The 110523-nt window shown below is 62.2% G+C and carries 106 protein-coding genes, 14 tRNA genes and 2 pseudogenes (2 of these 122 running past the window's edge); 67 read left to right on the top strand and 55 right to left on the bottom strand.

Annotated elements, in window-relative coordinates:
- From tolB to E5E96_RS03585, 17 genes are all read left to right on the top strand, one after another.
- On the top strand, positions 1 to 356 hold the final stretch of the coding sequence (gene tolB / locus E5E96_RS03665; protein WP_171281583.1) for a Tol-Pal system beta propeller repeat protein TolB. It extends 970 nt beyond the left edge of the window; 356 of the gene's 1326 nt are visible here — the last part of the coding sequence; its start codon lies off the left edge, out of view; its stop codon occupies positions 354 to 356.
- A gap of 49 nt (positions 357 to 405) precedes the next feature.
- Positions 406 to 930: a peptidoglycan-associated lipoprotein Pal gene (pal, locus tag E5E96_RS03660; RefSeq protein WP_005304908.1), complete on the top strand. Its 525-nt coding sequence runs from the start codon at positions 406 to 408 to the stop codon at positions 928 to 930.
- Between the two features lie 158 nt (positions 931 to 1088).
- A complete protein-coding gene (gene ybgF / locus E5E96_RS03655) occupies positions 1089 to 1898 on the top strand; it encodes a tol-pal system protein YbgF (protein ID WP_171281582.1) in 810 nt (269 codons plus the stop codon).
- Positions 1899 to 2072: 174 nt separating this feature from the next.
- Positions 2073 to 2148 (top strand) — tRNA-Lys (locus E5E96_RS03650).
- Positions 2149 to 2179: 31 nt separating this feature from the next.
- Positions 2180 to 2255: transfer RNA gene (locus E5E96_RS03645), tRNA-Val, on the top strand.
- 48 nt (positions 2256 to 2303) lie between these two features.
- Positions 2304 to 2379 (top strand) — tRNA-Lys (locus E5E96_RS03640).
- Positions 2380 to 2400: 21 nt separating this feature from the next.
- A tRNA-Val gene (locus E5E96_RS03635) sits at positions 2401 to 2476 on the top strand.
- Between the two features lie 22 nt (positions 2477 to 2498).
- Positions 2499 to 2574 (top strand) — tRNA-Lys (locus E5E96_RS03630).
- Positions 2575 to 2590: 16 nt separating this feature from the next.
- Positions 2591 to 2666: transfer RNA gene (locus E5E96_RS03625), tRNA-Val, on the top strand.
- A gap of 23 nt (positions 2667 to 2689) precedes the next feature.
- Positions 2690 to 2765, top strand: a tRNA-Lys gene (locus E5E96_RS03620).
- Positions 2766 to 2782: 17 nt separating this feature from the next.
- A tRNA-Val gene (locus E5E96_RS03615) sits at positions 2783 to 2858 on the top strand.
- 22 nt (positions 2859 to 2880) lie between these two features.
- Positions 2881 to 2956 (top strand) — tRNA-Lys (locus E5E96_RS03610).
- Between the two features lie 16 nt (positions 2957 to 2972).
- A tRNA-Val gene (locus tag E5E96_RS03605) sits at positions 2973 to 3048 on the top strand.
- A gap of 22 nt (positions 3049 to 3070) precedes the next feature.
- A tRNA-Lys gene (locus tag E5E96_RS03600) sits at positions 3071 to 3146 on the top strand.
- 16 nt (positions 3147 to 3162) lie between these two features.
- Positions 3163 to 3238: transfer RNA gene (locus E5E96_RS03595), tRNA-Val, on the top strand.
- A 22-nt stretch (positions 3239 to 3260) separates the two neighbouring features.
- Positions 3261 to 3336: transfer RNA gene (locus E5E96_RS03590), tRNA-Lys, on the top strand.
- Positions 3337 to 3353: 17 nt separating this feature from the next.
- Positions 3354 to 3429 (top strand) — tRNA-Val (locus E5E96_RS03585).
- 49 nt (positions 3430 to 3478) lie between these two features.
- Here E5E96_RS03585 and E5E96_RS03580 read toward each other — a convergent pair.
- Complete coding sequence (locus tag E5E96_RS03580; protein ID WP_171281581.1) at positions 3479 to 5584, bottom strand: methyl-accepting chemotaxis protein; 2106 nt, start codon at positions 5582 to 5584, stop codon at positions 3479 to 3481.
- A 140-nt stretch (positions 5585 to 5724) separates the two neighbouring features.
- Between E5E96_RS03580 and nadA the strand changes: the two genes are divergently transcribed.
- Positions 5725 to 6798: a quinolinate synthase NadA gene (gene nadA / locus E5E96_RS03575; RefSeq protein WP_171281580.1), complete on the top strand. Its 1074-nt coding sequence runs from the start codon at positions 5725 to 5727 to the stop codon at positions 6796 to 6798.
- Between the two features lie 70 nt (positions 6799 to 6868).
- Here nadA and E5E96_RS03570 read toward each other — a convergent pair whose 3' ends face one another.
- Positions 6869 to 7735, bottom strand: a complete 867-nt coding sequence (locus tag E5E96_RS03570) for a D-hexose-6-phosphate mutarotase (RefSeq protein WP_171281579.1) — start codon at positions 7733 to 7735, stop codon at positions 6869 to 6871.
- A gap of 115 nt (positions 7736 to 7850) precedes the next feature.
- Positions 7851 to 8846 carry a type I glyceraldehyde-3-phosphate dehydrogenase gene (gene gap, locus E5E96_RS03565; protein WP_011707358.1) on the bottom strand — a complete coding sequence of 332 codons (996 nt, stop codon included), beginning with the start codon at positions 8844 to 8846 and terminating at the stop codon, positions 7851 to 7853.
- Positions 8847 to 9192: 346 nt separating this feature from the next.
- Between gap and malQ the strand changes: the two genes are divergently transcribed.
- The 4 genes from malQ (at position 9193) to msrB (ending at position 16232) form a co-directional block, all read left to right on the top strand.
- Positions 9193 to 11382: a 4-alpha-glucanotransferase gene (malQ, locus tag E5E96_RS03560; protein ID WP_171281578.1), complete on the top strand. Its 2190-nt coding sequence runs from the start codon at positions 9193 to 9195 to the stop codon at positions 11380 to 11382.
- A gap of 82 nt (positions 11383 to 11464) precedes the next feature.
- Positions 11465 to 13642 (top strand): 1,4-alpha-glucan branching protein GlgB, encoded by a 2178-nt coding sequence (glgB, locus tag E5E96_RS03555; RefSeq protein WP_171281577.1) that lies wholly within the window; start codon positions 11465 to 11467, stop codon positions 13640 to 13642.
- The gene (gene glgX, locus E5E96_RS03550; RefSeq protein ID WP_171281576.1) at positions 13642 to 15783 is read left to right on the top strand and encodes a glycogen debranching protein GlgX; all 2142 of its coding nucleotides are present in this window, start codon (positions 13642 to 13644) and stop codon (positions 15781 to 15783) included. Before glgB ends, glgX begins: the two co-directional genes overlap by 1 nt.
- A 56-nt stretch (positions 15784 to 15839) precedes the next feature.
- Positions 15840 to 16232 (top strand): peptide-methionine (R)-S-oxide reductase MsrB, encoded by a 393-nt coding sequence (msrB, locus tag E5E96_RS03545; RefSeq protein ID WP_102987970.1) that lies wholly within the window; start codon positions 15840 to 15842, stop codon positions 16230 to 16232.
- Positions 16233 to 16312: 80 nt separating this feature from the next.
- On the opposite strand, the gene chrA is transcribed toward msrB, so the two are convergent.
- From chrA to E5E96_RS03525, 4 genes are all read right to left on the bottom strand, one after another.
- The gene (chrA, locus tag E5E96_RS03540; protein WP_171281575.1) at positions 16313 to 17464 is read right to left on the bottom strand and encodes a chromate efflux transporter; all 1152 of its coding nucleotides are present in this window, start codon (positions 17462 to 17464) and stop codon (positions 16313 to 16315) included.
- A gap of 237 nt (positions 17465 to 17701) precedes the next feature.
- Complete coding sequence (locus E5E96_RS03535) at positions 17702 to 18145, bottom strand: NUDIX hydrolase (RefSeq protein WP_171281574.1); 444 nt, start codon at positions 18143 to 18145, stop codon at positions 17702 to 17704.
- A gap of 157 nt (positions 18146 to 18302) precedes the next feature.
- Positions 18303 to 19307 (bottom strand): NADP-dependent oxidoreductase, encoded by a 1005-nt coding sequence (locus E5E96_RS03530; protein ID WP_171281573.1) that lies wholly within the window; start codon positions 19305 to 19307, stop codon positions 18303 to 18305.
- A gap of 82 nt (positions 19308 to 19389) precedes the next feature.
- Entirely contained in the window at positions 19390 to 19836 is a 447-nt protein-coding gene (locus E5E96_RS03525; RefSeq protein WP_171281572.1) for an organic hydroperoxide resistance protein, read from the bottom strand.
- 142 nt (positions 19837 to 19978) lie between these two features.
- On the opposite strand from E5E96_RS03525, the gene E5E96_RS03520 reads away from it, so the two are divergent.
- The 3 genes from E5E96_RS03520 to E5E96_RS03510 all read left to right on the top strand — a co-directional run bounded on the left by E5E96_RS03520 (position 19979) and on the right by E5E96_RS03510 (position 21130).
- A complete protein-coding gene (locus E5E96_RS03520; RefSeq protein ID WP_016351946.1) occupies positions 19979 to 20404 on the top strand; it encodes a MarR family winged helix-turn-helix transcriptional regulator in 426 nt (141 codons plus the stop codon).
- A gap of 35 nt (positions 20405 to 20439) precedes the next feature.
- Complete coding sequence (locus E5E96_RS03515) at positions 20440 to 20667, top strand: hypothetical protein (RefSeq protein WP_171281571.1); 228 nt, start codon at positions 20440 to 20442, stop codon at positions 20665 to 20667.
- 145 nt (positions 20668 to 20812) lie between these two features.
- The gene (locus E5E96_RS03510) at positions 20813 to 21130 is read left to right on the top strand and encodes a hypothetical protein (protein WP_005304873.1); all 318 of its coding nucleotides are present in this window, start codon (positions 20813 to 20815) and stop codon (positions 21128 to 21130) included.
- 89 nt (positions 21131 to 21219) lie between these two features.
- On the opposite strand, the gene E5E96_RS03505 is transcribed toward E5E96_RS03510, so the two are convergent.
- Both E5E96_RS03505 and E5E96_RS03500 read right to left on the bottom strand, forming a co-directional pair.
- Positions 21220 to 21696 carry an Lrp/AsnC family transcriptional regulator gene (locus E5E96_RS03505; RefSeq protein WP_005304871.1) on the bottom strand — a complete coding sequence of 159 codons (477 nt, stop codon included), beginning with the start codon at positions 21694 to 21696 and terminating at the stop codon, positions 21220 to 21222.
- Between the two features lie 308 nt (positions 21697 to 22004).
- Positions 22005 to 22625, bottom strand: a complete 621-nt coding sequence (locus tag E5E96_RS03500) for a metalloregulator ArsR/SmtB family transcription factor (RefSeq protein ID WP_171281570.1) — start codon at positions 22623 to 22625, stop codon at positions 22005 to 22007.
- Positions 22626 to 22791: 166 nt separating this feature from the next.
- Here E5E96_RS03500 and E5E96_RS03495 point away from each other — a divergent pair, with 166 nt between their 5' ends.
- Both E5E96_RS03495 and E5E96_RS03490 read left to right on the top strand, forming a co-directional pair.
- Complete coding sequence (locus E5E96_RS03495) at positions 22792 to 24033, top strand: MFS transporter (protein WP_171281569.1); 1242 nt, start codon at positions 22792 to 22794, stop codon at positions 24031 to 24033.
- Between the two features lie 302 nt (positions 24034 to 24335).
- On the top strand, positions 24336 to 25157 hold the full coding sequence (locus E5E96_RS03490) for a Cof-type HAD-IIB family hydrolase (protein ID WP_171281568.1): 822 nt from the start codon (positions 24336 to 24338) through the stop codon (positions 25155 to 25157).
- A 50-nt stretch (positions 25158 to 25207) separates the two neighbouring features.
- Here the strand turns inward: E5E96_RS03490 and E5E96_RS03485 are convergent, their stop codons facing one another.
- On the bottom strand, positions 25208 to 25771 hold the full coding sequence (locus E5E96_RS03485) for a DUF2799 domain-containing protein (protein WP_011707344.1): 564 nt from the start codon (positions 25769 to 25771) through the stop codon (positions 25208 to 25210).
- 208 nt (positions 25772 to 25979) lie between these two features.
- On the opposite strand from E5E96_RS03485, the gene E5E96_RS03480 reads away from it, so the two are divergent.
- Both E5E96_RS03480 and E5E96_RS03475 read left to right on the top strand, forming a co-directional pair.
- Complete coding sequence (locus tag E5E96_RS03480; protein WP_139393409.1) at positions 25980 to 26819, top strand: isopenicillin N synthase family oxygenase; 840 nt, start codon at positions 25980 to 25982, stop codon at positions 26817 to 26819.
- A gap of 214 nt (positions 26820 to 27033) precedes the next feature.
- Positions 27034 to 28347 carry a sodium-dependent transporter gene (locus E5E96_RS03475; protein WP_102987980.1) on the top strand — a complete coding sequence of 438 codons (1314 nt, stop codon included), beginning with the start codon at positions 27034 to 27036 and terminating at the stop codon, positions 28345 to 28347.
- Here the strand turns inward: E5E96_RS03475 and E5E96_RS03470 are convergent, their stop codons facing one another.
- Positions 28348 to 29064 carry an ABC transporter substrate-binding protein gene (locus tag E5E96_RS03470; protein WP_171281567.1) on the bottom strand — a complete coding sequence of 239 codons (717 nt, stop codon included), beginning with the start codon at positions 29062 to 29064 and terminating at the stop codon, positions 28348 to 28350.
- Between the two features lie 451 nt (positions 29065 to 29515).
- Here E5E96_RS03470 and E5E96_RS03465 point away from each other — a divergent pair, with 451 nt between their 5' ends.
- On the top strand, positions 29516 to 30829 hold the full coding sequence (locus E5E96_RS03465) for a sodium-dependent transporter (RefSeq protein WP_029304843.1): 1314 nt from the start codon (positions 29516 to 29518) through the stop codon (positions 30827 to 30829).
- A 21-nt stretch (positions 30830 to 30850) separates the two neighbouring features.
- Here E5E96_RS03465 and E5E96_RS03460 read toward each other — a convergent pair whose 3' ends face one another.
- The 5 genes from E5E96_RS03460 to E5E96_RS03440 form a co-directional block, all read right to left on the bottom strand.
- Complete coding sequence (locus E5E96_RS03460) at positions 30851 to 32476, bottom strand: hypothetical protein (RefSeq protein WP_045789026.1); 1626 nt, start codon at positions 32474 to 32476, stop codon at positions 30851 to 30853.
- A gap of 110 nt (positions 32477 to 32586) precedes the next feature.
- A complete protein-coding gene (locus tag E5E96_RS03455; protein ID WP_171281566.1) occupies positions 32587 to 33312 on the bottom strand; it encodes a DUF3142 domain-containing protein in 726 nt (241 codons plus the stop codon).
- Entirely contained in the window at positions 33282 to 35327 is a 2046-nt protein-coding gene (locus E5E96_RS03450) for a hypothetical protein (protein ID WP_171281565.1), read from the bottom strand. The genes E5E96_RS03455 and E5E96_RS03450 overlap by 31 nt, the downstream gene beginning before the upstream one ends.
- 93 nt (positions 35328 to 35420) lie before the next feature.
- Positions 35421 to 35885, bottom strand: coding sequence for a hypothetical protein (locus E5E96_RS03445; protein ID WP_171281564.1), 465 nt, complete (start codon positions 35883 to 35885; stop codon positions 35421 to 35423).
- A 42-nt stretch (positions 35886 to 35927) separates the two neighbouring features.
- Positions 35928 to 37304, bottom strand: a complete 1377-nt coding sequence (locus E5E96_RS03440) for a PLP-dependent aminotransferase family protein (RefSeq protein WP_171281563.1) — start codon at positions 37302 to 37304, stop codon at positions 35928 to 35930.
- Positions 37305 to 37421: 117 nt separating this feature from the next.
- On the opposite strand from E5E96_RS03440, the gene E5E96_RS03435 reads away from it, so the two are divergent.
- The 10 genes from E5E96_RS03435 (at position 37422) to putP (ending at position 49076) form a co-directional block, all read left to right on the top strand.
- The gene (locus E5E96_RS03435; protein WP_016351932.1) at positions 37422 to 38018 is read left to right on the top strand and encodes a LysE family translocator; all 597 of its coding nucleotides are present in this window, start codon (positions 37422 to 37424) and stop codon (positions 38016 to 38018) included.
- Positions 38019 to 38142: 124 nt separating this feature from the next.
- Entirely contained in the window at positions 38143 to 38733 is a 591-nt protein-coding gene (locus E5E96_RS03430) for a LysE family translocator (protein WP_017411093.1), read from the top strand.
- Between the two features lie 157 nt (positions 38734 to 38890).
- A complete protein-coding gene (locus tag E5E96_RS03425) occupies positions 38891 to 39583 on the top strand; it encodes an aspartate/glutamate racemase family protein (RefSeq protein ID WP_171281562.1) in 693 nt (230 codons plus the stop codon).
- Between the two features lie 125 nt (positions 39584 to 39708).
- Positions 39709 to 41358 carry a multicopper oxidase CueO gene (gene cueO, locus E5E96_RS03420; protein WP_171281561.1) on the top strand — a complete coding sequence of 550 codons (1650 nt, stop codon included), beginning with the start codon at positions 39709 to 39711 and terminating at the stop codon, positions 41356 to 41358.
- A 160-nt stretch (positions 41359 to 41518) separates the two neighbouring features.
- Positions 41519 to 42625: a 1-acyl-sn-glycerol-3-phosphate acyltransferase gene (locus E5E96_RS03415; protein ID WP_011707330.1), complete on the top strand. Its 1107-nt coding sequence runs from the start codon at positions 41519 to 41521 to the stop codon at positions 42623 to 42625.
- 310 nt (positions 42626 to 42935) lie between these two features.
- Positions 42936 to 43406, top strand: a complete 471-nt coding sequence (locus E5E96_RS03410) for a YhcH/YjgK/YiaL family protein (protein ID WP_171281560.1) — start codon at positions 42936 to 42938, stop codon at positions 43404 to 43406.
- Positions 43407 to 43580: 174 nt separating this feature from the next.
- Entirely contained in the window at positions 43581 to 44780 is a 1200-nt protein-coding gene (locus tag E5E96_RS03405) for an acetate kinase (RefSeq protein WP_011707328.1), read from the top strand.
- A 133-nt stretch (positions 44781 to 44913) separates the two neighbouring features.
- On the top strand, positions 44914 to 46155 hold the full coding sequence (locus tag E5E96_RS03400) for a mechanosensitive ion channel family protein (RefSeq protein ID WP_011707327.1): 1242 nt from the start codon (positions 44914 to 44916) through the stop codon (positions 46153 to 46155).
- 187 nt (positions 46156 to 46342) lie between these two features.
- Positions 46343 to 47269 carry a L,D-transpeptidase family protein gene (locus E5E96_RS03395; RefSeq protein WP_016351926.1) on the top strand — a complete coding sequence of 309 codons (927 nt, stop codon included), beginning with the start codon at positions 46343 to 46345 and terminating at the stop codon, positions 47267 to 47269.
- A gap of 289 nt (positions 47270 to 47558) precedes the next feature.
- Positions 47559 to 49076, top strand: coding sequence for a sodium/proline symporter PutP (gene putP, locus E5E96_RS03390; protein ID WP_011707325.1), 1518 nt, complete (start codon positions 47559 to 47561; stop codon positions 49074 to 49076).
- Here putP and E5E96_RS03385 read toward each other — a convergent pair.
- From E5E96_RS03385 to E5E96_RS03365, 5 genes are all read right to left on the bottom strand, one after another.
- Positions 49069 to 49359 carry a MerR family transcriptional regulator gene (locus E5E96_RS03385; protein ID WP_253264701.1) on the bottom strand — a complete coding sequence of 97 codons (291 nt, stop codon included), beginning with the start codon at positions 49357 to 49359 and terminating at the stop codon, positions 49069 to 49071. The two genes, putP and E5E96_RS03385, sit on opposite strands and share 8 nt — an antisense overlap.
- Positions 49360 to 49576: 217 nt before the next feature.
- Positions 49577 to 50062 carry a hypothetical protein gene (locus E5E96_RS03380; protein ID WP_171281559.1) on the bottom strand — a complete coding sequence of 162 codons (486 nt, stop codon included), beginning with the start codon at positions 50060 to 50062 and terminating at the stop codon, positions 49577 to 49579.
- On the bottom strand, positions 50059 to 50376 hold the full coding sequence (locus tag E5E96_RS03375; RefSeq protein ID WP_171281558.1) for a hypothetical protein: 318 nt from the start codon (positions 50374 to 50376) through the stop codon (positions 50059 to 50061). The genes E5E96_RS03380 and E5E96_RS03375 overlap by 4 nt, the downstream gene beginning before the upstream one ends.
- Positions 50377 to 50458: 82 nt before the next feature.
- Positions 50459 to 51157 carry a DUF4145 domain-containing protein gene (locus E5E96_RS03370; RefSeq protein ID WP_171281557.1) on the bottom strand — a complete coding sequence of 233 codons (699 nt, stop codon included), beginning with the start codon at positions 51155 to 51157 and terminating at the stop codon, positions 50459 to 50461.
- 585 nt (positions 51158 to 51742) lie between these two features.
- Complete coding sequence (locus tag E5E96_RS03365; protein WP_016351921.1) at positions 51743 to 52105, bottom strand: DUF2061 domain-containing protein; 363 nt, start codon at positions 52103 to 52105, stop codon at positions 51743 to 51745.
- Positions 52106 to 52291: 186 nt separating this feature from the next.
- Here E5E96_RS03365 and E5E96_RS03360 point away from each other — a divergent pair, with 186 nt between their 5' ends.
- Positions 52292 to 52498, top strand: a complete 207-nt coding sequence (locus E5E96_RS03360) for a hypothetical protein (protein ID WP_016351920.1) — start codon at positions 52292 to 52294, stop codon at positions 52496 to 52498.
- Positions 52499 to 52595: 97 nt separating this feature from the next.
- On the opposite strand, the gene E5E96_RS03355 is transcribed toward E5E96_RS03360, so the two are convergent.
- Positions 52596 to 53195 carry an FMN-dependent NADH-azoreductase gene (locus E5E96_RS03355; protein ID WP_171281556.1) on the bottom strand — a complete coding sequence of 200 codons (600 nt, stop codon included), beginning with the start codon at positions 53193 to 53195 and terminating at the stop codon, positions 52596 to 52598.
- A gap of 109 nt (positions 53196 to 53304) precedes the next feature.
- On the opposite strand from E5E96_RS03355, the gene E5E96_RS03350 reads away from it, so the two are divergent.
- Entirely contained in the window at positions 53305 to 54234 is a 930-nt protein-coding gene (locus E5E96_RS03350; RefSeq protein WP_171281555.1) for a LysR family transcriptional regulator, read from the top strand.
- A gap of 50 nt (positions 54235 to 54284) precedes the next feature.
- Here the strand turns inward: E5E96_RS03350 and E5E96_RS03345 are convergent, their stop codons facing one another.
- Genes E5E96_RS03345 through E5E96_RS03335 form a run of 3 tightly spaced genes read right to left on the bottom strand, consistent with a single transcriptional unit; the run spans position 54285 to position 57497 of the window.
- Positions 54285 to 55139 (bottom strand): 23S rRNA (adenine(2030)-N(6))-methyltransferase RlmJ, encoded by an 855-nt coding sequence (locus E5E96_RS03345; RefSeq protein WP_171281554.1) that lies wholly within the window; start codon positions 55137 to 55139, stop codon positions 54285 to 54287.
- The gene (locus E5E96_RS03340) at positions 55133 to 55594 is read right to left on the bottom strand and encodes a DUF2390 domain-containing protein (protein ID WP_016351916.1); all 462 of its coding nucleotides are present in this window, start codon (positions 55592 to 55594) and stop codon (positions 55133 to 55135) included. Before E5E96_RS03340 ends, E5E96_RS03345 begins: the two co-directional genes overlap by 7 nt.
- Positions 55587 to 57497, bottom strand: coding sequence for an ABC transporter ATP-binding protein (locus E5E96_RS03335; RefSeq protein WP_029302229.1), 1911 nt, complete (start codon positions 57495 to 57497; stop codon positions 55587 to 55589). Before E5E96_RS03335 ends, E5E96_RS03340 begins: the two co-directional genes overlap by 8 nt.
- Positions 57498 to 57650: 153 nt before the next feature.
- On the opposite strand from E5E96_RS03335, the gene E5E96_RS03330 reads away from it, so the two are divergent.
- Positions 57651 to 58061, top strand: a complete 411-nt coding sequence (locus tag E5E96_RS03330) for a CBS domain-containing protein (protein WP_011707313.1) — start codon at positions 57651 to 57653, stop codon at positions 58059 to 58061.
- An 83-nt stretch (positions 58062 to 58144) separates the two neighbouring features.
- Here E5E96_RS03330 and E5E96_RS03325 read toward each other — a convergent pair whose 3' ends face one another.
- Both E5E96_RS03325 and E5E96_RS03320 read right to left on the bottom strand, forming a co-directional pair.
- Positions 58145 to 58600 carry an NfeD family protein gene (locus E5E96_RS03325; protein ID WP_011707312.1) on the bottom strand — a complete coding sequence of 152 codons (456 nt, stop codon included), beginning with the start codon at positions 58598 to 58600 and terminating at the stop codon, positions 58145 to 58147.
- Positions 58597 to 59517 carry an SPFH domain-containing protein gene (locus E5E96_RS03320; RefSeq protein ID WP_011707311.1) on the bottom strand — a complete coding sequence of 307 codons (921 nt, stop codon included), beginning with the start codon at positions 59515 to 59517 and terminating at the stop codon, positions 58597 to 58599. Before E5E96_RS03320 ends, E5E96_RS03325 begins: the two co-directional genes overlap by 4 nt.
- A 197-nt stretch (positions 59518 to 59714) precedes the next feature.
- On the opposite strand from E5E96_RS03320, the gene cysG reads away from it, so the two are divergent.
- The 5 genes from cysG to cysC all read left to right on the top strand — a co-directional run bounded on the left by cysG (position 59715) and on the right by cysC (position 66065).
- Positions 59715 to 61127, top strand: coding sequence for a siroheme synthase CysG (gene cysG, locus E5E96_RS03315; RefSeq protein ID WP_171281553.1), 1413 nt, complete (start codon positions 59715 to 59717; stop codon positions 61125 to 61127).
- A 108-nt stretch (positions 61128 to 61235) separates the two neighbouring features.
- Positions 61236 to 62144, top strand: a complete 909-nt coding sequence (gene cysD, locus E5E96_RS03310; protein ID WP_016351912.1) for a sulfate adenylyltransferase subunit CysD — start codon at positions 61236 to 61238, stop codon at positions 62142 to 62144.
- Positions 62145 to 62168: 24 nt separating this feature from the next.
- The gene (gene cysN / locus E5E96_RS03305) at positions 62169 to 63596 is read left to right on the top strand and encodes a sulfate adenylyltransferase subunit CysN (protein ID WP_171281552.1); all 1428 of its coding nucleotides are present in this window, start codon (positions 62169 to 62171) and stop codon (positions 63594 to 63596) included.
- 4 nt (positions 63597 to 63600) lie between these two features.
- Positions 63601 to 65325 carry an SLC13 family permease gene (locus tag E5E96_RS03300; protein ID WP_171281551.1) on the top strand — a complete coding sequence of 575 codons (1725 nt, stop codon included), beginning with the start codon at positions 63601 to 63603 and terminating at the stop codon, positions 65323 to 65325.
- Positions 65326 to 65471: 146 nt separating this feature from the next.
- Positions 65472 to 66065, top strand: coding sequence for an adenylyl-sulfate kinase (cysC, locus tag E5E96_RS03295; RefSeq protein WP_171281550.1), 594 nt, complete (start codon positions 65472 to 65474; stop codon positions 66063 to 66065).
- A 216-nt stretch (positions 66066 to 66281) separates the two neighbouring features.
- Here the strand turns inward: cysC and E5E96_RS03290 are convergent, their stop codons facing one another.
- The 13 genes and pseudogenes from E5E96_RS03290 to E5E96_RS03230 all read right to left on the bottom strand — a co-directional run bounded on the left by E5E96_RS03290 (position 66282) and on the right by E5E96_RS03230 (position 77984).
- Positions 66282 to 66869, bottom strand: a complete 588-nt coding sequence (locus E5E96_RS03290; RefSeq protein WP_171281549.1) for a hypothetical protein — start codon at positions 66867 to 66869, stop codon at positions 66282 to 66284.
- A 95-nt stretch (positions 66870 to 66964) separates the two neighbouring features.
- Positions 66965 to 67372 (bottom strand): hypothetical protein, encoded by a 408-nt coding sequence (locus tag E5E96_RS03285; RefSeq protein ID WP_171281548.1) that lies wholly within the window; start codon positions 67370 to 67372, stop codon positions 66965 to 66967.
- A gap of 2 nt (positions 67373 to 67374) precedes the next feature.
- The gene (locus tag E5E96_RS03280; protein ID WP_171281547.1) at positions 67375 to 68439 is read right to left on the bottom strand and encodes a hypothetical protein; all 1065 of its coding nucleotides are present in this window, start codon (positions 68437 to 68439) and stop codon (positions 67375 to 67377) included.
- A gap of 417 nt (positions 68440 to 68856) precedes the next feature.
- Positions 68857 to 69201 carry a hypothetical protein gene (locus E5E96_RS03275; protein WP_171281546.1) on the bottom strand — a complete coding sequence of 115 codons (345 nt, stop codon included), beginning with the start codon at positions 69199 to 69201 and terminating at the stop codon, positions 68857 to 68859.
- A 707-nt stretch (positions 69202 to 69908) separates the two neighbouring features.
- A complete protein-coding gene (locus E5E96_RS03270; RefSeq protein WP_171281545.1) occupies positions 69909 to 71537 on the bottom strand; it encodes a PAS domain-containing methyl-accepting chemotaxis protein in 1629 nt (542 codons plus the stop codon).
- Positions 71538 to 71800: 263 nt separating this feature from the next.
- Positions 71801 to 72667 carry a TIGR03899 family protein gene (locus tag E5E96_RS03265; protein WP_017411037.1) on the bottom strand — a complete coding sequence of 289 codons (867 nt, stop codon included), beginning with the start codon at positions 72665 to 72667 and terminating at the stop codon, positions 71801 to 71803.
- Positions 72668 to 72806: 139 nt separating this feature from the next.
- Positions 72807 to 73285: pseudogene (locus tag E5E96_RS03260) on the bottom strand (DUF3299 domain-containing protein).
- A 29-nt stretch (positions 73286 to 73314) separates the two neighbouring features.
- The gene (locus E5E96_RS03255; RefSeq protein ID WP_171281544.1) at positions 73315 to 74562 is read right to left on the bottom strand and encodes an ABC transporter permease; all 1248 of its coding nucleotides are present in this window, start codon (positions 74560 to 74562) and stop codon (positions 73315 to 73317) included.
- Between the two features lie 76 nt (positions 74563 to 74638).
- Entirely contained in the window at positions 74639 to 75328 is a 690-nt protein-coding gene (locus E5E96_RS03250; RefSeq protein ID WP_101616995.1) for an ABC transporter ATP-binding protein, read from the bottom strand.
- Between the two features lie 4 nt (positions 75329 to 75332).
- The gene (locus tag E5E96_RS03245) at positions 75333 to 75935 is read right to left on the bottom strand and encodes a DUF2796 domain-containing protein (protein ID WP_171281543.1); all 603 of its coding nucleotides are present in this window, start codon (positions 75933 to 75935) and stop codon (positions 75333 to 75335) included.
- 35 nt (positions 75936 to 75970) lie between these two features.
- On the bottom strand, positions 75971 to 76261 hold the full coding sequence (locus E5E96_RS03240; RefSeq protein ID WP_171281542.1) for a hypothetical protein: 291 nt from the start codon (positions 76259 to 76261) through the stop codon (positions 75971 to 75973).
- Positions 76262 to 76305: 44 nt separating this feature from the next.
- Positions 76306 to 76848 (bottom strand): YtfJ family protein, encoded by a 543-nt coding sequence (locus E5E96_RS03235; RefSeq protein WP_139750118.1) that lies wholly within the window; start codon positions 76846 to 76848, stop codon positions 76306 to 76308.
- 257 nt (positions 76849 to 77105) lie between these two features.
- Positions 77106 to 77984 carry a hypothetical protein gene (locus E5E96_RS03230; protein WP_171281541.1) on the bottom strand — a complete coding sequence of 293 codons (879 nt, stop codon included), beginning with the start codon at positions 77982 to 77984 and terminating at the stop codon, positions 77106 to 77108.
- Positions 77985 to 78108: 124 nt separating this feature from the next.
- On the opposite strand from E5E96_RS03230, the gene E5E96_RS03225 reads away from it, so the two are divergent.
- Positions 78109 to 78471, top strand: a complete 363-nt coding sequence (locus tag E5E96_RS03225; RefSeq protein ID WP_171281540.1) for a hypothetical protein — start codon at positions 78109 to 78111, stop codon at positions 78469 to 78471.
- Positions 78472 to 78496: 25 nt separating this feature from the next.
- Here the strand turns inward: E5E96_RS03225 and ppa are convergent, their stop codons facing one another.
- Positions 78497 to 79027 (bottom strand): inorganic diphosphatase, encoded by a 531-nt coding sequence (ppa, locus tag E5E96_RS03220; protein ID WP_011707292.1) that lies wholly within the window; start codon positions 79025 to 79027, stop codon positions 78497 to 78499.
- Positions 79028 to 79205: 178 nt separating this feature from the next.
- On the opposite strand from ppa, the gene mpl reads away from it, so the two are divergent.
- Together mpl and E5E96_RS03210 are read left to right on the top strand one after the other, a co-directional pair.
- Positions 79206 to 80576 (top strand): UDP-N-acetylmuramate:L-alanyl-gamma-D-glutamyl-meso-diaminopimelate ligase, encoded by a 1371-nt coding sequence (gene mpl, locus E5E96_RS03215; RefSeq protein WP_171281539.1) that lies wholly within the window; start codon positions 79206 to 79208, stop codon positions 80574 to 80576.
- Complete coding sequence (locus tag E5E96_RS03210) at positions 80573 to 81184, top strand: flavin prenyltransferase UbiX (RefSeq protein ID WP_011707290.1); 612 nt, start codon at positions 80573 to 80575, stop codon at positions 81182 to 81184. Before mpl ends, E5E96_RS03210 begins: the two co-directional genes overlap by 4 nt.
- Before the next feature lie 74 nt (positions 81185 to 81258).
- Here E5E96_RS03210 and E5E96_RS03205 read toward each other — a convergent pair whose 3' ends face one another.
- Positions 81259 to 81873, bottom strand: coding sequence for a TetR/AcrR family transcriptional regulator (locus tag E5E96_RS03205; RefSeq protein WP_011707289.1), 615 nt, complete (start codon positions 81871 to 81873; stop codon positions 81259 to 81261).
- Positions 81874 to 82073: 200 nt separating this feature from the next.
- Between E5E96_RS03205 and hpt the strand changes: the two genes are divergently transcribed.
- From hpt to E5E96_RS03165, 8 genes are all read left to right on the top strand, one after another.
- Positions 82074 to 82604, top strand: a complete 531-nt coding sequence (hpt, locus tag E5E96_RS03200) for a hypoxanthine phosphoribosyltransferase (RefSeq protein WP_024945753.1) — start codon at positions 82074 to 82076, stop codon at positions 82602 to 82604.
- A 111-nt stretch (positions 82605 to 82715) separates the two neighbouring features.
- Entirely contained in the window at positions 82716 to 83633 is a 918-nt protein-coding gene (locus E5E96_RS03195) for an ABC transporter ATP-binding protein (protein ID WP_043168096.1), read from the top strand.
- Positions 83630 to 84403, top strand: coding sequence for an ABC transporter permease (locus E5E96_RS03190; protein WP_005304632.1), 774 nt, complete (start codon positions 83630 to 83632; stop codon positions 84401 to 84403). Before E5E96_RS03195 ends, E5E96_RS03190 begins: the two co-directional genes overlap by 4 nt.
- 234 nt (positions 84404 to 84637) lie before the next feature.
- Positions 84638 to 85789, top strand: coding sequence for a double-cubane-cluster-containing anaerobic reductase (locus E5E96_RS03185; RefSeq protein ID WP_060390747.1), 1152 nt, complete (start codon positions 84638 to 84640; stop codon positions 85787 to 85789).
- Between the two features lie 9 nt (positions 85790 to 85798).
- Positions 85799 to 86581: an acyl-CoA dehydratase activase gene (locus tag E5E96_RS03180; protein WP_171281538.1), complete on the top strand. Its 783-nt coding sequence runs from the start codon at positions 85799 to 85801 to the stop codon at positions 86579 to 86581.
- Positions 86578 to 86838: a DUF3343 domain-containing protein gene (locus E5E96_RS03175; RefSeq protein WP_017766300.1), complete on the top strand. Its 261-nt coding sequence runs from the start codon at positions 86578 to 86580 to the stop codon at positions 86836 to 86838. The genes E5E96_RS03180 and E5E96_RS03175 overlap by 4 nt, the downstream gene beginning before the upstream one ends.
- 62 nt (positions 86839 to 86900) lie before the next feature.
- Positions 86901 to 87323, top strand: a complete 423-nt coding sequence (locus E5E96_RS03170) for a MauE/DoxX family redox-associated membrane protein (RefSeq protein ID WP_253264700.1) — start codon at positions 86901 to 86903, stop codon at positions 87321 to 87323.
- Between the two features lies 1 nt (position 87324).
- Positions 87325 to 87852: a rhodanese-like domain-containing protein gene (locus tag E5E96_RS03165; RefSeq protein WP_171281536.1), complete on the top strand. Its 528-nt coding sequence runs from the start codon at positions 87325 to 87327 to the stop codon at positions 87850 to 87852.
- Between the two features lie 64 nt (positions 87853 to 87916).
- Here E5E96_RS03165 and panC read toward each other — a convergent pair whose 3' ends face one another.
- The 8 genes from panC to thpR form a co-directional block, all read right to left on the bottom strand.
- A complete protein-coding gene (panC, locus tag E5E96_RS03160) occupies positions 87917 to 88774 on the bottom strand; it encodes a pantoate--beta-alanine ligase (RefSeq protein ID WP_171281535.1) in 858 nt (285 codons plus the stop codon).
- Positions 88775 to 88961: 187 nt separating this feature from the next.
- On the bottom strand, positions 88962 to 89756 hold the full coding sequence (gene panB / locus E5E96_RS03155) for a 3-methyl-2-oxobutanoate hydroxymethyltransferase (RefSeq protein ID WP_011707281.1): 795 nt from the start codon (positions 89754 to 89756) through the stop codon (positions 88962 to 88964).
- Positions 89753 to 90262 carry a 2-amino-4-hydroxy-6-hydroxymethyldihydropteridine diphosphokinase gene (gene folK, locus E5E96_RS03150; RefSeq protein WP_171283199.1) on the bottom strand — a complete coding sequence of 170 codons (510 nt, stop codon included), beginning with the start codon at positions 90260 to 90262 and terminating at the stop codon, positions 89753 to 89755. Before folK ends, panB begins: the two co-directional genes overlap by 4 nt.
- An 11-nt stretch (positions 90263 to 90273) precedes the next feature.
- Positions 90274 to 91773 carry a polynucleotide adenylyltransferase PcnB gene (gene pcnB, locus E5E96_RS03145; protein WP_017411017.1) on the bottom strand — a complete coding sequence of 500 codons (1500 nt, stop codon included), beginning with the start codon at positions 91771 to 91773 and terminating at the stop codon, positions 90274 to 90276.
- A gap of 144 nt (positions 91774 to 91917) precedes the next feature.
- Positions 91918 to 92826, bottom strand: coding sequence for a tRNA glutamyl-Q(34) synthetase GluQRS (gene gluQRS, locus E5E96_RS03140; protein WP_171281534.1), 909 nt, complete (start codon positions 92824 to 92826; stop codon positions 91918 to 91920).
- Between the two features lie 113 nt (positions 92827 to 92939).
- Complete coding sequence (dksA, locus tag E5E96_RS03135; protein ID WP_005304459.1) at positions 92940 to 93389, bottom strand: RNA polymerase-binding protein DksA; 450 nt, start codon at positions 93387 to 93389, stop codon at positions 92940 to 92942.
- A gap of 119 nt (positions 93390 to 93508) precedes the next feature.
- Entirely contained in the window at positions 93509 to 94252 is a 744-nt protein-coding gene (gene sfsA, locus E5E96_RS03130; protein ID WP_042065558.1) for a DNA/RNA nuclease SfsA, read from the bottom strand.
- 42 nt (positions 94253 to 94294) lie between these two features.
- Positions 94295 to 94822: an RNA 2',3'-cyclic phosphodiesterase gene (gene thpR / locus E5E96_RS03125; protein ID WP_045790981.1), complete on the bottom strand. Its 528-nt coding sequence runs from the start codon at positions 94820 to 94822 to the stop codon at positions 94295 to 94297.
- Positions 94823 to 94978: 156 nt separating this feature from the next.
- Between thpR and hrpB the strand changes: the two genes are divergently transcribed.
- From hrpB to E5E96_RS03110, 3 genes are all read left to right on the top strand, one after another.
- Positions 94979 to 97426: an ATP-dependent helicase HrpB gene (hrpB, locus tag E5E96_RS03120; protein ID WP_171281533.1), complete on the top strand. Its 2448-nt coding sequence runs from the start codon at positions 94979 to 94981 to the stop codon at positions 97424 to 97426.
- 73 nt (positions 97427 to 97499) lie between these two features.
- On the top strand, positions 97500 to 99821 hold the full coding sequence (gene mrcB / locus E5E96_RS03115) for a penicillin-binding protein 1B (RefSeq protein WP_016351880.1): 2322 nt from the start codon (positions 97500 to 97502) through the stop codon (positions 99819 to 99821).
- 42 nt (positions 99822 to 99863) lie between these two features.
- A complete protein-coding gene (locus E5E96_RS03110) occupies positions 99864 to 100265 on the top strand; it encodes a VOC family protein (RefSeq protein WP_073351598.1) in 402 nt (133 codons plus the stop codon).
- Between the two features lie 97 nt (positions 100266 to 100362).
- On the opposite strand, the gene E5E96_RS03105 is transcribed toward E5E96_RS03110, so the two are convergent.
- Together E5E96_RS03105 and E5E96_RS03100 are read right to left on the bottom strand one after the other, a co-directional pair.
- Positions 100363 to 100683 (bottom strand): SMR family transporter, encoded by a 321-nt coding sequence (locus tag E5E96_RS03105; protein ID WP_011707272.1) that lies wholly within the window; start codon positions 100681 to 100683, stop codon positions 100363 to 100365.
- 152 nt (positions 100684 to 100835) lie between these two features.
- Positions 100836 to 101186: pseudogene (locus E5E96_RS03100) on the bottom strand (SMR family transporter); the annotation flags it as partial.
- 156 nt (positions 101187 to 101342) lie between these two features.
- Here E5E96_RS03100 and E5E96_RS03095 point away from each other — a divergent pair.
- A complete protein-coding gene (locus E5E96_RS03095) occupies positions 101343 to 102224 on the top strand; it encodes a LysR family transcriptional regulator (protein WP_011707270.1) in 882 nt (293 codons plus the stop codon).
- 114 nt (positions 102225 to 102338) lie between these two features.
- Complete coding sequence (locus tag E5E96_RS03090; protein ID WP_045789066.1) at positions 102339 to 103919, top strand: response regulator; 1581 nt, start codon at positions 102339 to 102341, stop codon at positions 103917 to 103919.
- A 75-nt stretch (positions 103920 to 103994) separates the two neighbouring features.
- On the opposite strand, the gene E5E96_RS03085 is transcribed toward E5E96_RS03090, so the two are convergent.
- Positions 103995 to 104522 (bottom strand): DUF2937 family protein, encoded by a 528-nt coding sequence (locus tag E5E96_RS03085; protein ID WP_043168760.1) that lies wholly within the window; start codon positions 104520 to 104522, stop codon positions 103995 to 103997.
- A gap of 175 nt (positions 104523 to 104697) precedes the next feature.
- Between E5E96_RS03085 and E5E96_RS03080 the strand changes: the two genes are divergently transcribed.
- Together E5E96_RS03080 and E5E96_RS03075 are read left to right on the top strand one after the other, a co-directional pair.
- A complete protein-coding gene (locus E5E96_RS03080) occupies positions 104698 to 105420 on the top strand; it encodes a phosphatase PAP2 family protein (protein ID WP_024945738.1) in 723 nt (240 codons plus the stop codon).
- A gap of 257 nt (positions 105421 to 105677) precedes the next feature.
- Positions 105678 to 106580: a sulfite exporter TauE/SafE family protein gene (locus E5E96_RS03075; RefSeq protein ID WP_060390763.1), complete on the top strand. Its 903-nt coding sequence runs from the start codon at positions 105678 to 105680 to the stop codon at positions 106578 to 106580.
- A 48-nt stretch (positions 106581 to 106628) separates the two neighbouring features.
- Here the strand turns inward: E5E96_RS03075 and E5E96_RS03070 are convergent, their stop codons facing one another.
- The gene (locus E5E96_RS03070) at positions 106629 to 107444 is read right to left on the bottom strand and encodes a hypothetical protein (protein ID WP_171281531.1); all 816 of its coding nucleotides are present in this window, start codon (positions 107442 to 107444) and stop codon (positions 106629 to 106631) included.
- 219 nt (positions 107445 to 107663) lie between these two features.
- Positions 107664 to 108950: a glutamate-1-semialdehyde 2,1-aminomutase gene (hemL, locus tag E5E96_RS03065; RefSeq protein ID WP_171281530.1), complete on the bottom strand. Its 1287-nt coding sequence runs from the start codon at positions 108948 to 108950 to the stop codon at positions 107664 to 107666.
- A 222-nt stretch (positions 108951 to 109172) separates the two neighbouring features.
- Here hemL and clcA point away from each other — a divergent pair, with 222 nt between their 5' ends.
- Positions 109173 to 110523, top strand: the 5' portion of a protein-coding gene (gene clcA, locus E5E96_RS03060) for a H(+)/Cl(-) exchange transporter ClcA (protein ID WP_171281529.1). The gene runs 44 nt beyond the window's last position; 1351 of the gene's 1395 nt are visible here — the first part of the coding sequence; the start codon lies at positions 109173 to 109175; its stop codon lies beyond the right edge, outside the window.

The raw sequence follows: 110523 nt of genomic DNA, 5'->3' as shown, positions 1-110523 counted from the left end.
TTTATAGCGTAAATTTGGCGACTGGTATGACTCGCCGGATGACTTGGGAAGGTGAATCCAACCAGGGCGCATCCATCACTCCTGATGGCAAAATCATGGTGATGGTGACTCGTGTTCAGGGGCAGTACCGTATTGCCCGCCAGGACATGGAAAACAATGCCCTGCTGGTCCTTACCCAGAGTGCGCTGGATGAGTCGCCAAGTGTGGCTCCCAATGGCAGCATGATCATTTATGCCACCATCTATCAGGGTCGTAAGAGTCTCGCGTTGGTGTCGACTGATGGTCGCTTCAAGGCTGTGCTTCCGACCAGTAGCGGTGAAATTCGTGCACCAGCTTGGTCGCCCTTCTTGAATTGATAAAAATCCAATTGTTTTTTGTTTTGTTATAAAGGTTTAAGGAAATAGCATGCAACTCAATAAACTGCTCAAGGGTTTGGCCATCGCACTGCCACTGTTCACCCTGGCCGCTTGTAGCTCTTCTTCTGATTCTGACGCCGCTGGCGCTGAGTCAGGTATGACCGACGGCATGGGCGGTGTACAAACCGGCGGCGCCAACGGCATGTTGTCTCCGGAAGAGCAGATGCGTCAGAAGTTCGAAGCGCTGCAACGTGACAACGTGATCTACTTCCCGTTCGACGGTTACGATATCCAGGGTCAGTACGCTGATCTGCTGGATGCCCACGCCAGCTACCTGCGCGAGCGCCCGAGCGTGAAAGTCCTGATCGAAGGTCACGCCGACGAGCGCGGTACTCCGGAGTACAACATCGCCCTGGGCGAGCGTCGTGCCAAGGCCGTTGCCAAGTATCTGCAAACCCTGGGTGTGCAGGCCGAGCAGCTCTCCATCGTCAGCTATGGCGAAGAGAAGCCGCTGGACATGTCCCACACCGAGGATGCCTTTGCCAAAAACCGCCGTGCGGTTCTGGTTTACTAAGGTTTAAACCGAACAAAGTTCGTTTATATGCAAGCGGCCATTTCGATGGCCGTTTTATTTGCACTAAACGCCAAGGTTTGATCCGAATGAAATCTGCATAAGCGAGCGACGATGGCGCTGGCCGTTTTATTTGCCCTAAACGCTAAGGTTTGATCCGAATGAAATCTGTGTACAAGCAAGCTGTTGTTGCGCTGGCCGTATTGGTTGCTCTGAATGCGCAGGCGGCGGCTCCCGTCAGCGATCTGAGCGGTGACTCGGGTGGCGGTGTTGTCCTTAACGGCAACAACGGCGCCATCGTGCCCACCGGCAGCCTGGAAGACAGAGTTGCCCTGCTGGAACGCACCCTCAATGCCCGTCTGCGCCTGCAAGCCGAATTGCAGCAGCAGGTCGACTCCCTGCAGGGGGAGGTCTCCGAGCTGCGCGGTCAGCTGGAACAGCAGACCTACCAGATGGAACAGTCGCAAGAGCGTCAGCGTCAGCTCTATCAGGAGCTCGACAAGGTGGCCAACAGTCAGCCTGCTGCTACGCCAGCTGCCCCGGCAGCCGCCGCTGCGAGCCCTACACCGGCTGCTGCGGCCAACTACTCGACCAACCTGAATGAGAACCAGGCCTACGATGCGGCCGTGAACATGGTGCTCAAGGAGAAGAACTACGACAAGGCCATCCCCGCCTTTGAAGGGTTCATCAAACAGTATCCAAGCTCGAGCTATGTCCCCAATGCCCATTACTGGCTGGGTCAGCTGCTGTTCAACAAGGGTGATCGGACTGGCGCTGCTGCCCAGTTCACTACGGTGGCAACCAAGTTCAGCAAGTCGCCCAAGCGAGCCGATGCGCTGTTGAAGCTGGGCATGCTGGCACAGCTTGACGGCAAGAAGGCGGAAGCGAAGAACTTCTATGAGCAGGTGATCAAGGGCTATCCCAACACCTCGCCGGCCCAACTGGCCAAGCAGAGTTTGAGCAAGCTGTAACATTGCTGCATGTCACTGTTTTCGTAACAGTCTTGTAAATACAGCCCCGCTTTGTATGCGCAATGAACAAACAGATTGAATTTAAGATTTTTCTATTGCGCCAGGATGATAAATCCGTAATATAGGCCGCCGTCAGAGCCGGTGCAGTATTGCAGTCGGTCCTGGTCGTGGTGAGGGTCGTTAGCTCAGTCGGTAGAGCAGTTGACTTTTAATCAATTGGTCGCTGGTTCGAATCCAGCACGACCCACCATTCTCTCCACCAGGTGGAGACAGCATTCCCAGGTCGCTTAGCTCAGCTGGGAGAGCACCTCCCTTACAAGGAGGGGGTCACTGGTTCGATCCCAGTAGCGACCACCAGTTTTAAACTGTTTGCCAAGGCAAGCAGTGTGCCAGGCAAGTCGGTGTGGGTCGTTAGCTCAGTCGGTAGAGCAGTTGACTCTTAATCAATTGGTCGTAGGTTCGATCCCTACACGACCCACCAATCTGGCCACAAGAATTCCCAGGTCGTTTAGCTCAGCTGGGAGAGCACCTCCCTTACAAGGAGGGGGTCACTGGTTCGAGCCCAGTAACGACCACCAAGTTTGTAAAAATGATTTAGATGGGTCGTTAGCTCAGTCGGTAGAGCAGTTGACTTTTAATCAATTGGTCGCTGGTTCGAATCCAGCACGACCCACCATCATTTCAGAATCCCAGGTCGTTTAGCTCAGCTGGGAGAGCACCTCCCTTACAAGGAGGGGGTCACTGGTTCGATCCCAGTAACGACCACCAAGTTTGTAAAAAATGATTTAGATGGGTCGTTAGCTCAGTCGGTAGAGCAGTTGACTTTTAATCAATTGGTCGCTGGTTCGAATCCAGCACGACCCACCATCATTTCAAGAATCCCAGGTCGTTTAGCTCAGCTGGGAGAGCACCTCCCTTACAAGGAGGGGGTCACTGGTTCGATCCCAGTAACGACCACCAAGTTTGTAAAAATGATTTAGATGGGTCGTTAGCTCAGTCGGTAGAGCAGTTGACTTTTAATCAATTGGTCGCTGGTTCGAATCCAGCACGACCCACCATCATTTCAGAATCCCAGGTCGTTTAGCTCAGCTGGGAGAGCACCTCCCTTACAAGGAGGGGGTCACTGGTTCGATCCCAGTAACGACCACCAGTTTGTAAAAAATGATTTAGATGGGTCGTTAGCTCAGTCGGTAGAGCAGTTGACTTTTAATCAATTGGTCGCTGGTTCGAATCCAGCACGACCCACCATCATTTCAGAATCCCAGGTCGTTTAGCTCAGCTGGGAGAGCACCTCCCTTACAAGGAGGGGGTCACTGGTTCGATCCCAGTAACGACCACCAAGTTTGTAAAAATGATTAAGATGGGTCGTTAGCTCAGTCGGTAGAGCAGTTGACTTTTAATCAATTGGTCGCTGGTTCGAATCCAGCACGACCCACCATCATTTCAAGAATCCCAGGTCGTTTAGCTCAGCTGGGAGAGCACCTCCCTTACAAGGAGGGGGTCACTGGTTCGATCCCAGTAACGACCACCAGATTGAAAAAGCCCGCAGCAATGCGGGCTTTTTTTATGGCCGTTCGGCGTCAGGTTCTCAGTCGATCGAGCTGGGTGGCCAGTGCCGTGGCAGCCTGCTCCAGCTGCTCGCTCAGGTGATGGCTGGCGTTGGCCTCCTGCCCCAGGGTGGTGGCGGCGTCGCCGATCCGCATCAGATTCTGGTTGATGGTGTCGCTGACGGCGCTCTGCTGCTCGGCCGCCGTGGCCACCTGGCTGATGTGATCGTGGATCTGCTGGATCTGGGTGACCACCTGATTGAGGGCCTCAAAGGCCTGCTCCGTCCCTTCCACCGTGCTGGCCGAGCGAGTGATGCCGGTACTCATCAACTGCTGGCTGCTGTTGACCTCGGTCTGCAGGCTGCCGATGAGCTGGCCTATCTCGTCGGTGGACTCCCGGGTCTTGTTGGCCAGCGCCCGCACTTCGTCCGCTACCACGGCAAAGCCGCGCCCCATGTCGCCGGCCCGCGCCGCCTCGATGGCCGCATTGAGCGCCAGCAGGTTGGTCTGCTCGGCAATGGCTCTGATCACGTCGAGAATGCGGCTGATGTTGGTGCTGCGCTGGGCCACCTGGGCGACGGCCTTGTCGGCGAGGTGCATGTCTTCAACCAGGGTGTGGATCTCGGTGCGGGCCCGGCTCAGGGTCTGCTGGGCCGTGCTGATGTGATGGGTGGCCGTCTCCGACTCCTGGGCTGCCTGCTCGGCATAGCCCGCCACGCTGACCGCCGTGGTGCTCATCTGATGCATGGCACTGACCACGCTCTCCAGCTCCAGGCTTTGCTCGTCCAGACTGCTGCGCATGGTGTCGGCTGTCTGCTTCATGCCCTGGGCCTGCTGGTGCACCTGCTGGCCGATCTGCTTGCTGCCCTGCACCATGCCGCGCAACTTGCCGAGGAAGGCGTTGAGGTGGCCGCCCAGCTCGATCAGCTCCTGGTGGGTGTCTATCCTCATCTGCTGGGTCAGGTCCCCCTCGTTGCTGGAGAGGTGGGACACATGGCGACTGATGAGGGAGAGGGGGGCCGTGATGGTCTGGATGAACCAGATGAGCAGCGCCAGCGCCAGCAGGGTGATGACGACGATGGCAATCAGCTGTTGCTGCTGGGTGGCCTGCAGCAAATCGCCAAGCTGGTTGCTGATGGTGTTGGCCTGGCTGAGTGCCAGCGCCTTGGGCACCTTGAGCATCAGCCACCACTGGGTATCGGCGGCATCGATCCTGACCGGCTGTTGCAGGATGAAGTCGGTCTCTGTGTCCTGCTCCTGGCCGGTAGGGGCGGTGAGGCCGGCTTCCGTCAGTGGCCGTCCCAGCTTGTCGGCGTGACGGTTGCTGCCGACGATGAGGCCCATCTTGCTGACCAGGGTGACCTCGGCCTGGTTGTCATACAGGCTCTTGCCGAGGTTCTCGGCCAGTTGCTGGAAGATGGGCAGGTTCATGTCGACGCCGGTGATGCCGGCAAACTTGCCGGCTTTCAGAACGGGCACCGTCAGGCTGGTCATCAGCATCTTGTTGCCGGGGCTTATCTCGTAGAGGTAGGGCTCCATCAGACAGGGGCGCAGGGTGTCGCGGCCGCACAGGTACCATTCGCTGTTGCGGATGCCAAATTCGTTGACCGAAGTGTCGTATTTGGCGGCACTGGTGGCGGCATCCACCGGCTGCTGGCTGATCTGGCCACCCTGGTCGCGGGTGAAATAAATCTCCAGGCTGCCCTTGCCGACGACGGAGTGGGAGGCGCCGGCTTGCCAGTTGGCATCCTGGCCGTCGTACCCGTCGGGTTCAAACTGGGCATAGATGGAGCTGATGCCGCCCGCTTGCTGCAGTCGGCTGTGAAGCAGCGTCTCGACCTGGGGGCGGCTCAGCAGCCTGTCCGGCTGTGCCATGCTGCCCTCCAGCTGGGCCGCCATGCCCAGCGGCACCTGATAGGACTGCTGCAACAAGTCGGCGATCTGCACCGCATAGCGTTCGGCCTGGAACTGCAGGGTACGGGAGACTTCCTGCTCCAGCGCCTGGCGGGTCTGGCTGACGATGTTGCTGCGCAGGGTGTTCAGCGAGGAGGACTGCATCAGGGTCATGGCGAGGCCGCTGGCGAGAAACAGCCCCATGGTGAGCAATAGCAGCTTGGTTTTGAGGGAACGTTGTTTCATTCGACAACTCCTTTGGCAAGAATGACAACGAATTACTTGAGTATATTCGGACACTTGCGCAGCACCGGATTTGTTGATGGGTTTGTGCGCGGCTTCTGGTTATAATTTTTGCCTTTCCAAGCGTTGATGGAACAGTCGCAATGAGCAATGCACTGAACAATGTCCCGCCGGTAGTCGAGATGGACTATCCGTTTCCGGCCAAGCCCCTTCCCCTGAGCGCCGAGCAGAAGACGACCCTGATCGCAGACATCAAGGCACTGCTCAAGGAGCGCAAGGCGGTGCTGGTCGCCCACTACTACACGGATCCCGAGATCCAGGCACTGGCGGAGGAGACCGGTGGTTTCGTCGGCGACTCCCTCGAGATGGCTCGCTTTGGCCGTGATCACGCCGCACAGACCCTGATCGTCGCCGGGGTGCGCTTCATGGGAGAGACCTCCAAGATCCTGAGCCCCCACAAGCGAGTCCTGATGCCGACGCTGGAGGCCGAGTGCTCGCTTGATCTGGGTTGCCCCATCGAACAGTTCTCCGCCTTCTGCGACGCCCATCCCGACCATATCGTGGTGGTCTATGCCAACACCTCGGCGGCGGTGAAGGCGCGGGCGGACTGGGTGGTCACCTCCAGCATCGCGCTGGAGATCGTCGAACATCTGGATAGCCAGGGTCACAAGATCATCTGGGGCCCGGACCGTCACCTCGGTGCCTACATCGAGAAGAAGACTGGCGCCGAGATGTTGCGCTGGCAGGGCCACTGCATCGTCCACGACGAGTTCAAGGCCCGCGCCTTGCGTGAGCTGAAGGAGCAGAATCCGGATGCCGCCGTGCTGGTCCACCCGGAGTCCCCAGCCTCGGTGATCGAACTGGCCGATGCGGTGGGCTCTACCAGCCAGCTGATCAAGGCGGCCAAGGAGCTGCCCCAGCAGAAGCTGATCGTGGCGACCGATCGCGGCATCTTCTACAAGATGCAGCAGGCCTGCCCGGAGAAAGAGATGGTGGAGGCGCCGACCGGTGGCGATGGCGCCACCTGTCGCAGCTGCGCCCACTGCCCCTGGATGGCGATGAACGGCCTAGTGGCCATCAAGGAGGCCCTCACCGATGGTGCCGAGCGTCACGAGATTCTGGTGGACGAGGATCTGCGGGTGAAGGCCTTGATCCCGCTCGACCGCATGCTCAACTTCGCCGCCGAGCTCAAGCTCAAGACCCAGGGCAATACCTGACTGGGGTCATGAAGAGATGCAAAGAGGGCTCCCGCGGGAGCCCTCTTTATTTATCTGAACCTCATCCGACTCAGATGATCACTGTGGAGAAGCTGTGCTCTTCATCCGGTGCGACGGTCACGCCTGCCTCACTGGCGATGGCCGCTTCGACGCAGAGCATGGTGCGATAACCATCATCGCTCATGTCGGCCATGGCGCGGGCGCCTTCCAGCCAGGGGGTCCAGACCACCACGCTGTCGTGGTTGCCACTGACCACCCGGGTCTCGCGTTCGCCATCCTGGATGCTGACGTGAGCCGCAGGCTGCCAATAGACCCGATCCAGCGGGCCGTTCAGGGTCAGAGGGCCCTGCTGCTGGCCATTCTGGCCGCTCAGTTTGTCGGCATAGGGCTCGCCAAGGCCGCTGACGCTCACTGACTCCGGTGAACTTATCTGCAGGTAGGTGTGCAGGGCGCCGCTGTAGACGAGCGGCGCTTTGCCGGTGTTGCGGGTGGTCAGTACCAGGGCCAGCTCCTTGCCGACCAGCACGTCCAGCTCCAGCTCGAAGGCATGAGGCCAGAGCTGACGGGTTGCCTCGTTGTCACGCAGAGAGAGATGGACGAGTGTACCGTCACCGTGATCGGAGACACCGTCCAGCGTCCACAGGCTGGTGCGGGCAAAGCCGTGGGAGGGCTTGCCGCTGCCGACGCGGGCAGGAGCCGGGCCGAACCAGGGCCAGCAGAGGGGAATGCCGCCGCGGATGGGTTTGCTGCCATCCAGTACCGCCTTGTCGCTGAGCCAGATAGAGGCGGGTTCATCGTGACGCTGGTAGCTGAGCACGTGGGCGCCAAACAGACTGATTTCTGCCTTGGCGTAGCCGTTGTCAACGGTCAGCAAGGGTTGGCCAGCCGGGTGGTGGCTGAGGGTACAGTGGGCAGTCAGAGAGCGTGTCGGTTGCATGAGGACTCCTGTGCTCGCGCACATTCAGAAGAGAGGGTTGGAAAAATCCCGGTCCAGAATACAAAAAGGCGGCCCATGGCCGCCTTTTTCAAGCTACTTGATTGCGTATCTCAAATTACTTGGAGATGTGAGCGATCAGGTCCAGAACTTTGCTGGAGTAGCCCATTTCGTTGTCGTACCAGGATACAACTTTAACGAATTTGTCGTTCAGCTGGATACCAGCCTTGGCGTCGAATACGGAAGTCTGACGCTCACCCAGGAAGTCGGTAGAAACCACTTCGTCTTCGGTGTAGCCCAGAACGCCCTTCATGGCGCCTTCGGAAGCAGCTTTCATTGCTTCGCAGATTTCTGCGTAGGTGGCAGCTTTCTTCAGGTTGACGGTCAGGTCAACAACAGACACGTCCGGAGTCGGAACGCGGAAAGCCATACCGGTCAGCAGGCCTTTCAGTTCCGGGATAACCACGCCAACAGCCTTGGCAGCACCGGTAGAGGACGGGATGATGTTCTGAGCCGCACCGCGGCCACCGCGCCAGTCTTTGGCAGACGGACCATCAACGGTCTTCTGGGTAGCAGTAGTAGCGTGAACGGTAGTCATCAGGCCGGACTCGATACCGAAGGTATCGTTCAGAACCTTGGCGATCGGAGCCAGGCAGTTGGTGGTGCAGGAAGCGTTGGAAACGATGTCCTGGCCAGCATAGGTAGCGTCGTTAACGCCCATTACGAACATCGGGGTAGCGTCTTTGGACGGACCGGTCAGAACGACTTTCTTGGCGCCGGCAGCGATGTGCTTGCGAGCAGTCTCGTCGGTCAGGAACAGACCGGTAGCTTCGGCAACAACGTCAACACCGATTTCGCCCCATTTCAGGTTGGCCGGGTCACGCTCAGCGGTAACACGTACGGTTTTGCCGTTGACAACCAGGTTGCCGTCTTTGACTTCAACGGTGCCCTTGAAGCGGCCGTGAGTGGAGTCGTACTTCAGCATGTAGGCCATGTAGTCAACGTCGATCAGATCGTTGATACCAACCACTTCGATGTCAGAACGCTCAGCGGCCAGACGGAAGACGAAACGGCCGATGCGGCCAAAACCGTTAATACCTACTTTGATAGTCATAATTGGTTACCTAACTGTTCAGTAGTCAAAGAAAATTCCGTTTGTAAATTTACTAGAACTCCCCCGTGAGTCAACCAACAATCTGTCTGAAATTGCGCTATATCATGAAAAACTGTGAAATTTATTTTCTGTTTATGTAACTGACTACCAGCTTTTGTCGAAATAACTATCTATCTCCTGGCGGTGCGGTTATCAACAATAGTGCCTGCTCTGTCACACAACCAGCCAGGCAGATGTGTAAAAATGTGCGCGGTTTAGCATGGCCCATAGAGCCACTGTTCAAGTACCACCCATAAAAATTAATCAAAATAGTATAGATAGAATCCACAGCGGGAATTCTCAAACTATGACCACCCTGATTGAACAGCTGGCTGCCGCCAAAGGTATCGCCAGCGAGTATGTTGATGCCTGGGGCCACCCGGCTCAGGTATCCGAAGAGAGCAAGGCCGCCATGCTGGGCGCCATGGGTTACCGCGTCGATGACGAGGCCGCCCTGACCGAGCAGCTTGAGCAGGAGCACCGCCAGCACTGGCTGCGTGCGCTGGATCCCGTGATGGTGGTCCGCAGCGGCGAGCCCATTACCCTTGAAGTTCGTCTGCCCATCGAATTCGTCAACGACGCTCTCAGCTGGCAGCTCAAGCTGGAGCAGGGCGGCCTGTTGTCCGGTCAGCTTACCCCCATCGACGGCGAGCTGGTCGGCGTGGCCGAATTCGAAGAGATGGAGTGCCAGGCCTATCGCGTGGCCCTGGATGTGCAGCCCGAGCTGGGTTATCACGATCTGATCCTGCTGGAGGAGGGCAATGACGAGCCGCTCGCCAGCATGCGCCTCATCGTCGCGCCCAAGGCGTGCTATAAGCAGCCTCCCATCGCCAATGGCCGCAAGGTGTGGGGCCCGAGCGTGCAGCTCTACTGCCTGCGCAGCCGTCACAACTGGGGCATCGGCGATTTCAGCGATCTGGGCCAGCTGGTCGAAAAGATGGCCGCCTGGGGCGCCCACTTCGTCGGTCTCAACCCGATTCATGCCCTCTATCCGGCCAACCCGGAGAGTGCCAGTCCCTACAGCCCCTCGTCCCGGCGCTGGCTCAACGTGGCCTACATCGATGTGGAAGCGGTGCCCGAATTTCTGGCCAATGCCCGGCTCAAGGCCGAGGTGGCGAACCCCGCCTTCCAGCAGCACCTGAGCGAGCTGCGTGCCAAGGGCAACGTGGATTACACCGGCGTCGTCGAGACCAAACTCGGCATGCTGCGTCAGGTGTTTGACCAGGCCAGCCTGAGCGCCGAGCGTCAGGCCGCCTTCGATGCCTTCGTTGCCGCTGGCGGCGACAGCCTGCAGCAACAGGCCGCCTTCGATGCCCTGCAAGCCCACTTCTACGCCAAAGGCGAGAATGCCTGGGGTTGGCCGGTGTGGCCGGAGCCGTTCCGTGACTACCACAATCCCGAAGTGGCGGCCTGGATGGCCGAGCACAGTCAGGATGTGAATTTCTACCTCTATCTACAGTTCCTGGCCGACGAGCAGCTGGCCCGGGCCGACGCCCGTGCCAAGGCTGCCGGCATGGTGATGGGGATCTACCGCGATCTGGCGGTGGGCGTCTCCGAAGGCTCCACCGAGATCTGGGCCAACCGGGATCTCTACTGCCCGAAAGCCTCGGTCGGTGCGCCGCCCGATATTCTGGGCCCGCTTGGCCAGAACTGGGGTCTGCCCCCCATGAACCCGAACCAGCTGTTCGAGGCGGCCTACCAGCCGATGGTGGATCTGTTCCGTGCCAACATGCGCTCCTGCGGTGCGCTGCGTATCGACCACGTGATGGCCTTGCTGCGCCTGTGGTGGGTGCCGCCCGGAGAGTCGGCCGCCAAGGGCGCCTACATCTATTACCCGGTCAACGACCTGCTCGGCATCCTGGCCCTCGAGTCCCACCGCAATCAGTGTCTGCTGATCGGCGAGGATCTGGGTACCGTGCCGGAGGGGATCGACGTGACCCTCAAAGAGAACGGCGTCCACTCCTACAAGGTGTTCTTCTTCGAGCGCTCCAAGGGCGATGGCGGCTTCATCTCTCCGGCTCACTACGCCGAGCAGGCGATGTCGGCGCTGACCACCCATGACATGCCGACCCTCAAGGGTTTCTGGCATTGCGACGATCTGGCGCTGGGGCGCGAGCTGGGCCTGTATCCGGATGAAGACGTACTCAAGACCCTGTATGCTGATCGCCACCAGGCCAAGCAGCGTATCCTCGACAGCCTGCACGGCCACGGGGTGATCTCCGGCAACATCAGCCACGACGTGAACTGGGTCGGCATGAACACCGAGCTCAACCACGGTCTGCAACTGCACATGTCTCGCGGCAGCTGCGCCCTGTTCAGCACCCAGCTGGAGGATTGGCTGGAGATGGACAAGCCGGTCAACGTGCCGGGCACCAGTTACGAGTACCCGAACTGGCGCCGCAAGCTGTCTACCGATCTGGAGGATATTTTTGCCAATGAGGCGCTCAAGGCGCTGGCAGGCAAGATGAGCCAGGCCCGTGACGAGGCCAGTCGTTGAGCCACTGCCGACAAAACGTGACTCACTTACATCCGCTTCGGCCCAGGCCGGAGCGGATGCTCAGCTATGAAAGGAAATCTCGATGCTCGTTGAACGTTTGGTTGCAGCCCGCTGTTCCGATCCCTTCTCCCACTTAGGCCTGCAGGCCAATCCGGATGGGCCCGGCCTCAAGCTGACCGTCTGGTTACCCGATGCCCAGGCCGTACGGGTCAGGGATCTCAAGTCGGGCAAGATTGTTGCCACCCTGGCGCCCACCGATGATTCGGGCCTCTTTGAAACTGTTTTCACCCGCCGTAAAAATCCCTTCCCCTACCAGTTGCTTGCCGACTACCCAGATGCCACCGTCGAGGTCATCGACCCCTATCAGTTCCAGGATGCGGGTTGGGCCGGGTTGGCGGAACTCACCTACCAGCCGGAAAACCTCTACCACACGCTGGGTGCCCAGCTGCGCACTGTGGTGCATCTGGATCAGCAAGTGGAGGGGGTACGCTTTGCGGTTTATGCGCCGAGCGCCACTGCGGTGAGCCTCATCGGCGATTTCAACTTCTGGGATGGCCGTCGCCACCCGATGCAGCGCAGCCAGTGCGGTCACTGGGTGCTGTTCGTACCGGGGCTCAAGGCCGGGGATCGCTACAAGTTCGAACTGAAAGACCCGGCGGGCAACCGGCTGCCGCACAAGAGCGACCCGGTGGGTTTCTACTGCGAGCAGTACCCCTCGTTCGCCTCCGTGGTCTATGACCACGACCAGTACCAGTGGCAGGATGCCGCCTGGCGCGAGAGCCAGCTCAACGACAAGCGCGAGCAGCCGCTCTCCATCTACGAGCTGCACGTGGGCTCCTGGAAGCGTCACCCCAACGGCGACAGCCTGAGCTGGCGCGAACTGGCGGTGGAACTGGTGGATTACGTCAAGGGGATGGAATACACCCACATCGAGTTGCTGCCGGTCTCCGAGCACCCGTTCAGTGGCTCCTGGGGCTACCAGCCGGTGGGCATGTTCTCGCCCACCAGCCGTTACGGCACGGCTGATGATTTCAAATACTTCGTGGATCAGTGCCACCAGGCCGGCATCGGCATCATTCTGGACTGGGTGCCTGCCCACTTCCCGTCCGATGCCCACGGGCTGGCCCGCTTCGACGGCACCCCGCTCTACGAGTACGAGGATCCGCGCCGTGGCTGGCACCCGGACTGGAACTCCTACATCTATGACTTCGGTCGCAATACGGTGCGCCAGTTCCTGGTGGCCAGCGCCCTGTTCTGGCTCGACAAGTTCCACGTCGACGGCCTGCGGGTGGATGCGGTCGCCTCCATGCTCTATCTGGACTATTCGCGCAACGCCGGCGAGTGGGTGCCCAACGTCGATGGCGGCAACCACAACTACGAGGCGATCAGCCTGCTCAAGTGGACCAACGAAGAGGTGTACGGCAAGTACCCCCACGCCATGACCATCGCCGAGGAGTCCACCGCCTTTGCCGGGGTCTCCCGTCCCACCTTCCTGGGGGGCCTGGGCTTTGGCTTCAAGTGGAATATGGGCTGGATGCACGACACCCTCACCTACATGCAGAAAGAGCCTATTCACCGTCGCTACCACCACAACGACATGACCTTCTCCATGGTGTACCACTATGACGAGAACTTCATTCTGTCGCTCTCCCACGACGAGGTGGTGCACGGCAAGCACTCCATGCTCTACAAGATGCCGGGGGACGAGTGGCAGCAGGCGGCCAACCTGCGCGCCTACATGGGCTTCATGTATGCCCATCCCGGCAAGAAGCTCAACTTCATGGGCACCGAGATCGCCCAGAGCAACGAGTGGAATCACGATGCCCAGCTGCCCTGGCACCTGCTGCAGTATCCCAAGCACGGCGGCCAGCAACGGCTGATCCACGATCTCAACCACCTCTACCGTCACGAAGCTGCCTTGTATCAGGCGGATTATGAGCAAAACGGCTTCCGCTGGCTGGATCACAACGACGCTGACAACAGCATCTTTGCCTGGCTGCGGGCCGACAAGCAGGGGGCCAACCCGCTGGTGATAGCCTGCAACTTCACACCGGTGCCGCGGCTTGCCTATCGGCTCGGGGTACCGACGGCCGGTCACTACCGGGTGGTGCTCAACACCGACAGCGAGCATTACTGGGGCAGCAACTATGATGTGGGTCTGGTCTTCGTCGCCGAGCCGACCCCCTGGCAGGGGATGGCGTACAGCATAGTGCTGGATCTGCCGCCGCTCGCGACCTTGTTCATCAAACAGGAGTCTTGATGTTCGTAATGGAAAAGGGGCAGGACCATCCGCTGGGGGCCCTGCTCGACGAGACGGGTTGTCACTTCTGCGTTTGGGCGCCGCAATCGGACAAGGTGGAGCTCTGCCTGTTCGACGAGCAGGAGCGGGAGCTGGCTCGCCTCGAGCTGCCCGGCCGGCGCGGCCAGTACCGCTTCGGCCATGTGCGCGGCGTCAAGGCCGGTCAGCGTTACGGCTACCGGGTGCACGGCACGTCGCAGGAGGGGATGCTGTTCGACCCGGACAAGCTGCTGATCGACCCCTACGCCAAGGCGCTCAGTCGCCCGACCCACTGGGATGATGCCCTCTATCAGGGTGACAGCGCGGCCATGGTGGCCAAATCCGTGGTGGTGGACGATGCCTTCGACTGGCAGGGAGTGGGCAAGCCCGCCATCGAGCCGGCCCGCACCGTCATCTATGAAACCCACGTCAAGGGCTTCACCCGCCAGCATCAGGGGGTGCCGAGCGAGCTGCGCGGCACCTATCTGGGCATCTGCCACCCGCTCATCATCGAGCATCTCAAATCCCTCGGCATCACCTCGGTGCAGTTGATGCCGGTGGCAGCCTTCATGTCCGAGCCCAGGCTCGAGCAGCTGGGGCTGACCAACTACTGGGGCTACAACCCCATCGCCTTCTTCGCCCCCGAACCGCGCTATGCGGCGCAGGAGGCGGTGACCGAGTTCAAGACCATGGTGCGCGAGCTGCACAGGGCCGGGCTCGAGGTGATCCTGGATGTGGTCTACAACCACACCGCGGAGTCGGGCTTCGATGGCCCCATGCTCTCCTTCAAGGGCTTTGACAACGCCGGTTACTACGCCTTCGAGGCGGGCGCCCACGGCCCCGATTACACTCGCCACGCCAACGTCACCGGCTGCGGCAACAGCGTCAATCTGGATCACCCCAACAGCCTGCGACTGGTGCTCGACGCCCTGCGCTACTGGGTCACCGAGATGCAGGTGGATGGCTTTCGCTTCGATCTGGCGGTGACGCTGGCGCGCGAGGCGGGCGAGTTCGACCCCATGGGGGCCTTCTTCAAGGCCATGATGGCAGACCCCGTGCTGGCACGGGTCAAGCTCATCGCCGAGCCCTGGGATATCGGCCCGTTCGGCTATCGGCTCGGCCAGTTCCCGAGCCAGTGGCTGGAGATAAACGATCGCTACCGCGACACGGTGCGCGCCTTCTGGCGCGGCGATGCGGGCAAGATGGGGGACTTTGCCACCCGGCTGGTCGGCTCACGGGATCTGTTCCCGAAGAACTGGCGCTCCCCCCATACCAGCGTCAACTACCTCTGCTATCACGACGGCTTCACCCTGGAGGATCTGGTCTCCTACAACCAGCGCCACAATCAGGCCAACGGTGAGGACAACCGGGATGGCCACGGCAACAACCTCTCCAACAACCACGGCGTCGAGGGGCCGACCCTGGATCCGCGGGTCAACAACCTGCGCCAGCAGCAGAAGCGCAACCTTATCGCCACCCTGCTGCTGTCGCAAGGCACCCCGCACTTCCTCGCCGGCGACGAGATGGGCCGCAGCCAGCTCGGCAACAACAACGCCTACTGTCAGGACAACCAGATCAGCTGGGTCAACTGGCAGTGGCGACCGGAGGATGAGCGGCTGCTCGCCTTCACCCAGCAGATGCTGGCGCTGCGGGCGGAGTCCACCGTCTTCTCCAACCTGCAGCTGAGCGACGACAGCTGGAACGGTGCCCCCAACAGCTGCCACCAGGTCAACTGGTATCACCCTGATGGCCATCAGCTCACCGATCAGGACTGGCATGCCCCCATGGGGCAGGCGTTCGCCATGGACATCGGCATGATCGGCTGCGGCGGGGAGCGCTGGTACGTGCTGTTCAACGCCAGCGACTACGACATCCAGTTCCGTCTGCCGCCGCCGGGGGAGGGGCTGGAGTGGATCCAGACCATTGACACCGCCACCAACGATGGGCTGCCGTTCCTGCCCGACGACATCAAGCGGCAGGTGGCGGTGGGCCGGGCCCACTCCCTCAAGCTGCTGGAGCGGGTCGCCCTGAGTGCGGTGGCGCTGGCCGAGGAGGGAGTGGTCGCCACCCCGGATGTTGCCGTCGTGTTGCCAAGCGGATCACAGTTCCCGCTGGCGGGGTAGAGCGCGGCGCCCTGACTGGGTATGCTGGGCACCGATATTCACGGCAAGGAGTCAGTATGAGCGGCAACATCCCCAACCCCGAGCAGTGGCGCCGGCAGTTGAGCGCCGAGCAGTATCACGTCTGCTGGGAGAAGGGCACGGAGCGTCCCTACAGCGGCGCCCTGCTCCACAACCGCAAGAGCGGCGACTACCTGTGCGTCTGCTGCAAGCAGGTGTTGTTTCACTCGGATGCCAAGTTTGACTCGGGCTGCGGCTGGCCCTCGTTCGATCGGGCCATCGAGGGGACAGTGACTTACACCGAGGATGGCAGCCACGGCATGAAGCGGGTGGAGATCACCTGCAGTCAGTGCGGCTCCCACCTTGGCCACGTCTTCCCGGACGGGCCGACCGAAACCGGTCAGCGCTACTGCGTCAACAGCCTGAGTCTGGATTTCGATCCCGAGCCCTGAGTCTGGCGCCCGGCATCCATGCAAAAACGGCCCCCTGCCTCGGCAGGGGGCCGTTTCTTTGTGGCCGCAGCCTGGGCCTATCAGGCCAGCAGCAGGGTGGCTACCACCAGCAGGGTAGCCAGCGCCAGAATGGGCAGCTTGAGTCCCCGCAGCAGATAGAAGCCGATGGCGGCCAGTGCCAGGTCGGTGGGGGCCAGCACGGCGCTCTGCCAGACCGGCTGATAGAGCGCCGCCAGCAGCAGACCCACCACGGCGGCGTTGATGCCGGCTACGGCGCCGGCGAGGCGAGGGCGGGCCAGCCAGCTCTGCCAGCAGGGTCCCATGGCCCACAGCAGCAAAAAGCCGGGCAGGAACAGCGCCAGGATCGCCAGCAGGGCGCCGCCCACCGGGCTGGCCGGCAGCAACTGGGCACCGAGATAGGTCGCCAGGGTAAACATGGGGCCGGGCACCAGCTGGGCCAGGCTGTAGCCGGTCAGAAACTGCTGCTGGTTGAGGCTGTGGCCCACGCTCTCCGCCAGCAGGGGCAGCACCACGTGGCCGCCGCCAAACACCAGGCTGCCAGCCCGGTAGAAGTCGGCGACCAGCTGGCCGACGGGGCCCCCCAGCAGTGGCAGGCCGACAAACAGCAGGGCAAACAGCAGCAGGGTGGGCCAGTGGGGTTGGTGCACAGGGATGGACTGAGCGGGTGAGGGCTGTGGGTCTGGTGTTTGCGGCGCGCCGACGCGGGCACAGAGCAGGACGGCGCCCGCCAGCATGACGAGCTGGGTGAGCAGGCCGGGCTGCCACCAGAGGGCGGCTGCGGTGGCGACCATGATCCCCTGATTGCGCGTCGTCTTGCAGAACTGGCGGCTCATGGTGAGCACCGCATCGGCGACCACCACCAGCGCCAGCAGCTTGAGGCCGTGCAGGGCGGCATCGAGCCAGACGTTGTTGCCGAGCTGGCCGAGGCCGATGGCGGCGGCCAGCAACAGCAGAAAGGAGGGGAGGGTGAAACCGGCAAACGCGGCCAGTGCCCCACCGAGCCCGGCCCGCTGGCGGCCGATGGCAAAGCCGAGCTGGCTGGAGGCGGGGCCCGGCAGCAGCTGGCAGAGGGCCAGCAACTGGGCGAATTCGGCCTGGGTCAGCCAGCCCAGCCGCTCGACGAAGGTGCGCTGGAAGTAGCCGATGTGGGCGGCGGGTCCGCCGAAGCTGACACAGCCCAACCATAAAAACTGAATAAACACCTGCCCCACGTCCTCACTCCCTCGTTGTCATCATCGCCCCCGATGATATGACAAAGCGGTGACTTTTTTATGACAAATCAGGGGGCTGCTGGCAGGTAGCCGCACCTTGTCAGCCGCAGGTCACTCCATCGGCTGGCCTGGTTGTGGCAGATAGCAACGGCCAGCAAGCCAGCAGGCGATGGTTTATGGGGCCGGCTGGCTCGAGGTTGGCAGGTAGCAACGATTCGCCAGCCGGCAGGCGATGGCTTATGGGGCCGGCTGGCTTGAGGTCGGCAGGTAGCAACGATTCGCCAGCCAGCAGGCGATGGACTGGCGGCTGGCATCGAAGTGGGGCTCCGGCAGATTGCGCGGGTCGCACCAGATCCAGCCTTCGCACTTCTCCGGCTCCAGCAGCTGGGGCTCTCCCTCTACCTCGGCCAGCAGGGTGACCGAGACATAGTGCAGGCCGCTCTCACGCCAGGTCTCCAGGTTGTTGGTGACGGCGATGACGCTGGGGTTGCTGATCTGAAAACCCGTCTCCTCGGCCACCTCCCGGATCGCTGCCGATTCGAACGTCTCTCCCAGTTCCAGATGACCGCCGGCAATGGACCAGTAGGGGGCGTGGCTGCCCTTGCGCTTGCCAAGCAGCACCTGGCCCTGGCGGTTGGTGAGGATCACGCCGACACCGACGCGGGGATAGGGAGTAGACATAAGCAGAGCTCCTTGCAGGGATGACGCGAGACAAGCAGGGAATCCATGAGCGGCTCCTTGCACAAGCGGTGAATTGCACCATAAAAAACGGGCCCACCTTAGGGCGGATGGGCCCGTCATGCAAGCAGTCTGCGGCGTCAGGCGCCAGGGCTGCGGATCACGCCAGTTTGACCAGCATCTTGCCGGTGTTGCGCCCCTCGAACAGCCCGATGAAGGCCTGCGGCATGCTGGCGAGCCCCTGATAGACGGTCTCCTCGGCCTGCAGAGTGCCGGCGTCGAAGGCCGGGGTCACCTCGGCCAGAAACTCACCGTAGTGCTGCCAGTGATCGAACACGATCAGCCCCTGCATGGTGAGGCGTTTGCGGATCACCTGGGAGAGGTTGCGCGGGCCGCTCGCCTCGCTCTGGCCGTTGTACTGCTCGATGAGGCCGCACATCACGATGCGGCCATGCACCACCATGTGGTTGAGGGCGGCGTCCAGCATGGCGCCCCCCACGTTCTCGAAGTAGACGTGGATCCCCTCCGGTGCCAGCCGGGCCAGCTCGGCATCGAGATCCGGGGTCTCGCGGTAGTTGATCACCTCATCGGCCCCCAGGCTCTTGAGGTAGGCCACCTTGTCGGCCGACCCGGTGGAGCCGATGACGCGGGCCCCCGCCCGTTTGGCAAGCTGCACCACCATGGAGCCGACGGCGCCGGAGGCGGCCGACACCAGCACGGTTTCACCGGACTGCAGTTTGGCGATGCGGTTGAGCCCGGTCCAGGCGGTCATGCCCGGCATGCCGAGGGCGCCGAGAAAGAGCTGGGGTGGCAAGCGGGTGTCGGGCAGTCTGGTCAGCTGGGCGCCGTTGGCGACGAAGCGATCGCGCCAGCCCAGCATGCTGCTCACCCGATCACCCACCGCAAAGTCCGGGTGACGCGAGGCTTCCACCACGCCGATGGCGCCGCCATCGAGGGGGCCGTTGAGGGGGAAGGGGGGCACATAGCTCTTGGCTTCGCTCATGCGACCGCGCATGTAGGGATCCACCGACAGCCACTGGTTGGTGACCCGCACCTCTCCTTCTTGCAGCTCGGGCAGAGCCACCTCGGTCAGGGTGAAATCGGCCAGGCTGGGCAGGCCGACTGGGCGACGCAGCAGCTGGATCTGATGGCTGGACTGATTCATGGTTTTTTCTCCAGTGTAAGGGGGGTTGGCAACCTGCGGGTCGCCAGCATGGCTATTTCCAAGGGGTTGAGGCTGAACGGGTTCACGCTGTTTCATCCAGCGGGGCGCCGTTGAGCCGCAGCCGGGTGACCACATTGCCCCGCATGGCGTTGGAGAAGGGGCAGGTCTGGTGGGCCAGCCGCACTATCTGCTCGGCCTGCGCCGCCTGTTCAGGTTGGGTCGTGGCGAGCACTACGTCCAGCGTGATGGCGAAGTTGAAGCGGCCATCGTCCAGCGCCAGCAACTCGACTCCGGCGGTGACGGGTGCACTGGATAGGGGCGCATCCAGTTTGTGGGCCACGTGGATCAGCGCATTGGAGAAGCAGGCGGCATAACCGGCGGCCAGCAACTGCTCCGGGTTGTTGCCCTTGCCATTGCCGCCGAGGGCGGTGGGCAGGGCCAGTGCCAGCTGCAGGCTGTTGTTCTGAGTGTGAACCTCACCGTTGCGGCCGGCCTGGGCGATGGCTTGAGTGCGATAGAGCGTCTTCATGTCGGGGTCTCTGATTTTGTTTGTGTGCAAAGTAAATCCAGACTAATCCCGAAAATGCAGGCTGACAACTATTTTGTGTGCAAATTATTCGACCCCCGATTTTCCTGGGGTATACTGGCCCCAGTCGTCAGCGAGGTGCCCCATGAGTGAATTGAAAAAGCAGGTCTGTTTTGCCCTCTACAGCGCCTCCAACGCGGTGATGCGGGCCTATCGGCCGCTGCTGGACAAGCTGGATCTTACCTACACTCAGTATTTGGTGATGCTATCGCTGTGGGCGCGGGACGAGGTCAGCCTCAAGGAGATCGGTCAGGAGACCGGGCTGGATGCGGGCACCCTGACCCCCATCGTCAAGCGGCTGGAGAGCAAGGGCTGGTTGACCCGCACCGTCTCCAGCGAGGATGAGCGGCAAAAGTGCATCGGCCTGACCGAGGCGGGGCGTCAGCTGCAGCAGGAGGTGAGGGAGTGCTGTCTGGCGGACAACTTGCGCAATCAGGTGGATCTGGCCGATGCTGAACTGGCCCAGCTCAAGCAGCTCTGCGATCGCATCTCGGCCCAGCTGGGGCGCTGAGTGCAGCCCATCCATCCAGCCTGAGGATCCACCCCATGAAACTTCTGTTGCCCCTGTTTGCCCTGTTGCTGACCGCCTGCAGTGCCGGCTCCCATGCCCCTTCGATGGCCATCGACGATGCCGATGCCTGGCAGGCTATCTGCAAAGACGGAACCCGGGTGCGGGCCGTGGTGGAGGAGGGGAGCTGCGCGGATCATCGCGGTGTTGCCATGTGGACGAATAAGCCAAGAGCCGCACGGATGGCAGAGGAAGCCGCCAAATAGTGTGATCCAGGCGCCATAAAATGACACAACCGGCCGGCTGGCCGGTTTTTTTCGCGATCCCGTCGGCACTTTGCCATCTTGTTCATGGTGCGCTCAGTTTTCTCTTCCCATACTGGCCCTACAGTTCCAAAAGAGGAGAGACGAGATGCAATCATCGTTGGTTGGGCTCTCCATTCTGTGGGGGCTGGCCAGTTTTGGTGTTCAGGGGGATTTCATCGAGAGCCGTGATTCCGTTGCGCCATCCTGGCAAGCCGAGTCCAGAGTGGAGATGGAAGGTTATCTGATCGAGTCGCTGGGTGAAGATCGCTGGCTGTTCGACAACGGCAGCGAGAGCCTGCTGGTTTCCCTGCCCCAGGGGCAGTGGGTGCCGACCGGCGAGCGGCTGCGGGTCAGCGGCGAGCCCCAGCAGGAGCAGGCCGGCTGGCTGTTGCAGGTGCAGGATGTCAGCCAGGTAGCGGTCTGAGTACAGGCCGCAGACTGAAGATAAAAGAAGAGGAGGCCAGTGGCCTCCTCTTCTTTTATCCAGTCTGGCCCGCAGATCAGGGCCGGTGGTCAGCCCAGATGGTTGAGCGGCAGCGCCGTCTTGTGCTTGATCCGGCGCAGCACGAAGCTGGAGCGCACCCCGGTGACTCCGGGGATGTGGGTCAGCTTGTCCAGCAGGAAGTGCTGGTAGTGTTCCATGTCCCGCACCACCACCTTGAGCTGGTAGTCGGCGTCGTTGCCGGTGATGAGGTCACACTCGAGCACTTCGGGCAGCTCACTGATAGCGCGGTCAAAATTTTCGAACCGCTCCGGGGTGTGCCGGTCCATGGAGATGTGAATGTAGGCGGTGAGGGTCAGCCCCAGTTGGCGGGCGTTGAGCAGGGTGACGTGGGTGTCGATGAGACCGGCATCCTCCAGCGCCTTGACCCGGCGGGAGCAGGGGGAGGGGGAGAGCCCGACCAGCTCGGCCAGCTCCAGGTTGCTGATGCGGCCATTCTCCTGCATCAACTCCAGAATATGCCTGTCTATGCGATCAAGTTTCAGCATTCTCCGTTCCTCGTTGCAATTACTAATTCACTTTTCCTAGATTAAGGGTGAACTATTGCAAAAACAACTGAAAATACATGCTACTTCGCAACCACTCACCGGGCCGGCATGGATACCATGGTTACATCTTCCGGTGGCAAGACAGAAACCCAACCCGGTCTCTGTGGTGAAGGACCTTACCGGGTCAACAACCCCATCAGCCGTCTCACCTTATCGGGCAACGACGGGCTGGAACGAGAGCATCCCCTCCCCGAAGGCAACAAAGCAGGCATCCCGGCGCCTGCTTTGTTGTTTTTGGCGTTCGCGGATCAGGGCTGCGGCCTGATGCGATAGAGGCAGCGGTGATCCCCCTCCAGCAGATACTGCTCCCGCTCCACCCCGGCCGGCGCCAGCAAGTGGCGAAACATCTCCAGTTCGCTGCGACAGAAACCCCGGCAAGCCCGCGCCGCCGCGCAGATGGGGCAGTGGCTCTCCCACAGCAGCCAGCTGCCATCCTCTTCCTGGCGATAATCCGCCATATAGCCCTCTCGCGTGCGCTGCGCCGTCAGTGCCGCCAGCCGGTCGGCCAGCGCCGGCTGGGTCAGCTCGGCCTGATAGCGGGCCAGTTGCTGTTGCTCCCGCTGGGCGATCAACCGCTCCATGCCGACCTCGCCAAACAGCTGCTGGATGTTGTCGATAAGCTGCAGCGTCAGTTCGCTGTGGCTGTCGGGGAAGCGTTGCCAGGCCTGTTCGGTCAGATGCCACAAGCGTACCGGTCGACCGCGCCCGCGGGCCTCGTCGTTGAAGCTCACCCAGCCGTCCGCCTCCAGCGTCATCAGGTGCTGGCGAGCCCCCATGGAGGTCATCTGCAACTGCTCTCCCAGCTCGGCGGCGCTCTGTGGCCCGTGGCTCTTGAGCAGAAACAGTATCTTGTCGGTGCTGGCATTCATGGCAAGGCTCTCATCGTCGGCAGGTGCGGCCGCTTGCGTGGCAGCGGTTCTGGCATGGATAAGAGCATTATGGGGAGGGGGATTTTTTAAATCAACAATTCGCTTTACTTAATCTGGTTTGATTGCCAACATAAATAAACCAATAACTTTATTTAACGGGGCGAACATGGAAGGGATCAAGGGGCAGGCCAGCCTGTGGGTATTGGTGATGACGGTGACGCTGGCGGTGGCGGGCTTCAGTCTGCCGTCTCCGGTGCTGGCGCCGCTGTTGCTGGATCCGGCCCAGGGCATGCTGACGCCGGAAGCGTCGGACTGGAGCCGCAAGGTGTGGCTGGGGGTCATCATGGGCCTCTATCCACTGTTTCAACTGGTAGGGGCCCCCTGGCTCGGCAAGCTCTCCGATCGTCATGGCCGCAAGCCGGTGCTGACCCTCTGTCTGGTGGGCGTGCTGGTGGGCTACGCCCTGATGGCGCTGGGGATCGCCTGGCGTTCCTTGCCGCTGCTGTTGCTGAGCCGGGTGGTGGAGGGCTTCTTCAACGGTGACATCGCCATCGTGCAGGCCATGGCGGCCGACATGAGCACTGCCAAAACCAAGGCGCGCAGCTTCGCCTGGATCAACATCGGCATGAACCTGGGCTGGGTGGTGGGGCCCATGATCGGCGGCTATGCCGCCGTGGTGTCCGGCGATTACAGCCTGGCGGCCTGGCTGGCGGTGGCCATGACCCTGGTCAATCTGCTGCTGGTGCTCTGGCTGCTGCCCAATCGGCCGGCGGCGGCCCGCAGTGAGCAGCCGGCACCGGCCCTCTCTTCCCGCCAGTTGCTGCTGCAACCGGCGCTGCTGCCCTACTTCGTGCTGACCCTGCTCAGCTACGGCGCGGTGCAGCTCTACTTCACCTACTTCAACGTCTGGCTGGTGGAGCGGCTGGCCTGGGATCCGGTGCAGCTGGCACAGGCCGCCGTGCTGGTGAGCGTGCCCATGATCCTGGGATCCTGGCTGGGCTCACGTCTGGCTCGTCATTGGCGTGGCAGCAGTCTGGGGGTGGTCGGCCATCTGGTGATGGCGGCGGGCATGCTGATGTTCGTGCTGCCCGGCCACTGGTGGGGGCTGGCTCTCACCTTTATTCCCACCGGTATCGGCATGAGCCTGGGAGAGCTGGCGACCTCGGTGGCGGTCTCCAACCGCAGCCATGCCGAGCAGCAGGGGCAGGCGATGGGGCTCTATCGCGGGCTGGCGGTGGGCAGCGAGATCCTGGCGGTGGTGGTCGGCAGTCTGGTGCTGCTGGCGGGCACCGAGTGGCCCTTCTATCTGGCGGCGCTGTGCAGCCTGCTCTGTGCCGTCGGCTTCTATGGCCTGCGCCGGGCGGCGGATCGGCGGCAGCGGCTCGACGTCCAGGTAGAAGCCGGCTGACGGGATCACAGAACGACGCGAAGGGGGCAACCGGCGCTTGCATCGTGGCGCCGACTCTGGGACGGTATGGCTCTTTGCCTTGCTTGCCCGATCGCCCGGTGCTCCCTTGCTCCATCATGCACCTTGCGATACTCAGCCTTTGGCGATGGTATGGATCGTTATCAGGCCATTACGTTGAAAGCGGGTTGGTATGGCGCCGCATTCGTTTCGACATGTTGGCGGTGACATGAGTCGTTTTCAGGCCGTTGCACTGGAAGCGGGACTGTATGGCACCCCAGCCGTTTCGACATTTTGGAGGTGATATGAGTCGTTTTCAGGCCATTGCGTTGGATATGGACGGTACCCTGCTGACCCGGGATCACAAGATCTCGTCCGCCACCCGGGCCGCGCTGGCCCAGGCGCGGGCCCACGGCATCAAGGTGCTGCTGGTGACGGGGCGCCACTTCATGACGGCCCGTCCTTTCCATCACGAGCTGGCCCTCGACACCCCCATCATCTGCAGCAACGGCGCCTACCTCTATGATCCAGTGCAGGAGAAGATCCTGGCCGGGGATCCGCTGGCGGTGGCTCCCCTCAGCCGGCTGCTGGCGGAGGTGCAGGCGCACCAGATGGGGGCGCTGTTCCACCTCGACGAGGGGATCGGCTACCTCGGCTGTGAGGAGCATGTGACCCGGATGCGCCACTGGTCGGCGAGCCAGCCGGATCACCTCAAGATCTCCCTGCTGCCGGCGGAGGATCTGGCGAGCTGGCTCAGCCGGCCGGTCTGGAAGCTGGAGCTGTTCAACCAGGATCCCGCCCTGCTCCATCACTTCATGGCAGAGGTGGTCGAACAGTTGCCCTTCACCCGTGACTGGGCGGCACCCTATGCGGTGGAGCTGGTGCAACCCGGCTGCAGCAAGGGCAACCGGCTGGCCCAGTGGGCGGCGAGCGAGGGGATCGCGATGGAGAACGTGGTGGCGTTTGGCGACAACAACAACGACATCAGCATGTTCGAGCAGGTGGGGCTGGCGGTGGCCATGGGCAACGCGGCGTCACAGATCCAGGCGCTGGCGGATCGGGTCACCGCCGATCACAACGAAGACGGCATCGCGCTGGCGCTGCAGCGCTGGGTACTGCCCGCCTGAGGGGCAGAAACAGCAACAGAAAGGGGCCATGTCGGCCCCTTTTTTGTTTGTCAGTTCCCGAAGGAGAACTGGATCACCCGATCCGGGAAGCGGATCCGGTTGTAGTCACGGCGCAGCCCCTCGTAGTGACGGATGGCGCGCTCGCGCTGGGCACGGTAGTAGTCGCGCTGCTTGCTGTCGTTCTCGTTGCGGATCTGGCGCTCCAGCGTCTCGATGTCGCGCTCGGTCCGCTCCATGTCGCTCTTGAGGTCGCTGAGCTGTTTCTCCACCAGGTACTCCTGGCGGCCGCGATCGTACTGGGTCAGGAAGCTGGCATCGTTGGGACAGACGCCCTGATACTCGGCGCCGGACTTGCCCTTGCTGTAGGCGAGCTCCGGAATACAGTAGAGCTCCAGCCCCTTGGCATAACCCCGTTTCCACTCCGCCTCGTCCACCTTGAGGCCGTATTCGCCGCAGGTCGAGACGTAGTCGCGGGTGGCGGCCCGGGTCTTGCCCTGCTCGCCGTCCTGATAACCCAGGTTGTACCAGCTCATGGTGCGGCACTCTTCTTCCGACAGCGAGCTGCAACCGGCGAGCAGGAAAGGCAGGGTCAGCAACAGGATCTTGGGGGACATGGACGACGGGCTCCGAGAGGGATGATGGGGGCATTCTAGAGAGGATGCCGGGGCAGGACAAGGGATGAAAAACGGTGCTGGCCGGCGCCGTATTCTGAGCGGTTTGTCACTATTTGCGCGGGCTGGCGGCGTGGCGACCCGCACCCTTTCCTTGTTGCCGGTCACGGGGTAAACTGCGCCATCTTTTAACTGGCGCGTAACAAAAACAATGAAAGTCCTGACCGTCGATTACCGCTCGCCCGATGCGGCGCAGCGCTTCACCGAATCCCTGCGGACCACCGGCTTCGGGGTACTGACCCATCACCCCATCCCGAAAGAGCTGGTGCAGTCCATCTATGACAACTGGTACCGCTTCTTCATGAGCGAGCAGAAGCAGGATTTCCTGTTCAATCGCGAGACCCAGGACGGCTACTTCCCGCCGTCGGTGTCCGAGGTGGCCAAGGGCCACAGCCAGAAGGACATCAAGGAGTACTTCCACCTCTACCCCTGGGGCCAGATGCCGGCCGAGCTGAAAGAGCAGGCGATGGAGTACTACCGGCTCGCCAACAACCTGGCGGCCGAGCTGCTGGGCTGGGTCGAGCAGTACACCCCGAGCGACATCGCCGCCCACTACAGCTGCCCGCTCTCCTCCATGATTGAAGAGAGCCAGAAGACCCTGCTGCGGGTGCTGCACTACCCGCCGTTCGACGGCACCGAGGAGCCGGGTGCCATCCGCGCCGCCGCCCATGAAGACATCAACCTGCTGACAATACTGCCCGCCGCCAACGAGCCGGGCCTGCAGGTGAAGGGTTCCGATGGCGAGTGGATGGACGTGCCGTGCGATTTTGGCACCCTCATCATCAACATCGGTGACATGCTGCAGGAGGCCTCCCACGGCTACTACCCCTCCACCACCCACCGCGTCATCAACCCGACCGGTGGCAGCGCCAGCAAGTCGCGCATCTCCCTGCCGCTGTTCCTTCACCCGCGCCCGGACGTGGTGCTCTCCGAGCGTCACACCGCCCACAGCTACCTGATGGAACGACTGCGGGAGCTGGGGGTGATCTAGTCCCCGGGCCAGGCTCACCACCCTGTAAAACCGGAGCAAAATTGCTCCGGTTTTTATTTTTTGGCAGGATTGCGCGTTAAATATAATTTAATTAGTTAATGATGCCAATAATGCGCGTTTTATCCAGATAAGCGGCGTTGTGATTGCGCAGTCCCCCCCGTACTCTGAGCGTCATTCTGGGCCCCTTGTGGCGGGCCCCACGGTTGGAGTTCTTATGAAGCAGTCCCAATGGTCATCCCGGCTCGGTTATATCCTGGCCGCCGCCGGTTCCGCAGTCGGTCTCGGCGCTATCTGGAAGTTCCCCTATGTGACGGCCGCCAACGGCGGTGGCGCCTTCCTGCTGGTGTTTCTGCTGTTCAGCTTCACTCTGGGGGTGGCGGTGCTGATGGGGGAGACCTTGCTCGGCAGCCTGAGCCGGCGCGGGGTGGTGGGGGCCTTCGGTGCACTGATGGGCAAGCGCTGGCGCTGGGTCGGCGCCATGGGGCTGCTCAGCAGCCTGCTCATCTACAGCTTCTACAGCGTGGTGGGCGGCTGGACCCTGGGCTACACCGGCATGGCGCTGGCGGGCAGTCTGCAGCACGGTGACGGCGCGGCCCTCACCGCCCGTTTCAACGACTATGTGGGGGATCCGCTCTGGCCGGTGCTGACCCACCTGCTGTTTGCCGGGCTCACTTGGTGGTTCGTGCAGGGAGGCGTGCAGAAGGGCGTGGAGCGCACCCTGCGCTGGATGATGCCGGCCCTGTTCATCATGATCCTGATGCTGGTGGCTTTCGGCCTGACCCTGCCCAACGCCATGGCCGGGGTGCGCCACTTCCTGATGCCGGATTTCAGCAAGCTCGGCATGTCCGGCGTGCTCGACGCCATGGGGCTGGCGTTCTTCTCCCTCTCCATCGGCCTTGGCATTCACACCACCTATGGCGCCTACCTGCCCTCCAGTGACGGGGTCGGCCGCTCCAGCCTCTGGGTGGTGCTGCTGGCAAGCCTCATCGCCGTGCTGGCGGGCTTGATGATCTTCCCGGTGTTGGCGGCGACCGGCATCGATCCCGCCTCCGGCCCGGGTCTCACCTTCATGACCATGCCGGCGGTGTTCCAGCAGTTGCCGTTCGGCCAGGGGCTGGCGGTGGTGTTCTTCGCCTTGCTGGTGGTGGCGGCGCTGTCATCGGCCATCTCGCTGCTGGAACACCTGCAGTGCTTCGTCAGCGAGAGCCTGGGCTGGTCACGGCGGGCCGCTTGCGGCCTCATCACCGCGCTGGTGATGGCGGGCGGCATTCCGGTCAGCCTGTCGTTCGGGCCCTGGGCGCAGGTGACCCTGTTTGGCAAGAACATCTTCGAGCTGCTCGATTTCGTCACCTCCAACCTGATGATGCCCATGTTCGGCTTGGCGCTCACCCTGCTGCTGGGTTGGAAACTGGGTCGCCAGGCCTTGCCCACCGGGCTGGCGCTGCACTGGCGTACTCTGGTGATGGGTTGCTGGCGCTGGCTGGCACCGCTGCTGATCGGCGGCATCCTGGTGCGCGGGCTGGTGTAATCAGGGTTGGCGGATGGGCTGCTGCGGCTGCTGGTGACGGTCTCTGACCTTGTCGATGGCCGCCTGCCAGCGGGCGATCACGGCGTCATCCTCGCTCTTCGAGAAGACGATGTAGAGCCAGTTCTCCTGCAGCAGCAGCCCGGAGTTCACCACGCTGCGGGGGGAGAACTTCATCTTGGCCAGGATGGCCGGCATGATCTGCTCCCCCATGGGGAAGGCGTCTATCTTGCCGAGCATCAGTCGTTCGATGGCATCTTCGATGGTCTGGCAGCGCACCAGGTTGGTGTAGCCCTCGCGGGTGAGCAGCTCGTCATCGGCATTGCCGAGCAGCACGCCGACCCGCGCCAGCTGGCGCAGCTGGGCCAGATCGGTCAGCGGCTGGCTGCCCCTGGTCTGGTAGATCACCACCCGGTTCAGAAACAGCGGCCCTACCCACTTGAACTGGGGCTCCCGCTGGGGCGTGCGCAGAATGACGAACAGGGCGAAGCCGGGCTCGACCCGAGTCAGCGCCAGCGCCCGCTTGAGGGGGTAGATCTTGATGGGGTAGTCGACCCCCATCTCCTGCTGGGCCTCCTGCACCAGTTGCACCGCCAGCCCGCCGAGCTTGCCGTCGCTGGTATGGGTAAAGGGGGGCAGCTCGTGGCTGAGCAGGGTCAGCGGGGGTTGCGTGGCCTGCGCCAGTCCGGGCAACAGTAGCCAGGGCAGCAGCCATTTCATCCAGTATCCGGTCAGGTGCGTCACGTCGGTACATCCATGTTGCGCAAGGGAGTGGCAGGGCAGGTCGGTCCCATCCGGTTGCGCCGAACCCGCTCAAGCTAAGACTATTATCGTTCAAGGCTGTGGGTGGGGAGGCTACGGCGCTGATTTTTGGCGCCGGCCGGGTGAAAACAAGATTTTTTTGACCACATGAAAAAAAGTTTGGTCATGTTGTGTCAATTTTTCTTTCCATGGTTTAGGCTGTGATCCCTTTTCAGCATTCAGATCAGATTATTCATGTCACGTCGCGTTGCCCTGTTCGGTCGATTTTTTAGCTCGCAAGAGAGGTGACCTTGCACGCGCAGCTTGTCTGAATGTTCATTGCAAAGGTCGCCACCAGGCGGCCTTTTTTGTTGCCCCGCATCGTGCGGTTACCCATGGAGTATCGAATGTTGTCTTGCCCGGAGGTTGTATGAGCCAGGTTCAGTGGTCTTCCCGTATCGGTCATGTGCTGGCAGCCGCCGGTTCGGCGATCGGCCTTGGCGCCATCTGGAAATTTCCCTATGTGACGGCTACCAACGGCGGCGGTGCCTTCCTGCTGATGTTTCTGCTGTTCAGCTTCACCCTGGGGGTGGCCGTGCTGGTGGGTGAGACCCTGCTTGGCAGCCGCAGCCAGCGCGGGGTGCTCGGTGCCTTCCACAAGCTGGTGGGGCCGAACTGGCGTTGGATGGGGTACATGGGGATCCTGTGCGGCTTCTTCATCTACAGCTTCTACAGCGTGGTGGGCGGCTGGACCGTGGGTTACGCGGCGCTGGCGGTGAGCGGGCAGCTCAACCTGAGCGAGGGCACGGCGCTGACCGCCTTGTTCAACGGCTATGTCAGCCACCCCTGGTGGCCGGTGCTGACCCATCTGGTGTTTGCCGGGCTCACCTGGTGGTTCGTGCAGGGAGGCCTGCAGAAGGGGGTGGAGCGGGCGCTGCGCTGGATGATGCCGGCCCTGTTCGTGATGATGATGCTGCTGGTGGTGACTGGCCTCTCCATGCCGGGCGCCATGGCCGGGGTGCGCCAGTTCCTGCTGCCGGACTTCTCCATGCTGACCGGCCAGGGCGTGCTGGACGCGCTGGGGCTGGCCTTCTTCTCCCTCTCCATCGGTCTTGGCGTGCACACCACTTATGGCGCCTATCTGCCCAGCAGCGAGGGCGTGCTGCGCTCCGGCGTCTGGGTTGTGACCCTAGCGAGCCTCATCTCGGTGCTGGCGGGGTTGATGATCTTCCCGGTGCTCGCCTCCACCGGCATCGATCCCACTGCCGGGCCAGGGCTCACCTTCATGACCATGCCGGCGGTGTTCAACCATCTGCCGTTCGGCCAGGGGCTGGCGGTGGTGTTCTTCCTGCTGCTCTTGGTGGCGGCACTCTCCTCCTCCATCTCCATGCTGGAGCACCTGGTGCGCTTCACCACCGAGGAGTGGGGCTGGTCGCGGCGTGGCGCCTGCCGGGTGCTGACCCTGCTGATCATGGCCTCCGGGATTCCGGTCAGCCTGTCGTTCGGCCCCTGGAGCGAGCTGACCCTGTTCGGCAAGACCATTTTCGATCTGCTGGACTATCTCACCTCCAACCTGATGATGCCGCTGTTCGGTCTGGTGCTGACCCTGCTGCTGGGCTGGCGACTGGGTGAATCCGTGCTGCCTGATGGCCTGTCGCCGCTGCTGCGCGGCTGCCTGCTCTGGTGCTGGCGGCTGGTGGCGCCGCTACTGATCGCCGGCATCCTGGTGCGCGGGCTGCTGTAACCGCGGCCCGGCTGACCGGGCCTAGTTGGGGGGCGTGGTGGGTAGACGGGGATTGAGGTGGGAGCGGATCTGCAGCAGGGTCTTGTGGTACTCCTCGGCGTGGTGCTCCATGAAGGAGGCGCTGTGGTTGAGGCGCCGTTCCAGCCGATCCACCAGCAGGGCCACCCTGGGGGCGGCCATGCCGGCCGGCCAGCACAGTTGCAGCAACTCCAGCAGTTGCCAGGCATCGCCGGGCAGGGCGGGGAACTCCTCCTGCAGGGTCAGCGCATACTGCACGGCCAGCTGGTGCTGGCCCGCCGCGCTGGCCCGCTGCCGCTCCTGGCGCAGGTAGGTCAGCCGCAGCTCGCGCCGCTCCAGCTGTTTCATGAAATCGCCGATGACCTGCTTGAACAGCTGCTGTACCAGCGGGGCCGGAGCGACCCTGGCCTGATACTGGCTGAGCTGGCTCAGGTAGCGCTGGGCGTGGTGGGGCAGGCCGCAAAACTGGCTGACGGCAAAGCCGAGCAGCTGGTTGAGGTGGTGATCCCGGGCGCTCTCCGGCGGGTGCTTGGCGAGCAGCAACAGGGCCTCGTCGAAGCGGTAGTCCAGGCTCAGCATCAGCGCCTTGAGCAGGGCCTCCTCGTGGGCTCGCAGGGTCACCGCCTGGCTGAGGTAGCGATACTCCTGCTGCAAGGCACTGATCCGGGCGGCGCTCGGGTAGTGCCAGAGCACCGCCAGGCTGGCATTGAGGATGAAGTTATCGATGGACACCCGGAACTTGTGATCGCCGAAGAAACGCAGGCTGAGGGCGTTGGCCTGCTCCAGCGCCTTGCCCTCGTCCTTGAGCAGCAGCGCCAGCAGAATGGCCGCCTGGCGCCACTCCGGTTGCCAGGCCTGCTTTTGCAACAGCAGGGTGAGCACGTCCCAGGCCCCTTCCCACTGCCGCTCGTGCAGCAGACAGGCCAGCGCCAGCTCCAGTTGCAGGGGGGCAGGCAGCCGTTCCCGGTTGCGGGCCAGATCCTTGCGCGCACTCTCCAGCTTGTTCAGCCCCAGCAGGGCATGGATCAACCCCTTGCGCGGCCACCAGGCGTCGTGCTCCGTGGTGCAGACCGCGTAGTGCTGGGCGGCGTGAAAGTGATCCTGCTGCTGCAGCAGCATGTAGCCCTTGATCCTGTCCAGCAGCGGCCCCAGCTCCCGGTATTTCTGCTGTTGATAGAGCAGGTCCTCGCACAGGGCGCAGCTGACCTGCCACTCCCTGAGCTTCATCGGGGCGGGCAGGGTGCGGGTCAGCCCGGTCAGCTGCACCAGTTCGCGCAGGCTGGCGGTGAGCTGATCGGCGGTGAACGGCATGGGCAGCAGCAGCGGAAAGTAGAGGTCGGAAGGGGGGAACTGCAGCTGATCGTGATCCTCGTCCAGCAACAGCAGCACGCAGCCCGGCTCGAGCAGACCCAGATAGTGGGCCTCCTGCAGCAAGCGCACCCCCTCACGGGCCTGATGGTGGTACTGGCGGCAGATGACCACATCGAACGACTGCTGGCGCAGCAGGGTGGGCAGGGTCGCCAGCTCCTTGCAGTGGGTCAGCTGGGCGGGGGTGATCCCCTGCTCATTCAGCCCTCGGGAGAGGGCCGTGCTGAGCATGGCATCATCTTCGATCAGGAGGATCTGCATCCTTGGCGCTCCTTGGCTGGTTCAGGATACGGACAAGTATGGCATGTTGCCGGAGTCAAAGAGCTACCACACTCGACGCCAGCCTGGGGGCGGTCAATTCCTCCCCGGCGTCAGGCACCTGGCGGGTTGATGAGAAACACCACAGCGCCGCGATAGGCCGCCGAGTCGGCCAGCCTGCTTTCCCAAGTTTGATCCCACTCGCCTCCCTGCACCAGCCCCACCTTGAAGGGCAGGGTCAGCCGCGTCAGCGCCTGCAGGTAGCGGGCGTAGCCCGGCTCGGTGCGGCGGCCGCGATAGGTCTGTACCACCAGCTCGTCGACCACGCCGGCAAGGGCGTTGAGGGTGGCGACGTCGCCGGTGCGGGTCCAGTCCAGCAGGCCGGTGATGCTGATGGCGCAGTCGGCGGGCAGCTGGCGACGGAGCTGGCGCAGGAAGTCGCCATAATCCGCCAGCCGGTGGGTGCGGGCGTCAAAATCGATCTGGACGCCGCGCACCCCATTGCCTTTGCGCTGCCAGGCCGCCAGCTGGTTGGTCAGGCTCTTGAGCAGGGCCTCATCCCAGTCGAGTCGTTCCACCCGGTAGGCGAGCCAGAGCTCCTTTACCGGCAGCTTGCTCGGCGCTATGCCTTGCCCCTGAAAACGCACGGGCTGGCGCGCATCGAGCGGGCCTATCTCCCCCTGATGCAGATAGAGCCGCTCGGCCTGTTGCAGCACCGGCTGGGGCCTGACCCCGGCCCACAGCCAGAACTGGCGGTAGTGGCTCGCCTCGACGGCGGCGCTGGCCTCGGCGCCCAGCAGCACCAGCATCACCAGTAATATTTGAGCTGCTTGGCCCACTGGCTCGTTCCGTACTGGCGTTTGAGGGTGTTGAACCAGCCCTTGCGCTGGCTGAGGGGGATCTCCTGGTTGCCGCAGCTGTTGTTGCCGCTCGGGGCGTAGCAGTTGATGGCGCGGTAGAGGGCGTAGGCCTTCTCCTCCTTGGCGGCCTTGGGGTTGGCGATCACCTGTTGATACCAGTCGAGTCGGCTGCGTTGCTGGCCGGCAAACAGATCCCGGCTGCCCGCCAGGGTGTCAGGCCCCGGTCGCTGCAGGAGCGGATCCCAGTCCAGCCCCTGGCTCAGGAAAAACTCGCCGAGGCAGTTGAGCGCCTTGGGCGATTTGGGGTTGTCCGCCAGGGTGGTGACCACCGCCGTGAGCGCCGGGCACTGATACTCCTGGCTCCCTTGCCAGTCGAACGGGGTGGCCAGCGGAGCCAGCGCCAGATCCTGCAGGAAGCCCCGGTAGTCGCCGTGGGTCAGCTGCTTGTAGCGCAGGGTGTTGCCAGCACGCTGGCGCAGGGTGTCGGAGGCCTGCTCATCCTGCACCATGCGGCGCAGCAGCGGGGCCGGTGCCACGTACTCCAGCAGCGGAATGCGGTAGTGATCGCTCTGGATGGGGCTCTCCTTGGCGAACACCTGCTCCAGCCGGCCGGCCCGCTCCAGGGTCATGGCCAGCGCCAGCTGCAGCAGCTGATCCTGCAAGGGGGTGGGCTGGCTGGCGAGCAGGGCGCGCCACTGCTGCTCCGCCTCGGGCAGTGCCTGACTGGCCGCCAGCGCCATGCCTTTGAGCACTTGCTGGCTGAAGGCCAGGTTGTCGAGTGGCCCCTTGCCGAGGGCGGGTGCGGCGGCGATGACGGCGGCATAATCCTTGGCCAGATAGTAGCGCTCGGCCTGCTGCAAATAGGCGAGCCAGACCGGGTTGCTGGCAAACTGAGCGTTCTGCTGCGCCAGCTCGCCGCTTTGCAGCGGTTGCCACTCGTCCCAGCTCTCGTGCAGCCGCAGCCGGCGCAGATCCTGCACCAGGGTCAGCTGCGGCATGGCGGCTGAGCCGGTGAAGCCGGGCTGCATCAGCAGCTTGAGGTCTATTTCGTTGAGCAGCTCCGGGTTGCCCGGCTGGCGGCTCGCCTGCTGGAACAGGCCGGCCAGCGCCGCCTCGTCCCCCTTGAACCAGGCGAGCCGGCGCAGCAGCCCGTTGGCGGAGTCGAGATAGCGCCCCTCTGGGTAGCGGCCGCGATAGTCGGCAATGAACTGCTCGGCGCGCTGCACGGCGGCCTGGTCAATCTGGTTGCGATCCAGGGTGCCCCAGTCATCGAAGGCGCTTTGCTGGGACTGGTTGAGGGCGACCCGGATCCGCATGTAATCCGCCGTCTCTTTCAGCCAGGGCTGATCCTGCCCGGCGAGGGCGGCAAACAGCGCATCGGCCTGGGCGAACTCCCCCTGATAGAAGCGTTGGCTGGCGGCCAGATAGTCGGCAAAGCCCTGGCCGGCGGCCGACAGCGGTGCGGCCTTGTCCTCCGGCGTCGTTTCGGCCTGCTGGGCACACTGGCCCAGCATGGCCAGCCGCTGGCGGGCCAGCTGGCTGCGCTCGTCGGCACCCAGCGCCGGGGTGTCGACCAGCGCCTGCAGGAAGGCTTCGGCCGCGACCGGATTGTTGCTGATGCAGCGCCCCTCGCTCCAGCCGGCGGCCCGCTCCAGGGCGGCCTGGGTGGTGCTCTGCTCGATGCCGAGACCGGCGGCCAGCGCCAGCAGGGGATCCGGTCCGGCGGGGGCCGGCTCGGCCTGGGTCGGGTTGAGCAGATCCTCGATGGCGAAGGGCAGCGGCAGCGGCGCCTTGGGCAGCGAGAAAGCCTGCTCATCGGCCAGCAGCAGCGCCAGGTTGGTGCGGGTGTCGTTGTCGGGGGAGAGGAACGGCAGCCCGTTCAGATGGCACTGGGCGGCGGTCAGTTGCAGGGTGAGCGGCGTCTCGCAGCCATCCGGGCCGCAGGCCAGGGCGGGCAGGCTGCACAGGGCCAGCCACAGGGGAGTCAGTTTCATGGGCGCTTCCAGCAGGAGTCGGGATGCTGGCACGCTACAAGATGGCTTCGCCCCTTTCAACTGACCATAGGGGCAGGTCGGCCGGCGGCGGGCCTATTGCAGACCGGGCCCTTTGGCCGAAAAGGGGCAGTCGCGCTGCTGGATCAGTTGCTCCCCCGAGCCCGCCGCCCCCTGCCAGTGCAGGGCGAGCTGGCCGAGGCGGCCCAGGTGGCGCAGCTCGAATTCGTAGCGCAGACAGGGCTCGGCGAGGGGCAGGCTGGCCATGCCGGCCGGCAGCCGGTAGTCGTAGCGCAGCAGGGGGCCGTCTGTCAGCGTGCTGCGGCTGGGCAGCAGCCCTTCCGCGGTGGGGACGGGGGCGCTCAGCCGGCGGCGCAGGCTGAGGGGGGCATCGATCGCCTTCTGGTAGTGCAGGCCGTTCATGGCCGCCAGCTCCTCCTCCAGCCGTTGCAACTCTCCCTCCAGTCCGCTCAGCGCGGCCCCCAGCTGCTGATGGCCGGGCGCGGCGCAGCCCCCCAGCAGCAGGGTGAGGAGCAACAAGGGGGCGCGAATCGGGGGCATGGGCTCTCCTTTGAGCGCACGGATGGGCAGGGCCGGGGCTGACTATAGCAGGGTATTGGTGGGCGGCGCGGCGCGCAGCAGGCTGGCGAGCCGCTCCAGCCCCTCGGCGACGCGGGCGTCGGTGGCCGGCTGGCTCAGGCTCAGCCGCACGCCTTGCGGCGCGGCAAACTGGCCGGCGGCGAAGTGTTCCCCGCTCGCCACGCCGACGTCAAGGGCGTTGGCGGCCTCGGCAAACTCCTGGCTGCGCCAGGGTTCCGGCAGCGGCAGCCAGGCGTGCATGGAGCCCGCCTGCCAGCAGGCCCCCGGCAGCAGGTGGCGCAGCAGCTCGCCGCGACGTGCCAGGATCTGCCGCTGCTGCTCTACGAGAGGCATGATCTGGCGCTGGCTCACCAGCTTGCAGGCCAGCTCGATGAGCAGCGGGCTCACCATCCAGCTCGACAGCCGCATCGCCTGGGCGAAGGCGCCGCGCAGGGCCGGCGGGGTCAGCACGAAGCCGACCCGCAGGCCGCCACAAGCGATCTTGGCCAGGCTGCCCAGATAGATGACCCGCTCCGGTGCCAGGTTGACCAGCGGCGTCACCGGTTGCTGGGGCAGCAGGCCGTTGACGTCATCCTCGATGATCAGCAGGTCGTGGCGACGGGCGATGGCGACGATGGCCTCGCGCCGCGCCAGGCTCATGGTGGCGGTGGTGGGATTTTGCAGGGTGGGGGTGAGGTATAGCAGCTTGGCGCGGCGGGTACGGCAGGCCGCCTCCAGCGCATCTGGCAGCAGCCCCTCTGCGTCCATCGCCAGCCCCACCACCTGATTCTTCAGCTGACGGGCGTTGCCCAGCATGCCGGGGTAGCTGAGCCCTTCGCAGAACAGGGTCTCCCCCACGCAGCCGGTGGCCAGCAGGGAGAGCATGATGCCGTGCTGGGCGCCGTGGCTGAACAGCAGATACTCCTCGCTGCCCGCCACCCCCTGCTCGGCCAGCCAGTCGATGAAGAGCTGGCGCTGGCTCGGCTGGCCCGCCTCCTTGTCATAACCGAGCAGAGCGTTGAGATCCCCGTCCGCCACTTCCGCCAGCATGGGGCGGATGATGGCGGCCCGATCCAGCTGCACCGGCAGGTTCTGCCACAACTCGATGCGATGCCCCTCCTCCTTGCGGATCACCCAGGCGTTGGCCGGATCCTCATGCTCCCCCTTGACCCAGGTGCCGTGCCCCACCCGGGCGGCCAGCAGCCCGCGCCGCTCCGCCTCGCCATAGGCGCGGGTGACGGTGCCGACGGTGACCCCCAGCTTGTCCGCCAGCGCCCTGTGGGTGGGCAGCCGGGTCTCGGGCGGCAGGGAGCCGTCCTGAATGGCCTGCTCGATGGCTTTCACCAGTTTGAGGTAGAGGGGGCCGGCGAAGGGGGTGAGGTCCGGGGTCCAGATTGTCATGGTGACAATAAATCCATTGATCGAAATGTATCGGCAATATAGCGTGAATTTGAACCCAATAACAACCAAAAGTGGCACATTGCATCGATACAATGTGCGCAGTTCAGGAGTACAAAGATGACGATCGAATGGTATGCCACCCTGTTTGGCTTTGCGTTGCTCACCTGCGGCACGCCGGGCCCCAACAACCTCATGCTGACCGCCTCCGGCGCCAACTTCGGGGTGCGTCGCACCCTGCCTCATCTGATCGGTGTCGTGGTGGGACAACCCGTCCTGCAACTGGTGCTGGCGCTGGGGCTCTACCCCCTGTTCGAGCGTTGGCCGCTGCTCAAGCTGAGCCTGCAGGTGCTGGGCAGCCTCTATCTGCTGTGGCTGGCATGGCGCATCGCGGTGGCCGGCGCCCCCGGCGATCCGGAGCGACGTTCGCGCCCGCTGACCCTGCTGGAGGGGCTGGGCTTTCAGTTCCTCAACCCCAAGGCCTGGATGATGGGGATCTCCGCCATCAGTCTGTTCAGTCTGCCGGGCAGTGCTTACTGGCCGAGTCTGTGGGGCATCATGGCGGTCTTCCCCATGGCCGGATTGCCAGTCTGCTTTGCCTGGGTGCTGTTCGGTCATCAGCTCAGCCGCTGGATCAACTCTGACAGAGGCTGGCGCCGGCTCAACGGCAGCCTGGGGGCGCTGACCGCGCTCTGCGTGGTGATGCTCTGGTACTGAGTGCTGCCAGAGGCCGCATAAAGATGCGAAGAAAGTGCATCTGCGGCCTTGTCTGACGGGCACCGGCTCTGCATATTAGAAGGCTTGTCGCCGAGTCGGCGCCCTGCATCATCAAGAGGTTGAGATGGATCTGAACTGGTTGCTTCCCCTGGCGGGCTTTGCCCTCATCACCTGCGGCACGCCGGGCCCCAACAATATGCTGCTCACCAGCGCCGGTGCGGCCCAGGGCTTTCGCCGCAGCGTGCCCCTGCTGGTGGGCGTGGTGGGGGGGATCAACCTGATGATCCTGGCCACGGCGCTGGGGCTGGGGGTGATGTTCGAGCAGCTGCCGCTGCTGCACGACGGGCTCAAGCTCATCGGTTCGGCCTACCTGCTCTGGCTGGCCTGGAAGGTGGCGACCGCCAGCGGCCCGGCCGAGGGCAACCGGCCGCTGATCCCGGCCCATCAGGGGGCCATGCTGCAGCTGCTCAACCCCAAGGCGTGGATGATGGCGCTCTCCGCCATCAGCGGCTTCACCCTGGCGGGAGAGGCCTACTGGCCCTCCGCCATCTGGGTACTCGGCATCTTCTTCGTGACCGGCCTCTATACCGGGGCCTTCTGGGTGCTGTTCGGTGCCCAGGTGCGCCGCCTCATTCGCACCGCCAGAGGCTGGCGTCGTTTCAATCTCGGCATGGGGGTCGCCACGGCGGCCTGCGTGCTGATGATCTGGATTTAGTCTGGGCCTGCGCCCGGGCCTTTACCGGCTGTCTTGTTGGCCCTGCGGGGCCTTTTTTATTCACGGGGCGGTGCGATGACGCGCGTCGCCCTCTGCTCGGTTTGCACGATCGATTCACACACTCGGTTTGCATGATCGTTTTACACAAGGAGGTCCCATGAAATGTATCGGTCTGCTGGGTGGCATGAGCTGGGAATCCACCGTCAGCTACTATCAGGCGCTCAACCGGGGCATGCGTGAGCGGCTCGGCGGCCTGCACTCGGCGCGGGTGCTGCTGAGCAGCGTCGACTTTGCCGAGATAGAGCGGTTGCAGCACATCGGGGACTGGCCCGCCACCGCCCGTCTGCTGGCGGCCGAGGCGCGGGCCATCCAGGCCGGCGGCGCCGACTTTCTGCTGATCGGCACCAACACCATGCACAAGGTAGCGCCCGAGATCGAGGCTGCCATCGACATTCCGCTGCTTCATATCGCCGATGCAACCGCGCGTCAGCTGCAAGCGGACGGGATCCAAAGGGTCGGCCTGCTCGGCACCCGCTTCACCATGGAGCAGGATTTCTACAAGGGGCGCTTGCAGGAGAAGTTCGGGCTGGAGGTGCTGGTGCCTGATGCGGCGCAGCGGGAGCGGGTGCACCGCATCATCTATGACGAGCTGTGCCTTGGCGACATTCGCGAGGCATCGCGGGCCGAGTATCTGGCCATTATCAGCGCGCTGGCCGACGCGGGTGCCCAGGCGGTGATCCTCGGCTGTACCGAGATAGCCCTGCTGGTGGGGGAGGCCGAGGCCGCGGTGCCGCTCTACGACACCACCGCCATTCACGCCGAGGCGGCAGTCACTCTGGCGCTGGCTTGACGACAGGGGCCTGCTGGCAAGCGGATAAGCCAGAAATTGTCCGGCCGCCGGCTCGGCAGGGCTTGACCTTGCCGCAGGGTTGCTGCTTAGGCTGAAGGTCCGCTTTGGCCAACGAGGTACGACTCATGCAGCGTCGCGATTTTCTCAAGTTCTCCACCGCCGTCGGTATCGCTGGCGCCCTGCCCTGGTGGGGCCGGACGGTTGCCGCCGAGCGCCCAGCCCTGCCGATTCCTGCGTTGCTGGAGGCGGATGCCAGCGGCGTGTTCCAGCTCAGGGCCCAGCCGGGCCAGATGCAGTGGCGACGCCAGCCGACCCATAGCTGGGGTTACAACGGTAACCTGCTCGGCCCCACTCTGCGTGCCCGCCAGGGGCAGGCGGTGCGAGTCCGGGTCGCCAACCAGCTGGCGGAGACCACCACGGTGCACTGGCACGGGCTGGAGGTGCCCGGCACTGCCGATGGCGGCCCGCAGGCCAGCATCCCTGCCGGCAAAGAGTGGCAGGCGGCGTTTCGCATCGAGCAGCCGGCGGCCACCTGCTGGTATCACCCCCACACCCATGGACAGACCGGCCATCAGGTGGCCATGGGGCTGGCCGGACTCTTCATCCTCGACGACGAGGAGAGCCTGCGGCTGCCGCTGCCCCAGCGCTGGGGGGTGGACGACATCCCGCTGGTGCTGCAGGACAAGCGGCTCGATGGGCGGGATCAGGTGGATTACCAGCTGGACGTGATGAGCGCCGCGGTCGGCTGGTTCGGCGATCTGATGCTGACCAACGGCGCCCTCTATCCGACCCACGACGCTCCCCGTGGCTGGCTGCGCTTGCGGCTGCTCAACGGCTGCAATGCCCGCTCTCTCAAGTTAGCGGCCAGTGACGGCCGCCCCTTGTATGTGATTGGCAGCGATGGCGGCCTGCTGGCGGAGCCGGTGGCGCTGAGCGAGCTGGCGCTGCTGCCGGGGGAGCGCTTCGAGGTGATGGTGGATGCCCGCAACGGCAAGGCGTTCGACCTGCTCACCCTGCCGGTACGCCAGATGGGGATGACTCTGGCGCCGTTCGATGCGGCTCTGCCGTTGCTGCGGATCCGGCCCTCCCTCATCGAGGGCAAGGGACGCTTGCCGGACAGCCTGGCCCGGCTGCCGGCGCTGCCCGCCACTCAAGGCTTGCCGAGCCGCACCCTGACCCTGTCGATGGATCCCGAGCTGGATCGGCAGGGGATGCAGGCGCTGATGAGCCGCTACGGCCATGGCGCCATGGCGGGCATGAGCATGGCCCACGGCGATACGGGCGCCATGGCCGGGATGAAGATGGACGGGCAGGGCGACGGGATGGCGGGGATGGATCATGGCGCCATGGCCATGCCAGCGGGCGAGATGCAGCACGACACCATGGCGGGGATGCAGGAGGACAAGGGCAGTGCCAAGCCGCTGGATCTGCACGGCGGCAACCGCATCAACGGCCAGCCCTTCGCCATGAACGACCCGCAGTTTGCGGTCAAGCGCGGCCGCACCGAGCGCTGGGTCATCTCGGGGGAGGGGGACATGATGCTGCACCCCTTCCATATCCATGGCACCCGCTTCCGGATCCTGAGCGAGAACGGTCAGCCGGTGGCCCCCCATCGCGCCGGCTGGAAGGACATCGTCAAGGTGGAGGGCGGGCGCAGCGAGGTGCTGGTGCGCTTCGATCACACGGCGCCCAGGGAGCGGGCCTACATGGCCCACTGCCATCTGCTGGAGCACGAGGATACCGGCATGATGCTCTCGTTCACGGTGGAAGAGTAAAAAAGAATGACCCGAACGGGGCCATTTGTTCATTTCACTGGTCAGATCTCACTATCTACGCACGCCACATACCCCTCGGCATAAAAGCGTGTAAAATTGCGCCCTGAATTTTCCGGCCAGCGCGCGCTGGCCGCGACTCCTTACCTGCAAGGCTGACACTGTGACTGAAGTAGATAGATTCGCGGACATTCGCCCCTACCGCGATGAGGAAGTGCCGGCAGCCATCGAACGGCTGATCCGGGATGATGAATTTGTCGGCGCCATCGCCAAGTATCGTTTCGGCTCCCTGATGAGCTGGCTGGGCTGGGCCATCCGCCCGCTGATCCGCCAGTTCCTGCGCTACAAGTGGTCCAAGGTGACCACCATCCATCAGGTGCAGATGGGGGTGACCCGCTACATGAGCCGGATGATCGCCACCTCCACCCAGGGGGTGACCTTCTCCGGGCTCGAGCATCTGAAGAAGGAGCAGGGCTACCTGTTCGTCTCCAACCACAGGGACATCGCCATGGATCCGGCGTTCGTCAACTGGGGGCTGCACACCCATGGGTTCGATACCGTGCGCATTGCCATCGGCGATAACCTGCTGCGCAAACCCTGCGCCACCGAGTTGATGAAGCTCAACAAGAGCTTCATCGTCAAGCGCTCCGCCAAGGGGCCGCGGGAGATGATGAAGGCGCTCGGCGAGCTGTCGGCCTACATCGGTCAGTCGGTGCACGAAGGCCACTCCATCTGGATCGCCCAGAAGGAAGGGCGCGCCAAGAACGGCGATGACAAGACAGATCCGGCCATCCTCAAGATGTTCTACGTGGACGGCAAGAAGCAGAAGATCGAGTTCGTCGACTACATGCGCAGCCTCAATATCGTGCCGGTCAGCATCAGCTACGAGCTGGATCCCACCGACAAGGCCAAGGCGCGCGAGCTGTACGAGAAGTCGGTCAACGGCAGCTACGAGAAGGGCGAGTTCGAGGACATCGAGAGCATCGTCGCCGGTATCGTCGGCCAGAAGGGGCGGGTACACGTCTCCTTCGGCGCCCCCATCACCGAGGGCTTCAGCGATCCGGATGAACTGGCCGCGCTGATCGACAAGGCGATCTGGGGCAACTACCGCCTCTTCCCGGGCAACTACCTGGCTGCAGATGTGTCCGGCAAGGCCAACACCATCGAGCAGGCTGCCTTTCTGAGCCGTCAGTCGGAGGTGCCGGAAGAGCACAAGGCCATCTGGCGCGCCATGTACGCCAAGCCGGTGGAGAACGCCGGCAAGGCTTGAATGGCACCAGTTATCACCAGGTGATGCGAAAAAAACGGGAGCAGATGCTCCCGTTTTTGCGTCTGGTCAAAGTCGACGGTGCTGGAGTAGTGAATAATATTGTTTCAGCTGGTACGATCACTGGGCGAACGCGCTTGCGCCTCTTGGCAAGCCGCAGATGAGTGTGTAACAGTGCACTTATCCCGCTTGATACGAGCAAATGCTCTATCTCTGTCTGCACGGATTGCAGGCGGTGTGACACAAGGACCTCAACAGGGTCCTTTTTCATTTTGCGGCTAAGATGTCGCCTGAATACACCTAAGGAAGCGCCATGATCACCGGCAGTCTGAACACCCTGCAGCGCACGCCGCTGCCCGCCCCGCTGGACCGCATCATGGTCGAGGTGGTGCAAAGTGTCGAACAGTGGCTGCAGGCGCCGCTCGGCAAGCAGGAGATCGACGGCCTCAAGCTGTTCTGCCTGGTGAGCGAGGAGCTGACCGAGCCGGCCGCGGATCGCCGTGGCGAGTTCCATCAGCAGTATCTGGATATCCAGCTGCTGCTGCGTGGCGAAGAGTGGATCGGGGTCGGGCCCCATGGCTATGTTGCCGAAGGCGCCGATCACCCCCATCCCGACCTCTGGTTCGTCGATGACGAACAGACCAGTTATCTGGCGTTGCAGCCCGGCGACTTCGCCATCTTCTGGCCGGGAGAACTGCATCGCCCCCTCTGCACCCCCAACCAGCCGGCTCAGGTGAAGAAGCTGGTGGTCAAGGTGCACCGGGATCTGCTGGCCGGCCTGTGACCGCTGGCGCAGCCTGGCTGAGACGAGTGCCCGGAATGATCCGGACTTGCACTTAACATATTGAAAAATTGGGCGCACTTTCCTGCGACCATAAGCCCCCGGCAGGGGAATCCCATCCACTTTGGATGACACGACACTGTCGGCATAAAGCCGAAGCACAGGAAGATGTAGAACATGAGCAAGTTGGTATTGATCCTTAACTGCGGTAGCTCTTCCCTGAAATTTGCCGTAATGGACGCCGAAACAGGTGAGGACATGCTGTCCGGCCTGGCCGAATGCTTCAATCTGGATGATGCACGTATCAAATGGAAACTCCACGGGGTCAAGGGCGAAGCCATGCTGGGCGCGGGCGCCGCGCACCAGGAGGCCCTCGACCACATCGTGGGTCACATCCTGCCGCAGGATCCGACCCTGGCCGAGCAGCTGGTGGCCATCGGTCACCGCATCGTGCACGGTGGCGAGCAGTTCTCCCGTTCCGTTCGCATCGATGACGGCGTGATTGCCGGCATCGAAGCCGCCATTCCGTTCGCCCCCCTGCACAACCCGGCGCACCTGATCGGCATCCGTGCCGCGCTTAAGGTGTTCCCGGCGCTGGCAGAGAAGAACGTGGCCGTGTTCGACACCGCCTTCCACCAGACCCTGCCACAGGAAGCCTACCTCTACGCGCTGCCCTACAAGCTCTACAAAGAGAACGGCATCCGTCGTTACGGCGCCCACGGCACCTCCCACCGCTTCATCGCAGAAGAGACCGCCAAGGCGCTGGGCAAGCCGCTGGCAGAGCTCAACATCATCAACTGCCACCTGGGTAACGGCGCCTCCGTCTGCGCCATCCGTGGCGGCGAATCCGTTGACACCTCCATGGGCCTGACCCCGCTGGAAGGGCTGGCGATGGGCACCCGCTCCGGCGACATAGACCCCGCTGTGGTCTTCTTCATGCACGACCAGCTCGGTTACAGCGTGGAGCAGATCAACCACACCCTGACCCGCGAGTCCGGCCTGCTGGGCATGACCGAGGCGAGCAGCGACTGCCGCTACGTCACCACCAACTACGCCACCGACGCCGGTGCCAAGCGCGCGCTGGACGTGTTCACCTACCGGGTGGCCAAGTATGTCGGTGCCTACGCTGCCGCCATGGATGGTCGTCTGGACGCCCTGGTGTTCACCGGTGGTATCGGTGAAAACGCCGCCATGGTGCGCGAGATGGTGCTGGCCCGTCTGGCCCTGTTCGGCTTCAAGATCGACAAGGAAGCCAACAACGCCGCGGTGCTGGGCGGTGAAGGCCCCATCACGGCCGAAGGCAGCCGCCTGGCGCTGGTGATGCCCACCAACGAAGAGCTGGTCATCGCCCGCGATGCCCTGAGCCTGGTCGGCTAACGCCCCCTCGCTCCCAGACAACGCCCGGCCCCTGCCGGGCGTTGTCGTTTGTGGCGGCCGTGGCGCCGGCTGTCATTTGACATGGGGTGGCAGATACGTACCCTGACCGCAGTTTCACGCACAGGAGGATGGGATGAAGGAGATGTTTTTTCGCTGGCTGGCCGGGCTCGGGCTGGAGGTAACCGGCATGATGGGGCTGGTGATCGCTCTGGGCTTTATCGTGCTCACCTCGCTGCTGCTGCACATGCTGCTGCACCGGGTGCTGCTGGTGCGGCTGGTGGGGGTACTCGGCAAGACCAAGCAGGTGTGGCTGCCGCCCCAGTTGCAGCAGCGATTGTTCTACCGGCTTGCCTTCGTGCTGCAGGGGGCCGTGCTGCTCGGTCAGGCCGAGATCTGGCTGCCGCGCAACTCCGATAGCCTGCAACTGATCGAGATGGTGGCCCAGCTCTGGATCCTGCTGTTCCTGCTGCTCTCCCTGTTTGCCCTGCTCGATTGCATGCTGTCGGTGAGCCGCTATACCCGGCTCGGGCGGGATCTGCCCCTGCGCGGCATCTTCCAGGGGGTGAAGCTGGTGGGCAGCATCCTGGTGGGCATTCTGATGATCGCCCTGCTGCTCGGCAAGTCGCCGCTGTTCCTGTTCAGCGGTCTGGGTGCCATGACCGCAGTGCTGATGTTGGTGTTCAAGGACCCCATCCTCGGGCTGGTGGCCGGCATCCAGCTCTCCGCCAACCGGATGCTGAGCGTCGGTGACTGGCTGCAGATGGACAAGTACGGCGCCGACGGCGAGGTGACCGACATCGGCCTCACCACGGTCAAGGTGTCGAACTGGGACAAGACCATCACCACCATCCCCACCTATGCCCTCATCTCCGACTCCTTCAAGAACTGGCAGGGGATGACGGAGTCGGGCGGGCGGCGCATCAAGCGCAGCGTCAACATCGACATGACCAGCGTGCGCTTCCTGACGGCGGACGAGCAGCTGCAGCTCAAGCAGGCCCAGCTGCTGGCGCCCTATCTGAGCCGCAAGGAGCAGGAGCTGAGCGCCTACAACCAGCAGTTGAGCGACGCCATCAGCTGCCCCATCAACGGTCGTCACCTCACCAACCTCGGTACCCTGCGCGCCTATCTGGACGCCTACCTGCGCGCCCACCCCGGCATCCGCAAGGACATGACCCTGATGGTGCGCCAGTTGGCACCGACCTCGGACGGCCTGCCGCTGGAGATCTACTGCTTCACGGCGACCACCGCCTGGGCTGATTACGAAGGGATCCAGGCCGACATTTTCGACCACATCTTTGCCATCATTGAGCAATTTCATCTGCGGTTGCACCAATCTCCCACAGGTTACGATATGCGCGCCTGGCAAAAGGGATAAACCACCGACCGGCAGGGGCTGGCGGCGGATAAAAAAAGCGATATTAATCGCTGACCCGCCGCCACTTGTCAGTTGAAATTTGCCCGGCAGAGGAGAAAAATGGCGGCCTTCTCTTCGCCCCCCGGATCGCCCGCCGCTCCCGGGTCAGCCCAGAGTCTTGAACCACGTCATCCATTACAGGAAAGTTATGAAGCTCCTCCACACTACTGCGGCCGCGCTGTGCTGCAGCCTCCTCTTGGGCGCCGCGCCTGCGCTCGCGGTTGAATACGCCCTGCCTGCGGCCAACAGCCGCCTGGTGGGTGAAAATCTGGAATACGTGGTCCCGGCCGAAGAAAACGGCCAGCCGCTGGAGGCCGCCGCCGCCAAATTCCAGCTGGGGCTGACCAACATGCTGGAGGCCAACCCCAAGGCGGATCCCCTGCTGCTGCAGACCGGCGAGAAGCTGATCGTGCCGCACCAGCTGATCCTGCCGGATGCGCCCCGTGAAGGCATCGTGCTGAACGTGGCCGAGATGCGCCTCTACTACTACCCGAAAGGCAAGAAGGTGGTGGAAGTGCTGCCCATCGGTATCGGCCAGCTCGGCACCGACACCCCGGAAAACTGGGTGACCAGCGTGCAGCGCAAGAAGGCGGGCCCGACCTGGACCCCGACCGCCAAGATGCATGCCGAATATGCCGCCCGTGGCGAAAGCCTGCCGGCAGTATGGCCGGCCGGCCCGGACAACCCCATGGGGCTGTTCGCGCTCTACATCGGCAAGATGTACGCCATCCACGGCACCAACGCCCAGTTCGGCATCGGCCTGCGGGTGAGCCACGGCTGCGTGCGCCTGCGCAACGACGACATCGAGTACCTGTTCAAGAAAGTGCCGGTCGGTACCCGCGTGCAGTTCGTCAACCAGCCGATCAAGGCCAGCGTCGAGCCGGATGGCCGCCGCTACCTGGAAGTGCATCAGCCGCTCTCCCGCAATCAGGAGGAGTTCAACTCCAGCCTGCCTGCACCGCTGCCGATGACCCCGGCGGTCACCCGCTTCATCGCCCACGCCGACAGCGACTCCCAGCTGGTCAAGCAGGCGCTGGAGCAGCGCAGCGGCATGCCGATCGCGATCAATCGCTGATTGGCGCTTGCCGAGATGGCCCCGACCTCTGGTCGGGGCTTTTTTTTTGCGGCCGTGGCGGGGTTGTGCCGCGGATCGTGCCCGGTGGATAAGCAGTTGCTGCGTCAGGATAAAATCTGGCGGAACGGGGTAAAGCTGGTCTGTTGGTTAAAGATGAAACGTTTATATTGTGTTTTCTGTTTGTTAAAAAAGGTTGTGGTCATGGGATCTGCTGATTAAGCTAGGGCGGTTTTTTTAAGGAAGAGCCCGTCGTCAGAACGGGTACACACGTCACATAACGGAGTTTTGAATGACAGCCAGCACCCCCATGCTCATCACCTTTCTGGTGTACATCCTCGGGATGGTCCTGATCGGCTTTATCGCCTATCGCGCCACCCGCAACTTTGACGACTACATTCTCGGCGGCCGCCGGATGGGGAGCTGGGTGACCGCCCTCTCCGCCGGTGCCTCCGACATGAGCGGCTGGCTCCTGATGGGCCTGCCGGGCGCCGTCTTCATCGGCGGCATCTCCGAGAGCTGGATCGCCATCGGTCTCACCCTGGGTGCCTATCTCAACTGGCGCTGGGTCGCCGGCCGGCTGCGGGTGCATACCGAGAAGAACCGCAACGCCCTGACCCTGCCGGACTACTTCACCTACCGTTTCGAGGACAAGAGCCGGGTGCTGCGGATCCTCTCTGCCCTGGTGATCCTGCTGTTCTTCACCATCTACTGCGCCTCCGGCGTGGTGGCTGGTGCCCGCCTGTTCGAGAGCACCTTCGGCATGAGCTATGACACCGCCCTCTGGGTCGGTGCCGCGGCCACCATCACCTACACCTTCTTCGGCGGCTTCCTCGCGGTGAGCTGGACCGATACGGTGCAGGCCACCCTGATGATCTTCGCCCTGATCCTCACCCCGGTGTTCGTCATCATTGCGGTCGGCGGCATCGACACCGCCATGGTGCAGGTGGCGGCGCAGAACGCCAGCAACCTCGACATGTTCAAGAACCTGGACTTCATCGCCATCATCTCGCTGATGGCCTGGGGCCTGGGCTACTTCGGCCAGCCCCACATCCTGGCGCGCTTCATGGCGGCGGATTCCCACCACTCCATGGCCAATGCCCGCCGCATCAGCATGACCTGGATGGTGCTGTGCCTGGGGGGCGCCGTGGCCATCGGCTTCTTCGGCCTGGCCTACTTCTCCACCTTCACCGAGCAGGCGGCCGGCGTCACCGGTAACCCGGAGCGGGTCTTCATCGAGCTCTCCAAGATCCTGTTCAACCCCTGGATCGCCGGCGTGCTGCTCTCCGCCATCCTGGCGGCGGTAATGAGTACCCTCAGTTGCCAGCTGCTGGTCTGCTCCAGCGCCATCACCGAGGATCTCTACAAGCCGTTCCTGCGCAAGAACGCCTCCCAGCAGGAGCTGGTGTGGGTCGGTCGTGCCATGGTGCTGGTGATCGCGCTCATCGCCATCGCCGTCGCGATGAACCCGGAAAACCGCGTGTTGGGGCTGGTGAGCTACGCCTGGGCCGGCTTTGGTGCCGCCTTCGGCCCCGTGGTGCTGCTCTCCGTGCTCTGGTCGCGGATGACCCGCAACGGCGCCCTGGCGGGCATGCTGGTGGGCGCCCTGACCGTCATCGTCTGGAAGCAGTTCGGCTGGTTGGGGCTCTATGAAATCATCCCTGGCTTCCTCTTCTCTGGACTCGCCATTGTGGTGTTCAGCCTGCTGGACAAGGCCCCCTCCAAGGCCATGCTGGAGCGTTTCGACGACGCCGAGCGCGAGTTCCAGACCCCGCCGGATGCGCTGGGTCAGCCGGTTACGGTCAACTGAGTCGGCCACCCTGGATAACAAAAAGCCCCGCAATGCGGGGCTTTTTTATGAGCAAGGGGACCAGTTCACCCAGCTTGCAACCAAGTTGCCGGGTCTCGCGGATAAAGCCGACCCACTCCAGATCCTCGGCCCGGTAGGCGCGATATTTGCTGCGTCGCCTGGGTTTGGGCAGCAGCCCAAGCTGCTCGTAGAGACGGACAGCCTTTGGGGGGCTGCCCGCCAGCCGGGCAAATTCCCCGATATACATGGTGCTGTTTGCAAAGGTGGTGTGAAAGGTGCCCACTATAGGCCAGTAGCGGCGGGATTCAATCCCCTAGAGGGCGGTGGAGCCATTGGACAGCACTACGGTGATAGAAGACACCCACCTGGCTAGGCAACTCTGTTATCGAGATGTGGGTGTTCCAGGTTACTATTCATAACGTAGAACTAACCGGCTCTACGCGGCTTTCATCTATCGCGCAGCGTCCAGCGACCTAAGGGGGCGAGGTTGAACTGCATGTTTATGCAGACGTCACCTTTGTCGCTTCAGCTTGAAACACAACATTGATGATTTGTCGTGTCGTGCTTACAACCGAATAGAACAATAGAAACGATGAGATGACAAAAATTGATGCAAGATCAAAATCACCAAATCCGGTAAAAAAAGCGCCTCCAAAGAACAGTTGTAAATACAGCCCCTTCAACAGAGCAAGTGACGTACTCCCAGAAAATCCATAAGTGGCAATGGTAAATACGACATCAGCGTAGCCGCCAAAGTTTTGATAGATTAAGCCTCCAGTTCCATTTCCTTCAGGTTCGCGGAAGTACTTGCCAGCACCAACGCCGACGATAGCAAGAAGCCATATGACGACTGTTGGCCAATTTGACTCAAGGAGGACGCGGACGATGTTCTTTGCTTCATCTTTGCTATACACGAAAATGAGCCCAAGAATGATCAATGTAATGATTACGGCTAACCTCGATAGGCTGAACTTGCCACGGCTCATGCAATGCTCCCGTTGAACTGAGCAACTTCAGCTTCTTCTTTTTTGTCTTGTTCCTTTCCGAGCAGTGCACCAATTACCCCCCCCGCTGCAACCCCCGGACCGCCCCCCAGTGCACCAATTACGCCACCAACCAACATTCCAAGGGCGGTGTTATCGGATCCCTTTTCAGCCACAACATCGCTCACGTAGTAAGTAATACCGTTAGCCTTAAATGCTTGGGCCCCAAGCTTTTGCGCGAGGGCCTGTCTGTTTGGAGCAACGGTTCGGAGGAAGACTTTCCCGTTGTTCTTTTTATCAAGTACATAGAGTTTCAAATTTGCTCCTCATGTGCATAACGCCGTCAGCAGGGGGCAGGAAAAACGCGCAGCGGTTTGGCTGCCCCTCTGGCTGGTTTTGTTATACATTTTCTTCACGGCGCTGGCGACGCCTTTCTTGCGCCAACCTAAGACGTTCTGGCTCAGTGTAAATTCTTTCAAGTAGTATTGTGGTGAAATCCAATAAGTCGATTGCATCATCTTTAGTTAATGTTCCTTGATGTGCTCCGTCGTTACCGTCTTCTCTTACACATGTTGAAAGATCCCTTAATGCCTCAGGTAGAATGCCGTTATCAAATAGCCAAGGAAGCCGCAAACCTAAATCTCGACGTGTTCTATGGTTTAAACCTTCTCCTTCTTCGGGCAAAAAAAACCTTGTGACTAGATCAATACATAGTCTGAACATTGTTCCGGCAGCATTGAAGCAATTAAGAGACAAACAAGTGGCACCCTCCCTAAAAATAGCCTCAACACTTTCAGGAATAAATTCAGGAGGCTCCTCTTTTACGGAATCTTTGAGAGTAATAATTCCTTCGATATCAATATAGCTATTTACAGCGCCCTTGATATTAATTAAGCCTGTTTTATGTACATATTCATAGTTTGCATTCACGCTTTCAGAGACAACAAATATTGTTGAGCGGGAGCATTTTCTACAAACACAAAATGTTTCATACCAATGCTTCCAGTTATATTCAAAGCGGACAACGATTGCCTGGGTTAAATCAAAGGTGATTTTATTTGCCCCACATCTTGGGCAGTCGGAAACTAATTCTGCCATTTAGTGTTCTCCTTAATACTGGTTTTATACATAACGTGTCAAGTCAAGTAGCATCGTAGCTTTGTTGCGTCCCTTTGCTTGATTTGTTAGCTATTTTCGCCTTTTGATCCGCTATCGGAAGCACTTGTCTTATCTCCATCAGTGTTGTCCTTAAAGACTACATTTTGTGAACCCGCTGGCTTAGGAGGGGCTGAAGGCGTTTGCGAAGAGGTTGCGCTTGGAGCGGCTTGCTGACATTGGTTGCTGCTACCTGAATCATTATCAGCCATATCTTCTTCCTCTTTTTTGGATATGTTATTAATTAAATTTACTTGGTAAACCTTATCTTCTGAAGTGACTCGCTCGTAAATATAAAAAGGCGAGTCTGCTGCTTGTTACTTGTGAGAGGGCTGGCGTGGCTCATGGGGTGACTCCGACGAGGCTTGGATTGCCATTCGGGTATGGTAGCGAGAGAGGGGCGCAGGGGAAGGACGGGGTGATAAATGTTGGGGCGGGATCAACAAATTGGTCAGTACGGCAGGGGGGAGTCCCCTTGCCGGGGGAGAGAAGCTGGTCCAAGCGTGGGGAAGGGCCGCAGCCCCTCCCTCAGGCCAGTGCCAGCGACTGGCGGTTGCGCCACAGCCGTTCGTGGAAGAAGAACACCACTGTGTTGATGGCAGGCTCGATCATCGCCATCACGCCGCCGGTGAGCAGCTCGCCGCTCAGCAAGTAGGCGACACCGAAGGCCACCGAGAAGTGCACCAGGGCGAAGCTGCTGGTCTTGGCCTGTAGGCTGTGGTGGGGCTTGAGCTTGTGCCAGCCGAGATCGTGGAAGTAGAAGGCGACCGTGTTGACGGCGGGTTCGATCAAGGCGATCAGGCTGGCGGTGAGCAGTTCACCGGTCAGCAGGTAAGCCACGGTGAAGGCCACGGTGAAGTGCAAAACGGCAAAGCTGATGGTCTTTTTCATGATGGCGGCTCCCTCTGGTGATGAACAGAGTATCCCCCGAAACCGCATTAAATGAAAACTATTCTCATCTAATGGTTGGATAGGGAGGGCCTATCAAGTGAGAACGCCCTCACCGGATTGGGAGTTGCATGGGGCCATAGCGGCGCTAGAGTGAGCCTTTGCCATGAAAAAGGAGCTTTCATGCATATGAATATCAATGCCACCCTGATGGGGCAGTTCATCCTGTTGCTGATGATCATCGTCGGCGTCGTGGCCTGGCGACTGGCGCGCCGCAAGAGCGAGCATCCGGTGCTGATCACCGTGCTGTGCATGCTGCTCAGCCTGGCCCCGCCTTTCGCTCTGCTGGCGCTGCTTATTCTGGCGCTCTGGCGGGATCTCCCGGGCAAAACGTGAGGTTGGCTGGCATGGAAAAAGCCCCGTGACGGGGCTTTTTTATTTGCGCGTCTCCCGCGCAGCTGCCGGTTGGGGTGGCAAGAGGCGGGGGAGGGGCTCACCGGCTGAGAGCGGCGATCCGCTGATGGGCCTGGCGCATGCCCTGCTCCGCCCCGTGGGGGAGCAGGTCCATCCCCTCCGCGTAGACGAACTCCACCTGCGCGATGCCCATCAGGCCGAGCACGGACTCGAGGTAGGGGGTGACTGCATCCGTTGCCTGTCCCTGATGCACGCCGCCGCGGCTGCTGAACACCAGGGCTTTTACCCCCTCCACCAGCCCCATGGGGTAGCTGTCGGTGTAGCGAAAGGTGACCCTGGCCCGTGCCACCAGATCGAACCAGTTCTTGAGCGGGGTCGGCACGTTGAGGTTGTACATGGGGGCGCCGATCAGCAGCAGGTCGGCGGCCTTGAGCTCGGCAATCAGTTGATCCGACAGCACCACCGCCTGGCGGATGGCCTCGCTGGCTGGCTCGGCCCCCCGCAGGGCGTGAAACAGTGCGCTGTCCAGTGGTGGCAGGGCGAGGGCGGGCAGGTCGCGTACCACCACCTGGTCCTGGTGGCCCTGCTCCCGGCGCGCTTGCAGAAAGTTCTCCATCAACTGGTTGGTGCGGGACGCGGGGCCGTTGAGGCTGGATTGCAGCAGCAGGATCTGACTCATGAGGTGAACTCCATCTGACAAAGTGTGGGGATGGAGGGAGCTTATCAGTCATTTTTTTCCGCAGTGCTGATACTATTTCGCCATATTGGTTCCACAAGGTATGCAATAGATGGCAAACAGCCTCAATGGCCTCGATCTGTTCGCCAGCGTGGTGGAGGCGGGCAGTTTCGCCCAGGCCGCCGAGCGGCTCCACCTCACCCGCTCGGCGGTGGGCAAGGGGATTGCCCGGCTCGAGCAGCGTCTAGGCGTCCAGCTGTTTCACCGCACCACCCGCAGCCAGAGCCTGACCGAGGAGGGGGCGCTGTTCCATCGCCACTGCCTGCGGGCATTGGAGGAGGTGCGCCTCGGCGAGGCGGCGCTTGCCAGCAACAAGCTGACCCTCAACGGCAGCCTCAAGGTCTCCATGCCGGTGCTGTTCGGTCAGCTGTGCGTGGCGCCCCTGCTGCTGGAGCTGGCGCAGGCCCATCCCGGGCTGGCGCTGTCACTGTCGTTCAGCGATCGCAAGGTGGATCTGGTGGAGGAGGGGCTCGATCTGGTGATCCGTAATGGCGAACCACCGGACAGCCTGGATCTGGCGGCGCGCCGGCTCGGCGAGCACGGCATGACGCTCTGCGCCGCGCCCAGCTATCTGGCCGAGCGGGGCGAACCGATGACGCTGGCGGCGCTGGCCGAGCACGAGGGCATCGCCTATCAGCGACAGGGGCGGGTGCTGGCGTGGCAGTGGCAGCTGGATGGCCAGTGGCAATCGGTGCGGCCGACGGGGCGCCTGCAGCTCGACGATCTGCACGCCATCACCCAGGCGGCCATCGCGGGCTTTGGCCTGGCCTGGTTGCCGAGCTGGCTGGCGCGCCCGCACCTTGAGCGAGGCGAACTGCGCGAAGTGCTGGGCTCGCTCAAGGGTCGGCGCTACCCCATCAATGCCCTCTGGCCCCACAGCCCGCACCTGCCGCTCAAGACCAGAATGGCCATCGACTGGCTGGCGAGCCGGCTGCCGGAGCGGCTTGCCAGCGTGGCAGGGGCGGGCAGTCATGGTCAATAAAAAGGGCCTGCAGTGGCAGGCCCTTGGCGGTGTGCGAGTGATGCAAGGCGTTACGCTTCAACCTTGTTGAGCCACTCGACCTTGTACTGGGCGCCGGCGCCCTGCGCCAGCTTGGCACAGAGGGGTTTGAGGAAGGCTTCGATCTGCTCGTCCAGCAGCCAGGGCGGGCTGATGATCAGCATGCCTGAGCCGTTCATGCCCCAATCGGTGGTCTGGCCGGCCACTTCCAGCTCGGCCACCAGGACGTTGCCGAAGTTCTCGCGCTTGATGGCGCGCAGCATGTCGCGGGACTTGTCCGCCTCTTCCCCGAGGATGGGATACCAGAGGGCGTAGATGCCGGTGGCCCAGCGTTTTTGCGCCTTTTTCAGGGTATCGACCACCGCGAAGTAATCTTCCTTGAGCTCATAGGGCGGGTCGATCAGCACCAGGCCGCGGCGCGGCGTGGGCGGCAGCAGGGCCACCAGCCCCTCGAAGCCGTCCCTATGGTGCACGGCGACGCGGGGGTCGTAACCCATGTTGGCGCGCAGGTCTTCCACCTCGTTGTTGTGCAGCTCCATCAGCGCCAGCTTGTCCTGCTCGCGGGCGAGGCGGCGCGACAGCTCCGGCGAGCCGGGGTAGTAGTGCAACTGGCCATCGCTGTTCATCTCCTCGATGACGCCGAGATAGGGCGCCATGGTGGACCACTGGGCCCGCTCGTCCCACAGCCGGCCGATGCCGTCAGCATATTCCGCCTTCTTCTGCGACCAGTCGCCGCGCAGGTCGTAGAGACCGCCGCCGGCATGGGTGTCCAGCACGATGAAGGGTTTCTCCTTCTTCTTGAGGGACTCGATGATCAGGGCCTGAACGGCGTGTTTCAGCACGTCGGCGTGGTTGCCGGCGTGAAAGGCGTGGCGATAACTCAGCATATTAGGTCTCTGAGGGGGCCCTGCTGGGCCCCCAGTAACAATAGATAGTTCAACAGGTTGCGGCTGTTGCCGCGAAACAGGGTGAGGCTGCGCAGGGTCTGCAGCAGCACTCCCTGTTGCAGTCGCTCCAGCTCCAGCTCGTGGGCCAGCATGGCCTGATACTCCTGCTCGCCGAGCCGCGCCTTGGCGCTCGAACGCAGGGTGCGCCAGGGGCCGAGTACCGCCTCGGTCTGCACCAGCGCCGGTTGCAGGTCGGTCAGATCGACCGGGATCCCGCACTGATCCAGCCGGTGCAGCAACAGGGCCAGATTGACGTTGCCCCCCTGCGCCTGCACGCTGAGCCAGTCCTGGCTGCGTGCGCCATAGACCTCGCCGCTCCACTGCCAGAAGTCGAGCGGGCCCGGCAGTTCGTGGGCGGCGATCCGCTCGCTCGCCATCAGCTGTTCGTCACGCAAGGAAGGCCTGCTCCATGGTTTCCAGCTCCTCGGAGAGGCTCATCCACTCCAGCTCCACCCCTTCCAGCTCCTCCTTGATGGGGCCCTGGGACTTGAGCAGCTCGGAGAGCTTCTGCTTGGCGCTCTCTTCATAGATGGCGGGGTCGGCCAGCTGCTCTTCCACCGCGGCCAGCTTGGCCTGCAGTTTCTCCATGCTGGTTTCGAGCTTTTCGAGCTTCTGGCGCAGCGGCCGGGTCGCTTGCCGGAATTCCGCCTCGCGCCGCTTCTGATCCTTGCGCGCCACCGCCGAGTTGGCAGAGACAGGGCCGTCGTCCGGTTTGGCATTGGCCTCTTTCTCCTGCTCGCCGAGCCACTTGTGGTAGTCGTCCAGATCGCCGTCGAACGGCTCGACCCGGCCACCGTGCACCAGATAGAAGTCATCGGTGGTGGTACGCAGCAGGTGTCGGTCGTGGGAGACCACCACCATGGCGCCCTCGAAGCCTTGCAGCGCCATGGTCAGGGCGTGGCGCATCTCCAGATCCAGGTGGTTGGTCGGTTCATCCAGCAGCAGCAGGTTGGGCTTTTGCCAGGTGATGAGAGCCAGCACCAGCCGTGCCTTCTCGCCGCCGGAGAAGGGGGCCACCTTGTCGAGCGCCTTGTCACCGTGAAAACCGAAGCTGCCGAGGTAGTTGCGCAGCTCCTGCTCGGTCTTGTCCGGCGCGAGGCGCACCAGGTGATCGAGGGGCGAGTCGTCCAGACGCAGGGTCTCCAGCTGATGCTGGGCGAAGTAGCCGATGCTGACCCCGGCGCTCACCTCAAGCTTGCCGGAGAGCGGCGGGTTGGAGCCTGACAGCATCTTGATGAAGGTGGATTTGCCGGCGCCGTTGCGACCGAGCAGGCCGATGCGCGAACCGGGCACCAGGTTGAGTTTGATCTTCTCCAGGATCACCTTGTCGCCATAACCGGCGCTGAGGTTCTCCATGGCAATCAGCGGGGTCGGCAGGGCCGATGGCTCGCGAAACTCGAAGCTGAACTCGGAGTCGGCGTGGGCGGGCAGGATCTTCTCCATCCGCTCCATCGCTTTGAGCCGGCTCTGGGCCTGGCGGGCCTTGGAGGCCTTGTAGCGGAAGCGGTCCACATACGCCTGCATGTGGGACATCTCGCGCTGCTGCTTCTCGTACATGGATTGCTGCTGGGCCAGGTGTTCGGCGCGCTGCAGTTCGAAGTCGGAGTAGCCGCCGGTGTATTCGTTGAGCTTGCCGTTCTCGATGTGGATGATGCGGCTGATGACCGAATCGAGGAAGTCGCGGTCATGGGAGATCAGCACCAGCGTGCCCTGATAGGCCTTGAGCCACTTCTCCAGCCAGATGACGGCGTCGAGATCCAGGTGGTTGGTCGGTTCATCCAGCAGCAGCAGATCGGAGCGGCAGAGCAGCGCCTGGGCGAGGTTCAGGCGCATGCGCCAGCCACCGGAGAAGCTGCGCACCGGCGAACTCAGCTGCTCGTCGCTGAAACCGAGGCCGTGCAGCAATTCGGCGGCGCGGGCACGAATGCTGTAGGCGCCGATGGTGTCGAGCTTGCCGTGCAGCTCGGCCACCAGCAGCCCGTTGTCATCCTGCTCGGCCTGGGCCAGCTGGGCCTCCAGCGCGCGGAACTCCTTGTCGCCGTCGATCACGTAGTCGAGGGCGGAGCAGTCCAGCGCCGGGGTCTCCTGCGCCACGCCGGCAATCTGCCAGCCGGCGGGCAGGCTGAAGGTGCCGCTGTCGATGGCCAGCTCGCCCCGTACCAGTGCAAAAAAGGTGGACTTGCCACAGCCGTTCTTGCCCACCAGACCCACCTTGTGGCCGGGATGAATGGTGGCGGATGCGTTGTCCAGCAGCTTGCGGCCGCCGCGGATCAGTTCGATTTGACTGGCAACTATCATGGATTGGTCTGCTTGGCTCAAATGGAGGAGAAAAACTGGCGCGGATCTTACGTGAAACGGCGCAGATTTGCACTTGAGGCGGGGGGCAACCACTGGCTGGGGGGGCAAAAACATGCCATAACAGAGCAATCAGTCAGGGTTGGGGAGGTTAGCATGCTTATCAGGGACATCATGACGACCAGGGTCGCCACCGTTTCCATGGATGACAGGCTCAATGTCATCAAGGAGATCTTCGAGCAGGCTCACTTTCGCCACCTGCTGGTGCTGGAAGAGGAGGAGCTGGTGGGGGTCATTTCAGACCGGGATCTGTTCCGCGCCATCAGCCCCTATCTGGACTCCGAGGCCGAGATGAGCCGCGACACCGAGACCCTCAACCGGCGCGCCCACCAGATCATGAGCCGCCACCCCATCACCATCGCTCCTCAGCTTACGGTGCGGGATGGGGTCAAGATGATGCTGGAAAAGAACGTCTCCTGCCTGCCGGTGCTGGAAAACGGCGCCCTGGTCGGCATCATCAGCTGGAAGGATCTGCTGCGCGCCGCCCTCGACAGCGACGCCTTCTAGCCCCGCCGCCGCAGCTTGCAAGACAGCGAAAAGGGCTCCGAGGAGCCCTTTGTCGTTGGCGGTCATGGCGCCTTGCCCCTCTGTCAGGGCAGCGGCTCCACCAGCAGGATATGGGAGTCATGCCCCGTCACTCGCACCTTGCTGCCGGCGCTCAGCGGCTGGTTGCAGCGCACCGTCCAGGCGGTGTCGTCCAGGTGCACCCGGCTCATCCCCTGAGTCACGTCATCCAGCAGCACCAGCTCGCGGCCCAGATAGCCCTGCATCCGCTCGTTGATGGGGGCGGCGGCATCCCGGCTGGAGCGATCCCGGCGGTGCTGCCAGCGCCACCAGGCCCAGGTGGTGAGCAGGGATTGCAGGCCGAACAGCAGCAACTGAGCCTGCCAGCCGAAGGGCCAGACCAGCAGCAGCAGGCCCACTTCCAGCGCGGCGATGCCGGTCCAGAGCAGAAAGCCCACCGAACCCAGCACCTCGATGGCCAGCAGCGCGAAGCCGAGCCCCAGCCAGTGCCAGTGGGTCAGCCCCTCGAACAGGGCTGTCATGACTTGCCGCCCTTGCCATCCTTGAACAGCTCGGCCATGCCGGCGACGGCACCGATCAGGCTGCCCGCCTCCAGCGGCATCATCACCACCTTGCTGTTGGGGCCTTCGCCGATGCGGGCCAGCGCCTCGGTGTATTTCTGGGCCACGAAGTAGTTGATGGCCTGCAGATCCCCTTCGGCGATGGCCTTGGAGACCATGTGGGTCGCCTTGGCTTCCGCCTCGGCGGCCCGCTCGCGCGCTTCGGCGGCGAGGAAGGCGGCCTGACGTTCACCCTCGGCCTTGAGGATCTGGGACTGCTTCTCCCCCTCCGCTTTCAGGATCTTGGACTGGCGCACCCCTTCGGCCTCCAGTACCTCGGCCCGTTTCTGGCGCTCGGCCTTCATCTGGGCGTTCATGGCTTCGACCAGTGCCAGCGGCGGACGTACATCTTTAATCTCGATCCGGGTCACCTTGATGCCCCAGGGGGCGGTGGCGGCATCCATGGTGCGCAGCAGTTTCTCGTTGATGGTGTCGCGCTGGGAGAGCATCTCGTCCAGCTCCATGGCGCCGAGCACGGTCCGCATGTTGGTCATGGTGAGATTGCGGATGGCGCTGGTGAGATCGTTGACCTCATAGCCGGCTTTGCGGGCGTCTACCACCTGCACGAAGCTGATGGCATCGATGGTGACGTTGGCGTTGTCGCGGGAGATCACCTCCTGCGCCGGGATGTCCAGCACCTGCTCCATCATGATGATCTTGTGGCCGACCCTGTCCACATAGGGGATCAGCAGGTTGAGGCCCGGCACCAGGGTGCGGGTGTAGCGGCCGAAGCGCTCCACGGTCCAGTTGTAGCCCTGCGGCACTATCTTGATGCCGGCGCTCAGGGTAGCGAGCACCAGAAACACGAAGATCCCCAGCACAATCAATGACTCATTCATTATTAAGCTCCTTATGAAACACTTTCACTAGCCTATGGCCTTGCGCCTGGCACCACAAGCGCCTTGCTTCGCCTTTGTCATCATACGGCTTTGTTAATTACTAAAATGCATTAAAAAGCATTTTTTATTATTTTGAGGGATAAGCAGCCCTGCCTATAGTCGCCCCATATTAGTCGTGTTCCGAGGGATGGGCCGAAATGGATTATTTGCCGATGTTTGCCAAATTGGACGGTCGCCCGGTGCTGCTGGTGGGAGGGGGCGAAGTGGCCCTGCGCAAGGCGCGCCTGCTGCTGGCGGCCGGCGCCAGGCTGACTCTGGTCTCCCCCGAACTGGAACCCGACTTCCACCAATTTGCCGATCGCTTCACCCATCTGGCGGAGCGCTTCACCCCGGCCCATCTGGCTGGCCAGATCCTGGTGGTAGCCGCCACCGATGATCTCGAAGTCAACGCTTTGGTCTATCAGAGCGCCAACCAGCTGGGTCTGTTCGTCAACGTGGTGGACGACCCCAAGCGCTCCAGCTTCATCTTCCCTTCCATCATCGATCGCAGCCCCATCATGGTGGCGGTCTCCAGCGGCGGCAAGGCGCCGGTGCTGGTGCGCCTGCTGCGCGAGCGGCTCGAGAGCCTGCTGCCACGCCATCTCGGCGCTCTGGCCGAGCTCTCCGGCCGGGTGCGCGACCAGGCCAAGCGGGTGCTCTCCTCGATCTCCGACCGTCGCCGCTTCTGGGAGCGCGCCTTTGCCTCCAACACCCTGGCCGGTCTGATTGAGAAAGAGGATTGGCAGGGGGCCGAGCAGTGGCTGAACGATGGCCTCGACCAGGCGAAAAACGAAGTGGGCGAGGTGGTGCTGGTGGGGGCGGGCCCCGGCGATCCGGGCCTGTTGACCCTCAAGGCGCTGCAACAAATTCAGCAGGCCGAAGTGGTGCTCTATGACCAGCTGGTTTCGCCCGAGATCCTGGATCTGGTGCGCCGCGACGCCACCCTGGTGTCGGTCGGCAAGAAGGCGGGCGCCCACAGCGTGCCGCAGGAGGAGACCAATCGCCTGCTGGTGGAATACGCCAAGGCGGGCAACCGGGTGGTGCGACTCAAGGGGGGCGATCCCTTCATGTTCGGCCGTGGCGGCGAGGAGCTGGAAGTGCTGGCCGAGGAAGGCATCCCCTTCTCGGTGGTGCCCGGTATCACGGCGGCTGCCGGTGCTACCGCCTATGCCGGCATTCCGCTCACTCACCGCGACCATGCCCAGAGCGCCGTCTTTATTACCGGCCACTGCCAGATCGATGGCAAGGAGCCCGACTGGCAGCAGCTCGCCGCCACCAGCCAGACCCTGGTCATCTACATGGGGCTGATGCGCTCCGAGCATATCCAGCAGCAGCTGGTGAACCATGGCCGAAGTGCCGCCACCCCCATCGCCATCATCGAGCGTGGCACTACTGCCCGCCAGCGGGTGCTGACCGGCACCTTGGCGGAGCTGGCCGAACTGGCCCAGCAGGCAGTGAGCCCGTCGCTCATCGTCATCGGCGAAGTGGTGGCCCTGCGCGAGCGGCTCGCCTGGTTTGGCGAGGGGCAGCAGCAGGGCGCCTGCGACCTCAAGCTGGTGAGCCTGGCCTGAGCGCCGGCGGCGACAGCCATCGATTTGACGGTGCGGCCATGGCGGCACCGACCTGAACCAACACCGCGCCCTGACCAGGCGCGTTAGCAATGAACCGAGGACCCAGACATGGACCGTGAAAGACTGACACACTTGCAGCAGCTGGAAGCCGAGAGCATCCACATCATCCGCGAGGTGGCTGCCGAATTTGAAAACCCGGTGATGATGTACTCCATCGGCAAGGACTCCTCCGTCATGCTGCACCTGGCCCGCAAGGCCTTCTATCCGGGCAAGATCCCGTTCCCCTTGCTGCACGTCGACACCGACTGGAAGTTCAAGGAGATGATCAAGTTTCGCGATGAGACCGCCAGGAAGTACGGGCTGGATCTGATCGTCCACAAGAACCCGGACGGCCTCGCCATGGGCATCAACCCCTTCGTGCACGGCAGCGGCAAGCACACCGACATCATGAAGACCGAGGGGCTCAAGCAGGCGCTCAACAAATACGGCTTCGACGCCGCCTTCGGTGGTGCTCGCCGCGACGAGGAGAAGTCTCGTGCCAAGGAGCGAGTCTACTCCTTCCGCGACAAGTCCCACCGCTGGGATCCGAAGAACCAGCGCCCGGAGCTGTGGCGCGTCTACAACAGCCAGGTCAACAAGGGGGAGAGCATCCGGGTGTTCCCGCTCTCCAACTGGACCGAGCTCGACATCTGGCAATACATCTACCTCGAGAACATCGACATAGTGCCGCTCTACTTTGCGGCCCATCGCCCGGTGGTGGAGCGTAACGGCATCAAGATCATGGTGGATGACGAGCGCATGCCCATCGGCCCTGAAGATGAGGTGAAGCAGGAGCTGGTGCGCTTCCGTACCCTCGGCTGCTACCCGCTGACCGGTGCCATCGAATCCGCTGCCACCACCCTGCCGGAGATCATCGAAGAGATGCTGCTCACCACCTCGAGCGAGCGGCAGGGGCGACTGATTGACCACGATCAGGCCGGCTCCATGGAGCAGAAGAAGCGTCAGGGCTATTTCTAAAAAAATGTTCTAAGGAATCGCAACATGAACAACCACATTCAGACCGCCATCAGCGAACAGGGCATTGAAGCCTACCTGCACGCCCAGCAGCACAAGAGCCTGCTGCGCTTTCTCACCTGCGGCAGCGTGGACGACGGCAAGAGCACCCTCATCGGCCGCCTGCTGCACGACTCCCAGCAGATCTATGAAGATCAGCTCAAAGCGCTGGAGTCCGACAGCCAGAAGCTTGGCACCACCGGCGAGAAGCTGGACCTGGCGCTCTTGGTAGACGGCCTGCAGGCGGAGCGCGAGCAGGGCATCACCATCGACGTGGCCTACCGCTATTTCTCCACCGCCAAGCGCAAATTTATCATCTCGGACACCCCGGGCCACGAGCAGTACACCCGCAACATGGCCACCGGCGCCTCCACCTGCGATCTGGCCATCATCCTGATCGACGCCCGCAAGGGGGTGCTGGATCAGACCCGTCGTCACAGCTTTATCGCGAGCCTGCTTGGCATCAAGCAGTTCGTGGTGGCGGTCAACAAGATGGATCTGGTGGAGTTCAGCCAGGAGGTGTTCGAGCGCATCAGCTTGGAGTATCGCGAATTCGCCAAGAAGCTCAGCGTCGACACCATCCATATCGTGCCAGTCTCGGCGCTGGACGGTGACAACGTGGTCAACCCAAGCGACAAGCTGGCCTGGTATCAGGGCGAAACCCTGCTCTCCTTGCTGGAGTCTGCCGAGGTGGAGCGCGAGCTGGAGCGTCACCCGGTGCGCCTGCCGGTGCAGTACGTCAACCGCCCCAACCTCGATTTTCGCGGCTTCGCGGGGACCCTGGCCTCCGGCATCCTGCGGGTCGGCGACAAGCTTGCCGTGCTGCCGTCCGGCAAAGAGAGCACTGTGACCCGCATCGTCACCTTCGACGGCGATCTCGACTACGCCCTGCCGGGTCAGGCCATCACGGTCACCTTTGCCGATGAAATCGACATCAGCCGTGGCGACCTGCTGGTGGATGCCGCCAGAAAGCCGCAGGTGACCCAGAATGTGCTGGCTCACATCGTCTGGATGGGGGAGGAGTCCCTGCAACCGGGCCGGGTCTACGACGTCAAGCTGGCCACCAAGAAGAGTCGCGGCCAGGTGGAGGCCATCCGTCACCGCATCGAGATCAACAAGCTCGATCAGCTGGATGCGAGTGAACTCAAGCTCAACGAGATCGGTCTGTGCGAGCTGAGCCTGACCGACCCGGTGGCGTTCGACCCGTATCAGGAGATCCGCGATACCGGCAGCTTCATCTTCATTGACCGGCTGACCAACGTCACCGTCGGTGCCGGCATGATAGTGGAGGGCTTGGCCGCTAAAGTGGCAACAGGGCACTACAGCGAGTTCGAAGTGGAGCTCAACGCCCTGGTGCGCAAGCACTTCCCCCACTGGCAGGCGCTGACCATCAGCAACGACGCAAGCAAGGAATAAGCCCATGACCTGGCAACAATCCCTGGTGCTGGGTCTGCTGGCTGCCCTCGTCGCCCTGCTGATCCAGGGCAAACTCCGGCCGGCGCTGCTCTTCTCGGGCGCCGTGCTCATCACCTATCTGAGCGGCCTGGCGGACATCAACGCCGTGGTGGCGGGTTACACCAACAGCGCCCTGCTGACCCTGGTGCTGTTGCTGCTGGTCTCGCTCGCGGTGGAGAAGACCCGGGTCATGAGCTGGTTCGCCAACCTGGTGGGCACCGGCTCCTTCAACAAGGTGCTGGTGAAGGTGTGGTTCTCCACCGCATTCCTGTCGGCCTTCGTCAACAACACCGCCGTGGTGGCCTCCATGCTGGGTGCGGTCAAACGCAATCCCAACCATGCGCCGTCCCGGCTGCTGCTGCCCATGTGCTTCGCGGCGACCTTTGGCGGGGTGCTGACCCTGATCGGCACCTCCACCAACCTCATCGTCAACAGCTTCCTCATCAAGATGGGGGCCAAGCCGCTCGGCATGTTCGACTTCTTCATGGTGGGGGCGGGGACCCTGCTGACCGGTCTTATCGCCGTGCTGCTGTTTGCCCGCCACCTGCCGGAGCAGGACACCGAGATGAGCCGCGAATCCGGCTACTTTCTCGAGGCCAAGGTGGGCTCCGGCTCGCCCATGGCCGGACGCAGCGTCAAGGAGAACGGCCTGCGCAGCCTGAAAAGCCTCTATCTGGCCGAGATCATCCGGGGCAACCAGGTGATCTGCCCGGTGCAGCCGGAACACGAGTTGCACGAGGGTGACATGCTGCTGTTTTGCGGTGACGTGGAGAGCGTCGGCGTGCTGCAGGAGCTCAAGGGGCTAGATCTCTACGGCCAGCATCGGCTCAACGGCCAGCACCTGGTGGAGGTGATCGTCAGCCACAGCTCGCGGCTGGTGGGGCAGACCATCAAGGACGCGGAATTTCGCACCCACTTCGATGCGGTGGTGCTGGCGGTGCGCCGGGGCGAGACCCAGCTCACCGGCGGCCTCGGCCAGATTGAACTGCACGCAGGGGACACCTTGCTGCTGGCCCCCGGCCCCAAGTTTGCAGGCAACAAGTCCCTCTCCCGCGAGTTCGTGGTGGTGAGCGGGCTGGAGGCCTCCACCCGGCTCGATGCCACGCGCAGCGCCGCCGTGGTGGGCGGTTTTCTCGGGGTGCTGGCGCTGTCGGTGTTCGATCTGGTGCCGCTGTTCAAGGGGCTGCTGGTGATGCTGGTGGTGCTGCTGTTCTCCCGCATCCTGGCCCTGGACGAGATCCGCCGCCGCTTTCCGCTGGATATCTGGCTGGTGGTGGGCGGGGCACTCGCCATCGCCGATCAGCTGGAAAAAAGCGGGCTGGCGCGGGTCATCGCCGACTGGCTGATGGGGGAGTTCAACGGCGCCAGCCCCATCATCGCCTTTATCGGCATCTACCTGTTTACCCTGGTGCTGACCGAGCTGATGAGCAACAACGCGGCGGCGGCGCTGGCCTTCCCCATGGGTTACCAGCTGGCGCTCAGCATGGACGTCTCCACCATGCCGTTCATTCTGGCGGTGCTGTTTGGGGCCAGCTCCAGCTTCATCCTGCCCTACGGCTACCAGACCAACCTGATGGTCTATGCGGCAGGCAACTACAAGATGCCGGATTACCTTAAATTAGCCCTGCCGGTCTCCCTGGCTTACAGCCTCGGGGTGATCGTCATGGTACCCCTGCTGTTTCCGTTTTAAGGCGCCGCAACTGGGGGCCTGATGCCTTGCAGGGAATATAGATACACGACGACCATGGCCCCGTCAGTGGCGAGTGGCCAGAGGCTGAGCTCCAGGGAGCCAGACCGTTTCAGCATTGAGGCGTGAGCGCCAAGCAAGGAGTGTGAATGAGCAATATCGTGTGGCATCAGCATGCCGTGGGCAAAGAGCGTAGGGCCGAATTGAAAGGGCAGAAGCCGCTGGTGATCTGGTTCACCGGCCTCTCCGGGGCGGGTAAATCCACCCTGGCGGGAGCCTTGGAGCAGGCGCTGGCCGCCTCGGGCAAGCACACCTATCTGCTGGATGGGGACAATGTGCGCCACGGCCTCTGCGGCGATTTGGGCTTTGATGACGCCGCCCGTCAGGAGAATATCCGCCGGGTCGGCGAAGTGGCAAAACTGATGGTGGATGCGGGACTTATCGTGCTCACCGCCTTTATCTCGCCGTTTCGTGCCGAGCGGGAGCTGGTGCGCAATCTCGTGGGTGAAGGGGAGTTCGTCGAGGTGTTTGTCGATGCGCCGCTCGCCGTCTGCGAAGAGCGCGACCCCAAGGGGCTCTACAAGAAGGCGCGAGCCGGGGAAATTCGCAACTTCACCGGTATCGACTCTGCCTACGAGGCCCCCGAGCAGCCGGAAATCCATCTGCAGAACGCCGGTAAGCCGGTGGAAGTGCTGGTGGATGAGTTGTTGACTGCGTTAAGGCTGCGGGGATTGATCGATTAAGGTCGATTGTTGGTACCGAGCGTAAATAAGCAAGGGGGCAATTGCCCCTTTGTTTATTACTCACCAACTATTCCCATTGTTGTAGTGGCTAATTACTTAATGGGGCGTGTTACATGGCGCGTAAAGGTGGATTTCCTTCTGACTAACGCCTCATATTACCGTAACAAAAAAGCGTTGTGGCTGGAGCTCAGTGGAAGCCGTACCGAGTGCATGTAATTAATATGTGATTTCATGCACAGATTTCAGCAATTCTTCAGCTTTTCTGAACTGAGCAATGGTGGCGTCCATATCTATAATTCCATCAGTCGTCTTTCGATATTCACCATCAAATACACAAACCGTCATATACTCCCCATATCCGAATCTAATTGGCCTCACAAGATTAAGTTGAGTTTCGCTAGCTTTGTTGCTAATGATTTTGTGCCATTTTGATCTAAGAAATTTTCGTTGATTTTCTTTTTTTACCCATACTTTGAAACAAAATTTATCTTGTTCAAGCTGTAAATATTGCTCACACTCACTATTGCCTTGGAAGTGCCACCAGAAGCCAAGAAACCCTCCATTTGGATTGGCTACGTAATCCCAACAACCGTCACCAAGCCTTTTCTGCAATTCAAGGTAGAAGCCTATCCACGAATACCAACCCCACTTCGGTAATTCAATAAATTTATAACCATTGACATTGTCAGTAATGGATTGTAGATAGTTTCTATAATCAATAAGTATTGAGTTCTTGCCTTTATAAAAACTCAATACACTTAAGAAGTCTGCTCTTGAAAATGGTTGGTAGCCATTTTTAATCACATCTGAATAACTGGCTTGATCCTCCGTCTTGAAATAAATTGGGATTATGTCTTTATCTTCATAATCACGTCCTTTGATATCCTCAAGGTATCTCGTTAATTGATTGGAATGATGTTTTGTTCTTGTTTTGTTCTTGTTTTGTCTTCAATGATAATGGGGTGTTTAAAGTTTATAATGCACAGAACATCAATATTATTATCTTGCTTTCTGACTTCGACTTGCTTTATTTTTGGTGGTGCGCTTAGTTTGTGCTTTTCAAAAAATACTTTTATAAGCCTTATTGCACATTCATATAATTCAACGTCTGAATCCTTGTATTCTGGCGAAGCCCAAGATAGTAGCCAACAAATGAATGCATCTTGAGACAATTCACTTGTTGCATATGTGAAAAGATTTGGTTTGTTCATAGTTTGATTTTTACACATAACGTTCGCGGCACGTGTAGCTTTGCAGTGAAGGCGCAGCCGCAACGAAACAGCCGTCGCTGTGACTGCGATTGTCATGTTTAGACTTCCTGAGCATAGACAATAACTCGTTCTCTCGAAGCATCCTCTAGGAAGTGGCTGTAAAGCGCGGTCAACTCAGAATATGTCATTTCTCGAGATCCAATTTTTCCTTTGTTAAATAAAAACTCAAATATTTCACTAGAAAGAGATATTTCTTTTATTTTATCATATTCAAGTTTTCTTCCGCCACGATCACCAATTGTTGCACATTCGTCAATTTTACAAATTGGAAGATGCTCTCCAGTTGAGAGGAATTTTTGGTCAGCTTTTTGCAACTTGTCTGTTGGTCTGATAAAAGCAGAGCAGCAAGGAAATCTATATCCATGATCATCCTTGGCAGCTTCACATATCCTTTTATCGCATAAGAAACTTCTCATTTTATCAATCTGATCCAGCATGCGATCATCAGACAAATATAGTTTTCGATCTTTCCAAATTTTATACTGTACCGCTACGACAGAAACCGTTTCATTTTTAAGGTGATGTCGTTCATAAATTAGATCTGCCCCAGTTATATGCTCTACCCTATCAGGGTGAAGAACTCTTAGCCTTAGCACTCTACCGCTTGGCAGCTCAAAATCTCTATGCCCATGACCACTGGCAATGCTGGGTATAACCCTTGAGACATTATAGGCATCTCTAAATATTAGCTGGTTTTCGCTATGATCTTCTGGGTCAAGTTCTTTCTTGGACTTATAAAACTGCGCAAGCTTCCTCTTCAACTGATCAACTTTCTGATTGTTTTTCTGGCCCTCAGCTATTGACAAAAGACCTTCGTATTCAATTATATCTGAAGAAACCAAATCAAAAGCTAGGACTTTCTTTCCATCCCTGATGGAGCATAACTCAGCCTTCTGCCTGTACTCTTTCGTCGTATCACTTTCTCGTTCTCTTTTGAGCAAGCTGACCTCATCTCCAAGCAATTCAGGATAGACCTCTCCGCCAAGCTGCAAGGCGTTGTCATAAGTAGATTTCACCATATCTCCGCCAGAGGCGATTTTGGTTAACCCTCTGAAAGCATTTAAGGAAATCCACTCTGCATTTAGCCTATCAATATCTTCCATTGCCATTTTCTCTCTCAGATATGAATAACATAATGTTTGGTTAGGGGCCGCGGATCGCGGTCCAGGGCGAGCAACTTGAACTAATTGTTAGAGCTCTTCTCTGTGGCGAATTCCTAGCCCATTGGGTTTTAGTCTTTCGTTCATAATCCATCTCGTATGTTGGGCTAAAAATCGTAAGTTGGTGCTGAACGTAGTGAAGCCCAACGTTTACCGCGAAACGTATCTGCACATTTGTGTTACCGCTCGACCCAATCCATATTTATTCAGCTTTGGTTGAGGTGATCATGCTCGTATGTTGGGCTTCGCTACCACTTTCTTCCTTTCCCATCACTACAAAAATATAATGTTTTGTTAAGGATAGACTTTAGTCATCCCCATTAATCGCAACGAAAGACCTGACCATGTGTTACTTTATTTTTACTCTTGCCATGCCCATATAGCTACAACGTTTCCGGTGTAACCTGGTTCTATATTGCTAAAGGTCACACCCTCGCAAGTTAAGTATTCTTTTTTAATTTCATTAAGGGTCTTGCTGAAGTATTCAAGGGCTTGTGAAACAAATGAGGCTGGTGAGTAATATTGTCCTGCTCCAGCCCCCATAGTTGGATTCCCTGTAGCGGTGCCGTACTCGCTTTGAATCAAATTCCATAGCTTTGGAAATTTTGTCTCAATGGTCATACAAATTTGATATGCAGAAATAAACCGTGTATCTGCGTCTTGCAGTATCTGAAGTAGTTCTTTCTTGGCATCAATAAATTTCATCGGTCACCTGAGTTAGTTTAGTTGCATAAAGTAAAATTGAGGGGGTTCGATACGTATATTTCTCGAATGACGAGTTAGTGATCTTCCAAGCCCCACTAATTACTGTGATATTTCTCAATGTCTTCTCTCTATACAGAAGAATTTGGCTAGCTATAGCCACCATGTCTGACGATCTTGCGAACTACCTTGCTTGGAACAAAATAATATCTCATATGTTGGGCTTTGCTAAGCTCTGTGCCAACCTACAAAAACCACGCTACCGCCCCTGAATTTCAGCCTCCAGTCTGCTGCTTTTTACCTACGGTGTTGCTCTGGTCTGGCTCATGGGTGACTCCAACGAGACATTTACCAAGTGGCAGTGTTACCGAACGGGGCTGGGGAGAGAAGCGGCAGAGGGGCGTTTTCTGGGCAAGATCAACAAATTTATTAATAAGTTGGTGATGGGTATCTCTGCATTGGCAGCGCATCAGAGCAGAGTAGTGAAATCGAGGCGAGCACCCTGTTGAGTGAGGTACTGCTCAGCTGCCATGGTGAGAGTGGCAAGGTCAAGCCGGTGGTGGCACGGGTGGATGGGCCGCTCGATGGATTGCGGATCGGGGCCTGATCTCGGGACCTCATAATGTCGATGAGCCCCGTCTCTGACGAGACGGGGCTCATGCTTTTTTGTATTAGCGCACGGTCTTAGGTCTGATCTCTTCCGCGAAGGCTTAGCGGGCCAGCAGGGGTTGACCGTTGGTCAGGGCGGCGCTGGTTGGCCAGGTGGCGGGCTGCTGCTGGAACTGGCGTACCAGCCGGTCCAGTTCGCTCAGTTGCCGCACCAGCTGGTTGATGCCCTGTACGGCATGCTGGCTGCCTAGGCTTGAGTCATCGGCCAGGGTCTTGATGCTGAGCACGTTGCGATCGATGTCGGCGGTGACCTGGGACTGCTCCTGCACGGCCTGGGCTATCTGGCTGCTGCCGGAGGCGACCTGCTGCAACATGCTGTTGATCTGCTGCAGTATGGTGCCGGTGGCGGAGGCCTTCTGCTGGCAGCTGGCGGAGAGCGCCCCCCCTTTCTCCATCGCCAGTTCGGCATTGCCTGCACTGGCCTGCAGCAGGGTGATCATCTTCTGGATTTCGCCGGTGGAGGACTGGGTCTTGATGGCCAAGGATCTGATCTCGTCCGCCACCACCGAGAAGCCGCGGCCCGCCTCGCCGGCTCGGGCTGCCTCGATGGCTGCATTGAGGGCGAGCAGATTGGTCTGGTTGGCGATGCTGTTGATGACATCGAGAATGCCGTCGATGTCCCGGCATTGTGCCGCCAGAGTGTGGATCACCGTTTTTGAGGTGGTGAGCTCGCTGTGCATCCCCTCGACCGCCCCTATGGTCTCCTGCACGCTGCGGTTGCCCTCCCGGAACAGTTCGGCGGTTTCATCGAGCAGGCCGGAGGCGGCGGTGGAGCTGTGGGAGACCTCGTGGATCGACTCGGCCATCTGGGTGATGGCGGTGGCGACCTGATTGGTCTCGGCTTGTTGTTGCTGCAGGTTGCTGGTGATGGACTCGGCATTGCGCAGATCGCCTTCGGCCGAGCGCAGGATCCGGCTGCAGGTCTGCTGGGTACGCGCCAGCACCGCGTTGAACTCGGCCTGATTCATCAACATGGCGAGCTCGATGGCGGCGATGTTGTCGACCTTGTTGGTGTAGAGCAGTTGCATCAGCGGGTTGTCGAAACGGCTGCGGGCCATCTTGTCGAGCTTGCCGAGGCGACGGGCCAGGGCATGGTTGATCATGGCTGCCAGCAGCAGCGGTATGGCCGCCAGTGCCAGCTGCCAGAGCGCAGCCTGCTGATAGCCCAGCGCCACCATGGCCGTCAGGCTCAGCAGCAGGCAGAGCCCGATCGCCAGGGTGTGGGAGAAGGTCGGCAGCCTGAGCGCCAGCGGGGCCTTGTCAGCGCGCAGCCCGGCATAGATACGCTCGGCCCGCTGCTTGATCTCCTCACTGGGGGCGGTACGCACCGATTGATACTCCACCACCTTGCCGTGGGCATCCTTGATCGGCGTGACGAAGGCGCTGACCCAGTAGTGATCGCCATTCTTGCAGCGATTCTTCACCGGCCCCATCCAGCTTTTGCCGGCCCGAATATGGTGCCAGAGATCGGCGAAGGCCTGCTTGGGCATATCCGGGTGGCGCACCAGGTTGTGGTGCTCCCCTTGCAGCTCCTCCAGATTGAAGCCGGCGATATGGCAAAACTCGTCGTTGGCATAGGTGATGTGGCTCTCCAGATCCGTGGTGGAGATCAGGCTCTGGTGCTCCGGATAGAGGCGTTCGCGCTGGGTAACGGGTTGATTGATTCTCATGGTGGCTCCGGAACAGGGTTGCTGGAAAGATGCATGGCAAATGCAAGTCATAAGCCAGCACGCAGAGATTGATGATTATTTTGTGAATAGTGGGTGATGAAGGTGAAACGAGTCAGCCTGGCTCAGCCAGGAGGGCAATTATTGGCAGCGAAATGGAGAAGGATTCGCATTTCGAGAACCGTTTTGGCAACGGCTGGTCGATATTTCGCAAGATGCTGCGGCGGTGCGCGAAACAACGGAGCCCGGGGGCGGGCTCCAGGGGATCAGGGGGCAGGGTCGACGGGGGCAGGCTCAGGCCCGGCGGGCGGGGTCAGCATCATGGTCTCGATCTGCAGTCCCTGCACCAGCACGGTTTTCAGATCCTGCAGGTACTCTTCCAGCGGCGGCTCTTGCAGCAGCTGGGCTAGCTCGTTGCCGACCGGGGTCAGCCGGTAGTAGAGCAGGGTGATGTTGGCTTGCTTACGCTGCAGGCGCCAGCGCTGATCGCCGAACTCCAGCTCCACCCCGTCGGCGGGCAGCGGGCCGGACTCCAGCTCGCCCCGGTGCAGCAAGCCGAGTTCGAACAGCTGCAGCAGGGCGTTGTAGGGGATGCGGTACTTGCCAAGGCCGAGCCGGGTCACCCGGGCCCGGCTGAGCAGGCTGGCCCCCTTGTGCAGCCCCAGCAGCAGCCGCTGTTCGTCGCTGCCCACATAGTGGCAGGAGAGGGAGCAGATGCGCTGGAACAGCTGGGCCTCGCGCTGGGTCATCTCCTTGAGGGTGGAGAGCGCCCGGATGGAGAAGCGGCCCGGGGTGGCGATCTCGATGGCGAAGATGCGGCCCCACAGCTGCTGCATGGGCACCATGCTGATGTCTTCCGCCAGTTGCAGGAAGCGGGTCAGCCAGTCGCTGTCCATCTCGCCGCCGGCGGCCGTCTCCTCGCAGTGGCGGGAGGCCATCACCATGATGGCTTCCAGGTTGCGCTGGCGGGCGGCCTGATCCGCCAGCTGGCGAAAGGTGGCGCGCTGCTCGAAGGTGCTGTCGCTGTTGCGGGTGAGCATGCCGTCGATACCGCGGCTGCGGGCCAGGCGCAGGGTCTGCTCCTGGCTGCTCAGGATGGAACTCTCTTTCTTGGGCGGGGGCAGGTCAGCCATGCTGGCTCCGTGATCGCAAGGTCTAGCCTTGAATGTTACTCCAACCGGGATGGCGGGCAATCCCTCAGGCAGGGGCCGGCCGGGATCTGGTCGTCGCGGATAACAAAACGGCCTCCCGAGGGAGGCCGTGTGTGGCTGGTTACTGCTCTTCGTAGACGCTCACCTCGACCGCCTCCATGGAGTAGGAGGCGGTGGCCATCTCGTGGCTGGAGCTGACCGTGCGCATCTTGCCCTTCACCCAGATGGCGTCCCACAGGTCGTCCACCGGCGCCCCCTTGGGGTAGCTCACGTAGACTACCTGGTTGGTGGGCGGAGGCGGCACATGGATGCAGGCGCCGAAGTAGGGCACCAGCAGGAAGGCGGTGATCTTCTTGGCATCCCCCTCCAGCGGCACCACGAAGCCCGGGATGCGCACCTCTTGGTTGTCCAGCTTCTGGTTGACCCCGCCCACCGGCTGCGGCACCGAGGCAAGATTGCCGTCGTGGCTGACCTGGGGGGCGGCAGCAGTTTTTCACCGGCGGGAATGAGCACATCCCAGTCGATGGTCTTGTACTCCACGGCCATGGCCGGCAGCGCCAGCAGGGCGGCCAGCAGCGCCACAATTTTCCACTTCATCATCTGTCCTTCTCGTTTTTATGGGCGTCTGGCTAGACGCGAATGCTCATGCCGTCGCTCAGGCTGTAGCGATAAGCGCGGGCCGCGGGCAACAGGCCGATCACCATGCCGGCCAGCCAGACCAGCCCCAGCAGCAGCCACTCGTGGGCGCTCGGCAGCCCCAGGCTCAATTGCAGGCCATAGTGGCTGAGCAGCCAAGGGGTGGCAAGCCCCTGCCCCAGGTAGAGCACCGCCACCCCGAGCGCGATGCCGGCGGTGGTGAGGGCCATCGCCTCCAGCGCCAGCAGCAGGAACAGGTGGGCGGGGCCGGCACCGAGGGATCGCAAGATGGCAAGCTCCCGGCGCCGCTCGTTGAGGCCGGCCAGCAGGGTGGTCAGCATGCCGATGAGGCCCGCCACCACCACAAAACCGGCGATCACCGACAGCGCCGTCTCCGCCACGCTCATCAGGCTCCACAACTCCTGCAGGGCGGCCCCCGGCAGGATCGCCATCAGCGGCTCACCCCGGTAGGTGTTGACGCTGCGCTGCAGCTGGAACGCCAATATCCGGTTGCTGAGCCCCACCATGAAGGCGGTTATGGTCTTGGGGGTGAGATCCTGCGCCAGCGCCTGCTCGGCGGTCACGTTCTTGCTGTGACGGCCGGTGTCCCAGCCCAGGTGGATCGCCTCGATGCCGGCCAGCGGCACGTGGATGGTGCGATCGATGGGGGTGCCGGTCGGTGCCAGGATCCCCACCACCTTGAATGGCAGGTTATCGTGCTGGCTGAACGAGGTGTTGCCGGCGCCGTGGGCGATGACGATGGACTGCCCCAGGTGATAACCGAGCTTCTCGGCCACCTGGGCGCCGAGCACCGCCTCGAACGGCGTGTCGAATGCTCGCCCTTCACGCAGGTCCAGCGCCTGCTGCTGGCCGTACTTCAGGTGGGTGAAGTAGTCGCCATTGGTGCCAAGCACGCGAAACCCCTTGTGGGAGTCGCCAAGGGAAAGCGGGATGGTCCAGGCGATGCCGCGCTGGTTCTTGATGGCCTGATAGGCATCCCAGCCCACGTTGTTGGTGGGATTGCCGATGCGAAACACCGAGTAGAGCAGCAGGTTCACCTGGCCGGAGCGGGCGCCGACGATGAGATCCGTGCCCGACACCGTATTGGCGAAGCTTTCGCGCGCCTGGTTGCGCACTCGCTCCACCCCGAGCAGCAGGGTGACGCTGATGGCGACGGCCAGCAGGGTGAGCCCGGCGGTGAGGCGGCGGGCCCAGAGGCTTTGCAGGGCGAGTTTCAGCATGATGCCCTCCGGTTTTGTGGTCGTGCCGCATGGGGGCGCCTGGCGTTGAGCGGGGCGATGCAGTGAGGAAGGGGGATCAGCATGCGGCCCTCCTGTTCAGTTGTTGCAGGTTTTCCACCCGCGGGAAGAGCGGTTCGAGGTAGGGGTCGTGGCTGACGAAGACCAGGGTCGAGCCCTGCTTGTCGCACTCCTCGAACAACAGCTTGATGAAGGCGGCCCGGTTGTCGGTATCGAGGGCCGAGGTGGGCTCGTCGGCGATCACCAGCGGCGGTGAGCCGATGAGCGCGCGGGCGGCGGCCACCCGTTGCTGCTGGCCGATGCTGAGGGCATGGACGGGTCTGTGCAGCGCCTCCTCGGGCAGTTGCAATTCCCGCAGCAGGCGGCGCGCCTCGTCGGCCGGGCTGCCCTGCAGCCGGGCCCGCTTCTCGGGGGAGAAGGTGAGGGCGCTGGTGACGTTGTCCTGCACGGATAAAAACGGCAGCAGGTTGAACTGCTGGAAGATGTAACCCAGATTGGCCGCCCGGAAGTGGTCACGGGCACGGCCAGAGAGCCGGGCCAGCGGCTGGCCCAGCACCTCCAGGGTGCCGTGGTTGGCGGTCTGGATCCCGGCCAGCAGGCCGAGCAGGGTCGACTTGCCGGAGCCCGACGGTCCCTTGATGAACACCCGCTCTCCTTTGCTGATGGTGAGAGCGGGCAGATCGAGTACAACCTCGTGACCCGGCCAGGCAAAGGCCAGATCGCGGATCTCAACCACGGCATTTTTCATGGCGTTACCAGCTCAGTTTGTTGGCGGAGGGGGTCAGCTCGGCTGCGGTCTGGCCGCTGGGCAGTATGCCTTGCACGCTCAACTTCTCCAGGCTCGGATAGACGCTGAACAGGGTGGCCTCCAGTCCGGTCAGCTTGGCCGGGGTAGCGCAGGTGTAGGTGTACATGGCGCCCATGTCGGCGTGACCAGCGTCGTCGTGTTGGTGTTCGTCGTGCTTGCCGTCAGACTTCTGGTGGTCATGGTCATGGTCATGGTCATGGTCATGGTCATGGTCATGGTCGTGGTCTTCCTTGGCGGCCTGCAGCTCCTGCTGGGTCAGTTTGCAGCCGGCGGCCGGGTCGAAGCGAAACAGGGCATCGGGTTGCTTGAGTTGAGTCATGGCCTTGGCGTATTGCGCCTTCTCTTCGTCGCTCTTGGCGGCGTGCTCGAAGCCCACCAGATCGGCGGCGGGGGCCTGCAGCTCGATCATCAGCTGGTTGCCATCGAGCACCAGATTGAGGTGACCGTGGCCGTGCTCGTGGGCGCCGTGGCCGTGACTGTCGTGTTCATCGTGGTTTGCCTGCACGCCAAATGCGGCGGCCGCCAGTAACAGGGTGACTGCTTTCATCGTTAATCCTTTGAAAAATTAATTGAAAAATGGATTTAGCCGGATAAGCGATGAAGCAGTGGCGGCGCGCGAATGCGGCACTGGCCTGACGGGGTGGCATGAGGTTTGGGCAAGGCGGCATCAACGAGCTTGCCGATGACCACTTGTGAAAACGGGATGACCAGGGTTGGGGTGAGTGCCAGCTTGCCATCCAGATGCAGGGCGCAGAGGACGCAGGCGTGGTTGTGGCCGGGCAGGTCGGCTTCCAGCGGATGTTGTGCCAGCACCGGTTGCAACCACAACCAGCCCAGCAGCAGCAACCAGATTTTCAGCTTGGTACGACCCATAGACCCCTATCAAAGGGGCGTCATCAGCGCCCCTTCTCTCTGACTTAGAGATGGGACTTGATGAGCCCCATCACGGTAGCGATATTGTTGGCATCGAGCTGGCCATCTTTGGCAAACAGCACCTTGCCCTCTTTGTCCAGCAGGATGATGGCCGAGCTTTCCGGCGCCAGATCCCAGGCGTTGCGGGCCATGCCCTTGGCATCCAGCACCATGGCGGACCAGGGGAATTCTTTTTTGCTGTCCTCGGCACTGCTCTTCACAAAGCCCGAGGTGCCCCAGATGGCGTCATTGCTGTTGATGATGGTGACGGTCTGGTACTTGTCATGGGGCAGCTTGGCCGCCTTGATCGCTTCGATCATGGGGGCGTTGAGCTCCTTGGCGCTGGAACGACCGGCGATGTGCTGGATCAGAAAGACCTTGCCGGCCAGCACCTTGCTTTGCCAGGGCTGATAGCTGATCTCTTTCTCTTTCAGAACCAGTTCACCCTTGTCGCTGATGTTGACCAGCGGCACCTGGGTCGACTCCTTGATGTTGTGAGCCAGGGCCAAGGTTGGCAGCAGCGCCAGAGTAAGTACGAGATGTTTCATCCTGATGACACTCCTTTTGTTATGTTATAACGATTTTTGCATTGAGGGAATGGGGCAGTACTCATCCTAAACTGATCGGATCTGTTTAAGAAGTGTTAAATAAACGTGTGATTGGCCCGCTTGCCTGCCCGCCAGCACGGGGCCTGGCTGGCAAAGGCGGCTAGGATGGCATGCAGTCGATAAAAATCAATTGCTTATCAACTGGTTTGAGGAGTCTGGCTGCGGCCAGCAGCCAGACTGGAGGTGAGGGGGAGAGCTCAGTAGAGCGGTTCGCTTACCAGCGGGATCTTGGCCATGGTCATCTGTTGGGCCAGCAGGGGCGAGCCGGTCAGCAGAACGTGGCGCTGATTGCCGATCACCACTGTATCCCCTTTCAGGCCGCTGTCGGCGGTAATGGCGAGCCAGGCCGGCGAGACGCTACCGATGCTGATGTTCGGGTAGATGATGCTGAGCATGTACTGGGGGGCCAGCTCGGCCAGCAGGCTGGCCATCAGCAGCGCCTTCTCGTCGCTGTCAGCCTTGTTGCTCTGCAAGGCTTGCAGCGGCGGCGCGAAGTGGTCCATCTGCTCGGGCGGGGTAGGAATGCCGTTCAGCCACTCCTGCAGCAGGCCGACGCTGGTGGCCAGATCCTTGGCCAGGAACTGTTTTGCCAATGGCCTCAGGTCGCCCTTGAACTGGTAGAACAACTGCGAATAGTTGGGACGCACGCAGGGCAGCTTGCGATTGGCGGGATGCACGCAGGGCACCACCCGCATCTGATAGAAGGCATCGTCCTGATATTGCTGGTAGGCCTGCCAGAACAGGGTCGACTCCATGCTGTCGTCGTGCAGGGTGAAGGCCTGCTCCAGATTGCGAAACTTGGTGGCGGTCTCGGGGCTGGTCTGATTGATCAGGTTGATGCTGTTGTAGAGCCGCGGGCTGATGTAGGAGTAGAGGGTCTCCAGCGGATAGTTGAGGGAGGCATCGAGCAGGCTCATCTCGTGGCGGCTGGCGGAGATGACCCGCTCATCCGTGTTCAGTAGCAGATGCTTCTGCTGGCCGTCGGCCGATTGCCACTGCCAGCTCAGGGTGACCTCGTTGGCCCCGGCCATGGACGCGAACACTAGACTCAACAACAGACCTTGTGCCAGTTTCATGATGTGCATCCTGCTCGGGGTGATAATAAACAACTAGGTGAGCTGGCCGATTTTGGATGAGTCTGGCATTTGTGATTTTGATAACAGATTGATCGGGCTTTTAATTTAATTCTGGAAATAAGTCATGCAGGAAACCGTCATGAAGCGAATCACAACATTGTTGCTGCTGTTGGCCACCTTGCCGGCCGCGGCGGGGCCGGTCATCGTCAACCAGGGGATGTCCAGCGCGGATACCTTTGCCCTGCGGGACAAGCTGGCGCGGGAGCATGAGTGGCAGGAGTGGCTGCGTTTCCGGCAGGCCATCAAGTGGCTGGAGGTGCTGCCGGTGAACTGCGAGCTGATGAGCGATCAGGATGGCAGCTATCGCTGTGGGGGAGACTACTATCGGTCCTATCGACAGGATGGGCGCGACATCTATATCCAGGGGGATCCTGCCGATGTGACGCCGGGTCAGCGCCCGCAACAGCCCATAAAAAAGGCGCCCTGAGGCGCCTTTTTCACGAGAGATACGCTTACTTGGCAGCGTAACGCTCGGCAGAGCTGATGATCTCAGCTTCGGCAGCGGCCTTGTCGCCCCAGCCTTCAACCTTGACCCACTTGCCTGCTTCCAGCTCTTTGTAGCGCTCGAAGAAGTGCTGGATCTGGGCGCGCAGCAGCTCGGGCAGGTCGTTCACATCCTTGATGTGATCGTACTGCTTGGTCAGCTTGGAGTGAGGAACGGCCACGATCTTGGCATCTTCACCGGATTCGTCGGTCATCTTCAGCACGCCAACCGGGCGGCAGCGAATGACGGAGCCGGCCAGCAGCGGGTAGGGAGTCGGCACCAGCACGTCGACCGGATCACCATCCAGAGACAGGGTAGCGTTCACGTAACCGTAGTTGCACGGGTAGAACATCGGGGTAGACATGAAGCGATCGACGAAGATGGCACCGCTGTCCTTGTCGACTTCGTATTTGATCGGGTCGGCATTCTGCGGGATTTCGATGATGACGTAGATGTCGTCGGGCAGGCTCTTGCCAGCCGGGACCAGGTTCAGGCTCATGACGTTTCCTTTGAGTGTTGGAGTCAAGTTTGCAGGCCGATATTATAGCGATGTCGCGTCAAATGACCATATTTCAGGGCCACTGCGACAGAGTTGGTGGATACCGCACAGCTTGGGTCTGCCAAATTGCCGTCACCTTGCTAGAATGCGCACTCCCTTTACTGGAAAAGGCAGCGGTATGCACATTCACATCCTCGGGATCTGCGGCACCTTCATGGGTGGTCTGGCGGTGTTGGCAAAACAGCTTGGTTACCGGGTGACCGGTTCGGATGCCAACGTCTATCCCCCCATGAGTACTCAGCTCGAGCAACAGGGCATCGAACTGACCGAAGGCTATGACCCTTCCCAGCTCGATCCGGCGCCGGATCTGGTGGTGATCGGCAATGCCATGAGCCGCGGCAACCCTTGTGTGGAGTATGTGCTGGACCGCAATCTGCCCTACATCTCCGGCCCCCAGTGGCTGCTGGAGCACGTGCTGCAGGATCGCTGGGTGCTGGCCGTCGCCGGTACCCACGGCAAGACCACCACCGCCAGCATGCTGGCCTGGGTACTCGAATACGCCAAGCTGGAGCCCGGTTTCCTCATCGGCGGCGTGCCCGGCAACTTCCCGGTCTCCGCCCGTCTCGGCTCCGCCCCCTTCTTCGTCATCGAGGCGGACGAGTATGACTGCGCCTTCTTCGACAAGCGCTCCAAGTTCGTTCACTACCACCCGCGCACTTTGGTGATGAACAACCTGGAGTTCGACCACGCGGACATCTTCCCGGATCTCGCCGCCATCCAGCGTCAGTTCCACCACCTGATGCGCACCGTGCCGAGCAACGGCCGGGTGCTCTTCCCCAAGGGGGACGAAAACCTGGCTGCCGTGCGCAAGATGGGCTGCTGGAGCGAAGTGGAGCTGGTGGGTCAGGACGACGCCCAGTGGAAGGCGGTCAAGCTGGCCGACGACGGCTCCGCCTTCGAGGTGTGGCTGGACGGCGTGAAGCAGGGCGAAGTGCACTGGGAGTGCATCGGCGAGCACAACGTCAACAACGGCCTGATGGCCATCGCCGCCGCCCGCCATGCCGGTGTCATGGTGGAGCACGGCATTGCAGCCCTCTGCCAGTTCAAGTCCCCCAAGCGACGGATGGAGCTCAAAGGCGAGGTAGCCGGCATCAGCGTCTATGACGACTTCGCCCATCACCCCACTGCCATCGAGACCACCCTCGGCGGACTGCGCGCCAAGGTGGGCAAGGCCCGCATCCTGGCGGTGCTGGAGCCCCGCTCCAACACCATGAAGCTGGGGGTCCACAAGGAGGAGCTGGCCGGCTGCTTCGATGGCGCCGACGAGGTGTTCTTCTTCCAGCCGCCCAACATCGGCTGGGATCTCGGCGAGGTGACCGCCCACATGACCCGACCGGCCAAGGTGTTCAACGATCTGGAGACTCTGATCAACCGGCTGGTGGCCGAGTGCCGCGATGGCGATCATATTCTGATCATGAGCAACGGTGGCTTCGGCGGCATTCATGACAAGCTGATCGCCCGCCTCAAGGACTATCACGGCCAGCTATGAACAAAGCGATCACCCTGGCGCTGACCGGCGCCTCCGGCGCCCCTTATGCCCTGCGCCTGCTGGAATGCCTGGTGCAGGCGGATTATCGGGTCTACCTGCTCGCGTCCTCGGCGGCTCGTGTGGTGCTCAAGACCGAGCAGCAGCAGGAGTGGCCCGGCTCGCCCAAAGAGCTCTCTGCCTATCTCTGTCGTCAATATGGCGCCAGCGAGGGACAGATAGTGGCCTGCGGCAAGGAGGAGTGGTTCTCGCCGGTGGCTTCCGGTTCGGCGGCGCCCAGACAGATGGTGGTCTGCCCCTGCTCAATGGGGACCGTCTCTGCCATTGCCAACGGCACCTCCGACAACCTGCTGGAGCGGGCGGCGGACGTGGTGATCAAGGAGCGCGGCCAGCTGATCCTGGTGCCCCGCGAGAGCCCCTTCTCGGCGATCCACCTGGAGAACATGCTGAAACTGGCGCGGCTCGGGGTGACCATCATGCCGGCGGCGCCGGGCTTCTATCATGAGCCAAAGAGCATCGCGGATCTGGTGGACTTCATGGTGGCGAGGATCCTCGACCATCTGGGGATCGAGCATGATCTGACCCGCCGCTGGGGCTACGCCAAAGGGTGAGACGAGAGATAGCGGACAAACAAAAGCGGCGCCGACCTGAACAGTTCGGCGCCGCTTTATTTTGACGGAGCGGGTTAGGCTGCCTGGATCGGGGCCGTCACGTACTTGAACAGAAAATCGGTCACTTCTTCCCGGTCAGGGCGTTGTGGCTGATTGATCATCTGCATCATGACGTAACCAAAACCGGTCAGGGAGCGGGCCAGGTCCTGGGCGGACAGCACGCTCTGGATCTCGCCGGCATCCATGGCGCGTTGCAGGTGGGGTGCAATGCGCTCCAGTGCCTTGTCCAGCAGCTTGGCGTAACGGGGCCAGACCTCTTCCCGCACCGATGAGCTCCACTCCAGCCAGATGCTGGCGTGGTCAGGCTGATCGTAGGCGGCGTCGACAAACAGCTTCACGTGGCGGCGAATACTGTCGCTGACCGGGCCCTGGCCGGTGTAGGCCTGTTCCAGCATCTGATGCACGAAACGTTCGATCTCGGCCAACACTTCATCCACCAGCTCTTCACGGGTGTTGAAATAGTTGAACACGGTAGCAACCGAGACCTTGGCCTGTTCTGCGATTTCGGCGTGACCCGCACGGCCAATGCCGCGACGGGAGAACACCTCGATGGCACATTCCATCAATTGATTGCGTCGGGCCTCCGGCGAAAGCCGGGTTCGACGTCTTATTTCTGCGCGTGGTTCCATAGTTTTTTCATCTAATAGTTATTGATTATGGTGTTTATAGTATTGTCACCGATAATGCCCGAGGGCCTGCTAACTCTATCAATTAAAATAAGCCGATAAAAGCATCACGTATGCCTGACGCCCTTCGGCTTGAATGGTAGAATCATCGGTTTTGACGTTAATGAACGGCCAAATTCGCTTTGGCCATTATGGAGTAAGTGATGAAACACACTGTCGAGGTGATGATCTCCGAGGCTGAAGTCGCCGCCCGGATCGCCAAATTGGGTGAAGAGATCACCGCCCGTTATCAGGGCTCTGACGAAGTGGTCATGATCGGCCTGCTGCGTGGTTCCTGCATCTTCTTGGCCGACCTGTGCCGCCAGTCCCAGCTGCCCATCACCCTGGATTTTATGACCGCCTCCAGCTATGGCTCCGGCATGCACAGCACCCGTGACGTGCGCATCCTCAAAGATCTGGATGACGACATCAAAGGGAAGGACGTGGTGATCGTCGAAGACATCATCGATACCGGCTACACCCTCAACAAGGTGCGCGAGATCCTCTCTCTGCGCGAGCCGAAATCCCTGGCCATCTGCACCCTGCTGGACAAGCCGTCCCGCCGCGAAGTGCAGGTGCCGGTAGACTGGATCGGTTTCTCCATTCCCGATGAATTCGTGGTGGGCTGTGGCATCGACTATGCCCAGAAGTACCGCAATCTGAAGTTCATCGGCAAGGTAGTACCGCAAGAGTAAGCAAGGTTCAGGAATATCACGGGCGAGGTGGCAGAGCGCCATTTTCTGTCTGCAGGCGGCCTTGGCCGCCTTTTCTGTCTCGAGATGGGATGCGCCATCACAGGGGTTGCAATGAACGCACTGGAAATCAGCGGCCTGAAAAAGACCTATCAGGGGGGCGTCGAAGCCCTTAAAGGCATCGATCTCACCGTCAAGCAGGGGGATTTCTTCGCGCTGCTCGGACCCAACGGGGCGGGCAAGTCCACCACCATCGGCATCATCAGCTCGCTGGTGAACAAGAGCGCCGGCAAGGTGAAGGTGTTCGGCCATGACATCGACACTCACCTGGAAGAGGCCAAGGCCCAGCTCGGGCTGGTGCCGCAGGAGTTCAACTTCAGCCAGTTCGAGAAGGTGATCCAGATAGTCACCCATCAGGCCGGCTTCTATGGTGTGCCGCGGGCCGAGGCCAAGATCCGTGCCGAGAAGTACCTGCGCCAGCTCGACCTGTGGGACAAGCGCGACATGCCGGCCCGCACTCTCTCCGGTGGCATGAAGCGCCGGCTGATGATCGCCCGCGCCCTGATGCACGAACCCAGGTTGTTGATCCTCGATGAGCCGACCGCCGGGGTGGACATCGAGATCCGCCGTTCCATGTGGAGTTTCCTCAAGGATCTCAACGAGCAGGGCGTCACCATCATCCTCACCACCCACTATCTGGAAGAAGCCGAGATGCTGTGCCGCAACATCGGCATCATCGACAAGGGCCGCCTGATTGAGAACACCAGCATGAAGAATCTGCTGGGCAAGCTGGGCCGCGAGACCTTCATGCTGGATCTGGCGCCGGGCTCCGCCGTGCCGAACGTGCCCGAGTTCAACGGTCGCATGCAGGACGAACGCACCCTGGAGGTGGATCTGGACAAGAGCCAGTCCCTCAACAGCCTGTTCGAGCAGCTGTCGAGCCAGCAGGTGCAGGTATTGAGCATGCGCAACAAGGCCAACCGACTGGAAGAGCTGTTCGTCACCCTGGTCGAGGAGGGGAGAAAAGCATGAACCTGACCACTTACTACATCGCCTTCAAGAGCATTCTGGCCAAGGAGATCAGCCGCTTCACCCGGATCTGGATCCAGACCCTGGTGCCGCCCGCCATCACTATGAGCCTCTACTTCGTCATCTTCGGCAACCTCATCGGCGGCCGCATCGGTGACATGGGGGGCTTCAGCTACATGGAGTTCATCGTGCCCGGCCTCATCATGATGTCGGTGATCACCAACTCCTACTCCAACGTCGCCTCCTCCTTCTTCAGCGCCAAGTTCCAGCGCAACGTGGAGGAGCTGCTGGTGGCGCCGGTGCCCAACTACGTCATCATCGCCGGCTACGTGGGCGGTGGCGTGGCGCGCGGCCTCTGCGTCGGTCTCATCGTCACCCTGGTGTCGCTGTTCTTCGTGCCGCTGCAGATCCACCACCTCTTCAGCGTCTGCTTCACCGTGCTGCTGACCGCCATCCTCTTCTCGCTGGGCGGCCTCATCAACGCGGTGTTTGCCAAGACCTTCGACGACATCAGCATCATCCCCACCTTCGTGCTGACGCCGCTCACCTACCTCGGCGGGGTGTTCTACTCCATCAGCCTGCTGCCACCCTTCTGGCAGGGGGTCTCCCAGGTGAATCCGATCATCTACATGGTGAACGCGTTCCGTTACGGCTTCCTCGGGATCTCCGACGTGCCGCTCGGCACCGCCTATCTCATCATCATCGGCTTCATCGTGGCCCTCTACGGTCTGGCCTGGTGGCTCATCTCCCGCGGCACCGGGCTGCGCCACTGATGCAATGCAACGGGCACCCTGGGGTGCCCGTTTCTTTGTCGCCTCTTTTCCCTTTCCTGCGCTGACCCCATCTCGTACAGGGTTAATAACCACCCTATTATCAAGGTTTTATCTGACACCTTGTGATCCACCGCAATTTTCAGATTACCCCCAAAGGTATAATTCCCGCGGTTGGAAGGTCTGCACTATGGAGATCCTCCGTCTCTTCTTTTTCTCACCAGGGCAGGATCGCCTATGTCACTGATCACCGAGTTGCCAGCCATTTTTGACAGTTTTTCAGATGCCCGCCGTCAGGGCTTTCTGGCCGTGATGGCACTCAAGGAGCGACAGATCCCCCTGGTCGGCACCTACTGTACCTTCATGCCGCAGGAGGTGGCGATGGCTGCCGGCGCCGTGGTGGTATCGCTCTGCTCCACCAGCGACGAGACCATCGAGGAGGCCGAGAAAGACCTGCCCCGCAACCTCTGCCCGCTGATCAAGAGCAGCTACGGTTTCGGCAAGACCGACAAGTGCCCCTACTTCTACTTCTCCGATCTGGTGGTGGGAGAAACCACCTGCGACGGCAAGAAGAAAATGTACGAGTACATGGCCGAGTTCAAACCGGTGCACGTGATGCAGCTGCCCAACCGCGCCGATGACGAGGCCTCCCGCACCCTGTGGCGCAGCGAAATAGTTCGCTTCAAGGCGTTGCTGGAGCAGCAGTTCGGCAACCCCATCAGCGAGCAGGCGCTGCGCGACGCCATCGTGCTGAAAAACCGCGAGCGCCGCGCGCTGGCCGACTTCTACCGGCTGGGCCAGCTCAACCCGCCGGCGCTGAGCGGCACCGACATCCTCAAGGTGGTCTATGGCGCCACCTTCCGCTTCGACAAGGAGCAGCTCATCAGCGAGCTGCAGGAGATGACCCGCCGCATCAAGGCCGAGTATGCCGAGGGCAAGCGGCTCGATGCCCGCCCGCGCATCCTCATCACCGGCTGCCCCATCGGTGGTGCGGCCGACAAGGTGGTGCGTCTCATCGAGGAGCACGGCGGCTGGGTGGTAGGCTACGAGAACTGCACCGGCGCCAAGGCGACCGAGCAGTGCGTCAGCGAGGAGGGCGACTTGTTCGATGCGCTGACCGACAAGTATCTGGCCATCGGCTGCTCCTGCATCTCCCCCAACCATCAGCGCATGAATCTGCTGAGCCAGATGGTGGAGGAGTATCAGGCGGACGGGGTGATCGACGTGATCCTGCAGGCCTGTCACACCTATGCGGTGGAGTCGCTGGCCATCAAGCGCCACGTGCGCGATCGCCACGGCATCCCCTACATGGCGGTGGAGACCGACTACTCCAGCGCCGACAAGGGACAACTGGCCACCCGGCTGGCTGCCTTTATCGAAATGCTGTGAGGAGGCGCAGTGTCACTCTCCATCGGGATTGACTCGGGCTCCACCGCGACCAAGGGGATCCTGTTCGACCACAGGGATGGCGGGCGCATCGTCCGCCGTTTTCTGGTGCCGACCCCCTTTCGCCCGCTGGCTGCCATCGAGCAAGGCTGGGAGACGCTCTCAGCCGATTTGCCAGAGCGCCCCCATCTGACCCTGACCGGTTATGGCCGCGATCTGGCGTCGTTCGCCGATCGGCGGGTCACCGAGATCTCCTGCCACGGGCTGGGGGCGCGCCTGCTCTGCCCGTCGGTACACACCGTCATCGACATCGGCGGCCAGGACAGCAAGGTGATCCAGCTCGATGGCGAGGGCAACCTCACCGACTTTCTGATGAACGACAAGTGCGCCGCCGGTACCGGCCGCTTTCTCGAGGTGATCACCCGCACCCTGGGGGCGCGGGTCGAGCAGCTTGACGAGCTGCTGCAAGGGGCCGATCCCCACGACATCAGCAGCATGTGCACCGTGTTTGCCGAGTCGGAGGCGATCAGCCTGCGCTCGGCGGGCATTCCCGCCGAGTCGATCCTGGCCGGCATCGTCCGCTCCATGGCCCGGCGCAGTGCCAACTTCATCGGCCGCCTCGGCGCCAGGCCGACCGTGCTCTTTACCGGCGGCGTCAGCCACTGCGCCACCTTCCGACACTATCTGGCGCAAGGATTGGGCTGCGACGTGGCCACCCACCCGGACGCCCAGTTTGCCGGTGCGCTGGGGGCGGCCCTGTTCGGTGCGCGTGCCCGCACGGGAGGCAAGTCATGAACGCAGAGTTCCTCTACCTGTTCCACTCCACCCTCGGCACGGTCAGGCTACGCAAGCGGCTGGAGCAGCAGCCCCACCCGTTTCGGGTCTGCGACGTACCGCGCCGGCTCAGCGCCGGCTGTGGCCTCGCCATCCGCCTGCACTGCCCGCCCGAGGAGTGGCAGCAGTGGTGCCAGAGTGGCGAAACCGCCGCCGTTTTTCGTTGTGACGAAGACGGTGAGTATTGCGAACTGGCCCGCTATCCGGCCGCCGACTAGGGCATGATGACGCCTGGTCGGGGAGTTGGCAGTGGGGGGCATGGATGATAAAGAACTATCCCATGGCCGTGTATCTGCGGGTGCTGGCCAGGTTGGCGCTGGGGGGATTCTTCGTCGTATCCGCCGGGTTCAAGCTGGCGGCACCGGACCTGTTCGCCGAGCAGATCGGCGCCTTCGGCCTGCTTTGGTCGCCGTTCATTCCCCTTGCCGTCTGGGGGCTTGTCGGGCTGGAGCTCTGCGCCGGGCTTGCGGTGATCGCCAACCGGCGCTGGGGGCTCTGGTTGGTGGTGGCCCTCTTGGCCCTGTTTATTCCGGTGTTGGGCTATGGCATCGCCATCGAGCTCGACATCTCTTGCGGCTGTCTTGGCAGGGCTGATCTCGGCTCGCTGCCACAGGCCCTCTTGCGGGATCTGCTGCTGTTGATGCTTGCGGGCGCCTTGCTGCGTCACTCCCGCCCCGTTTTTACCGTTCCAAAGGAGCAGTGACATGATGAGATTGCAATCCCGCACCCTGATGGCCGCGCTGATTGCGGCCAGCTTTGCCCTCGGTGGCTGTGGTGACAACCAGTTCGAGCAGGAGACCAAGCTGGAGCAGGCGGCGGTACAGCTCTCCCAGGAGACCCAGCAGGGTGGCTATCAGCTGCTGACCGTGGCGGAGCTGAAGACCCGGATGGATAAAGGCGAGGCGCTGGTGATCATCGACACCATGCCGCTTGAGGACTCCTACAAGAAGGAGCACATCCAGGGGGCCAAGAATTTTGCCTTCGTGAAGGAGGCCAAATCCGGGGATGACTGGAGCCAGATCGTCGAGGGGAGCGGCACACCCGAGCAGCTGCTGGCCCTGCTGGGAGACGACAAGACCCGTCCGGTGGTGTTCTACTGCGGCTTCGTCAAGTGCGGTCGTAGCCACAACGGGGCTGCATGGGCGGTCACCCAGGGCTATCAGCAGGTCTATCGGGTGCCGGGCGGCATCTTCGCCTGGAAAGGGGCGGGTTACCCGGTCACCGCCGAGTAGGCAGGAAACGCTCAGAAACAACAAAGCCCGCGCATGCGGGCTTTGTTGTCAGTGGCGCTGCGGCTCAGGGGCGGGCCAACGCCACCACCCGGTTGTCGATGAGGCGGGCCTTGCCCAGATAGGCAGCCATCAGGATCACCAGCTGCTCGCTCTGGTCGGTGGCAGCTTCGAGGTTGGCGGCATCGACGATGTCGATGGCGTCGGTGCGAAAACCGGCGTTGTCGAGGCGCTGGCTGGCCTGGGCCACCAGGGAGGGCAGGTGGTGATCACCCGCTTCGATCTGCTCGGCGATCCAGTTCATGGTGCGCGCCAGCTCGGGGGCCAGGGCCCGTTCGGCCGCGGTCAGGTAGCCGTTGCGCGAGGAGAGCGCCAGCCCGTCCTCGGCCCGCACGGTGGGCACGCCGACGATCTGGATGGGCATCGCCATGTCGGTCACCATTTTGCGAATGAGCGCCAGCTGCTGGAAATCCTTCTGGCCGAAGCAGGCCACATCCGGCTGTACCAGATTGAACAGCTTGGTGACCACGGTGCTGACGCCGCGGAAGTGACCCGGGCGCAGCGCCCCTTCCAGCAGACCGGAGAGGCCCGGCACCTCGACGAAGGTGTGGCTGGCCAGCCCCTGCGGATACATGATCTCCGGCGTCGGCGTGAACACCATGTCTACCCCGGCCGTTTCCAGCGCGGCGCAGTCCTGTTCCAGGGTGCGCGGGTAGTTGGCGAGATCCTCGGCCTTGTCGAACTGCATCGGGTTGACGAAGATGCTGACCACCACCTTCTCGGCGTGGCTGTGCGCCTCCTTCACCAGGGTCAGGTGGCCCTGATGCAGATTGCCCATGGTGGGCACGAATGCGATTGTGAGCCCGTCACGGCGCCATTGGCCGATCTGTTCACGCAGAGCGGCGGGATTGTTAACGACCAACATCAGCAGTTCACCTTCGAAAAGATCAAAGAGAGGCGGGCGGTATGGGCCCGCATGAGTAAGAGAGGAGTGGCAACGGGCAGCATCATCGACAGGTCACCTTGGGATGAATCATCAAGAGACGGGTTGCTCAGTCAGCACCAGAGGGCGAAGCGGGGGCGCAGGCCCCCGCTCTCGTCACGCTATCGGATCAGTTGAAGCAGTGTTCCGGGCCCGGGAAGGTTCCCTCGCTCACCTGCTTCACATAGAGCCGGATGGCGGCGCGCATGTCGCCGGTCTCGGCCAGGAAGTTCTTGGTGAACTTGGGCACATAGCCGGAGGTGATGCCGAAGGCATCGTGCATCACCAGGATCTGGCCGTCGGTGGCGGGGCCGGCACCGATGCCGATCACCGGAATGCGCAGCGCCTTGCTGATGCGCTCGGCCAGCGAAGTGGGCACGCACTCGAGCACCAGCAACTGGATGCCGGCAGCCTGCAGTTCGAGGGCCTGACGATAGATCTCCTGAGCCTGGAACTCGTCGCGCCCCTGCACCTTGAAGCCGCCGAATACGTGCACGGATTGCGGGGTGAGGCCTAGGTGGCCACAAACCGGCACGCCGTTGCGGGTCAGGTGGCGAATGGAGTCGCACAGCCAGTCGCCGCCTTCCATCTTCACCATGCGGGCACCGGCCGCCATCAGCCGGGCGGCGTTCTGATAGGTCTGCTCAGGGGTGGCATAGCTCATGAACGGCATGTCGGTCACCACCAGTGCGTTGGTGGTGCCGCGCACCACGCAACGGGTGTGATAGACCATCTCATCCATGCTGACGCCCAGGGTATCCTGACCCCCCTGCAGCACCATGCCCAGCGAGTCGCCGATGAGCAGCACGTGGGCGCCCTCGTCGTCGAACAGCTTGGCAAAGGTGGCATCATAGGCGGTGATGGCGGTGATTCGTTGGCCTTCCTGCTTCATCTTCAGCAGGTTGGTGGTGGTGATCTTGCTCATAGAGGCTCCTGTTCGTCTGCACCGGGGGCAATGATGGCAAGATCATTGTGCGGGCAGCGGGCAACCAGTTCTGCGAGTGGGGTGCCGCAAGGCAGTACCAGAGCGGGTGCAATCTCGGCCAGGGGCAGCAGCACGAACTCCCGCTCCTTCATGCCGTAATGAGGAACGATGAGGCGTTCATGCCTGATGATCTGATCGCCAAACAGCAGCAGATCGAGATCCAGGGTTCTCGGCCCCCATCGCTCATCCTTGCGCACACGTCCTTGTTCCAGCTCGATGCTTTGTAGTTGATCCAGCAGCGCCAGCGGCGTCAGCCGGGTGTTGAGCCGGGCCACGGCATTGACGTAGTCCGGCTGGTCAGCAGGGCCCATGGGGCGGCTGCTGTAAAACGACGAGGCCTGCACCAGCACGGATTCCGGCAACCTTGCCAGAGCGGCGACGGCGCGACGAGCCTGACCGACCGGGTCAGACAGGTTGGAACCAATGGCGATGAAGACCTCGGTCATCACGTCAGTTGTCACTCGGCCGCTTTCGGTTTGCGGCGACGGGGGCGACGACGGTTGCGGCTGTTGCTGCTGCGCTTCTCGCCATCGTTGCTGCGGGCCTCACCGGCCTGACCGCGCTCACCGCTTGCCGGGCGGCGGGTCGCCTCCCGTTGCAGCTGCGGGCGCACGTCCGGATTGGACTCCACGTAGCGTTCCCACCAGCTGGCCAGCTCGCCCAGACCGCGCTCGACCCGGTTGCGCAGCAACAGGAAATCAAACGCCGCGCGGAACTTGGGATGCTCCATGGCCCGCTCGGGGTGGCGGCCCTGACGGCGGGTCAGCCGCTGCTGCAGGGCCCAGATGTCGCGCACATCGGTGGTGAAGCGGCGCGGAACGGCGATGATCCGCACCTGGTTGTCCAGCACCTCGTTGATCGCCAGCATGAAGGCGTCATACCAGGGCAGGCCGCTCTCGTTCTCCAGCACCCGGCCGCGGGCCTCGACACAGCCCCACAACAGGGTGGCGTAGAGGAAGGCGGGGGTGACGCGCTTGTCTTCCCGTACCCGGGTGTCGGTATCGATCAGCGCCTGCTCGATGAACTGCTCGTAGGGCGAGTTGCCGTGCGGAGTAAACAGCGCCGCCACCTGCGGGAACAGCTGTTGGAACAGGCCGTATTCGCGCAGCAGCTTGTAGGTGGCCAGGCCATCGCCAGCCAGGAACAGCTTGAGGGTCTCCTCGAACAGGCGGGCCGCCGGAATATCCTGCAGCAGCGGCGCCAGCTCCTTGATGGGGGCGGCGGTGCGCGGGCTGATGGTCATGTCCAGCTTGGCGGCGAAGCGCACGGCGCGCAGCATCCGCACCGGATCTTCGCGGTAGCGGGTCTCGGGATCGCCAATGAGCTCCAGCTTGCGCTCGGCCAGGTCTTCCAGCCCGCCCTCGAAATCGTGCAGGGTGAAATCCTTGGCACTGTAATAGAGGGCGTTGACGGTAAAGTCGCGACGCTCGGCATCCTCTTCGATGGTGCCGTAGACGTTGTCGCGCAGCAGCATGCCTTCATCGGATTGGGCCGACACATGTTTGCTGGTATTGACCTGATGGTGGTGACCGCGGAAGGTGGCCACTTCGATCACGTCACGACCAAACACAATGTGGGCCAGCCGGAAACGGCGGCCGATCAGGCGGCAGTTGCTGAACAGAGACTTGATCTGCTCCGGCGTCGCATCGGTGGCGATGTCGAAATCCTTGGGCGTCTTCCCGAGCAGCAGATCCCGGACTCCGCCGCCGACCAGGTAGGCTTCGTAGCCGCCCTTGTTCAGGCGATAGAGCACCTTGAGTGCATTCTCGCTGATCTCTTTGCGCGAAATCGGGTGCTGGTCACGGCTCAAGGTACGACGTTGTCCGGCGACACGGGCCGGAATGGGGGACTCCGCCGACTGCTCGCCGTCTTCCTTGCCGAGCACTTTGCGGCAAAAGTTTGCGATCTGGGAAAAAATGGTACACCTCGTTATGACTTCAAATTGACGGGAGGCCAAAAAAATAGCGGCCTATCATAGCTCACGCCTAACCAAATGAAAAACCGTGCTGGCAATTGATCTCGTTTGAAGCGGATCATCCCGGTAAAATCACGGCCAACAGCGGCGATTTACGTTCAATCAAACCAAAATTGCCTGCGCGATTCAGTAATCAGCCAGCTGGATCTTCTCGCTGGCGGGCACCCGGGCCAGCTGCCAGTGGGCGATGCCCCAGTCGACGATCTCGTCCACCCGGCTTGCCATCAGCTCGGGGAGCGGGCACTGGCCGAGAAAGTGCAGCGCCTGCCACAGGGCCGGGCGCACCTCGTCCGATGCCAGCGCTGGCGCGTGATTCTGCTTGGAGAGCTTGTGGCCGTCGGCCTGCACCGCCAGCGGCAGATGCACCCAGGCGGGCACGGGGGCGCCCAGGGTCTGGTAGAGGGCAATCTGGCGCACCGTCGGCTCCAGCAGATCGGCGCCGCGCACTATCTCGGTAATGCCGCAATCCATGTCGTCCACCACCACCGCCAGGTTGTAGGCGTAGAGGCCATCGCGCCGGCGCACGATGAAATCTTCCTCGGCCAGCGCCGCCGGCACCGCAATGCGGCCCTGCAGCCCATCCTCGAAATCGTACACCGGGTGGTGCTGGCGCAGGCGGGCGGCGCACCCCTCTGCCGTCAGCCCCAAAGTGCGGCAGTGGCCGTTGTAAAAGCCGCCGCTCGCCATGATTTCGCGCCGGGTACAGCGGCACCAGTAGAGATCGCCCGCCCGGTAGAGCTGTTCGATGATCTCGTCATAGCGGCCGTGGCGCGCGCTCTGGAACATCACCTCGCCATCCCACTCAAGACCGTATGCCTCAAGGGTTTTGAGAATAAGGTCGGCCGCACCCGCCATCTCCCGCGGCGGATCGATATCCTCGATGCGCACCAGCCAGCGCCCCTGCTGCGCTCTGGCCTGCAAAAAGCTGCCGAGCGCCGCGATCAGGGAGCCGAAGTGAAGCGGGCCTGAGGGGGAGGGGGCAAAGCGGCCGATATAAGGGCGGGTCTGGGATGAAGGGGTGGTATTCACGGGCATGCGGATTCGGGCAAACGGGACATTGAGGCTGCATTCTGGGACGACCCGGCCAAAAGCTCAATAAAAAAGGGAGCCCGCGAGCTCCCTTTTTTCTGTTATGCCAGAGGTCGGTATCAACCGGCCATCTGTTTTTCCTTAATTTCAGCCAGGGTCTTGCAGTCGACACAGAGGTCGGCGGTGGGTCTGGCTTCCAGACGGCGGATACCGATCTCGATACCGCAGTGTTCGCAGTAACCGAAGTCATCGTCTTCGAGCAGCAGCAAGGTTTTCTCGATCTTCTTGATCAGCTTGCGCTCACGGTCGCGGGTACGCAGTTCAAGAGCGAACTCTTCTTCTTGCGCGGCGCGATCCACGGGATCCGGAAAGTTGGCAGCCTCATCCTTCATATGGTCAACGGTGCGGTCAACTTCCTGCATCAGTTGGTTGCGCCAGGCTCCCAGGATCTTGCGAAAATGTGCCTTTTGTTGGTCATTCATGTACTCCTCACCCGGTTTTTCCTGGTAAGGCGCCACACCCGCAATGGCCAGGGGGCCCAGAGATTTCCTGTTTTCGCCTGTTGGCATGCCCTGTCTCCTAATTCAGCACGCTACCCGTGCCATCCATAAATTGAGGGCGACATCTATAGCAGAAGGGTAACTTGGAGGCAAACAAGCCGTACCAATAATGTTACCCACTCCAACATTTATTCGCTGCCCTCGGGTAGCAGGTGACAAGATTCAAACGGGATAAAATCTTGGGCCACCATGCTCTGCACCCCAACATGGGGTCGATAGCATAAAATTTCAACCCCTGCCGTAATTGCTTGCTCAATAAGCAGACTATAGTGCGGATCTATATGCGCTGCCGGGCGCATTCTCACGATTCCGGAGTGCAAAACCATAAATAACAGCACGGCTCTGTGGCCTGCCGCCTTCATGGCCATTAATTCACGCAAGTGCTTGGCGCCACGGGTGGTGACCGCATCGGGGAAGTAGCCCATGCCGGCTTGCTCCCGCTCGTCGAGCAGGGTCACCGATTTCACCTCGATATAACAGGCCGGCCGGTGGTCATCTTCCAGCAGCAGATCGATGCGACTGTTCTCTTCGCCGTATTTCACCTCGGTGCGCAGCCTGGCATAGCCGCGCAGCGGGGCGAGGGCATCCTGCTCGATCAGCTCCCGGGCCAGCTGGTTGGCGCGGGCCGTGTTGACACAGATGAAGTGACCAGCCGGGCTCTCGGCGATCTCCCAGCTGTGGGGCAGCTTGCGCTTGGGGTTGCTTGATGTGGAGTACCAGACCCGGGTGCCCGGCTCGGCGCAGCCGGTCATGGCGCCGGTATTGGCGCAGTGGATGGTGATCACCTCGCCGTTGTCGAGCTGCACGTCGGTCAGGAAGCGCTTGTAACGGGAGATCAGCTGCCCGGATTGCAGGGGGGGATCGAAGATCATGGTATGGCTCTCTTAATCGATGAGTCTGGGCATGGCCGCCGGTCAGGATGCCATTTTCTCTCTGGCCCGCAGCGGCCAGCAGGCGAGGGGCTCGTAGCGCACCCCGTCCGGGGTGGAGAGGGATTGATAGAGGCAGAAGCGGTCGGCCTGCAGCACGAAATCGGGGGCGGGCAGCAGCGCCGGCGGTTCGCTCGCCTTGCGCGACAGGGTGATGTGGGGGCGATAACCTTGCTCGCCGTTGCCAAGTCCCAGCTTCTCGCCGTGGCGACGCAGCGCCCTGGCCAGCACGGTGAGCTCGTTGGGCCACTCCGTCGGGCCGACCCAGGCGGCCTTGGCGCGGCCGAACCAGCCAGTTTCATTAAGCGCTATGGTGAGCGGCGGGCAGTGCTGGCGCTCGACGGCGGCCATCAGGCGGGTGGTGGTGAGCTGATCCGCTTCGCCGAGGAAGGCCAGCGTCAGGTGGAGATTGGCGGCGGGCACCGGTTGACCCGGCCAGGGCAGTTGGTCGCGCCAGGCGACGAGATCGGGTGCCAGCGCCTCGGCGGGCAGGGCAAAGAAGAGTTTGGCCATTCGGGTGAGCATGCCTCTTTCACGCAGACAGGGTGGCCCATTCTAGGGCAGCCACTGCATCCTGTCTCGCCGGCCGACATCCGCTCACGGTGGCCAGCCTGGCTGTGGCAGAATAGGCGCCGCTTTACGACTTGCAACAAGAAGGTGCAGATCCCTTTGTCTTCCCTCCCCATAGTGTCGGTGCTGCCCGCACTCTTTGCCGCCATCGACAACCATGCCAGCGTGATCCTGCAGGCGCCGCCCGGCGCGGGCAAATCGACCCTGCTGCCGCTGGAGCTGGTACGCCAAAACCGGCTGCCCGGCCGCATCATCATGCTGGAGCCCAGACGTCTGGCGGCGCGCAACATCGCCGGCTTTCTGGCGCGCCAGCTCGGGGAGAAGGTGGGCGAGCGCATCGGTCTGCGGGTGCGCGGCGAAAGCCGCACCAGCGCAGCCACCCGGCTCGAGATCGTTACCGAAGGGGTGCTGACCCGGATGCTGCAGCAGGATCCCGAGCTCACCGGCGTCTCCCTGGTCATCTTCGATGAGTTCCACGAGCGCAGCCTGCACGCCGATACCGCGCTGGCCTTCGCCATCGAGAGCCAGCAGGGATTGCGCGATGATCTCAAGCTCTTGGTGATGTCCGCCACCCTGGATGGCATGGCGCTGGAGCGGCTTTTGCCGGAGGCCCCGGTGGTTCGCTCCGAGGGGCGCGGTTTTCCCATCGACTACCACTATCGCCCCGCCAATCGCCAGCAGTGGCTGGAGCCCCAGGTCGGCGCCGTGGTGCTGGAGGCGCTGGCCGCCCACGCCGGCAGCCTGCTGGTGTTCCTGCCGGGCCAGGGGGAGATCGAGCGGCTGGCGCAGTGGCTGGAAGGGCGGCTGCCGGACGAGGTGACCCTCGCCCCCCTCTACGGCCGCCTCGACATGGCGGCCCAGCAGGCGGCCATCGAGCCGGCACCTGCGGGGCGCCGTAAGCTGGTGCTCACCACCAATGTGGCGGAGACCTCGCTCACCATCGAGGGGATCTCAGTGGTGGTCGACAGCGGGCTGGAGCGGCGCGCCTCCTTCGACATCAAGAGCGGCGTCACCCGGCTGGAGACCCGCCCCATCGCCAAAGCCTCCGCCACCCAGCGGGCGGGCCGCGCCGGTCGTCTCGGCCCCGGTGTCTGCTACCGGCTCTGGAGCAGCGAGGTGCAGGAGCGCCTCGCCGAGCAGAGCCCGCCGGACATCCTCACCCAGGAGCTGACCGGTCTGTTGCTGGACGCCGCCCAGTGGGGGGCCAAGGTCGAAGAGCTGCCGCTGCTGGACATGCCGCCGGCCGCCGCCGTGGCCAGCGCCCAGCGGCTGCTGGTGGCCCTCGGTGCCATGAAGCCGGAGGGTGAGCAACAACTTACCCCGGCCGGCCGCGCCATGGCGGCCTTCGGTACCCATCCCCGGCTTGCCCGCATGCTGCTGCGTGCGCGCGAGCTGGAGACGGAGGGTCTGACAGGGATTGTCGCCGATGCGGCTTTCCTGGTGGCGCTGCTGGAAGAAGATCTGCGAGGATCGGAGCGCCTCTCCGTGTTGTTCCACCGCCGCCAGGGGGCCCTGCGCCAGAGTGCGGCGCGCTGGTTCGAGCGGCTCGGCGCCCGCCCCGCCAGTGCGCAGGGGCAATGGTTGGGGCTGCTGTGCGCCCTCGCCTGGCCCGATCGCATCGGTAAACTGCGCAGCGGCAGCCGCTATCAGCTCAGTGGCGGGGTGAGCTGCGATCTGGTAGAAGGTCACCCTTGTCAGGGGCAGGGGGCGCTCATTGCCATCGAGATGGGCCAGAACGAGCGTGGCAGCCGCATCTTCATCGCCGAGCCGGTGGAGCTGGATGAGCTGGTGCGCCAGCTGCCCGAGCTGGTGAGCGAGCGCCAGTGGTTCGACTGGGACGAGCGTGAGGAGCGGGTGCGGGCCGAACGCCAGCAGGTGCTCGGCGAGCTGGTGCTGAGCCAGCGGCCGCTGACCGATCTCTCCGATGAACAGAAGGGGCGCTGCCTGCTGCAGGGCATCCGGCGCAAGGGGCTGCATGTGCTGCCCTGGGATGACGCCAGCGAGGGGCTGCTGGCCCGGTTGCGTTGCGCCCGTGACTGGTTGCCCGACGAAGGGTGGCCGGCCATGGACGAGGCGAGCCTGCTGGCCGACCTGGAGCAGTGGCTGCTGCCGGCGGTGAGCGGCATGACCCGGTTGGAGCAGTTGAAAAAGCTCGATATGAGCGACATCCTGCGCCAGTCTCTGCCCTGGCCATTACCTAAGCGGCTGGACGAGGCGCTACCTGGCCACTTTAGCGCGCCGACCGGCAGCCGGGTGCGGATCCGCTATCAGCCGGGTCAGGCGCCGGTGATCCCGGTGCGCATCCAGGAGATGTTCGGCCAGGCTGCGACCCCGTGCGTGGCCGATGGCCGGGTGGCGCTGGTGGTGGAGCTGCTCTCCCCGGCTCAGCGGCCGCTGCAGATCACCGCCGATCTGGCCGCTTTCTGGGCCGGCTCCTACGAGCTGGTGAAAAAAGAGATGAAGGGACGTTACCCCCGCCACTACTGGCCGGACAATCCGCTGGAAGCGATGCCGACCAGGGTCACCAAGAAGAAGATGGGATTGTAGGTTCGATTGGCCAAGTCTGATCGGACGTTCGCGAATGCGACATAACAAGTAGAAAGGAAAGCAAAGAGGATTTATGGCAACGCAACGACGCAAGCGCACCCCCAAGAAGGCGGCGCCCAAACGCACCATCTGGCGCACGCTGTTCTGGCTGGGCTTCAAGCTCTCCCTGGTGGGAGCGGCCTTCATGGTGGTGTTTGGCATCTACCTCGATACCAAGGTGCGTGAACGCTTCGACGGCGAGAAGTGGCAGTTGCCGGTGATGGTCTACAGCCGGCCGCTGGAACTCTATCCCAGCCAGCGCCTCTCCCAGGCCCAGATGCTGCGCGAGCTCAACATGCTGAGCTACAAGCAGGTGCGCCAGCCCCATACCCCGGGCGAGTATGCAGTGAGCGGCAACCGCATCGAGCTTATCCGCCGGCCATTCGAATTCCATGACGGGGCCGATGCCGCCCGCGGCCTGCGCCTCACCTTCAACGGTGCGCGGCTGGAGGGGATCCAGTCGCTCGAGAACCAGCGTCAGCTCGGCTACGCCCAGATGGACCCGGTGCTGCTCGATCGCCTCAACACCGAGGATCGGGAGGACCGTCTGCTGGTGCGCATCGCCGAGGTGCCGGACAGCCTGCTGATCACCCTGCTCACCACCGAGGATCGCGACTTCTACCAGCACGGCGGCGTCTCGCCGGTGGCCATCATGCGCGCCATGGCGGCCAACCTGCTGGCGGGTCGCACCGTGCAGGGCGGCAGTACCCTGACCCAGCAGCTGGCCAAGAACTTCTTCCTGACCCGGGAGCGCAGCCTGTGGCGCAAGGCGCAGGAAGCCTACATGGCGGTGCTGATCGACTATCGCTACAGCAAGGACGAGATCCTGGAGGCCTATCTCAACGAGGTCTATCTGGGGCAGAACTTCTCCCAGGGGGTCTATGGCTTCGGGCTTGCCTCCTACTTCTACTTCGGCATTCCGGTCAATGAGCTGGACATCGATCAGGTGGCCCTGCTGGTGGGCATGGTGAAGGGGCCCTCCTATTACGATCCCTGGCGTTTCCCGGAGCGGGCCAAGGCGCGCCGTGATCTGGTGCTCAAGCTGCTGATGGATCACGGCAGCCTGCAACCAGCCGAGTATGAGCTCGCCAGCAAGCAGCCGCTCGGCATCATTACCCGCGGTCAGATGAGCTATGGCCGCACCCCGGCCTTCATGGGCCTGCTCAAGCGGGAGATCCAGAGCCGCTTCGGTCCGGATCTGCTCAAGCAGTCCGGCCTCAAGATCTTCACCAGTCTGGATCCCATTGCCCAGCACGCCGCCGAGCAGGCGGTGGAGTCGGGTCTGGCCCAGATCGAGAAGCTGCGCGGCAAGAAGAAGCTCGAGGCGGCCATGGTGGTCTCCGACTGGCACAAGGGCGAGGTGGTGGCCATGGTGGGCGGCCGGGATCCGCGCTACGCCGGCTTCAACCGGGCGCTGGATGCCCGTCGCCAGATAGGCTCCCTGGTCAAGCCCGCGGTCTACCTGACCGGCCTCTCCAACGGCCTGACCCTGGGCACGCCGCTCAAGGACCAGCCGATCCGCATTCGCGGCAAGGATGGCCAGATCTGGACCCCGCAAAACTACGATCGCAAGTTCCGCCAGAGCGTGCCGCTGATGGATGCGCTGGCCAGCTCTCTCAACGTGCCGACCGTCAATCTGGGGCTGCAGGTGGGGCTGGACAAGGTGGTGGACACCCTGCACAAGCTGGGGGTGGAGCAGGAAATCCAGCCCTATCCCTCATTGGTGCTGGGGGCGGTGGCGCTCTCGCCGATGGAGGTGAACCAGATGTACCTGCCCATCGCCAACCAGGGGCTGACCCAGCCGCTGTCGGCGATCCGGGCGGTGGTCAACAGCGACGGCAGCAAGCTCTATCAGCATGACGAAGCAGCCAAGCGGGTGACCGATGAGCAGGCCAGCTGGCTGACCCTGTTTGCCATGACCAAGACGGTGAGCCAGGGCACGGCGCGCGCGCTCGGTGCCAAGTTCCCCGGCGCCACAATGGCGGCCAAGACGGGCACCACCAACGAGCTGCGCGACTCCTGGTTCACCGGGCTCGACAACAACGAGCTGGTCAGCATCTGGGTCGGTCGCGACGACAACACCCCGGCCGGCCTGACCGGTGCCAGCGGTGCCCTGCAGCTGTTCAGCGGCTACATGAGTCAGCGTGGGGTCAACAGCCTGGCCATGAACATGCCGCAAGGGGTGAGCTGGGCCAGCTTCTCCCGCGCCAGCGGCACCCGGGTCACCAGCGACTGCCCGGGCAGTCTGCAGGTGCCGGCCAAGCTGGCCGGGCTGGCCGAGCCCATGGGCTGCGCCAGCCCGGTGTCCAGCCCGGCCAATGCGCTGGACAACTGGTTCAACGGTTTCTTCAACTGACCGCAGCGGGCAGCTCAGGCTGCCCGCTTGCCCGGAGAGCTTATGTCACATCCCCTGTTCGATGCCATCCACCACGTGGCCATCATTGCCAGCGATTATGCGCGCTCGCGCCACTTCTACCATCAGGTGCTGGGGCTGCCCATCATCGCCGAGACGCTGCGCGAGGAGCGCCAGTCGTGGAAGCTGGATCTGGCGCTGCCGGACGGCAGCCAGCTGGAGCTGTTCAGCTTCCCGGCGCCACCGCCGCGCCCCTCCCGGCCGGAGGCGTGCGGCTTGCGCCACCTGGCCTTTCGAGTCGCTGAGCTCGACCGGGTCATCGCCCATCTGCAGGGCCATGGTATCGAGGTGGAGCCGGTGCGGGTGGATGAGCTGACCGGCAAGCGCTTTACCTTCTTCGCCGACCCCGACGGCTTGCCGCTGGAGCTCTACGAAGCGAGCCGCTGAGGCAGACTCGCCGTGAGCCCGCATTGCCCCATAAAGAGCAGAAGCCGCCCGGTTAGCCGGGCGGCTTCTTTCATGGTGAGCAGTGCGTGAGGGGCGATCAGGCGGTGGTGAGCAGGGTCACCGCGACGGCCATCACCAGCATGCCGACCCAGCCGATGGGTTTGAGTCGCTCGCCAAACAGCAGCAAGCCGCCGAGGGCGGTGCCCAGGATGCCGATGGCACCCCAGGTGGCATAGGCCACGGCCAGATCGATCTTGCCGGTGCTCACCGCTTCCGACAGCAGGGTGAAGGCACACAGCACCAGCAGGATGCCGAGAAATCCCCAGCCTTTGTGACGAAAACCAACCGAGCGGTTGATCGCCATGTTGGCGCCGATATCCAGCAGGGCCGCCCCCAGTACGATGATCAGCGGGTGCATACGGCCTCCTTGGCAGCGCCAAGGCTGCGAGTACTGCTGGTTCCTGCAGCCGGTTTGTCATGGGCTGTGGCAAGGTGGCGGAGGCTGCCGGTATCTGCGGCCGGTTTGTCATGGGCAGTACCAAGACGGCGGATGCTGCCGGTGCCTGTGGTCGGTTCGTCATGGGTTTCACCCATTGTCACCAGAACAATACCCACTATGGCCAGCGCCAGTCCGATCAACTCCTGAGCATTCAGGTGGTAGTCGAGGAACAGCACGGAGACGACGGTGATCAGCGCGATCCCCAGCCCCTCCCAGAGCGCGAAGGCAATACCAATGGAGATTGTTTTGGCGGCTTTGGCCAACAACAGATAGGAGAAGGAGATGAGCAGCCACATCGGCAGATAGTTGAGCCAGCCGGCCTCGTTCTCCGGGATCATGGCCATGCTGGAGGTCCCCGCTACCTCGGTCAGGATGGCGCCCGTCAGGAAGATGCGGGCCAGGAGCATGCGATTGAATAACATAAAATGTCCTTTTGTTACTGCGACGGGACCATGATAGCCGCAGCTCGCTCAGGCGGCAGAATCGCTGAGCGTCGACAATTCAGACGCTGACGGTTTGCCTTGCTAGAAGGGGGCAAGGTAAGGTGAATATCGGATACCCTGCTCACGACCCAGATCATGAAGCTCTACCAGATACAACTCTTTGTGGAATCAGCCAGCAGTGGCTCCATTGCCAATACGGCACGCCGGCTTGGCAAGAGTCGCAGCGCAGTCAGCACGGCGATAGCGGCGCTGGAGGTTGAGCTTGGCGTCGAACTTTTTGAACGAGGTGCCAACCAGAGCCGATTGACCGAAATCGGCGAGCAGGTGCTGGATGACTGCAAGCGGCTGCTGCAGGCCGCCAACAGCCTCAAGCTCAAGTGCGAACACTACGCCTCCGGCGCCGAGGTGGCGCTGCGGGTGGCGCGGGATGACGCCATTCCCGAGGCGGTGTGGCGAGAGATGCTGGGGGCGCTGCGCCACCAGTTTCCCGGCACCAGCATCTCGCTGGTGCTGGCCTCGCCGCCGGAGCTGCCCGCGCTGGTGGAGGAGGGGTTTGTCGATGCCGCCTTCGGCCTCATCACCGAGGAGCAGGAGCGCAGCGGCCTCAACATCGAGGTGCTCAACCCGATCCGCACCCTGATGGTGGTGGCCCCGAGCCACCCGCTGGCGAGTCTGAAGCGGGTATTGCAGCAGGATCTGACTGGCCATACCCAGGTCACCCTCTCCTATGTGGATGAATTTTCGGTCAAGAGCCTGCTGCCCATCGGCGGCCACCACATCGGATTGTCGAGCTTCGAGCTGATGCGCGATGCGGTGCTCGACGGCCTCGGCTGGGCCGTGCTGCCGTCGCCGCTGATCCAGAGCCAGCTGCGGCAAGGGGAGCTGCTGACTTTGAAGCACAAGTTCAGCCTGCAGTGGCGCGACTACGGCGTCTATCTGTCGGAAAATGCCTACCACGGCAAGGTGTTGGCGTGGCTGAGGAAGGCAATCCAGGCCTATCTCGAACCGTTCGAATAAGCCGGCCGGCGCCGGGCGGGCATGAGGGGGGCAAGTGCAGGGGCTTGTGATCCATCACTGCCTGATGGTACATACTGTCAGTACCCTCATGCAGCGCCTGGAGGCGTGAACGATATGAGCAGTGCCCAAGACAAGGACGAGCTCTGGCTGGATGACGACATCATCGAGCTGGATGACGATGAGGCCGTGGTGACCAAGGCGATCAACCCCTGGCAGGTGCTGATCGTGGATGACGAGCCGGACATTCATCATGCCACCCGGCTGGCACTTTCCAACATTCAGTACAAATCCCGCCCGCTTGAACTGCTCAACGCCTACAGCGGCGCCGAAGCGGCCCGCATGCTGCTGGCCAATCCGCGCATCGCCCTGATCCTGCTGGACGTGGTGATGGAGACCGAAGATGCCGGCCTGCGGCTGGTGCACCAGATCCGCAACGAGATGCATAACAGCCTGGTGCGCATCGTGCTGCGCACCGGCCAACCGGGGCAGGCCCCGGAGCAGCGGGTGATCCTCGACTACGACATCAACGACTACAAGACCAAGACCGAGCTGACGGTGCAGAAGCTCTATACCACCGTCATTGCCTCCCTGCGCTCCTACGAGACCCTCTGCGCCATCGACAAGAGCCGGCAGGGGCTCGGCAAGATACTGGAGGGGGCGGGGGATCTCTATCATCTGCACTCGCTGCGGGAATTTGCCTCCGGCGTGCTCAAGCAGATCAGCGCCATTCTCGACGTGGGCACCGAAGGCGCCATCTGCGCCGAACGCCGCCCCGGCTCGCAGGAGCTGGAGATCCTGGCGGCCACCGGCGACTATGAATCCCTGCTGAGCGATGTGCCGCTCAGCGCCTTCCCGGCCCTGCACGACTCGGTGATGAGTGCGCTCGCCAATCGCTGCAACCGCTTCGAGCATCCCCAGGATGCGCTCTATATCGCGGCCCAGAACGGGCGCGAGTTCGTGCTCAATTTCACCCCCACCCAGCCGCTCGACCCGCTCGAGTGCGATCTGCTGGACGTGTTCTGCCAGCGGATCTCGGCGGCGTACGACAACCTCTATCTCTACAACCAGCTGCTGCGTGCCCAGGAGGCGACCGTGGTGGCGCTGGCGGCGCTGGCGGAGTTCCGCGATTCGGATACCGGCGATCACGTGCTGCGGGTGCAGAAGCTCTCCGATGCCATCGTGGCCGAGCTGCAGCAGGCGGGGGCCTATCCCGACGAGCTGACGCCGGGTTTCGTCGACATGATCGGCATGGCCAGCATACTGCACGACGTGGGCAAGGTGGGCACGCCGGACCACATCTTGCACAAGCCGGGCCGGTTCGAACCGGATGAGCGGCTCATCATGGAGCAGCACGCGGACATCGGTGCCAGCATATTGCACAAGGCGGGGGAGATGGTGGAGGGCACCAGCTATCTGTCTCTGGGGGCCGAGATTGCTCGCGGCCATCATGAACACTTCGATGGCAAGGGTTACCCGGAGCAGCTGGCCGGCCAGCAGATCCCGCTGTCGGCCCGCATCGTGGCCGTGGTCGACGTGTTCGATGCCCTGCTCAGCAAGCGGCCCTACAAGGAGCCCTGGTCACTGGCCCAGACCATGGAATATATCCTGTCACGCTCCGGCAGCCAGTTCGATCCCCAGGTGGTGCAGGCGCTCCAGCGTTTGGTGAGCCAGTCGCGGCTGCCATACGAGCTGTGACACCGAACGGAAACAACAAAGGGGCCAACGGCCCCTTTGTTGTTTCTGGCTGCCTGCGCCACCGGGTCGATCTCGTCAGCGCGGCGCGTAGCGTGTGCGGGGCTGCTGCCGGCGAAACGGCAGCAATACCAGGCTGAGCAGCAGATCGCCAAGCAGGGCTGCGAGCAGGCCTGCCGCCATGCCGCAGACGATGGCGGCCTGCTTGAGCGGCACCACGTAGCTGTAGTTTTGCAGGGTATCCTGCCAGAGCTGGGGCTCGGCGCGCAGCAGCAGGTGGGAGAGTTGCCGGTACCAGGGATGGTGCTTGTAGACGCTCTCCTGCTGCAGGGTCTGGCGCTGGCTGACCAGCAGCTGCAGGCTGGCGGCATCCTTGGCGAATACCGGATCCGGATTGGTGCGGTAGTGGTTGACCAGGGCCGTCAGATCGCCGTTGAAATGCTGGTCCGCCGTCTCCTGAAAGGGGGCCAGGCTGAGGCTGGCCTGCTGCAGGCGGGCATCCAGCCGCTGGTAGTAGAGGTCGATCAGACCCGGGATCTGCACGCCGGCCAGCAGGCCCAGGGCAAACAGCATCATCCGAAGGTAGCTGCGCATAGCTCTCGTCATCTCGCGAAATAGAGGGACTCCATACTAGCCGCAAGGCTGCAACAGGCCAAGCCGGCAGGGGACGCGCCGGCTTTCCGGATAGTGGACATGACCCTTTCCTCCCTCGTTTGTGTGATTCACGTCACGCTTTTTATGCTTTAAAATACGGCCCCATTTTTCGGGGAGGAGAGTCCGTATGCGCAAATTTATACCCTGTTATCTGTTGGGTGGTCTCATCGCCATCAGTTGGGCCGCTCTGCCCGATCACGGCCCCTGGGATCAGTGGGATCTCGCTGTCTTCCATCTGGTCAATGGCTGGCTGGGTCAGGCCCAGTGGTGGGCCGATCTGGTGGCCGTGACCAACAACCGGCTGTTCGATCTGGCGGTACTCTCCTGCATGGGGCTGATCCTCTCTCGCTGCTTCTGGTGTGCGGACGATCAGGGACGCCGCCGGCTGGTGGCCATGGGGCTCGTCATGCTGCTGGGGGCCCTGGTGATCAACCAGTTCGGTCATCTGCTGCCGGTCAGCCGGCCGAGCCCGACCCTGACGGTGACGGACGCGCTGCGGGTGACCCAGCTCAGCGGGATCCCGACCAAGGACTCCTCCAGCGACAGTTTTCCCGGCGATCACGCCCTGTTCCTGATGATCTTCGCCGGCTTTGCCCTACGCCATCTACCGCGCTGGGCCGGGGTGACCGCGCTGCTGATGGTGCCGTTGTTCTCGGCGCCCCGCATTCTCTCTGGTGCTCACTGGCTGACGGATGTCTATGTGGGGGCCCTGTCGCTGACCCTGCTCTGTCTGCCGCTGCTGCTGTTGACCGGGCTGTCGGATGCGCTGATCGGCTGGATCGCCCGGCGACTGCCACGCCTGCCGGGCTGGCAGTGGCTGGCGGGCAAAACGCCGGCGAGTCAGCAATAAAAAAAGAAGGTCGGTGCATACCGGCCTTCTTTTTGGCTACTTCCCGCCGGTGACTGTGGTCGTCGCGAAATGACCATGACTACCACCGGTGGCCCCAGGCCTGCTGGCCCTCATAGACAAGTATTAGCAGATTCGTTCGGGCGTGCTCGTCATGACTTTCTCCAGATAATCGTTTGCATGGGCTGAATGCTTGATCCTGACCAAGATTTTTTATTTTTGCTGCCTTAGAATCGCCGCCCGTTGCTGGAGAACTCTGTATGTTAATTAATCTTTTGCGCCTGATATTCATCATCTGCGCCCTGGTGTTCATCTTCATGCTGGTACGGGCCTGGTGGCACAAACGGCAACAGGGGGCGCTGGAATCGACCCCCTTCTGGCCGGTGGCGGCCATCGGTTTTGTCGCCAATTTTCTCGATACTCTAGGGGTTGGCAGCTTCGCGGTGAAGACCGCCTGCTACAAGCAGTTCAAGCTGATCGACGACCGGCTGTTGCCGGGCACCCTCAACGGCCAGTGCGTGTTGCCGACGGTCACCCAGTCGCTGATCTTCATCGGTGCCGTGCAGGTGGATCCGCTCACCCTCATCGGCATGATGGTGGCCGCGGCCGCCGGGGCTGCCTGGGGGGCGCGCCACGTCGCCTCGTTCGATCGCCAGACCATCCGGCTGGTGATGGCGGTCTCCCTGCTGGTGGTGGCCGGCCTCATCTTTGCGGGCCTGCTGGGGCTGTTCCCCCTCGGTGGCGATGCCATGGGGCTGACCGGTTACAAGCTCGGGATCGCGCTGCTCGGCAACTTCATCTTCGGCGTGCTGATGAACGTGGGCATCGGCCTGTTCGCCCCCTGCATGACCCTGGTCTATCTGCTCGGCATGAATCCGCTGGCGGCGTTTCCCATCATGATGGGCTCTACCGCCGTACTCAGCGTCTTCTCGGCGGGCACCTTCATCCGCAAGGGGGCCTTCGACGCCAAGGCGGTGCTGGCGGTGGCCATCTTCGGCCCTGTCGGCGTGGTGCTGGCGGCCATGCTGGTCAAATCCATGGACATGGCGATGCTCAAATGGCTGGTGGCCTTCATCGTCATCTATACCTCCTGGACCATGTACGCTTCCTGGCGGGCGGCGCGGCGGGAACTGCAACCCCGGCTGGCAGGCGTCACTGGTTAGCCTGTACGGCGCGTGTCGGCGCTGGCAGGTGATTGCAGGCCTTTGGCGTTATCTATACCTCCTGGACCAGGTACGTTTCTTGGCGGGCGGCGCGGCGGGCGCCACAACCCCGGCTGGCAGAGGTCGCAGGCTTGCCTGCACCAGCGCCGCTTCGGCCCTGGCCCCCAGAAACACATAGAGGCCGAGGGCCAGCAGCAGCCCCACGGCGCACCCCATCACACCCACCGCCGGCCAGAGCAGTTCGCTCTGGCCGAGTGACCCTTTGAACAGCAACAACAACCCCTCGATGGAGACCGCGATCAAGATGGCGGCGATGAAGCGGGTAATGGTGCGGCGAATGGCGCTGTGGCGAAAGATGTCCTTATGCAGCAGCACTTCCTCTTCCAGAATGGTCTTGCCCAGATCGAATACCGCCAGCGCCAGGGTCAGAAAGATGATGGCGCTGAAGGCCCCCAGCCGGTTCTGCTGCGCCCCGCACAGCAGCAGATAGAGCTGCTCCAGCCCGTGCCAGATGAGCGTCGCGACGATCAGAAACAGCGCCAGACTCAGCACCACATAAACCCCCTTGAACCAGGGCATGGCCCGGCGTCGCTCCCTGTCTCCCATCAGCCAGGCGATGAGCTGGTTCAGGCAGAGGGTCAGCTCACGGCCCTGGCCTCTCACGATTAGATGCAAACGGGCTTGCGGCGCTGGCACCGGTGGCAGGATCCCGAGCGGTTCCCGGCTGGGTACCTGGTTCAGGATGAAGGGATAACTGCTGAGTGAATCGGGCGATGCCGTGAGCAGTCCCAGTAGCAGGGGGGCCAGTTCGGCTTCGTACTCCTGATAGCGCCGCAGCACATCGATGGGGCTCATTTCCGCCATATATACCTCGCTCAAACGGGCTTGCATTCAACTTGCAGGGTGCAAATTGTGGGCCCGTTTTATGACGGACAGAGGGGCGGGATATGCACCGTTTGGTGACAGAGCCGCACCGCTTGCACAAATGCTGCACCAACATCGGGCGTACCGAGGTCGGCCGAAGGGCGCCGAAGCTGCAATGAAAAAGGGCCCGTGAAGGGCCCTTTTGCGACACGCGACGGCTTAGCCGGCCAGCTTGGCGAAGCTGCGTTCGGCGGCGGCCAGGGTGTGTTCAATCTCCTTGTCGCCGTGCGCCAGCGACAGGAACCCGGCCTCGTAGGCACTTGGCGCCAGGTAGACGCCCTCTTCCAGCATCAGGTGATAGAAGCGCTTGAAGCGTTCCATGTCGCAGCGGGTCACCTGCTCGTAGCATGTGACCTCGGTCTCGTCGGTGAAGAAGAAGCCGAACATGCCGCCCACGTAGTTGATGGCAAGCGGGATGCCGTGCTTGGCGGCAGCGGCTTTGAGCCCTTCTGCCACACGAGCGGTCTTGGCGCTCAGCTGTTCATAGAGGCCCGGCTCCAGCAGCAGATCCAGCATGGTGAGGCCGGCAGCCATGGCCACCGGGTTGCCGGAGAGGGTGCCGGCCTGATAGACCGGGCCGGTCGGGGCGATGTGCTGCATCACCTTCTTCTTGCCGCCGAAGGCACCGACCGGCATGCCGGCACCGATGATCTTGCCGAGGGTGGTGAGATCCGGGTCGATGTTGTAGTGGCCCTGGGCGCCGCGCAGGGAGACGCGGAAGCCGGTCATCACCTCATCCAGGATCAGCAGGGCGCCAAACTCGTCACAGATGGCGCGCAGCCCTTCCAGAAAGCCGGGTACCGGCGGGATGCAGTTCATGTTGCCGGCCACAGGCTCGACGATGATGCAGGCGATCTCGCTGCCGTACTGGCTGAAGGCTTCGCGCACCGAGTCCAGATCGTTGAACACGCAGGTCAGGGTGTGCTTGGCAAAGTCGGCCGGGACGCCCGGGCTGTTGGGCTGACCCAGGGTCAGCGCGCCGGAGCCGGCCTTGACCAGCAGGGAGTCGGCGTGACCGTGGTAGCAGCCTTCGAATTTGACGATCTTGTCGCGACCGGTGTAGCCGCGGGCCAGCCGGATGGCGCTCATGGTCGCCTCGGTGCCGGAGTTGACCATCCGGACCTGCTCCATGGAGGGGACGATCTGGCGCACCTTCTCGGCCATCAGCACTTCGATCTCGGTCGGCGCGCCGTAGCTCAACCCTTTCTCCACCGCCTTGATGACGGCGGCCTTGATGGCCGGGTGATTGTGACCCAGCAGCATGGGGCCCCAGGAGCCGATGTAATCCACATAGGCCTGGCCATCCACGTCATAGAGGTAGGCGCCATCGGCGTGATCGATGAAGCGGGGTGTGCCGCCGACCCCATTGAAGGCGCGGACCGGTGAGTTGACGCCGCCCGGAATGGTCTGGCGGGCCTGTTCAAACAGCTGATCTGATTTTGACATGGATCATCCTTAATGGGATTTTGGTCGTCACACAGGCGCAGGTGGCCGATTGCGGCTCGGCAGTCAGGGGACGCTGGAGTATGCTTGCGCTCTTGACCCCGGCCAAGGACTGCCCCGTGTTAAATGAAACGGGCCGACTATAGCAGAAAGGCCCGGTGCTGGGCAGCCGGACAGCAGGCCGGATGATCGTCACCTCCGTCAGCAAACGAATGTGGTTTTTTCATGTCGCAACAAGCTCTCTCCTCCTCCGAACCGCTCTCGCCTCCCCGCGGCCCCGTCCTGCGGCGGATCATTCATCAAGACAAGATGCCCCTGCTGGTGCTGCTGTTGGCGGCGCTGGTCGGCACCCTGGCCGGGCTGGTCTGCGGACTGTTCGAGTCCGGCGTGCACTGGCTGGCACAGCAGCGTATCGACCTGCTGGCCGATCGCCCCTGGTGGCAGCTCGGCTTGCTCGGCTTTGGTTTCAGCGCCTTGCTGGGTTGCATTGGCTATTTCCTGACCCATACCTTTGCGCCGGAGGCGGGAGGTTCCGGCATTCCCGAGATTGAGGGGGCCATGGACGAGTTGCGCCCGGTACGCTGGTGGCGGGTGTTGCCGGTCAAGTTCTTCGGCGGTATCTGCACCCTGAGCTCCGGCATGGTGCTGGGGCGGGAAGGACCGTCGGTGCAGATCGGCGGCAACCTCGGCAAGATGGTGGCAGATATCTTCCGGCTGCCGAAGGAGCATGGCCACGCCCTGCTGGCAGCCGGGGCGGCGGGCGGTCTGGCCGCGGCCTTTAATGCGCCGCTGGCGGGGATCCTGTTCGTGATGGAGGAGATGCGCCCGCAGTTTCGCTACTCCTTTCTGGCCATCAAGGCGGTGGGCATCTCCGCCATCATGGCAACCCTGATGCTGCAGAACATGAAGGGGCAGGGGGCGGTGATCAGCTTGCCTCACTACGATGCGCCGGCCCTCAGGGCGCTCTGGCTGTTCCTCTTCATGGGGGCCGCTTTCGGCGTGCTGGGTTTTGTCTTCAACAAGCTGGTGCTGGCCTGTCAGGATGGTTATCTGGCGCTGCATCAAAACAAGCGCCACCGTTTCGTGGCCATCGGGACACTGGTGGCGGGGACCTTCGGCGTGCTGTCGCTGGTTGCCCCGGCGGTGACCGGCGGCGGTACCGAGCTCATCCCCCATCTGATGGGCGGGGAGTATGCAATAGCCACCCTGTTCCTCATCTTCTCCATCCGGTTGGTGGCCACCCTGGTCTGTTTCTGCTCCGGCGCACCGGGCGGGGTGTTTGCCCCGACCCTGGCGCTGGGCACCCTGTTCGGGGTGGTGTTTGGCCACCTGTTTCATGCGGCCTTCCCGGAGCTGGGCATCGAACCCGGCGCCTTTGCCATTGCCGGTATGGGCGCGCTGTTTGCCGCCACCGTGCGTGCCCCCATCACGGGGATCGTGCTGGTGACCGAGATGACCGACAACTATCAGCTGATCCTGCCCATGATGATCACCACGGTCGGTGCGACCCTGGTGGCGCAGTGGTTGGGGGGCCGCCCGATTTATTCCCAGATCCTCGAGCGAACTTTACGGCTCG

Origin of the sequence: Aeromonas sp. 1805, assembly GCF_013085525.1 — a bacterium.
Lineage (GTDB): Bacteria > Pseudomonadota > Gammaproteobacteria > Enterobacterales > Aeromonadaceae > Aeromonas > Aeromonas hydrophila.
This window is presented reverse-complemented; position numbering and strand designations above follow the sequence as displayed.

Bases quoted from the DNA above. Each gene is read 5' to 3' on its own strand.
- E5E96_RS03335 (WP_029302229.1), bottom strand. From the start codon at position 57,497: ATGATAGTTGCCAGTCAAATCGAACTGATCCGCGGCGGCCGCAAGCTG.
- E5E96_RS03085 (WP_043168760.1), bottom strand. From the start codon at position 104,522: ATGACGAGAGCTATGCGCAGCTACCTTCGGATGATGCTGTTTGCCCTG.
- nadA (WP_171281580.1), top strand. From the start codon at position 5,725: ATGAGCAATGCACTGAACAATGTCCCGCCGGTAGTCGAGATGGACTAT.
- cysD (WP_016351912.1), top strand. From the start codon at position 61,236: ATGGACCGTGAAAGACTGACACACTTGCAGCAGCTGGAAGCCGAGAGC.
- folK (WP_171283199.1), bottom strand. From the start codon at position 90,262: ATGACCGAGGTCTTCATCGCCATTGGTTCCAACCTGTCTGACCCGGTC.
- E5E96_RS03235 (WP_139750118.1), bottom strand. From the start codon at position 76,848: ATGAAACATCTCGTACTTACTCTGGCGCTGCTGCCAACCTTGGCCCTG.
- E5E96_RS03410 (WP_171281560.1), top strand. From the start codon at position 42,936: ATGATCACCGGCAGTCTGAACACCCTGCAGCGCACGCCGCTGCCCGCC.
- E5E96_RS03355 (WP_171281556.1), bottom strand. From the start codon at position 53,195: ATGAGTCAGATCCTGCTGCTGCAATCCAGCCTCAACGGCCCCGCGTCC.
- putP (WP_011707325.1), top strand. From the start codon at position 47,559: ATGACAGCCAGCACCCCCATGCTCATCACCTTTCTGGTGTACATCCTC.
- cysC (WP_171281550.1), top strand. From the start codon at position 65,472: ATGAGCAATATCGTGTGGCATCAGCATGCCGTGGGCAAAGAGCGTAGG.
- E5E96_RS03210 (WP_011707290.1), top strand. From the start codon at position 80,573: ATGAACAAAGCGATCACCCTGGCGCTGACCGGCGCCTCCGGCGCCCCT.
- E5E96_RS03230 (WP_171281541.1), bottom strand. From the start codon at position 77,984: ATGAAACTGGCACAAGGTCTGTTGTTGAGTCTAGTGTTCGCGTCCATG.
- hpt (WP_024945753.1), top strand. From the start codon at position 82,074: ATGAAACACACTGTCGAGGTGATGATCTCCGAGGCTGAAGTCGCCGCC.
- gap (WP_011707358.1), bottom strand. From the start codon at position 8,846: ATGACTATCAAAGTAGGTATTAACGGTTTTGGCCGCATCGGCCGTTTC.
- E5E96_RS03205 (WP_011707289.1), bottom strand. From the start codon at position 81,873: ATGGAACCACGCGCAGAAATAAGACGTCGAACCCGGCTTTCGCCGGAG.
- E5E96_RS03275 (WP_171281546.1), bottom strand. From the start codon at position 69,201: ATGAAATTTATTGATGCCAAGAAAGAACTACTTCAGATACTGCAAGAC.
- E5E96_RS03430 (WP_017411093.1), top strand. From the start codon at position 38,143: ATGGATCTGAACTGGTTGCTTCCCCTGGCGGGCTTTGCCCTCATCACC.
- E5E96_RS03570 (WP_171281579.1), bottom strand. From the start codon at position 7,735: ATGCAACCGACACGCTCTCTGACTGCCCACTGTACCCTCAGCCACCAC.
- E5E96_RS03330 (WP_011707313.1), top strand. From the start codon at position 57,651: ATGCTTATCAGGGACATCATGACGACCAGGGTCGCCACCGTTTCCATG.
- E5E96_RS03360 (WP_016351920.1), top strand. From the start codon at position 52,292: ATGAATATCAATGCCACCCTGATGGGGCAGTTCATCCTGTTGCTGATG.
- E5E96_RS03495 (WP_171281569.1), top strand. From the start codon at position 22,792: ATGGAAGGGATCAAGGGGCAGGCCAGCCTGTGGGTATTGGTGATGACG.
- E5E96_RS03165 (WP_171281536.1), top strand. From the start codon at position 87,325: ATGATGAGATTGCAATCCCGCACCCTGATGGCCGCGCTGATTGCGGCC.
- E5E96_RS03435 (WP_016351932.1), top strand. From the start codon at position 37,422: ATGACGATCGAATGGTATGCCACCCTGTTTGGCTTTGCGTTGCTCACC.
- E5E96_RS03170 (WP_253264700.1), top strand. From the start codon at position 86,901: ATGGCCGTGTATCTGCGGGTGCTGGCCAGGTTGGCGCTGGGGGGATTC.
- E5E96_RS03510 (WP_005304873.1), top strand. From the start codon at position 20,813: ATGCAATCATCGTTGGTTGGGCTCTCCATTCTGTGGGGGCTGGCCAGT.
- E5E96_RS03425 (WP_171281562.1), top strand. From the start codon at position 38,891: ATGAAATGTATCGGTCTGCTGGGTGGCATGAGCTGGGAATCCACCGTC.
- E5E96_RS03240 (WP_171281542.1), bottom strand. From the start codon at position 76,261: ATGGGTCGTACCAAGCTGAAAATCTGGTTGCTGCTGCTGGGCTGGTTG.
- E5E96_RS03095 (WP_011707270.1), top strand. From the start codon at position 101,343: ATGAAGCTCTACCAGATACAACTCTTTGTGGAATCAGCCAGCAGTGGC.
- E5E96_RS03245 (WP_171281543.1), bottom strand. From the start codon at position 75,935: ATGAAAGCAGTCACCCTGTTACTGGCGGCCGCCGCATTTGGCGTGCAG.
- E5E96_RS03490 (WP_171281568.1), top strand. From the start codon at position 24,336: ATGAGTCGTTTTCAGGCCATTGCGTTGGATATGGACGGTACCCTGCTG.
- cueO (WP_171281561.1), top strand. From the start codon at position 39,709: ATGCAGCGTCGCGATTTTCTCAAGTTCTCCACCGCCGTCGGTATCGCT.
- E5E96_RS03470 (WP_171281567.1), bottom strand. From the start codon at position 29,064: ATGAAATGGCTGCTGCCCTGGCTACTGTTGCCCGGACTGGCGCAGGCC.
- glgB (WP_171281577.1), top strand. From the start codon at position 11,465: ATGCTCGTTGAACGTTTGGTTGCAGCCCGCTGTTCCGATCCCTTCTCC.
- E5E96_RS03365 (WP_016351921.1), bottom strand. From the start codon at position 52,105: ATGAAAAAGACCATCAGCTTTGCCGTTTTGCACTTCACCGTGGCCTTC.
- E5E96_RS03380 (WP_171281559.1), bottom strand. From the start codon at position 50,062: ATGAGCCGTGGCAAGTTCAGCCTATCGAGGTTAGCCGTAATCATTACA.
- panC (WP_171281535.1), bottom strand. From the start codon at position 88,774: ATGTTGGTCGTTAACAATCCCGCCGCTCTGCGTGAACAGATCGGCCAA.
- E5E96_RS03515 (WP_171281571.1), top strand. From the start codon at position 20,440: ATGAAACTTCTGTTGCCCCTGTTTGCCCTGTTGCTGACCGCCTGCAGT.
- E5E96_RS03255 (WP_171281544.1), bottom strand. From the start codon at position 74,562: ATGCTGAAACTCGCCCTGCAAAGCCTCTGGGCCCGCCGCCTCACCGCC.
- E5E96_RS03580 (WP_171281581.1), bottom strand. From the start codon at position 5,584: ATGAAACAACGTTCCCTCAAAACCAAGCTGCTATTGCTCACCATGGGG.
- E5E96_RS03285 (WP_171281548.1), bottom strand. From the start codon at position 67,372: ATGACAATCGCAGTCACAGCGACGGCTGTTTCGTTGCGGCTGCGCCTT.
- E5E96_RS03520 (WP_016351946.1), top strand. From the start codon at position 19,979: ATGAGTGAATTGAAAAAGCAGGTCTGTTTTGCCCTCTACAGCGCCTCC.
- E5E96_RS03225 (WP_171281540.1), top strand. From the start codon at position 78,109: ATGCAGGAAACCGTCATGAAGCGAATCACAACATTGTTGCTGCTGTTG.
- E5E96_RS03280 (WP_171281547.1), bottom strand. From the start codon at position 68,439: ATGGAAGATATTGATAGGCTAAATGCAGAGTGGATTTCCTTAAATGCT.
- E5E96_RS03325 (WP_011707312.1), bottom strand. From the start codon at position 58,600: ATGACAGCCCTGTTCGAGGGGCTGACCCACTGGCACTGGCTGGGGCTC.
- cysN (WP_171281552.1), top strand. From the start codon at position 62,169: ATGAACAACCACATTCAGACCGCCATCAGCGAACAGGGCATTGAAGCC.
- E5E96_RS03250 (WP_101616995.1), bottom strand. From the start codon at position 75,328: ATGAAAAATGCCGTGGTTGAGATCCGCGATCTGGCCTTTGCCTGGCCG.
- cysG (WP_171281553.1), top strand. From the start codon at position 59,715: ATGGATTATTTGCCGATGTTTGCCAAATTGGACGGTCGCCCGGTGCTG.
- gluQRS (WP_171281534.1), bottom strand. From the start codon at position 92,826: ATGCCCGTGAATACCACCCCTTCATCCCAGACCCGCCCTTATATCGGC.
- E5E96_RS03525 (WP_171281572.1), bottom strand. From the start codon at position 19,836: ATGAAGACGCTCTATCGCACTCAAGCCATCGCCCAGGCCGGCCGCAAC.
- E5E96_RS03185 (WP_060390747.1), top strand. From the start codon at position 84,638: ATGTCACTGATCACCGAGTTGCCAGCCATTTTTGACAGTTTTTCAGAT.
- panB (WP_011707281.1), bottom strand. From the start codon at position 89,756: ATGAGCAAGATCACCACCACCAACCTGCTGAAGATGAAGCAGGAAGGC.
- dksA (WP_005304459.1), bottom strand. From the start codon at position 93,389: ATGCCAACAGGCGAAAACAGGAAATCTCTGGGCCCCCTGGCCATTGCG.
- E5E96_RS03500 (WP_171281570.1), bottom strand. From the start codon at position 22,625: ATGAATGCCAGCACCGACAAGATACTGTTTCTGCTCAAGAGCCACGGG.
- E5E96_RS03485 (WP_011707344.1), bottom strand. From the start codon at position 25,771: ATGTCCCCCAAGATCCTGTTGCTGACCCTGCCTTTCCTGCTCGCCGGT.
- E5E96_RS03440 (WP_171281563.1), bottom strand. From the start codon at position 37,304: ATGACAATCTGGACCCCGGACCTCACCCCCTTCGCCGGCCCCCTCTAC.
- E5E96_RS03105 (WP_011707272.1), bottom strand. From the start codon at position 100,683: ATGCACCCGCTGATCATCGTACTGGGGGCGGCCCTGCTGGATATCGGC.
- E5E96_RS03370 (WP_171281557.1), bottom strand. From the start codon at position 51,157: ATGGCAGAATTAGTTTCCGACTGCCCAAGATGTGGGGCAAATAAAATC.
- E5E96_RS03405 (WP_011707328.1), top strand. From the start codon at position 43,581: ATGAGCAAGTTGGTATTGATCCTTAACTGCGGTAGCTCTTCCCTGAAA.
- E5E96_RS03110 (WP_073351598.1), top strand. From the start codon at position 99,864: ATGTCACATCCCCTGTTCGATGCCATCCACCACGTGGCCATCATTGCC.
- E5E96_RS03475 (WP_102987980.1), top strand. From the start codon at position 27,034: ATGAAGCAGTCCCAATGGTCATCCCGGCTCGGTTATATCCTGGCCGCC.
- E5E96_RS03195 (WP_043168096.1), top strand. From the start codon at position 82,716: ATGAACGCACTGGAAATCAGCGGCCTGAAAAAGACCTATCAGGGGGGC.
- msrB (WP_102987970.1), top strand. From the start codon at position 15,840: ATGAGCGGCAACATCCCCAACCCCGAGCAGTGGCGCCGGCAGTTGAGC.
- E5E96_RS03450 (WP_171281565.1), bottom strand. From the start codon at position 35,327: ATGAAACTGACTCCCCTGTGGCTGGCCCTGTGCAGCCTGCCCGCCCTG.
- E5E96_RS03465 (WP_029304843.1), top strand. From the start codon at position 29,516: ATGAGCCAGGTTCAGTGGTCTTCCCGTATCGGTCATGTGCTGGCAGCC.
- E5E96_RS03395 (WP_016351926.1), top strand. From the start codon at position 46,343: ATGAAGCTCCTCCACACTACTGCGGCCGCGCTGTGCTGCAGCCTCCTC.
- E5E96_RS03175 (WP_017766300.1), top strand. From the start codon at position 86,578: ATGAACGCAGAGTTCCTCTACCTGTTCCACTCCACCCTCGGCACGGTC.
- E5E96_RS03505 (WP_005304871.1), bottom strand. From the start codon at position 21,696: ATGCTGAAACTTGATCGCATAGACAGGCATATTCTGGAGTTGATGCAG.
- E5E96_RS03070 (WP_171281531.1), bottom strand. From the start codon at position 107,444: ATGGCGGAAATGAGCCCCATCGATGTGCTGCGGCGCTATCAGGAGTAC.
- thpR (WP_045790981.1), bottom strand. From the start codon at position 94,822: ATGGCCAAACTCTTCTTTGCCCTGCCCGCCGAGGCGCTGGCACCCGAT.
- E5E96_RS03445 (WP_171281564.1), bottom strand. From the start codon at position 35,885: ATGCCCCCGATTCGCGCCCCCTTGTTGCTCCTCACCCTGCTGCTGGGG.
- E5E96_RS03530 (WP_171281573.1), bottom strand. From the start codon at position 19,307: ATGAATCAGTCCAGCCATCAGATCCAGCTGCTGCGTCGCCCAGTCGGC.
- E5E96_RS03345 (WP_171281554.1), bottom strand. From the start codon at position 55,139: ATGCTGAGTTATCGCCACGCCTTTCACGCCGGCAACCACGCCGACGTG.
- E5E96_RS03265 (WP_017411037.1), bottom strand. From the start codon at position 72,667: ATGGCTGACCTGCCCCCGCCCAAGAAAGAGAGTTCCATCCTGAGCAGC.
- E5E96_RS03460 (WP_045789026.1), bottom strand. From the start codon at position 32,476: ATGCAGATCCTCCTGATCGAAGATGATGCCATGCTCAGCACGGCCCTC.
- mpl (WP_171281539.1), top strand. From the start codon at position 79,206: ATGCACATTCACATCCTCGGGATCTGCGGCACCTTCATGGGTGGTCTG.
- E5E96_RS03090 (WP_045789066.1), top strand. From the start codon at position 102,339: ATGAGCAGTGCCCAAGACAAGGACGAGCTCTGGCTGGATGACGACATC.
- E5E96_RS03480 (WP_139393409.1), top strand. From the start codon at position 25,980: ATGAAAGTCCTGACCGTCGATTACCGCTCGCCCGATGCGGCGCAGCGC.
- glgX (WP_171281576.1), top strand. From the start codon at position 13,642: ATGTTCGTAATGGAAAAGGGGCAGGACCATCCGCTGGGGGCCCTGCTC.
- mrcB (WP_016351880.1), top strand. From the start codon at position 97,500: ATGGCAACGCAACGACGCAAGCGCACCCCCAAGAAGGCGGCGCCCAAA.
- ppa (WP_011707292.1), bottom strand. From the start codon at position 79,027: ATGAGCCTGAACCTGGTCCCGGCTGGCAAGAGCCTGCCCGACGACATC.
- E5E96_RS03270 (WP_171281545.1), bottom strand. From the start codon at position 71,537: ATGAGAATCAATCAACCCGTTACCCAGCGCGAACGCCTCTATCCGGAG.
- pal (WP_005304908.1), top strand. From the start codon at position 406: ATGCAACTCAATAAACTGCTCAAGGGTTTGGCCATCGCACTGCCACTG.
- E5E96_RS03190 (WP_005304632.1), top strand. From the start codon at position 83,630: ATGAACCTGACCACTTACTACATCGCCTTCAAGAGCATTCTGGCCAAG.
- sfsA (WP_042065558.1), bottom strand. From the start codon at position 94,252: ATGATCTTCGATCCCCCCCTGCAATCCGGGCAGCTGATCTCCCGTTAC.
- E5E96_RS03080 (WP_024945738.1), top strand. From the start codon at position 104,698: ATGCGCAAATTTATACCCTGTTATCTGTTGGGTGGTCTCATCGCCATC.
- E5E96_RS03400 (WP_011707327.1), top strand. From the start codon at position 44,914: ATGAAGGAGATGTTTTTTCGCTGGCTGGCCGGGCTCGGGCTGGAGGTA.
- ybgF (WP_171281582.1), top strand. From the start codon at position 1,089: ATGAAATCTGTGTACAAGCAAGCTGTTGTTGCGCTGGCCGTATTGGTT.
- hemL (WP_171281530.1), bottom strand. From the start codon at position 108,950: ATGTCAAAATCAGATCAGCTGTTTGAACAGGCCCGCCAGACCATTCCG.
- E5E96_RS03350 (WP_171281555.1), top strand. From the start codon at position 53,305: ATGGCAAACAGCCTCAATGGCCTCGATCTGTTCGCCAGCGTGGTGGAG.
- E5E96_RS03320 (WP_011707311.1), bottom strand. From the start codon at position 59,517: ATGAATGAGTCATTGATTGTGCTGGGGATCTTCGTGTTTCTGGTGCTC.
- E5E96_RS03075 (WP_060390763.1), top strand. From the start codon at position 105,678: ATGTTAATTAATCTTTTGCGCCTGATATTCATCATCTGCGCCCTGGTG.
- E5E96_RS03535 (WP_171281574.1), bottom strand. From the start codon at position 18,145: ATGTCTACTCCCTATCCCCGCGTCGGTGTCGGCGTGATCCTCACCAAC.
- E5E96_RS03300 (WP_171281551.1), top strand. From the start codon at position 63,601: ATGACCTGGCAACAATCCCTGGTGCTGGGTCTGCTGGCTGCCCTCGTC.
- malQ (WP_171281578.1), top strand. From the start codon at position 9,193: ATGACCACCCTGATTGAACAGCTGGCTGCCGCCAAAGGTATCGCCAGC.